The organism is Rahnella rivi (assembly GCF_019049655.1).
GTDB classification, from domain to species: Bacteria; Pseudomonadota; Gammaproteobacteria; order Enterobacterales; family Enterobacteriaceae; genus Rahnella; species Rahnella rivi.
Map to the genome: position 1 here is coordinate 115,344 of NZ_JAFMOX010000058.1, position 85,794 is coordinate 201,137.

The 85,794-nt window shown below is 53.5% G+C and carries 72 protein-coding genes, 1 tRNA gene, 1 rRNA gene and 3 pseudogenes (1 of these 77 cut by a window edge); 49 read left to right on the forward strand and 28 right to left on the reverse strand.

Annotated elements, in window-relative coordinates; all coding sequences use genetic code 11:
* A protein-coding gene (locus tag J1779_RS11745) for a sugar transporter (protein WP_056781892.1) crosses the window boundary here: on the forward strand, positions 1-759 show its 3' portion. 426 nt of this gene lie to the left of the window's left edge; only the last 759 of its 1,185 coding nucleotides appear in the window; its start codon lies beyond the left edge, outside the window; the stop codon is at positions 757-759.
* Between the two features lie 62 nt (positions 760-821).
* Here J1779_RS11745 and J1779_RS11750 read toward each other — a convergent pair whose 3' ends face one another.
* Both J1779_RS11750 and J1779_RS11755 read right to left on the reverse strand, forming a co-directional pair.
* On the reverse strand, positions 822-2,651 hold the full coding sequence (locus J1779_RS11750) for a methyl-accepting chemotaxis protein (RefSeq protein WP_217203844.1): 1,830 nt from the start codon (positions 2,649-2,651) through the stop codon (positions 822-824).
* 255 nt (positions 2,652-2,906) lie between these two features.
* A complete protein-coding gene (locus tag J1779_RS11755; RefSeq protein ID WP_056782041.1) occupies positions 2,907-3,323 on the reverse strand; it encodes a DUF2000 domain-containing protein in 417 nt (138 codons plus the stop codon).
* Positions 3,324-3,454: 131 nt separating this feature from the next.
* Here J1779_RS11755 and J1779_RS11760 point away from each other — a divergent pair, with 131 nt between their 5' ends.
* Entirely contained in the window at positions 3,455-3,922 is a 468-nt protein-coding gene (locus J1779_RS11760; RefSeq protein WP_183850237.1) for an Lrp/AsnC family transcriptional regulator, read from the forward strand.
* A gap of 180 nt (positions 3,923-4,102) precedes the next feature.
* On the opposite strand, the gene J1779_RS11765 is transcribed toward J1779_RS11760, so the two are convergent.
* The 4 genes from J1779_RS11765 to J1779_RS11780 all read right to left on the reverse strand — a co-directional run bounded on the left by J1779_RS11765 (position 4,103) and on the right by J1779_RS11780 (position 14,022).
* Positions 4,103-4,819 (reverse strand): hypothetical protein, encoded by a 717-nt coding sequence (locus tag J1779_RS11765; protein WP_056781897.1) that lies wholly within the window; start codon positions 4,817-4,819, stop codon positions 4,103-4,105.
* A 309-nt stretch (positions 4,820-5,128) separates the two neighbouring features.
* Complete coding sequence (locus tag J1779_RS11770) at positions 5,129-5,680, reverse strand: OmpH/Skp family outer membrane protein (RefSeq protein ID WP_217203845.1); 552 nt, start codon at positions 5,678-5,680, stop codon at positions 5,129-5,131.
* Between the two features lie 47 nt (positions 5,681-5,727).
* Positions 5,728-12,450, reverse strand: coding sequence for an autotransporter outer membrane beta-barrel domain-containing protein (locus tag J1779_RS11775; protein WP_217203846.1), 6,723 nt, complete (start codon positions 12,448-12,450; stop codon positions 5,728-5,730).
* A gap of 789 nt (positions 12,451-13,239) precedes the next feature.
* Complete coding sequence (locus J1779_RS11780; protein ID WP_183850229.1) at positions 13,240-14,022, reverse strand: SDR family NAD(P)-dependent oxidoreductase; 783 nt, start codon at positions 14,020-14,022, stop codon at positions 13,240-13,242.
* 280 nt (positions 14,023-14,302) lie between these two features.
* Here J1779_RS11780 and J1779_RS11785 point away from each other — a divergent pair, with 280 nt between their 5' ends.
* Both J1779_RS11785 and yajD read left to right on the forward strand, forming a co-directional pair.
* The gene (locus J1779_RS11785; protein WP_183850227.1) at positions 14,303-15,511 is read left to right on the forward strand and encodes a multidrug effflux MFS transporter; all 1,209 of its coding nucleotides are present in this window, start codon (positions 14,303-14,305) and stop codon (positions 15,509-15,511) included.
* A gap of 105 nt (positions 15,512-15,616) precedes the next feature.
* A complete protein-coding gene (gene yajD, locus J1779_RS11790; protein ID WP_056781907.1) occupies positions 15,617-15,964 on the forward strand; it encodes an HNH nuclease YajD in 348 nt (115 codons plus the stop codon).
* Positions 15,965-16,138: 174 nt separating this feature from the next.
* Here yajD and J1779_RS11795 read toward each other — a convergent pair whose 3' ends face one another.
* Positions 16,139-16,354 carry a DUF6500 family protein gene (locus tag J1779_RS11795; protein WP_056781909.1) on the reverse strand — a complete coding sequence of 72 codons (216 nt, stop codon included), beginning with the start codon at positions 16,352-16,354 and terminating at the stop codon, positions 16,139-16,141.
* 95 nt (positions 16,355-16,449) lie between these two features.
* Positions 16,450-17,055, reverse strand: coding sequence for a hypothetical protein (locus J1779_RS11800; protein WP_217203847.1), 606 nt, complete (start codon positions 17,053-17,055; stop codon positions 16,450-16,452).
* A 265-nt stretch (positions 17,056-17,320) separates the two neighbouring features.
* On the opposite strand from J1779_RS11800, the gene J1779_RS11805 reads away from it, so the two are divergent.
* The 4 genes from J1779_RS11805 to J1779_RS11820 all read left to right on the forward strand — a co-directional run bounded on the left by J1779_RS11805 (position 17,321) and on the right by J1779_RS11820 (position 30,583).
* Positions 17,321-18,172, forward strand: coding sequence for an aldo/keto reductase (locus J1779_RS11805; RefSeq protein WP_217203848.1), 852 nt, complete (start codon positions 17,321-17,323; stop codon positions 18,170-18,172).
* A gap of 716 nt (positions 18,173-18,888) precedes the next feature.
* Complete coding sequence (locus J1779_RS11810; RefSeq protein ID WP_238485142.1) at positions 18,889-20,523, forward strand: ShlB/FhaC/HecB family hemolysin secretion/activation protein; 1,635 nt, start codon at positions 18,889-18,891, stop codon at positions 20,521-20,523.
* A 56-nt stretch (positions 20,524-20,579) separates the two neighbouring features.
* Positions 20,580-30,362 (forward strand): two-partner secretion domain-containing protein, encoded by a 9,783-nt coding sequence (locus J1779_RS11815; protein ID WP_217203850.1) that lies wholly within the window; start codon positions 20,580-20,582, stop codon positions 30,360-30,362.
* Positions 30,363-30,376: 14 nt separating this feature from the next.
* Positions 30,377-30,583, forward strand: coding sequence for a hypothetical protein (locus tag J1779_RS11820; protein WP_056781052.1), 207 nt, complete (start codon positions 30,377-30,379; stop codon positions 30,581-30,583).
* Between the two features lie 49 nt (positions 30,584-30,632).
* On the opposite strand, the gene J1779_RS11825 is transcribed toward J1779_RS11820, so the two are convergent.
* Entirely contained in the window at positions 30,633-30,791 is a 159-nt protein-coding gene (locus J1779_RS11825) for a SymE family type I addiction module toxin (RefSeq protein ID WP_072158185.1), read from the reverse strand.
* A gap of 42 nt (positions 30,792-30,833) precedes the next feature.
* Here J1779_RS11825 and J1779_RS11830 point away from each other — a divergent pair.
* From J1779_RS11830 to J1779_RS11860, 7 genes and pseudogenes are all read left to right on the forward strand, one after another.
* Positions 30,834-33,170, forward strand: a pseudogene (locus J1779_RS11830) (hemagglutinin repeat-containing protein); the annotation flags it as partial.
* Positions 33,167-33,391, forward strand: coding sequence for a hypothetical protein (locus J1779_RS11835; RefSeq protein ID WP_183850198.1), 225 nt, complete (start codon positions 33,167-33,169; stop codon positions 33,389-33,391). The pseudogene J1779_RS11830 and the gene J1779_RS11835, both read left to right, overlap by 4 nt.
* A gap of 175 nt (positions 33,392-33,566) precedes the next feature.
* Positions 33,567-34,648: pseudogene (locus J1779_RS11840) on the forward strand (IS3 family transposase).
* A gap of 30 nt (positions 34,649-34,678) precedes the next feature.
* Entirely contained in the window at positions 34,679-34,900 is a 222-nt protein-coding gene (locus J1779_RS11845; protein ID WP_217203851.1) for a hypothetical protein, read from the forward strand.
* A complete protein-coding gene (locus J1779_RS11850; RefSeq protein WP_217203852.1) occupies positions 34,900-35,142 on the forward strand; it encodes a hypothetical protein in 243 nt (80 codons plus the stop codon). The genes J1779_RS11845 and J1779_RS11850 overlap by 1 nt, the downstream gene beginning before the upstream one ends.
* 335 nt (positions 35,143-35,477) lie before the next feature.
* On the forward strand, positions 35,478-35,657 hold the full coding sequence (locus tag J1779_RS11855; protein WP_217203853.1) for a hypothetical protein: 180 nt from the start codon (positions 35,478-35,480) through the stop codon (positions 35,655-35,657).
* Positions 35,657-35,929: a hypothetical protein gene (locus J1779_RS11860; RefSeq protein WP_217203854.1), complete on the forward strand. Its 273-nt coding sequence runs from the start codon at positions 35,657-35,659 to the stop codon at positions 35,927-35,929. The genes J1779_RS11855 and J1779_RS11860 overlap by 1 nt, the downstream gene beginning before the upstream one ends.
* Before the next feature lie 45 nt (positions 35,930-35,974).
* On the opposite strand, the gene J1779_RS11865 is transcribed toward J1779_RS11860, so the two are convergent.
* The gene (locus J1779_RS11865) at positions 35,975-36,190 is read right to left on the reverse strand and encodes a SymE family type I addiction module toxin (protein WP_217203855.1); all 216 of its coding nucleotides are present in this window, start codon (positions 36,188-36,190) and stop codon (positions 35,975-35,977) included.
* 187 nt (positions 36,191-36,377) lie between these two features.
* Between J1779_RS11865 and J1779_RS11870 the strand changes: the two genes are divergently transcribed.
* Entirely contained in the window at positions 36,378-37,241 is an 864-nt protein-coding gene (locus J1779_RS11870) for a VENN motif pre-toxin domain-containing protein (protein WP_217203856.1), read from the forward strand.
* A 272-nt stretch (positions 37,242-37,513) separates the two neighbouring features.
* On the opposite strand, the gene J1779_RS11875 is transcribed toward J1779_RS11870, so the two are convergent.
* Positions 37,514-37,642: a SymE family type I addiction module toxin gene (locus tag J1779_RS11875; protein ID WP_238485143.1), complete on the reverse strand. Its 129-nt coding sequence runs from the start codon at positions 37,640-37,642 to the stop codon at positions 37,514-37,516.
* A gap of 348 nt (positions 37,643-37,990) precedes the next feature.
* On the opposite strand from J1779_RS11875, the gene J1779_RS11880 reads away from it, so the two are divergent.
* From J1779_RS11880 to J1779_RS11900, 5 genes and pseudogenes are all read left to right on the forward strand, one after another.
* On the forward strand, positions 37,991-38,236 hold the full coding sequence (locus J1779_RS11880) for a hypothetical protein (protein WP_217203857.1): 246 nt from the start codon (positions 37,991-37,993) through the stop codon (positions 38,234-38,236).
* 113 nt (positions 38,237-38,349) lie between these two features.
* Entirely contained in the window at positions 38,350-38,793 is a 444-nt protein-coding gene (locus J1779_RS11885) for a hypothetical protein (protein ID WP_217203858.1), read from the forward strand.
* Between the two features lie 82 nt (positions 38,794-38,875).
* Positions 38,876-39,074: pseudogene (locus J1779_RS11890) on the forward strand (toxin C-terminal domain-containing protein); the annotation flags it as partial.
* A 4-nt stretch (positions 39,075-39,078) separates the two neighbouring features.
* Positions 39,079-39,576, forward strand: coding sequence for a hypothetical protein (locus tag J1779_RS11895; protein WP_217203860.1), 498 nt, complete (start codon positions 39,079-39,081; stop codon positions 39,574-39,576).
* Positions 39,530-39,706, forward strand: coding sequence for a hypothetical protein (locus J1779_RS11900; protein WP_217203861.1), 177 nt, complete (start codon positions 39,530-39,532; stop codon positions 39,704-39,706). The genes J1779_RS11895 and J1779_RS11900 overlap by 47 nt, the downstream gene beginning before the upstream one ends.
* Positions 39,707-39,846: 140 nt before the next feature.
* Here J1779_RS11900 and J1779_RS11905 read toward each other — a convergent pair.
* The 6 genes from J1779_RS11905 to xerD all read right to left on the reverse strand — a co-directional run bounded on the left by J1779_RS11905 (position 39,847) and on the right by xerD (position 46,289).
* Positions 39,847-39,920, reverse strand: a tRNA-Gly gene (locus J1779_RS11905).
* 150 nt (positions 39,921-40,070) lie between these two features.
* A complete protein-coding gene (gene lysS, locus J1779_RS11910) occupies positions 40,071-41,606 on the reverse strand; it encodes a lysine--tRNA ligase (protein WP_056781950.1) in 1,536 nt (511 codons plus the stop codon).
* Between the two features lie 9 nt (positions 41,607-41,615).
* A protein-coding gene (gene prfB, locus J1779_RS11915; RefSeq protein ID WP_122097049.1) for a peptide chain release factor 2 occupies positions 41,616-42,714 on the reverse strand; the annotation gives its coding sequence in 2 pieces (ribosomal slippage) (positions 41,616-42,638 and positions 42,640-42,714; 1,098 coding nt in all).
* Between the two features lie 131 nt (positions 42,715-42,845).
* Positions 42,846-44,579, reverse strand: a complete 1,734-nt coding sequence (recJ, locus tag J1779_RS11920; RefSeq protein WP_217203862.1) for a single-stranded-DNA-specific exonuclease RecJ — start codon at positions 44,577-44,579, stop codon at positions 42,846-42,848.
* Between the two features lie 6 nt (positions 44,580-44,585).
* On the reverse strand, positions 44,586-45,305 hold the full coding sequence (gene dsbC / locus J1779_RS11925) for a bifunctional protein-disulfide isomerase/oxidoreductase DsbC (protein ID WP_056781954.1): 720 nt from the start codon (positions 45,303-45,305) through the stop codon (positions 44,586-44,588).
* 24 nt (positions 45,306-45,329) lie between these two features.
* A complete protein-coding gene (xerD, locus tag J1779_RS11930; protein WP_122097051.1) occupies positions 45,330-46,289 on the reverse strand; it encodes a site-specific tyrosine recombinase XerD in 960 nt (319 codons plus the stop codon).
* A 201-nt stretch (positions 46,290-46,490) separates the two neighbouring features.
* On the opposite strand from xerD, the gene fldB reads away from it, so the two are divergent.
* Positions 46,491-47,009 carry a flavodoxin FldB gene (gene fldB, locus J1779_RS11935; RefSeq protein ID WP_056781956.1) on the forward strand — a complete coding sequence of 173 codons (519 nt, stop codon included), beginning with the start codon at positions 46,491-46,493 and terminating at the stop codon, positions 47,007-47,009.
* Positions 47,010-47,040: 31 nt separating this feature from the next.
* Here the strand turns inward: fldB and J1779_RS11940 are convergent, their stop codons facing one another.
* Positions 47,041-47,493 carry a protein YgfX gene (locus tag J1779_RS11940; protein ID WP_217203863.1) on the reverse strand — a complete coding sequence of 151 codons (453 nt, stop codon included), beginning with the start codon at positions 47,491-47,493 and terminating at the stop codon, positions 47,041-47,043.
* Entirely contained in the window at positions 47,474-47,740 is a 267-nt protein-coding gene (gene sdhE / locus J1779_RS11945) for an FAD assembly factor SdhE (protein WP_056782048.1), read from the reverse strand. Before sdhE ends, J1779_RS11940 begins: the two co-directional genes overlap by 20 nt.
* A gap of 266 nt (positions 47,741-48,006) precedes the next feature.
* Between sdhE and ygfZ the strand changes: the two genes are divergently transcribed.
* On the forward strand, positions 48,007-48,999 hold the full coding sequence (gene ygfZ, locus J1779_RS11950; RefSeq protein ID WP_217203864.1) for a tRNA-modifying protein YgfZ: 993 nt from the start codon (positions 48,007-48,009) through the stop codon (positions 48,997-48,999).
* Positions 49,000-49,064: 65 nt separating this feature from the next.
* Here the strand turns inward: ygfZ and J1779_RS11955 are convergent, their stop codons facing one another.
* Positions 49,065-49,595, reverse strand: coding sequence for a class IV adenylate cyclase (locus J1779_RS11955; protein ID WP_056781963.1), 531 nt, complete (start codon positions 49,593-49,595; stop codon positions 49,065-49,067).
* A 199-nt stretch (positions 49,596-49,794) separates the two neighbouring features.
* Between J1779_RS11955 and J1779_RS11960 the strand changes: the two genes are divergently transcribed.
* Positions 49,795-50,235 carry a DUF1198 domain-containing protein gene (locus tag J1779_RS11960; RefSeq protein ID WP_056781965.1) on the forward strand — a complete coding sequence of 147 codons (441 nt, stop codon included), beginning with the start codon at positions 49,795-49,797 and terminating at the stop codon, positions 50,233-50,235.
* A gap of 54 nt (positions 50,236-50,289) precedes the next feature.
* On the opposite strand, the gene J1779_RS11965 is transcribed toward J1779_RS11960, so the two are convergent.
* Entirely contained in the window at positions 50,290-50,625 is a 336-nt protein-coding gene (locus tag J1779_RS11965; protein WP_056781967.1) for a DUF2002 family protein, read from the reverse strand.
* Positions 50,626-50,739: 114 nt separating this feature from the next.
* Positions 50,740-51,936, reverse strand: a complete 1,197-nt coding sequence (locus J1779_RS11970) for an MFS transporter (protein ID WP_217203865.1) — start codon at positions 51,934-51,936, stop codon at positions 50,740-50,742.
* A gap of 303 nt (positions 51,937-52,239) precedes the next feature.
* Between J1779_RS11970 and J1779_RS11975 the strand changes: the two genes are divergently transcribed.
* The gene (locus tag J1779_RS11975) at positions 52,240-52,545 is read left to right on the forward strand and encodes an ElaB/YgaM/YqjD family protein (protein WP_056781972.1); all 306 of its coding nucleotides are present in this window, start codon (positions 52,240-52,242) and stop codon (positions 52,543-52,545) included.
* Positions 52,546-52,677: 132 nt separating this feature from the next.
* Here the strand turns inward: J1779_RS11975 and pdxR are convergent, their stop codons facing one another.
* Positions 52,678-54,126, reverse strand: coding sequence for a MocR-like pyridoxine biosynthesis transcription factor PdxR (gene pdxR / locus J1779_RS11980; protein WP_217203866.1), 1,449 nt, complete (start codon positions 54,124-54,126; stop codon positions 52,678-52,680).
* 122 nt (positions 54,127-54,248) lie between these two features.
* On the opposite strand from pdxR, the gene J1779_RS11985 reads away from it, so the two are divergent.
* The 6 genes from J1779_RS11985 to J1779_RS12010 all read left to right on the forward strand — a co-directional run bounded on the left by J1779_RS11985 (position 54,249) and on the right by J1779_RS12010 (position 59,953).
* Positions 54,249-54,680, forward strand: a complete 432-nt coding sequence (locus J1779_RS11985) for a carboxymuconolactone decarboxylase family protein (RefSeq protein WP_056781976.1) — start codon at positions 54,249-54,251, stop codon at positions 54,678-54,680.
* 300 nt (positions 54,681-54,980) lie between these two features.
* On the forward strand, positions 54,981-55,220 hold the full coding sequence (gene nrdH, locus J1779_RS11990) for a glutaredoxin-like protein NrdH (protein ID WP_056781978.1): 240 nt from the start codon (positions 54,981-54,983) through the stop codon (positions 55,218-55,220).
* A gap of 10 nt (positions 55,221-55,230) precedes the next feature.
* Positions 55,231-55,635 carry a class Ib ribonucleoside-diphosphate reductase assembly flavoprotein NrdI gene (gene nrdI / locus J1779_RS11995; RefSeq protein WP_056781980.1) on the forward strand — a complete coding sequence of 135 codons (405 nt, stop codon included), beginning with the start codon at positions 55,231-55,233 and terminating at the stop codon, positions 55,633-55,635.
* A complete protein-coding gene (gene nrdE, locus J1779_RS12000; protein WP_056781982.1) occupies positions 55,617-57,779 on the forward strand; it encodes a class 1b ribonucleoside-diphosphate reductase subunit alpha in 2,163 nt (720 codons plus the stop codon). Before nrdI ends, nrdE begins: the two co-directional genes overlap by 19 nt.
* A gap of 20 nt (positions 57,780-57,799) precedes the next feature.
* Complete coding sequence (nrdF, locus tag J1779_RS12005; protein ID WP_056781984.1) at positions 57,800-58,783, forward strand: class 1b ribonucleoside-diphosphate reductase subunit beta; 984 nt, start codon at positions 57,800-57,802, stop codon at positions 58,781-58,783.
* A 129-nt stretch (positions 58,784-58,912) separates the two neighbouring features.
* Positions 58,913-59,953 (forward strand): aldo/keto reductase, encoded by a 1,041-nt coding sequence (locus tag J1779_RS12010; RefSeq protein WP_217203867.1) that lies wholly within the window; start codon positions 58,913-58,915, stop codon positions 59,951-59,953.
* A gap of 103 nt (positions 59,954-60,056) precedes the next feature.
* On the opposite strand, the gene J1779_RS12015 is transcribed toward J1779_RS12010, so the two are convergent.
* The 3 genes from J1779_RS12015 to J1779_RS12025 all read right to left on the reverse strand — a co-directional run bounded on the left by J1779_RS12015 (position 60,057) and on the right by J1779_RS12025 (position 62,893).
* On the reverse strand, positions 60,057-60,515 hold the full coding sequence (locus J1779_RS12015; RefSeq protein WP_136374640.1) for a hypothetical protein: 459 nt from the start codon (positions 60,513-60,515) through the stop codon (positions 60,057-60,059).
* Between the two features lie 265 nt (positions 60,516-60,780).
* On the reverse strand, positions 60,781-61,341 hold the full coding sequence (locus tag J1779_RS12020; RefSeq protein WP_056781989.1) for an NlpC/P60 family protein: 561 nt from the start codon (positions 61,339-61,341) through the stop codon (positions 60,781-60,783).
* 193 nt (positions 61,342-61,534) lie between these two features.
* Complete coding sequence (locus tag J1779_RS12025) at positions 61,535-62,893, reverse strand: 2-hydroxycarboxylate transporter family protein (protein WP_122097060.1); 1,359 nt, start codon at positions 62,891-62,893, stop codon at positions 61,535-61,537.
* Positions 62,894-63,231: 338 nt separating this feature from the next.
* On the opposite strand from J1779_RS12025, the gene J1779_RS12030 reads away from it, so the two are divergent.
* The 13 genes from J1779_RS12030 (at position 63,232) to emrB (ending at position 78,289) form a co-directional block, all read left to right on the forward strand.
* Entirely contained in the window at positions 63,232-64,896 is a 1,665-nt protein-coding gene (locus tag J1779_RS12030; RefSeq protein WP_136377427.1) for an ATP-binding protein, read from the forward strand.
* Positions 64,889-65,602, forward strand: a complete 714-nt coding sequence (locus tag J1779_RS12035) for a response regulator (RefSeq protein ID WP_056781995.1) — start codon at positions 64,889-64,891, stop codon at positions 65,600-65,602. Before J1779_RS12030 ends, J1779_RS12035 begins: the two co-directional genes overlap by 8 nt.
* Positions 65,603-66,191: 589 nt before the next feature.
* Complete coding sequence (gene proV, locus J1779_RS12040) at positions 66,192-67,388, forward strand: glycine betaine/L-proline ABC transporter ATP-binding protein ProV (protein WP_056781996.1); 1,197 nt, start codon at positions 66,192-66,194, stop codon at positions 67,386-67,388.
* Positions 67,385-68,584, forward strand: coding sequence for a glycine betaine/L-proline ABC transporter permease ProW (proW, locus tag J1779_RS12045; RefSeq protein ID WP_122097062.1), 1,200 nt, complete (start codon positions 67,385-67,387; stop codon positions 68,582-68,584). The genes proV and proW overlap by 4 nt, the downstream gene beginning before the upstream one ends.
* A 102-nt stretch (positions 68,585-68,686) precedes the next feature.
* Positions 68,687-69,697, forward strand: a complete 1,011-nt coding sequence (proX, locus tag J1779_RS12050; RefSeq protein WP_056782000.1) for a glycine betaine/L-proline ABC transporter substrate-binding protein ProX — start codon at positions 68,687-68,689, stop codon at positions 69,695-69,697.
* A 25-nt stretch (positions 69,698-69,722) separates the two neighbouring features.
* A complete protein-coding gene (gene proX / locus J1779_RS12055; RefSeq protein WP_056782002.1) occupies positions 69,723-70,718 on the forward strand; it encodes a glycine betaine/L-proline ABC transporter substrate-binding protein ProX in 996 nt (331 codons plus the stop codon).
* Between the two features lie 188 nt (positions 70,719-70,906).
* Entirely contained in the window at positions 70,907-72,091 is a 1,185-nt protein-coding gene (locus tag J1779_RS12060) for an MFS transporter (protein ID WP_056782004.1), read from the forward strand.
* A 164-nt stretch (positions 72,092-72,255) separates the two neighbouring features.
* Positions 72,256-73,017: an AzlC family ABC transporter permease gene (locus tag J1779_RS12065; protein WP_420804206.1), complete on the forward strand. Its 762-nt coding sequence runs from the start codon at positions 72,256-72,258 to the stop codon at positions 73,015-73,017.
* Positions 73,007-73,348 (forward strand): L-valine transporter subunit YgaH, encoded by a 342-nt coding sequence (gene ygaH, locus J1779_RS12070; protein WP_122097064.1) that lies wholly within the window; start codon positions 73,007-73,009, stop codon positions 73,346-73,348. The genes J1779_RS12065 and ygaH overlap by 11 nt, the downstream gene beginning before the upstream one ends.
* A 179-nt stretch (positions 73,349-73,527) precedes the next feature.
* Positions 73,528-74,049 carry a transcriptional repressor MprA gene (gene mprA / locus J1779_RS12075; protein WP_056782008.1) on the forward strand — a complete coding sequence of 174 codons (522 nt, stop codon included), beginning with the start codon at positions 73,528-73,530 and terminating at the stop codon, positions 74,047-74,049.
* A gap of 23 nt (positions 74,050-74,072) precedes the next feature.
* Complete coding sequence (locus tag J1779_RS12080; RefSeq protein ID WP_136374837.1) at positions 74,073-75,527, forward strand: efflux transporter outer membrane subunit; 1,455 nt, start codon at positions 74,073-74,075, stop codon at positions 75,525-75,527.
* A gap of 30 nt (positions 75,528-75,557) precedes the next feature.
* Positions 75,558-76,736 (forward strand): multidrug efflux MFS transporter periplasmic adaptor subunit EmrA, encoded by a 1,179-nt coding sequence (gene emrA, locus J1779_RS12085; RefSeq protein WP_056782012.1) that lies wholly within the window; start codon positions 75,558-75,560, stop codon positions 76,734-76,736.
* A gap of 17 nt (positions 76,737-76,753) precedes the next feature.
* Positions 76,754-78,289, forward strand: coding sequence for a multidrug efflux MFS transporter permease subunit EmrB (gene emrB / locus J1779_RS12090; RefSeq protein ID WP_072158203.1), 1,536 nt, complete (start codon positions 76,754-76,756; stop codon positions 78,287-78,289).
* A 76-nt stretch (positions 78,290-78,365) separates the two neighbouring features.
* On the opposite strand, the gene J1779_RS12095 is transcribed toward emrB, so the two are convergent.
* On the reverse strand, positions 78,366-79,469 hold the full coding sequence (locus J1779_RS12095; RefSeq protein ID WP_056782013.1) for a tRNA/rRNA methyltransferase: 1,104 nt from the start codon (positions 79,467-79,469) through the stop codon (positions 78,366-78,368).
* 229 nt (positions 79,470-79,698) lie between these two features.
* Here J1779_RS12095 and trxC point away from each other — a divergent pair, with 229 nt between their 5' ends.
* From trxC to J1779_RS12125, 5 genes are all read left to right on the forward strand, one after another.
* Positions 79,699-80,118, forward strand: a complete 420-nt coding sequence (gene trxC / locus J1779_RS12100; RefSeq protein WP_122097066.1) for a thioredoxin TrxC — start codon at positions 79,699-79,701, stop codon at positions 80,116-80,118.
* Positions 80,119-80,257: 139 nt separating this feature from the next.
* On the forward strand, positions 80,258-80,962 hold the full coding sequence (locus tag J1779_RS12105; RefSeq protein WP_217203868.1) for a tRNA-uridine aminocarboxypropyltransferase: 705 nt from the start codon (positions 80,258-80,260) through the stop codon (positions 80,960-80,962).
* Positions 80,963-80,993: 31 nt separating this feature from the next.
* Positions 80,994-83,714 carry a bifunctional acetate--CoA ligase family protein/GNAT family N-acetyltransferase gene (locus tag J1779_RS12110; RefSeq protein ID WP_217203869.1) on the forward strand — a complete coding sequence of 907 codons (2,721 nt, stop codon included), beginning with the start codon at positions 80,994-80,996 and terminating at the stop codon, positions 83,712-83,714.
* An 87-nt stretch (positions 83,715-83,801) separates the two neighbouring features.
* The gene (pssA, locus tag J1779_RS12120; RefSeq protein ID WP_235533500.1) at positions 83,802-85,154 is read left to right on the forward strand and encodes a CDP-diacylglycerol--serine O-phosphatidyltransferase; all 1,353 of its coding nucleotides are present in this window, start codon (positions 83,802-83,804) and stop codon (positions 85,152-85,154) included.
* Positions 85,155-85,215: 61 nt separating this feature from the next.
* Entirely contained in the window at positions 85,216-85,563 is a 348-nt protein-coding gene (locus J1779_RS12125; RefSeq protein WP_056782022.1) for a YfiM family lipoprotein, read from the forward strand.
* Positions 85,564-85,713: 150 nt separating this feature from the next.
* Here the strand turns inward: J1779_RS12125 and rrf are convergent.
* A 5S ribosomal RNA gene (gene rrf / locus J1779_RS25835) occupies positions 85,714-85,794 on the reverse strand; the annotation flags it as partial.

Here is an 85,794-nt window from a genome sequence, read left to right on the forward strand (position 1 = left end):
GCCACCGGTACGGCGCTGGCGATGGTGCTGGGCTTGCCGCTCGGGCGCATCATTGGTCAGTATCTCGGCTGGCGCACCACCTTTATGAGCATCGGCGTGGTTGCGCTGCTGACGCTGATTTGCCTGATCAAACTGCTGCCACCGCTGCCAAGCGAACATACCGGTTCACTGAAAAGTGTGCCGATGCTGTTCCGCCGCCCGGCGCTGGTCGGCATGTATGTTCTGACTGCATTGATAGTGACCGCTCACTACACGGCCTACAGTTATATCGAACCGTTTATTCAGACCGTCGCCAATATGGGTGAAAACTTCACCACCTTCCTGCTGCTGATTTTTGGTGGCGCGGGTATCTTTGGCAGCATCATTTTCAGCATGTTCGGCAACCGCTTCCCGGCAGCGATGCTCAGCGGCCCGATCCTGATGGTGACGCTCAGTATGTTGCTGCTGTTTGTAGCGGTGATGAACCCGATCAGCATTTCTGTGCTGTGCGTGGTGTGGGGGCTGGCCATGATGATTATCGGCCTGGCCTTGCAGGTGCGCGTACTGGCGCTGGCGTCCGACGCCACCGACGTGTCGATGTCCCTGCTGTCGGGTATCTACAATATCGGCATCGGCGCGGGCGCGCTGTTAGGCAATCAGGTGAGTTTGCATCTGGAAATGAGCAACGTCGGTTACGCCGGTGGCGTGCTGGGATGTATCGCGTTTGTCTGGTGCCTGACGATTTTCCGGCGCTATCCGCAGTTAAAAACGACCAGCTGATCGCCCGCCGTTGAAGTAAAAATGCTCACTGTGCCGCCCTGGCGCAGTGAGCATCACAGTGATTACTCAGTGACAAAACGTGAAACGGAACCCGCCAGGCTTTGCGCCTGATCGCGTAAGGCATTGGCTGCGGCAGAAGACTCTTCCACCAGCGCGGCGTTTTGCTGAGTCACGTTGTCCATTTCGACAATCGCTTCCCCCACCTGCGAAATACCCCGGTTCTGTTCATCCGACGCCTGAGCAATTTCATTCAGGATTTCAGTGACATTGCCGACAGACGTCACGATGTCATGCATGGTGGCACCGGCCTGCTCGACCAGCTCAGACCCGGCGCTGATGCGCTCGACGGATTCGCCAATCAGTTCATCAATCTCTTTCGCCGCCTGTGCGCTGCGCTGCGCGAGGCTTCTCACTTCGCTGGCAACCACCGCAAAACCCCGCCCCTGTTCACCGGCACGCGCCGCTTCTACCGCGGCGTTCAGCGCCAGAATGTTGGTCTGGAAGGCAATGCTGTTGATAACCGTGGTGATCTCCGCAATCTTGCCGGAACTGGCGGTGATCTCATTCATGGTTTTCACCACATGATTAACCAGTTTGCCGCCCTTGTTCGCCGTTTCAGACGTGGCGCGCGCCAGCTGGCTGGAGTGATGAATATTGTCGACGTTCTGCTTCACCGTGGCGGTTAACTGCTCCATGCTGGCCGCCGTTTCTTCCAGCGCCGCAGCCTGCTCTTCGGTACGCGCAGACAAATCATTATTTCCCGCCGCGATTTCGGCCGAAGCATGGCTGACCTGCGACACACCGCTGCGAATATCCCCGATAATGCGGCGAAGATCGTCGTTCATCTCGCCCACCGCCTGCATCAGCTCACCCAGCTCATCGCGGCGCGATGTATGCAGATCCGCTCTGAGATCGCCACGGGCAATCTGCTGAGCCACGCGTAATGTCGCGGACAACGGCGTGGTGATCTGACGGGTGATGATGAACGCGGTAGCCATGCTCAGCAAAATGGCAGCCACAGTGATCAGCGACATCCATAAAATTGCCTGATTGATATCTGAATGCGTGGCTTTCAGCTCTTCCTGAAACAGCGAACTGCTCGCCGTCGTCAGCACCGCGCCCGATTTCGCCAGCTCTTTGGTCGCCTGCTCTTCTGCAAGATACGACGCCAGATACGCCTGCGCGCTTTCCTGTTTACCGGTCACTGAACGCTCAACCTCGGTCAGTGCATTCACGTCTGCCGCGCTGAGTTGCGGTTTGATGGCGTCCATAAGTTGAATCGATTCAGCGATGAATCCGACTAATGCCTGCTGAGCCTCTTCGGTATTTTGCAACTCAAGCAGTTTAACGCGTACGGCCACCCCGGTGAGGTGTTTACTGATTTCATTCAGCGCATTGGCGGTGCCCACGGTGGCAGGATCCTGAGTGTAAGACTGCGCCAGACGCGTGACGTCAGCTTCTTCTCGGGTCAGCACCAGCGCGCCGACAATGCTTTCACGCTTGCGGGTTTCGCTGACCGTTTCCGCACGCTTTTCGCGATAACCCTGCATCGCGCCCGGCAACGTTTGCAGCATCTGCAACTGTTCGCCACGCCACGGGTAGGTCTGCAAACTGGCGATCTTTCCGTCTACCTGTTTTAAGCTCTCTTCATTGGCGGCGATAAACTTTTCGTCATGTGTTTTGACGTACTGCATCCGCGCATCTCTTGCCAGAGCAAACTGATCGGTAATGGCTTTCAGCTGGCTGATTTTCTCCGCACGAACGGAGATATCATTAAGGTTTTTAATGCCACACACCGCTACCGCGACGCTGAGCAACAAAACAAGCCCGAAACCCAGTGCGAGTTTCTTCCCTACCCGGACGTTTTCAAAACTAATTAATAACCTTCTCATAACAAATGACTCTCCATTATTGTTTAAATATGCAGGTGTTACGCAATGCCTTTGCGTTATCGGCAGGAAAGGAGAATTAATTAATGATCGTTATAATGATTAGGAGAAATATCACCTTATGTAACTATATAAAGTGCAACAGGTGAGAAAGTGTCATGTAAAAGGCAGAGGATTTGGGTTAAAGAAGAATTTTTGATGTGACTGACCCGCGCGATAACGGGTCAGCAGAGGGGCGTGGTTTTCGCGGCGCGCCGTTTAGCGCAGCAGTTTCAGATTTCCGGTCAGGGATTTAATCCATTTTTCCGGCCCCACCAGCCCCAAACCGTCGATGATTTCATCATGCAAATCGCGCAGCGGGAAAAGGTTCTCGTAGTCGGCAAAGGTATGCAGCGCCCTGGCAAAAGCCGGGAAGGCCACCACCCCGCGCTCGCCCTGCGCATCCAGCGCCTTAAACATCAGCGCTTTAATGTGATCCGGCGTTCCCTGCAATACCGGCACCGGGTATTTTGAGCTGACATCGATGGTCGCGCCCTTCGCATCCGTCAGGGCATTGCCCGCCAGCATCGGGAATTTCGCAGCCAGCCCTATACCGATTGCCCCCGCCGTGTTCGCCAGTAATCCCGGCGGAAGTTCAGGATTGAGAATAATCGCCAGCCGGATGGTGTCTGTCATTTTTGAGCCCTTTCGTTTTCAGCGTTAACACAAAGCATAACGATCTGGCGCTGAAATGTGCTTTCTTTTATCGGCAGAAAATGCCCTAATCTGGTTAACTTTTTCCCGAATAACCGTATAACAGGCAGATTATGTCACTCTCTGAAATTTTACCGGCAGACCTTCGCATTCTTAAGCAACTTCAGCAAAGCGGGAGGATGACCAACCAGGAGCTGGCAGAAAAAGTCGGCATGGCCGCGTCACCCTGCTGGCGACGCGTGAAGCAACTGGAAGAGAGCGGCGTGATCGCCGGTTATCAGGCAAAGATTGACCGTAAAGCCGTCGGCCTCGGGCTGCTGGCCTTTATCCGGGTAAAAATCGACAGCCACAGTGAGGAAGATGCGCAACGGTTCGAGCAGCAGGTCGGCGCGCTGCCGTCGGTGATTGCCTGCTATGCGATTGCCGGAGATGCCGATTTTCTGTTGCAGGTGGTCGCAAAAGATCTCGACAGTTTTTCCACTTTCGCGATGGAAGTGGTGCGGCGCTTACCGGGGATTAAAGAAATGCAGACATCCTTCGTGTTAAGGGAAGTGAAACCGCTGGATGTCTTGCCGCTGTAAAAAATATCCCGCAATGGAAGCACTGCGCTTCCATTGCGGATAACGGACCTCTGGGGGCATTAATACGGCACAGTAATAAAACAGTCCCCATTATTATTCACAGGGTGAATATCTATTAATGCCATTCCATCGCCCGGTATTTTTCAAACAGCCATAAACTGATAAATAATAATAATGTATTTAGCGGAAAGACTGACCATCGACCAGTGAATGCTGCCCCGCGGAATATCTTGATTCATTCCGCTCCTGATCTACCTGTAATTTCCCTATCCTGACCGTATTAAGAGAACAACTGTCTCCGTGGTGACTGTAATATCCTTCACCACAAAGTCCCGCTAATCCCCTGGATGACCACTTTTCCATTTTTAATCGCCAGAGTTTGTCGAAATCCTCCAGCCGGCAGACAATTTTAGTCCAGGGGTCGCAGACCAGCGTATTTTCCAGTAACAGCCTGGAGTACCCTGCTGGCCGGGTACCGATCAGCACGAAGGCGTGATCGACTGGCGCGGGCAGGTAAACCCTCATGATTTGCACTTCCGTTTTGGCAGCGCTGTCCAGGCGCTGGGCCCTGTCTAACAGGTAATAATAAGCAAGGATGGCGTTTTCACCGCAGTTACCCGCATGGGGGATTCTGTTGATGTAATCATGCTCAAGCTTGTTCGCGGTTTCCCGTGGCGCTAATTTCAGCGCGCGCAAGGCACGAATATTCTTCGTTCTTATTTCATCCGCTTCTGCCGTATGCAAACTCCAGCGCTTAGGATCTTTAGGCATCATCTGGCTCACCATCCGTTTATCGGTGTAAATTTTATTGGTGGCCTTAAGGGGTAATCTTGAACGTGCATACTTCACAGCGGCTAATAAATGAGGCATTAACGCCTTTTCAAACTTCTTATCCATTTCAACTCAATCCTTTTACTATTAATAATCATCCGCTATAAGTTTCACCATAATGAAAGTTTATCTGCCGCGCCTGTTATTCACGCCAGTGAAAAACAACAATACACTTGATGAATATATAATTTGATATTCATACAAATTAATTGGCACGTTGCGAATGAAATGGCCTGAATTATATATAATAATCCTGACCACTCAATAATTCGTTATTCATTTAGACGATGATTATTTTTAATAATAAAAGAACGCGTTAATTTTCCGGCATTTATAACAGTGCCCGTGATAATTATCTGAAAAGGATAATGGCCGTTATTTGTGCGTTTTGCGTGTTTTCGGTGTTTCCGGTTTCACCGGCGCTTCCGCCGGGGTTTTCACCGAGATGACCGGCAACGGCCCGTAATCCACTTCGGTTTGATCGAGGCGCGAAATGATCTCTGCCGTGATGTCCGCGTTATCATCCCGGGAGATCACCGTCTGGCTGTCGATCACCAGCCGCAGTTTTTTCTCCTGTCTGTAGGCATCGACCACCTTGGTTATGGCGTTCAGGCTGACCTGTCGTGCCGCATTCTTTTCAGCCCGCCACTGGTTGTTCAGCGTATCGGCATCGGCATCCCGACTTTTTTGCTGCCCGGCAGCGGGAAGGCGCGCATATTTTGAACTGGCATCGTCATACACGTTAAGCAGCAATGCCTGCACCTGCTTATCATGTTCGGCTTCCTGTTTGCCTGCCTGAGAATCCCTCAGTACCTGCGCAATATTCACCACGGCAATATCGTTGGCAGGTGCCTCTTTTTGATCGCATCCCGCCAGGCTGCTGACCGCGAGGGTCGCGGCGATAATCAGTAACGTTTGTTGTTTCATTTTGAATATTCTCAGATTCACCCTTCGCTGAAATTGAAGGGCACACATTATTTAAAGTTTGCTTTAACACCGACGATGGCCCGCGTGTCGCTGTAGCCTTCGTCACCTATCTGCCGGGCCACATCCACCCACAGATTCACGGTGTCGTTCAGTTTTGCTTCCACACCGGTTTTGAGCTCACCGACGTTACGCGCGCCCGCCTCTTTCACGTTCACGCCGTCAAGGCTTGCGCCAAAATCATGGGTGTTATGCAGCCAGTTCACTTCCACAAAAGGCTCGAAGACCCGATCCTTTCCGTCCTGACTTTTTGCATCCATGCTTTTGATAAAGGCACGCATACCCAGACGAAGCTGGAGATTACCGTCGCCGGTTGATTGCACGTGGGTGCCGTTGGCTTCCTGATGATCGTCTGCTTTCACTCCCATCCACGTCAGTTGTGCCTGCGGCTGTAAGTAGTAGCTTTCGTGGTCGTTCTTTTCACCGGTTTTCCAGGTGTAACCGCTCTCGACGGACGCCGTAACACCGCCGGAGCGGTAGCTTTCCGAACCGACGTCTTTCGTCGATACGCCATTATCAAACCGGTTGTACAACGCCCAACTGTCGACATAGCCACCGGTCTTCTCGTCGTTGTTTTCAAACCAGGTGCCGTAGATGCCTGCGCTGTAGCCGTGAACCGAGCCATCCGCGCTGTAACCGGTGTGATGGTTTCGGGTGTTACTGTGCTGGCTGGCATAGCCGCCCATCACCCCAAAGTGATAACGATCTTCGCCGCTGCGGCTCCACTGAGCGATATCCCCGCCCAGTTGCGCGACATAACGGTTTGCCTGGGTGTTGTTCTGGCCGCTGTCGTCATGAGATCGCTGATGCCCACCGACCTGCCGCAGCCACAGGCTGGTGACTTTTTCCTCTCCGGTGAAAGGATCGACGTAATGGGTTTCGCCAAGACGATCGTGCAGCGTCATGCTGAACATGTTGTTGGCGGCGGCCAGATTGCTGGCGTAGACTTTGGCTTCCGGGCGGATATTCGCGGCCGGCTGAAGACTTGCTGCGTTATCCGCCGCGTCGCCACCGCTGAACGGGGTATCGCCGCCTGCGGCATTGTCAGCGTTATCCGGTACTTCCCCGTTGTTGGTCAGATACCAGTTACCGCCTTTTTTCACCAGATCGTAGTCGTAAGCGCCCGCCACAATGCGGCCCTGTTTGGTGAACTCGCCGTCAGAACTGCCGCCCACAGAGATGATTTCGATGCCGTTAATCGCCGGGGCCCCGTGGCCGCCCGCATTGCTCACTGACACCGCTGTTGTTCCGCGCGTGCTTCCCTCTATCACCATTTTGTCGGTCAGAGAGTCGTCATCGCCCAGCTGAGTGTTAAGGCGCAGCGTGCCGCCGTTGCCGGTGTAGTCGCCTTTCACCTGCAGGATATTGCCCGCAGTCGATGTGCCCGGCTGGCTGAGAGTGATGAACCCGCTGTTGGTCAGGTTGTTGCCGACCGTGAAGGTCTGAGGATCGCCTGTCAGCGGGGAAGAGAGATCGCCCAGGCTGAACGCGCCCGCGTTGTTCACATCCCCGGCGGTACCGCCGAAGCCACCGAAGGCGGCACCCTGCGCCACATTGACGGTATCCGAGGCCAGCAGGACGTTCGTCGCGCTGTCGCCCAGTTGCAGGCCGCCGCCGGTGATGTCCGTGTGGCCGGTGTACTGCGCAGAAGCCCTGGTCAGCGCCACCAGACCCGCACCGTTTTTATGCAGATCGCCGCTGCCGTTGATGTTGTTAGCCATCACGCCTTGCGCACCGTTCAGCGACAGGAGGCCGCTGTTGAGGATATCTCCGCTACCGATGCCGCTCGTCTCATTGATCGCCACTTCGGCACCCTGACGGAGGGTGGTCGATGCCGTCATGCCTGTATTGGCGGTGCTGACCGTCAGAATGCCGTTGTTTACGATCAGTTCACCGGCGCCGGTCAGCGTCCCGCTGACGGTGCCGCCATTGAGCGTCGTCAGACTGCCGCCGTTGAAATCCGTGACCGCACCGGCGTCGGTATTGAGCCTGCCGGCAGTCTGCGAGTAACCGTTCAGATCCACCCTGGCGTCGCCAGCCTGACGCAGTTCGCTGGTGTTGCCGAGAATATTGTCGCTTTCCGCCCGCAGCGTACCGCTGTGCACAAACGTCGCGCCGGTATAATCATTGCGCATGTTGGAGAGTGAGACAGTGTGGCCGGATCCTGCGGCAATCGTCAGGTCACCGCCGCCGGTCACGCGGGCTGCGAGGTCAGCACTGGCACCGCTCGCGCCGTTAGCGTTGATCACCAGCGCATCCGCACCCGACGTCACCAGGTTCAGTTTTTTCAGACCGTAGTTGATATACAGACCGTCGTCGGACGCACCGGACGTCAGCCCAAAATCAAAGGTTGCGTTGGCTGCCACCTGCCCTTTTTGAATGACATCTGAATAGGTCGGATCGCTCATGGTGGTGCCGTCTGCTTTCAGCAGATCCAGATTAGAGCCGTAGCCGCTGACCGTGCCAAGGCTGCCGGCCAGTTTCAGGATCGGATTGGCGTCATCCTGCATCGTTAACGCCAGCGTGTCAGGTGGCAATGCCCGCGCGTTCATCACGTCATTAGTTAACACCTTCACCACGCCTCTTCCGCCGATATTCAAATCGTTGCTGGTCATCAGGAAAGCTTCCGACCGGCTGCGTCCCAGAGTATCGGTATCGACGTTCATCATGCCGCCATCAAAAGACAGGCTGCCGATCTGCTGCACCCCTTTCGAGACAACCGTTATGCTGGCGTTGCCCAGACCCAGGGTGGCATCGGACAGCGCCTGATTGTTTTGCGTGGTACTGCCATCCAGAACAAACTGGCTGTGAGTCAATTCAACCTTTCCGGTAAAACGGTCTGTCGCATTGTTGGCGGTAAAGGCAAAGGCATTGGCATCACTGCCCAAATCCACGGTCACCAGACCGGTGCCGGCCAGATGGCTGGCAAAATTCATGGCCTTGTCGTCAGTGATGATGAGCTGGCTGGTGCTGTCAATATTCCAGGCGGAGCCGGCAGCCGTTAAATCGAGCGATGCATGGTCGAGAGTAAAGCGGGAACGGTCAGCCAGATACACATTCTCTATCCCCTTGATTTTTGATGAATCCGGGAGGGTATAGACCGAATGATTCAGGTTCAGCGCATCGTTGCCCTGCCCGCCATCCAGCACGTCGAACAAGGTGGCGTTTTCGTTCGCGGTAATGTCTTGCAGGTTGAACTGATCATCGCCGGTGCCGGTGGTAAAGACGGAGGCCGCCTGACTGCCATGCGCCAGCGTCACGCTATTGTTACCCGCCAGCAGGTTGACCGCGCCCGCGAGGCTGCCGCCCGCGGCGTTAGTAAAGTCTACCGCCTGCTTGTCAATGTTCATGACCACGCCGTTTGCCGCACGGGAGAGGATACTTCCGCTGTTGCTGAAGGCCGTGGTGTGGCCGTTATTGATATCCACCATCTGAGCTGCCGACGCGGAGATGATATTCCCGGACTGCTCGACGCGCGGCGTGCCACCGTTCACCACCAGCGCGGATCCTCCGGCGACGTCGTTAACATGAATACTGACCCCGGATTTGATGTTGCCGGAGGTATTGGTGGTCATGCCGCTGCCGTCAGCGCTGTTGATATTGATCACCAGCCCCTGCGATTTGGACATGTCGTAATCCGCTGCCGACGCGGATCCATCGGCATTTTCCAGCAGAAGACCGGTGCCCGTCCCGTTGACGTTAATGGTGCCGCTGTTGGTCTGTGCCAGAGAGGCGGCAGTACGCACGCCCGCGCCTCGTCCCACGTTGAGAGTGGTATTGAGCAGCTGAATGCCGCTGATTTCAGCTTTGTTTTCGATGCCGTTTCCGAAACCTGACGCCGCCATATTGATGGTGGCGCCGTTGACGATCAGACCGACAGCACCGGTATCGAGCAGAATGCCGTGCGCCGTGCCTGCCGCGTTGGTCGAGCCGGAACCGCTGAGCGCCAGCGACGCGCCATCAGACAACCGATATGCTGCCGTGCCGTTTATGGCGGTGGTCGCGCCGGTATTATTCACCACGGAATTCGCGCCGATGATATCGACCGCCGTGCCGCTCACCGTAATTTTGCTGTCGTTATTCATGCTGCCGCCGTTGATTTCAACGCCGACGCTGTCCGCCGCAGTGAGGGTCACGATACCGTGGTGATTAAGCGTACCGCCGGTCGCGACTTTATATCCCATTGCGCCAGCGGCCACGCCGCCGGAGGTGCGCAGGGTGGCATAGCTGTCGAGCACCGAGGCGCCCGTCGTGTCCGTGTCGCCATAAATGGTGGTCGACGCGCCCTGAACGCTGCCGGCAAGGGATCCGACACCGGTCAGATCAATATCCGTTGTGGCGTCAATTTTGCCATAGGCACCGCCTTCGACCCTGACCGCCGTGGCATCCCGGCCGCTGGCAATCAGATTCATGCCGGTGGCGTCGATGCTGCTGTCTTTTCCTGTCGCCAGAAGGATGGTGCTGTTCTGGCCGCTGCCCGTTAAGGTTGCGCCGAGGGAGCCGTAACTCGCGCCCCCGTCGATGCGGTAGAGCGTGGAATCCTGCGTCGAGACATCCTGAAAGGAGTTCTGCACGCTGACGGCAGAACCTTTACCGTAGATCAGGAAGCCGGTCTGTTTGACCCCGCTCATAAATCTCACGCCGTCGCCATCGACATCAACCGCGCCGCCGTCTTTGACATACACACCAATCGCGCCGTTACCGGACAGTTTTACAGCCCCGGTCACCGTCGCCAACGCACCTTGCCCCTGAGACTGAATCCCGTAGTTCGCCGTTTTAGTGGCGGCATCCACCCCTTCCGTCACAAAGATGGTGCCGCTGTTGGTCGCATGGCTGCCGGCCCGCACGTTGAGCCCGACGCCATTAATCCCCATCATATTGATGGTGCCGCTGTTGTTGACCTGGGTGGCACCGCCGGTCACATCCATCGCGATACTTTGCGCCACCGGTTTGCCACCTATAGCGTTATAGGAAAGGTTAATCATGCCCTTCTGATCGACCACAGCATCCGCGCCGCTCGCCAGAATGGCGGTTGCGCCCTGCGTTTTCCCTCCCAGATTGATCATGCCACCCGCCGCATTCTCAAATGTGCCATGATCACTCACCGACACGGCAATGGCGCCGGGATTGATGATGCTGGTGGCTTTGGCGGAGTCGGACAAGGAGGTTTGTGCGCTGCGCCCGACATAGATAAGGCCCGCATTGGTGAGCGTGCTGTTTCCGCCCACCATGGCACCGATATCCTCATAGCCACGCACCCCCACGGGTTGATCGATCGTCGCCAGATTAATATTGCCGTTATTGCGGGCGTTGCTGCTGCCATCGAGTATCAGACCGACACTTCGGCTATGCGACCCCTGCGGCGCGATATTGATGACCCCGTCATTGACGACAGATGCATCCACGGCGTAAATCCCCACCCCCGAACCGTACTGGGTGTTAGTCTCGCCGAGCACCGCACCGGCAGCCAGATCATCGTTAACATAGATGACGCCGCTGCTGGCATTGTGAACTGACGCACCGGAGGCGGCACTGATCACATTCGAACCAGGGTTGGAGAGATTACGCAGGGTGCTGAGCGTCCCGCTGTTGTCCAGTTTCGCCCCCTGCTCAACGTAGATCAGACTCGCATCGGATTCCGTCAGCTGCAGATTGGCATCATGGCTTAAATTGACCTGGGCAAAGCTTCCGGACGCTTTGATATAGGCCACGCTGGTGGCGCTGACACTTGCGTTCACCGGGTCTCCGGGCGTGGTCACATCAAGCTGACGGATGGAGATCGTTGGTGTGACGCCTAACGCGATTTGACCATCATAATCATCAGGATCCAGACGCCCGTCTTCAACCGCTTCGATCAACGCGGTGTTATAGGCTTTGAAGCTGTCGAGGGTGTTAATTGAGAAGTGACCAATTTTGCTGTTCACTTCTCCGGCGTAGGTGGAAATTAAGACATCACCGGTGACCGACGTATTGACGTTTTTATGATTGCCGAGACTGATAAGGGTTTTGGCGTTGTAATTCAGCGTTCCGCCGTTATCTACGGAAAATACCGCCGAGTTGACCTTATTCGGATCACTGCTCTTCATGATCAGATTCACCCGATTGGCACTGTTTTTCATCCAGTTAGCATCGGAAGACCCGACATCCACATCCAGTTTTCCTCCGGAGGCCACGCTGTAAATCGCCTTATCGAGATACTGGCCGCCAGCGCCCACATCATGGGAATAGGCGTACGTAGTATTCAGCTTGCCGGCTGTTATGGAGTTATTGTCATAAGCGTTAATGGTCGTTTTGTTGTGCGTAATGGCGTCGGTGTAAGTCACCACGTTCGTCTTGCCGCCTAAATGCACACTGTCGCAGTCCACATACTCAGCACCTTCGCCGATCAACCCCCGGTCACGCGCCTGAGACAGCGTCATCGAGGTGTAGCCTATGTCCCCTTTTTTCAGTCCGGCAAACCCTTTGCCTCCGCCCTGAACAAGATCAACACTGCCGTAAAAGATCGTGGTAGCGCTTTTGGGATCGGTATCGGCAACGTCCCAGTCAACCGCCTGAGAGTAAGGTGACGCTATCAGCCCGCCACACAACAATGCCGTTTTCCAGGCTTTGGCAATTTTAGAGACTTTTGTTTTTTTCTTTCCGCCCGCCAGCTCATTGGTAACCACCCAATCCTGCGCAGCTTCGCTCCAGACGATTTTATAAGACTTGTTCATACACTTTTCCTGCGGATCACAAACGACTGTATTAGTTGTTCACCTCATTGACATCACTGATCCAGGTCATTCGCAAAAAGGATTTAAAGTATGTCAGCACGTAGGTTCAACATTTGAAATGGCAGGTCAAAATAGCTCAATTTATATTCACGGAAAAGAAAGAGTGTTATTAACCGGCATTATTCAGCGTGTAAAAAAGAAGACGTTTTGCGGCATTAATTTGTAAAAAAACATCACACCTGATAATTAAAAAATCATCGCAACTGGAATTCCAATCAGTTGATATGAAATAAAAAAACTTGCCGATTACAGGTTATAAACTCATCAGAATTACGCAGTAACAACGGGAGCAGGCGCCGCTGACACCCTGAAAAATTGATTTATATCAGGTTTAAATAAGATATTTTAAATCATTAAAATCAACAAATTACAGCATTAGGATAAATAGTAACTTAATATTAATAGCCTGAAAACGCTGTCATACAGCCAGGAAAAAGCACCTCCCCGATAATACGCAGCGCGTGAGAAGCACATCTATAAAGGGCGCGTTACATAATAATCATCTTAAGCCGCACTAAATGTATAATAATTTAACGCAACACAGGAGGAGAAACAGGGAGCGGAGAGGAATGATTCATTGATAATTTATATATTACTTTTGTTTATATTATCGAAATATATTAATTGCACCGATTTTAATTCTCGCCGACGTTTTCCTGGCGGTATTTAACGCGATGCAATGACAGGCAAATACACAGGGTGTGCGCATTTACCTGCCACTGTCAGAAATCAGGCATTCATGATTCTGGATAAAAAAGCCTGATGGATCCAGCGGGGGGTTGCCCACATGAATACCGCGTTTAGCTTATTGCCAAACCCCGCCACCACGCTTATCCGTCCCGCGTCCAGCGCACGGATACCGGCGCGGACCACCGGAGGCGTTTGCATCATGGTCATACGCATTAGCGGCGTGACTTTCTGCTGAGCAACGCTTGCGAAGCCCGTGTCAGTCAGTCCGGGGCACAGGGTCGTTACCGTCACATTGTCCCGCCGGAATTCCCGGTGTAACGCTTCCCCAAGACGCAGGACATAGGCTTTAGCCGCTGAATACACCGCAAAATGCTCAACCCCCTGAAAGGCTAAAATACTCGCAACCTGTAAGATCTTACCCTGCTTACGCTTTCTCATGTCCTCGCCGAACAGGCGTGTCATCAGCGTCAGGCTGGTGATGTCGAGCTGGATCATCGACAAAATAGCCTCCGCCGGGCTGTCCAGAAATGCTCCCTGAAGACCGTGCCCGGCATTATTAATGAGGATATCGATGACGATGCCTTGTGCAGCAAGGCGCTGGTGAAGCTCAGTGACGGCCTGAATGTCTGACAGATCGACCTGTTCAACCTGCACCTCAATGGTGTATTCCTGCCGCAACGAGGCCGCCAGTTCTTCGAGCCGGTCCAGCCGGCGCGCGACCAACACCAGCCGGTGGCCAAGCCTGGCATATTGTCTGGCAAACTCTTCGCCAAAGCCGCTGGAGGCACCGGTAATCAGCACTGCAGAATGTGTTTGAGTCATAAGTTGTTCTCTGATGAGTGTCATTTATGTTTGGCGGGCTGTGCATCGCCGCAGCACGTTTGGCGCTGTGTTCAATGAGGCGCATTAATAATGATAATCATCATCTAAAGTGTCAACTCATTTTGATTACAATCATCATCAATAATAATTACCTCGCATGTAAACACAGTGACGCACCATTCATGAATTCAGTTCATAGTGCCTATCCTGCCGGACGCCATTATCTGCGCCCGTAAACCCGCTACTATGCCTGCTTCTCTTACTGTCCCGATGGATAACCATGACCCCTTCACAGGCGCTATCGCCGCCCGCTGCCGGAAAAACGACCGGCCTTTCACTGGTGTTAATTCTCAGCGCGTTAATGGCGATCACCTCCTTATCCACCGACATCTATCTGCCTGCAATGCCGGTGATGGCAACAGATTTACAGGGTGACGCGGAGTTGACGATCACCGGCTTTTTGATCGGCTTTTGCATTGCCCAGTTGGTCTGGGGGCCGGTGAGTGACCACTTTGGCCGACGCCTGCCCTTGTTCATTGGCATGGTGTTGTTTATTGCGGGATCGGTGGGATGCGCACTGTCGACGGACATCGTGCAGATCGTTTTCTGGCGAGTCTTTCAGGCGCTGGGAGCCTGCACAGGTCCCATGCTGGCGCGGGCAATGATCCGCGATTTGTTCAGTCGCACGCGTGCTGCGCAAATGCTCTCAACGCTGATGATCATCATGGCGGTTGCGCCCATTGCCGGGCCGCTTATCGGCGGCCAGATGATTAAAGTCACCTCATGGCACACCATCTTCTGGCTGCTGGCGATAATCGGCGTGCTGATGCTGGTCTCGCTGTTCTGGCTTGAGGAAACATTGCCTGCCGAAAAACGGGTGAAAGCCTCCTTGTCCGGCGCATTCGCGAACTATGCCATCTTGCTGAGAAACGCCAGTTTTATGCGTTTCACGCTGTGCCTGACCTTTTACTACGTCGCGGCCTATGCGTTTATCACCGGCTCTCCGTTCGTGTACATCCGTTATTTCGGCGTTGATCCGCAGCATTACGGCTGGCTGTTTGCGGTGAATATCATCGGGCTGATGGCAGTCAGCGTGGTGAACCGCCGCCTGGTACATCGTTATCCGCTGGAGTCGTTGCTCAGATTTGCCGTGTTCGCCGCCACCCTCGCCGCCGTTATCCTTGCCGCCGCCACCGGTTTTGGCTTCGGTGGAATTGGCCTGATTGTTGTCGCGGTATTTGTGTTCTTTTCCATGAACGGCATTATTGCCGCCACTTCGACGGCCTGTGCGCTGGACGCGGTGCCGAACGTCGCGGGCTCCGCGTCGGCCCTGATGGGCTCGCTGCAATACGGCAGCGGCATTATTTCATCCCTTTTACTGGCCCTGCTCAGCGATGGCACCCCCTGGACGATGGGCTGGATAATGGCCGTCTTTACGCTGGCCAGTGCAGGTATGGCGCTGACCACCAGGGTTAAGCGGGCCGGATGACGTGGCAGCTTTGCCGCTCTTCTTTCATTTCTCCTTGCGTTCCTTTATGGGATATATTGAGGGCACTTTCGTAAAATGACCTCTTGATTACAGGCAATGTCGGCAATGGCTCTGATCCCAAAAAACTACTCGCGGCTGGAAAGCGGCTACCGCGAGAAAGCACTAAAAATCTATCCATGGGTATGCGGGCGCTGCTCCCGCGAATTTGTGTATTCAAACCTGCGCGAGTTAACGGTTCACCATATCGATCACGATCACAACAATAACCCGGCAGATGGCAGCAACTGGGAGTTGTTGTGTCTGTACTGCCACGACAACGAACACTCCAAGTACACCGAAGCCGATCTGTATGGCACAAACGTGGTGGCGGGTGAAGACGCGCAAAATGATGTTGAGGCAGCCACTTACAGTCCGTTTGCGGATTTAAAGTCGATGCTTAATAAGAAGAAATAATGTGGGCAATGCCCGTTTCTGGCACTTACCTGACGCCGTTCAGGTAGGTGCCAGGTTGCGGTCAGCGCATCGCGGTGTGAGAAAAAATAAGCATATTCCTTCCCCTCGTGATATTACTGCGACCTTCGCATGGAGAAATTTCTCAGCCAAAGAGCTATAAACCTGACAGGTTCGCTACAGGGCTAAAACGAGGGATTTTATCTTTTCAGCCTTCTCAAAGTGATCCAGTTTCATCTCCATAATCCACCAATGTGCCACCTCCATCAGCAGTTCCGGTTCATCATTTTTATTCGCAAAAAATGCATAGAATGACAGCCCTACATGGCTGCCCTTCGCCACGATTTTGGCCTCACAGATTCTGATGATTTTTTCCTTCATTTCTGCCCGCACGTTCTCCCCTTTTATAGGCTGTTGATCTGACTCTCTTCAAAAAATATCAATCTCATGCCCGACTAAAACTGTTTTTAAAAAATTAAGTTATCCGCCTAAACAATATTGTTATCGGACAATGCCTTTTTTATACGTAATATGGAGATGAATACATTAAATTTTATTGCGTTACGCCTGAGACTGATGTAGCAAAATAGCATATAGAGAGAATAAAAAACATACTGAGTAAAAATGATTAACCCTCCGACAGAATATGTCCATTTTAATGGGGTTGATGTAATTGTCGCCCAGGAAAACAACGCGCCCGCGCCCGCAACAAAACCTATAATAAACATAAGTATGATTATCCAGATGACATTCTTTTTTATTGTGACTTCATGGTCATGGTATTTATAAAAACCTTCAAAAACAAACAGAGACTTACAGAATTTTTTATGCTTAGCAGGATTTAAAATGTAATACTTCAATATATGAACATTCAGCAAGTAATTGCCGGACATTTTATATTCTGATAACTTGAGTTCCTGTTTATATTTCTCCAGAGTTTCTTCTTCATCCACACACTCTGTCAGATAGGTGATAGCTTCCGCTTTCTTCTCATAAGATAATGAAAAAAAACTATCAAAGATAAATAATTTTTTCAAATAAGGCAGTGCGGGTATAAATATTTTCCAGACGCCTGCTATAGATGTGATTTCCATACTTCCATCCCTTGTTCAGTTCCCTTGAAAATCCAACATATCAAAACAAACTATCCGTTTGCGAACATTTATCTCTAGAGCATTATTTTATAGCACACTCAAACAGCGCCTTCACATGAGTCTCCTGCCACACCCAACCCACTTCACACTCCGTTAACGGCCATATTGATGAATATAAATAATTAACCCTATCTCATTACCCCACCTAATAAAATAAATGACTCTACGTTATGCTTTTCCGACACAATCGCCGGAGGATTACGTCATGCAAACAGTCACACTGAACAATGGTATTGAAATGCCCCTGCTGGGCTTTGGCGTATTTCAGATGACGGATGCCGCCGAATGCGAGCGTGCGGTTATTGATGCTATCGAAACAGGTTATCGCCTGATTGATACCGCGGCGTCCTATCAGAATGAAACTCAGGTCGGCAATGCGCTTAAGCACAGTGGGATCGCACGTGATGAACTCTTTGTCACCACGAAACTCTGGTTACAGGATACGCATTACGAAGGGGCAAAAGCCCAGTTCGAACGCTCGCTGAATCGCCTGCAGCTGGACTATGTCGATCTGTATCTTATTCATCAGCCCTACGGCGATGTTCATGGGGCGTGGCGGGCGATGGAGGAACTGCAGCAGGCAGGCAAGATCCGCGCTATCGGTGTGAGTAATTTCCAACCCGACAGACTGGCCGATCTTGTGGCATTTAATAAGGTCATCCCCGCGGTGAATCAGATTGAAGTGAACCCTTTCAACCAGCAACTGCATGCCGCACCCTGGATGCAAAGCCGGGGTATCCAGCCTGAAGCCTGGGCACCCTTTGCAGAAGGGAAAAATGGCTTGTTCCAGCATCCCGTCCTGGCTGAGTTGGGTAAAAAGTATGGCAAAAGCGTTGGTCAGATAGTCCTACGTTGGATCTTCCAGCGCGGCATCGTTTCACTGGCAAAATCAGTGCGTAAAGCGCGTATGGAAGAGAACATCACTGTGCTCGATTTTGAGCTTAATGCAGAAGACATGCTGCGTATTACCGCTCTCGATACCGCAACCAGCGCCTTCTTCTCGCATCGCGATCCGGCCATGGTCGAATGGCTGACGGGCCGTAAACTCGACGTTTAAATCGCGATCAAAACTGCGGCATACATTCCTTTGCAGCCCCTCGCATGACGTCAGCCCTTTGTAATTCATTGCTTTTCGCGATCAGGATTTACATGCAATCAGGAGATATCTCTACAAGGCCAGGGATGTCCTGATTGCGACCAAAATCTCGATTTATTCAACAAAGCCACTCATTTTAATTAACGAGACAACTCTATTTCCCTGAAAAAATTCCTATCTCCTCATATTTTTCAGATAACTACTCATTTATGACTCCCGCGATATAACCCCCTTCACCTACTAATTATCCTATAAATAACCCCCCCTCTTTCCTAATCGGACATTATATAACGCTTCTTCTTTCTCTAATTTCTAAAAAAATCACGCTACCCTCTTCTACTTATTTTATTTTTGAGTACACTCTCCCAAAATTATTTGGCCGATACCCTGGCTCAACCTCGGGACCTTTGAGGTTTTAACCTGTTGCAACGGAACAATGGCACAGCGATGGCTTGTGTAGAGAATGTTGCATTCAGGTTATGCGTTGTAAGAAAGGGAATTAAATAATATTCATTCAGGAATATATTCCTGAATGAATATTATTTTCCCATCAACAACTTATCCCCGTTCAAATGGACTTGTAACAATCCCCTTTATTTTAAAGGGCGGTAAGGACTACCTTGAATTCTATAACAATAATAAATAATCGCGGCCAATGGATCGCGTTAATATTATTTTTGACACCTTTTTCCTATGCCGCTGATTTACCTCAGCCTGGGCAGGAACTGATCCATCAGCAGGAAAACCAGCGGGCCCGTGAAGCCGCTCTGGCACCGCCAACGCCGGACGTGCGTCTGTCGCCGCCGTCTTCCTCTTTTGGCAAATTGCAGTTCCCGCAGGAAACTCCGTGCTTCCCGATCCACCACATTGAGCTGCAAAACCGCAGCGATTTCCCGCACTGGCTGCCTTTACAGCCGATTGCCGATCAGGCAGTCGGTCACTGCCTCGGGGGGAAAGGCATCAATCTGGTGATGAGTACGCTGCAAAACCGCCTGGTGGATCACGGTTATGTCACCAGCCGCGTGCTGGCGCCGCAGCAGGATCTCAAATCCGGCAACCTGATGCTGACGCTGGTGCCCGGCATCATCCGCCAGGTCAAGCTTGCGCCCGACAGTGATCACCACGTCACCCTCTACAGCGCCTTCCCGGCCCATGACGGCAACCTGCTGGATTTACGTGATATCGAACAGGGGCTGGAAAACCTGCAGCGCGTGCCAACCGTGCAGGCCAGCATGGAAATCGTACCGGGCAATAAACCTGGGGAAAGCGATATTGCGCTGAAATGGAACCAGTCGCGCTTATGGCGGGTCTGGGCATCGCTGGATGACTCCGGCACCCGCAGTACTGGCCGCTATCAGGGTGGCGTGACGGCATATGGCGATAACCTGCTGAGCCTGAGCGATACCCTGTATCTGTCAGCGGGCACCGCATTGCAACCGCACAGTGACAAAAACACCCATAACTACACCGGCCAGTACTCCCTGCCGTTTGGTTATTGGGCTGCCAGCATGACCGCCAGCAGCAACAGTTATTACCAGACCGTGGCGGGCCTCACTAGTGATTATCGCTACAGCGGCGACAGCGAGAATCTTGATTTTCAGCTCAGCCGTGTGCTGCACCGCAGCGGTAGCCAGAAAACCACCTTCACCTATGACGTGCTGGCGCGTGAATCGAAGAACTTCATCAATGACACAGAAATCGATGCCCAGCGCCGTCGCACGTCAGCCTGGAAAGTCGGCCTGCAACACCGCCACTATATTGCCGATGCCACGCTGGATGCAGGGATAAGTTATCAGCGCGGCACCCGCTGGTTTGGTGCGATGCCAGCACCGGAAGAGTCTTACGGAGATGCAACGGCGCTGAGCAAAATCATTCAGATGAATGCCCAGCTCAATTTGCCTTTTGCCTTAGCGTCACAACAGTTCCAGTACAACGTGCAATACCAGCGGCAGATGAGTAACACCCCGCTGACACCACAGGACCAGTTTGCCATTGGCAGCCGCTGGACGGTGCGGGGCTTTGACGGCGAACGCACGCTCAACGCCGACAACGGCTGGACGGTGCGTAACGAACTGGCCTGGCAGACGCCGCTGCCAAATCAGCAACTCTATCTTGGCGTGGATTACGGCGCCGTCAGTGGTCACGGCAGCGAATATCTGGTGGGTAACCACCTGGCCGGTGGCGCAATAGGCACCCGCGGCGCGTTATTGGGCGTTAATTACGACCTGTTCGCCGGTATTCCGCTGTCCAAACCGGACGGTTTCGCCACCGACCCGGTGTCGCTGGGCTTTAACCTGAACTGGCAGTACTGAAACATGACCCACACCCCACAGATTGTTGTGGACCCTTTGTTAGCAAGGAAGCTGCCATGAACAAGCATCTCTATCGGATTATTTTTAATAAAACACGCGGCCTGTTGATGGTGGTGGCCGAAATCGCCAAAGCCCATAACGGGGGAGGCGCACGCGAGGCTGTGCCTAATCAGCGCACCTGCCAGCGTATCAGCCGCCTCTCCAGCCTGAGTTTTAGCCTGTTACTGGCGCTGGGTTGCGTCAGTCTGAACGTACAGGCGGGAATCGTTGCCGACGGCAGTGCGCCGGGTAACCAGCAGCCGACTGTTATCGGCAGCGCCAATGGCACCCCGCAGGTCAATATTCAGACGCCTGGTGCAGGCGGGGTTTCACACAATAAATTCAGCCAGTTCGATGTGGATAACCAGGGCGTTATTCTCAATAACTCGCACAACAATACTTCCACCCAGTTGGGCGGCATGGTCACCGGCAACCCGTGGCTGGCCAAAAAAGAAGCCACCGTTATTCTCAACGAAGTCAATTCACGCAACCCCAGCCAGCTAAATGGCTATATCGAAGTGGCGGGTAAAAAAGCCCAGGTGGTGATTGCCAACCCGTCTGGCATCACCTGTGACGGCTGTGGGTTTATCAACGCCAATCGCGCCACGCTGACCACCGGACAGACGCAGCTCAATAACGGGCAAATCACCGGTTATGACATCGGCCAGGGCAATATCACCGTGCAGGGCCGGGGCATGGACAGCAGCAGGCAGGACAGTACCGACTTGATTGCCCGCGCGGTCAATATCAACGCCGGAATTTGGGCCAATGACCTGAAAGTCACTGCCGGACGTAATCACGTTGATGCCGACCATCAAAGCATCCGCGCCAGCGCAGCCGATGGCAGTACGCGCCCGGCACTGGCCATTGACGTTTCACAGCTTGGCGGCATGTACGCCGGTAAAATCCGCCTGATAGGCACGCAAGGCGGCGTTGGCGTGCGCAACGCAGGCAATATCGGCACCTCGGCAGGCAGCGTGGTGGTGACCGCTGAGGGTCGTATTGAGAACAGCGGCACGATCAACAGCGCGCAGGATTTGGCGGTCACCGCTCAGGGGGATATCCAAAACAGCGGCAATGTGTACGCCGCTGGCAACGCCACGGTAGCCGCCTCCGGCGCGTTGACCCACAGCGGCATTATTGCCAGCGCCAGTCAGACCCGCGTCAGTGCGGCGTCCATTAATGCCAGCCAGCAGAGCGTTTTGGCCGCGGGCATGAATGATCAGGGCCAGTTTGGCAGCACCGGGGATTTAACTCTCAGCAGTCAGGGGATGTTAAGCGCCCGCGGGCAGAATCTGGCTCCGGGGCAACTGAATGTTCAGGGTGCGGCGGTCGACCTGAGCGACAGCCAGACTTCTGGCCAACATATCCAGGTTACGGCATCCACTGGCGACCTTTCCACCGCCCGCGCCAGCGTGTCGGCGACGAAAACGCTCAGCCTGACGACGCCCGGTCAGTTAAATAACACTGGCGGCAAACTGGCGGGCGATAAACTCAACCTGACGGCTCGCCAGCTGGTCAATCGGCAAGGCACCGTCCAGCAACTGGGCACCAGCGACCTGACGCTGTCGCATCAGGCCAGTATCGATAACAGCGGCGGGACGATTGCCAGCAACAGCGTCAACCTGACCTTTAACACCGACATTTTCGACAACACTCAGGGGCTGATACTGCACGCGGGTGACGGGCAACTGACCCTCGACGCCGGGCAGTTTAACGATGCTCAGGGCACCCTGACCAGCAACGGCGCGCTCAATTTACGCGCGAATACGCTGACGCTGGACAACGCCAGCACCCAGGCCGGACAAATCACGGTCAATGCGGGAACGCTCTCCAACCGTGCCGGTAGCCTGGCGCAAAGCGGCAACGGCGCGATGACAGTCACGGTGACGGGCGCACTGGATAACAGCCGCGGCAGTATGGCCAGCAATGGCGCGCTGGCGGTGCAGGCCGTGCAGGTCACTAACGCGCAGGGAAAACTGCTGGCGGCCGCCGACAGCACCTTTAGCCTGACCAGCAAGGGCGGGTTGAACAACCAGCAGGGCCAGGTCGCGGGCGGGAACATCGCGGTGAATACCGGTACGCAGGCGATCAATAATCTGCAGGGCGTGTTTGCGGCCACAAGTCAGCTTGCGATACAAAGCGGCAGCCTGAACAATGACGGCGGCCTGTTGCAATCCGGGGGCGCCCTCTCCCTCAATACGCACGGCGCGGCGTTAAGCAACCGCAACAGCGGGGTTAATGGCGGCATACTCAGCCAGGGGAACCTGCTGATCAGCAGTGGCGCACTGGACAACAGTTCAGGCGTACTGGTCGGTGGAAGCACCAGCCAGTTGTTAACCGCCGCGCTGAATAATCAGCAAGGCCAGCTGATAAGTCAGGGTGCCTTAACCCTGACCTCGCAGGCGCTGAACAATCAGGCCGGGCTGGTACAGTCCGGCGATACGCTGGCACTCAATACGCAGGGCCAGACCCTGACCAATACTGACAGCGGCGACGCGGGCGGTATTATTAGCCAGGGAGCGATGACGCTCACTACCGGCAACCTGAATAACCAAAACGGTTTTATTCTCGGGCAGGCTGTCACCGCCAGCCTTCATACCGATACGCTCAATAACCTTTCTGGCACCTTTGCCAGTCGTGGCGCGCTAACTCTCGACAGCGGCGCAATCAACAACGATGGCGGATTGTTGCAGTCAGCAGCGGCGCTCACCATCGACACCCACGGCGAGGCCATCAGCAACCGCAACAGCGGCGATCGGGGTGGCATTCTCAGTCAGGGCACCCTGACGTTGCGCGCGGGTCATCTTGATAACCAGTCCGGCGTGCTGATGGGCAACCAGAACAGCGCCCTGACACTGGCGCAGGTCAATAACCAGCACGGCATACTCGGCAGCCAACAGGGCAACCTTTCGCTGACTACGCAGGCCTTTGACAACACCGGGGGCCTGATACAATCCGGCCAGTCGCTGACGCTCGATACTCAGGGCCAGCGCCTGACTAACACCGCGAGCGGCGAGACCGGCGGCCTGTTCAGTCTGGGCGACCTGACGCTAAATGCAGGTGATGTCGATAACCAGTCTGGCGTTATCGTTAGCCAGCAATCGGCCAATATCAGCACTCAGACGCTCAATAATCAGAACGGCAAACTGGCCAGCGGCGGCGACCTCACCCTGCTGACGCAGGCCGTCAATAACACCGGCGGCCTGATGCAGTCGCAGGGAGCAATGAGTCTCGACACTCACGGGCAGTCGCTCAACAATACTTACAGCGGCGAGAGCGGCGGTATCAGCAGCCAGGGCAATCTGACACTGACCACCGGTCAGTTCGACAATACACAGGGGTTTATTGCCAGCAATGCCCAGGCGGCTATCACCAGCGGTGAGTTTATCAACCAGAACGGCCTGCTCGGCAGCCGTCTGGATTTGACCTTATCCACCGCCGCGCTGACCAACCAACAGGGCACCTTACAGGCCGGGCAAACTCTGGCGCTGGACACCCACGGGCAGCAACTGGATAACCAGAACAACGGGCTGATAAGCGCTGGCAATGCTTTGCAACTGCTGACCGGGGCGCTGCTTAATCAGAGTGGCCAGCTGCAAAGTCGTGAAAGCCTGAGTATCAATACACAGGGCCAGTTACTGGATAACCAGAACGGGCTGATGCTCTCGGGCGACAGTTTACAGATTGACAGTGGTGAGCTGAATAATAGCCGCGGGCAGTTGCAGGCGGTGGGTGCACTGACGCTCAATGCCTGGAATGCCACCCTCACCAACCTGTCCGGGCTTATCCGCTCCGGCGCCAGCGTGGTCATCAACAGCGTCCAGCTGATTAACCGTCAGACGCAAGGTACGGATGAAGGGATTGAAGGTCAGTCGGTGCACATCAGCGCCGCAGCGGTCGATAACAATCAGGGCGTGATGCGCAGTGATGATGCGCTGGTAGTGACTACCGGCTCACTGGATAACACCGGCGGTCTGGCCTCCTCCGGCAACCGGTTAAACATCAGTGGTAACGGGCTGGCACTGACCAACACCGGCGGCACGCTGATTGCCGGTAACGCGTTTGACCTGATGGCGGATTCTCTGACCGGCGACGGCAATGTGCTGTCGCAAGGAGATATGCAACTTGCACTCAATCAGAATTTCGTTAATCAGGGCCAGGTGGTTGCCAATGGCGATTTGACCTTCACCCTTAATCAGCAACTCACCAATAACAGCCTGATAAAAGCCGGTGGTGTGCTGGATATGCATGCCAGCCAACTGACCAATAACGCTCCGGCGGAAATTAGCGCTGGGGCAACTCACCTCTCTGTTGATAACGACCTGACCAACCGCGGGCTGATCGACGGCGGGTTGACCCATATCGACGCCGCGACGCTGACCAATATCGGCAGCGGGCGGATTTACGGCGACCATATCGCGATTAAGAGTGACACCCTGAATAACCTGGCCGAAAGCGGCACGGCGGCCACTATTGCTGCCCGCGAACAGCTGGATATCGGTGCGCAGACCATCAACAACCTCGACCACGGGCTGATTTACAGCGCGGATTCGCTGGCGATTGGCGGTGCGCTGGACGATAACCTTAACGCTACCGGTCAGGCCGGAATACTCAATAACCACAGTTCGACGGTGGAATCCGCCGGGGACATGTGGCTAAACATTGCCCAGATTAACAACGTCAATGACCATCTGGTAACCGCTACGGTTATCACCGAAAAGTCGGCGCACCATGAAGCTGCCCTTTCCAGTTCGCCGAACCGCTTTGACTGGGCCGACATCAATACCTCTACCAGTAACAAATACGGCGTACACAAAGCCATCATGCCGGACGGCACCAGCGGTAACACCTTCTATGAATACCAGTATGACCGCACGGTGACCGAGACCCAGGTTACTGAGAGTGATCCGGGGCAGATCATCGCGGGCGGAAATCTGGCTATTAACAGCAATACGGTCAATAACCTCGACAGCCGCATCGTCGCAGGCGGATTGCTCTCCGGTGTGATTGGCTATCTGAATAACGTCGCCACTCAGGGTGAGAAAATCACTACTGACATCGGTACCCAGACCCGCTGGTATGCCAAGAAGACCAAACACAGCTTCGGTGGCACCACCACCTCACAGGGCAAGGATAAAAGCAATTATGCCCCTGCCCCGGTGATACAGACCATCGACCTTAAAACCGTTGCCTATCAGGGCAATACCGATGTCAGCGGCAGCGGCACCACCATTGCCGGTCGCAATACCACTGCCCTGACCGGTGATATCGCAGGCGCCGGTGATACGCGCGGGCTGAGCAATATCGATGCGGCCACGCTTCGCTCACAGGATAGCGCCGGGGGACTGTGGCAACCGGGTGTTATCCCGCTCGACACTCCGCTGGTGCTGCCGGCCGGTCAGACTTTCCACGTCGATTTACCGACGGTGAACGGGATAACTCCGGTTATCCGCATGGTCAGCCCGAATACCCGACTGCCAGATAACAGCCTGTTCCAGCTGCACCCGGAGAGCACGGCGTCGTATCTGGTAGAGACAGATCCGCGCTTCACTAACCAGAAGAAGTGGCTGGGCAGTGACTATATGCAGAACGCCTTTACCACCAACAATGACAACGTGCTGAAACGCCTGGGAGACGGCTACTACGAGCAGCAGCTGATACGTCAGCAGATTATCAGCCTCACCGGTCAGCGTTATCTGGACGGTTATGGCAACGATGAAGATCAGTTCAAAGCGCTGATGGACAACGGCATCGCCTTTGGTCAGCAGTACCACCTGACGCCCGGTGTAGCACTGAGCCCGGTGCAGATGGCGTTACTGACCGGCGACATGGTGTGGCTGGTCGCACAGACGGTGACGTTGCCGGATGGCAGCACCGAGCAGGTACTGGTGCCGCAGCTGTATGCCAAAGTGCAACAAGGGGATGTGGACGGCAGCGGCGCCCTGCTCGCCGGTAAGCAGGTCGCCCTGAGTGTCGGCCATGACCTGACCAACAGCGGCACCATCGCCGGACGTGAAGTGACCCAGCTGACGGCGGATAATCTGACCAACAGCGGCTTAATCAGCGGCGACCGGGTCAATCTGATGGCGCGTACCGACCTGACTAACCTCGGCGGCACCTTACAGGCCAAAGACAGCCTGGTGGCTATCGCCGGACGCGACCTGACCAGCAGCAGCTCACTGCGCGGCACCGACGCCAACCGCTACCTTGACCGGGTGGCAGGCATCTATGTGCAAAACGACAACGGCCAACTGGGCCTTCAGGCCATCAATAATCTGAACCTGACGGCGACCGACATCAGCAATGCCGGTAAAAACAGCCAGACCACGCTGATTGCCGGTAACGATATCAATCTCAACACCCTGACCACCACCCACAGCGAAAACGGCAGTTGGGGCAAAGGCAATGACCGCAGCGTGACGCAGAGCACCGATGTCGGCACGCAGATTACCGGCGCTGGCGCCATTGCTTTGCAGGCGGGCCACGACCTTAACGCCCGCGCGGCGACGGTCAATGCCGCAGACGCCCTCACGGCAATCGCAGGCCATGATATCAACCTGACCAGCGGCAACGACAGCTACCATGTCACCGAGAACAGCCGTCAAAGCAGCAAAGGGATAGTGTCGGGCCAGACCATTACCACGCACGAAGAAGTGCAAAGCCAGAGCGCAATCGGCAGCAATTTCGGCGGCGATAAGGTGACGATGCAGGCCGGGCATGACCTGTTAGTGCAAGGCAGCAGCGTGGCGGGCACTCACGATGTCACGCTGGCGGCGGGCAACAACCTGACCGTCACCACCGCTGATGAAACGCGTCAGGAGAACCATCAATATCAGGAGAAGAATACCGGCCTCTCCGGCACCGGCGGCATTGGTTTCAGCTACGGTCAGCAGAGCCTGAAAACCACCGACGACGGCGTCACGCATTACAGTGCCGGCAGCACGGTGGGCAGCGTCAACGGCAACACCACGCTGAGTGCGGGCAACAACCTGACGGTCAAAGGTTCGGACGTGCTGGCCGCGAAGGACATCAATCTGAGCGGCAGCGAAGTGAACATTCTGGCGGCAGATAACCAGAGTTCGCAGACGCACACCGTGGAGCAAAAGCAGAGCGGGCTGACGCTGGCCCTGTCCGGCACTGTCGGCAGCGCGATTAACACGGCGGTCTCGGGCGCCAACGACGCCAGCAAGCAAAGCAGCGACAGGCTCGCGGCCCTTGATGGCATGAAGGCGGCGCTCAGCGGCGTGCAGGCGTATCAGGGCAAATCTCTGGCTGAAGCGGACGGCAGCGAAGGCAGCATGATAGGCGTTAATCTCTCCTACGGCAGCCAGTCGTCGAAATCCACGCAGACCCAGACCAATAACCAGAGCCAGGGCAGCACGGTGACGGCGGGCAATAACCTGAATATTCGGGCGACCGGCACCGACATTAACATTCAGGGCAGCCAGTTGCAGGCCGGTAAAGACATCGGACTGATAGCTAACCGCGACGTGAATCTGTGGTCGGGCGTCAATACTTCAGTACTCGACGGTTCGAACGAGAGCCACGGCGGTTCGGTGGGCGTCGGGTTCAACTTCGGTCAGGGCGCGAACGGGTTATCCATCAACGCCAGCGCCAATAAAGGCAATGGCAGTGAAACCGGCAACGGCACCAGCCATACCGAGACCACCGTCAACGCCGGAAACAATCTGAACATTGTCAGCGGCCGCGACACCACGCTGACCGGTGCACAGGTCAGCGGTGAAAAAGTGACGATGGACGTGGCCCGTAACCTGACCCTCACCAGCGAACAGGACACCGACAACTACGACTCGAAGCAGCAAAACGCCAGCGCCGGCGGCAGTATCAGTATGGGAGGCGGCAGCGCCTCGGTGAATCTGAGCAAAGATAAGATGCACAGCACCTACGAGAGCGTGCAGGAGCAGACGGGTATTTTTGCCGGCAAAGGCGGCTTTGACATCACCGTCGGCGACCACACCCAGCTTAACGGCGCGGTTATCGGCTCGACCGGGGATGCCAGCCTGAACAAGCTCGACACCGGCACGCTGGGGTTCAGTGATATCAAAAACAGCGCCGAGTATGAAGTCGAGCACCAGAGCGTGGGCGTCAGCACCGGTGGCAACATCGGCGGCCAGTTCGCAGGCAACATGGCCAACGGCCTGCTGGTGGGCGTCAACGGCAGCGGCAGCGACAGTTCAACCACCAAAGCCGCCATCTCCGGTGGCACCATTATTGTCCGTGACAAAGACAACCAGACTCAGGACCTGAACGACCTGAGCCGCGACGTCGAGCACGCCAACCAGACCCTCTCCCCTATCTTCGACAAAGAGAAAGAGCAGCAGCGTTTGCAGGAAGCGCAAAAGATTGGGGAAATCGGTACGCAGGTGATGGATATTGCCAGGACGCAGGGGGAAATAGCGAAAGCTAACGCGCTGAAAGATCCGAACGCAATACAGGCGGCGAAAGAAGTCCTGGCTGGCAAAGGGATCCTGAATCCGACGCAAGAGCAGATAAACAATCAGGTTGGTACTACGGCCATGGCACCTTACGGGACGGGCAGTGACCTGCAAAGAGCGCTTCAGGCGGCGACGGCGCTGGCGCAAGGTCTGGCCGGTGGTAATCTGCAACAGTCGGCAGCAGGAGCGGCCAGTCCTTATGTTGCCGGGATCATTCATGATATGACCACCAACGCGGATGGGTCGGTGAACCTAGCAGCAAACGCGATGGCGCATGCTGTCTGGGGCGCAGTAGCCGCACAGGCTAACGGCAACAACGAATTAGCCGGCGCGACCGGCGCGGCGGGTGGCGAACTGATGGCTCGATACATTGCAGGTGAAATGTATCCGGGCGTCAGGCCAGAAGACCTGAGCGAAGAGCAGAAGCAAACGCTCAGTGCGCTTGGTACACTGGCGGCAGGGTTAGCCGGTGGTCTTACGGGAGACAGTTCGGCGGATGCTGTTGCAGGAGCGCAGGCCGGGCAGAATGCGATTAACAACAACCTGATTGGCGGCAGTGATGAAGGGCAAACACCGTTCGTTCAGGAGCATGGGAAAGACGTACTGTCATGCTCAGATGCCCCAGACGCGGCAAGTTGTCAGCGTGGTAAAGCGGTCAATAATGCCATCGCGTTAGCACTAGGTGCCGGTGCTGCGGGCGGCGCTGTTATCGCGATAACCCCTGAAATTATCGCAGTGGCTCAGGCTGGTGTAACTAACTGCACAACCAATCCAGTCCTTTGTTTTAACGAGGTCTCCATCTGGTTAGCAGATATGGGAATGGGGGAAGCTCTTCCGGCAGGTCTCGCAGTCGGTGCGACGGGAAAAATCACCGCTGAGCAACTGGCAATACTTTCAGAAATAAAAGCAGCGATGGCGGTAGAAAAACAGACCGGTAAGAAGGTGAGTGCGGATGCGGTTGAGAGTATTGTCAGTAGTAAGTCTACTAGTGGTGCAGAAAATGCGGCCAATGCTTCTAAACTTAATACCCAGTTGTCAGCACAAGAAATAGCAAATGGACATGCTTTTGAGAAGCATGTTCTACAACGCGGTGAGTTTGATACTTTGGGTATTAGAACAAGAGCGCAATTTGAACAACATGTTGAAAATGTGATTAATAATCCAACGGATGTTCGTTACTACAATGATGGACGGGTAGTATATCTTGACTCGACGACCAGAACGGTAGTGATTAGAAATCCAGGCAAAGGCGAAAGTACAGCATTTAGGCCTGATTATGATAATGGTTGGGATAAGTATATAAAACTATTACCAACCCAGAACACACCTCCAATTAGATAAAATAGATTATTTTTATGAAAATTTTAGATAAAAAAGATGACAGTATATCCCTAGAACTCACTCATAAAGAGTTCAATGTGATTAGAGAAATGATCTCAGCGGTATTAATTTCATGTAGCCCAAATGAAATCCCAACGTTAACCGGTTGGAACAAAGAGGAACTACTTGATTTTGGTATTCTTTTAAGTGAGATAGCAGAAGAAAATAACATTAATCTTTAATAATAAATCCCGCCCTTATTGGCGGGATTTTACTTTATACGTCAGTTAGTTACTCTTCAGTCGTCAGCCGAATGATCAGTTGCCCCGGCTGCGTGATCACCTCAAGCTTCTGCCCCGTGGTAAAGCCGAGTTGCCCGAGCCAGCGGCCCTTTAGCGTGATCTGCGGATACGGGTCGGATTGCCCGTGGTTAGGGCGGTAACCCACAATACTCTGCTGTGCTCAATGCTCTTTAACATTGTTAGATAATAGCTCGGCGGAGTGCAGGCGTATCAGGGTAAATCTTTGGCTGAAGCGGACGGCAGCGAAGGCAGCATGATAGGCGTCAATCTCTCCTACGGCAGCCAGTCGTCGAAATCCACGCAGACCCAGACCAATAACCAGAGCCAGGGCAGCACGGTGACGGCAGGCAATAACCTGAATATTCGGGCGACCGGCACCGACATTAACGTTCAGGGCAGCCAGTTGCAGGCCGGGAAAGACATCGGGCTGATAGCTAACCGCGACGTGAATCTGTGGTCGGGCGTCAATACTTCAGTACTCGACGGTTCGAACGAGAGCCACGGCGGTTCGATGGGCGTCGGATTCAATTTCGGTCAGGGCGCGAACGGGTTATCCATCAACGCCAGCGGCAACAAAGGCAAAGGCAGTGAAACCGGCAACGGCACCAGCCATACCGAGACCACCGTCAACGCCGGTAACAATCTGAACATTGTCAGCGGCCGCGACACCACGCTGACCGGTGCACAGGTCAGCGGTGAAAAAGTGACGATGGACGTCGGCCGTAACCTGACCCTCACCAGCGAACAGGACACCGACAACTACGACTCGAAGCAGCATAACGCCAGCGCCGGCGGCAGTATCAGTATGGGCGGCGGCAGCGCTTCGGTGAATCTGAGCAAAGATAAGATGCACAGCACCTACGAGAGCGTGCAGGAGCAGACGGGGATTTTTGCCGGCAAAGGCGGCTTTGACATCACCGTCGGCGAGCACACCCAGCTTAACGGCACGGTTATCGGCTCGACCGGGGATGCCAGCCTGAATAAGCTCGACACCGGCACGCTCGGGTTCAGCGATATCAAAAACAGCGCCGAGTATGAAGTCGAGCACCAGAGCGTGGGCGTCAGCACCGGTGGCAACATCGGCGGCCAGTTCGCAGGCAATATGGCCAACGGCCTGCTGGTGGGCGTCAACGGCAGCGGCAGCGACAGCTCGACCACCAAAGCCGCCATCTCCGGTGGCACCGTTATTGTCCGTGACAAAGACAACCAGACGCAGGATGTAACCGACCTGAGCCGCGACGTCGAGCACGCCAACCAGACCCTCTCCCCTATCTTCGACAAAGAGAAAGAGCAGGAGCGGTTGCAGGAAGCGCAAAAGATTGGGGAAATCGGGAGTCAGGCGGGAGATATTGCAAGGACGGCGGGTGAGATAAAAGGGCTGGAAGCCGCGAAAGCCGCGCATCCTGAGCTCAGTGGCAAAGCACTGCTGGAGACTAAAGAGTACAAAGACACCCAAAAACAGTACGGCACCGGAAGTGATATCCAGCAGGGTATCAGCGCAGCCACTATGGCGCTTCAGGGGCTGGCGGGTGGTGATATGGTTGCGGCACTGGCGGGTGGTGCGGCACCGTATCTGGCTGAGGTGGTGAAGAAAGCCACAGGCGACAATCAGGGAGCGAACATCATCGCTCATGCGGTAGTAAACGCAGCGCTAGCCGCAGCGCAGGGTAGAGATGCAGCAGCAGGTGCTGCGGGAGCCGCCGCAGGTGAACTGGCGGGTATGATAGCGCTGGACACTTACGGTAAACTGGTGAGTGAACTGACGGAGCAGGAAAAACAAAAAGTGCTGGCCTTATCGACGCTGGCAGCGGGTCTGGCGGGTGGTTTAACCGGAGACAGCACGGCAGACGGTATGACAGGCGCGATAGCAGGAAACACCACGGTGAACAACAACCTGTTAGGCGGTGGAACGGAGGCAGGCCAGGAAGCATTTATCCGTCAGCACGGTATTGATATGGCAAGTTGTGCTGATGCACCGGGTTCGGCAAGTTGCCAGAAGGCGCAGAATGAGGCAAATGCAGTGGCAGGCGCAATGGCGACCGCAGGGCTGATTTATCTGCCCGGAGGAATGCAGATGACAGGTGCTATTGGCGGCAGTGCGAATGCCGGTATCCAGTATCTGATCAATGGTGAAGTTAATCCTACCGATGTACTGATAGCCACCTATGTCGGGGCATTTACTGCATACACAGGTGCGTGGGGAACAGTAGGCTGGAATGCAGCAGGTGGTGCGACATCGAATTATCTGAAGGGGGATGATCCGTTGACAGGGGCTGGATGGGCAGCAGGTGGAGCCGCATTGGGCTACGGGATAGGTAAGTATGTTATCACCGCACCGCTTGATAAAGTTATGAACCCAACATGGAAAAATTATAAATGGGTGGATATGGGGATGGGGATTAGTAAGCCGTTGCCTTCAAGTCCTATTCCTGGGATATCCGGTAATGGTGGGGCTGCATTATCTACTGAGACAGGTAGTCAGCTAGGACCTAAAGTTATTGATATTTTGGAGGAAAAATTAAAATGAAAGAGTTAAAAATATTCATCTTAATTATTGGCCTCCATATTATAGCCATCGCTTTATGTGCACTTATACTGCAAATGGTTTTTATAACTTTCATATATCTCTATACAGGTATATTAGATATTGATTTATATAATATATTCGTATTCGTTAGAGCAGGGGCTGGGGGCGGATGTATCGCTGGTTTTGGTGTTTGGCTTATATATCGATTTAATATCCACTAACAAGCAAATCCCGGCTCACATCTGAGCCGGGATCTTTTTGTCTATCACTCACCTACAGGCCGAATAACTGTAAGAATCCCAGCTTTAGTTCCACGCACTTTTAGAGATCTTCCGACATACTGATTATGTCCCCGAGGAGATCGCTATGCGTAAAATCCGATTCACCTAATACCAGATCATCGCCGTCCTGAAATCAGTCGAGGCTGGCAGGACCGTTAAAGATGTCTGTCGCGAAGCCGCTATTTCCGAAGCCAGCTACTACAACTGGAAAGCAAAATATGGCGGGATGGAAGCCGCTGATATCAGAAAAATCAAAGATCTTGAGGACGAGAATCGTCGTCTGAAGCAGATGTTTGCCGATCTGAGTCTGGAATGCCGGGCGCTGAAAGACATCATCGAAAAAAAGCTTTAAAACCAGCGATAAAGCGTGAGCTCGTTAGCTATCTGACCACACAGTTTACGATGAGCATACGCCAGGCGTGCAGGACGTTATCGCTGAGCAGGACGGTGTTTCGTTATCAACCGGATACGCGACGTGATGAAGCGGTGATCCAGAGACTGACTGAGGCGGCCGAGCGTTATCCTCGCTACGGCTTTAAGAAGCTTTTTCAGGTGCTTCGCAGGCAGGGGCACGTCTGGAACCACAAGCGGGTACACCGGATTTACTGTCTGTTAAAAATGAATTTTCGTCGTAAGGGTAAACAACGCCTGCCGGTGCGCAATCCGGCCCCGCTGGCAACGCCGGAAGCACTGAACCAAAGCTGGTCGATTGATTTTATGCACGACGCGCTGACATGTGGCCGACGTTTTCGGACTTTCAATGTCGTTGATGATGTTAACCGTGAGGCTTTGGCGATAGAAATTGACCTGAATATCCCGGCGCAGCGGGTCGTGCGGGTGCTAGACAGAATAGTAGCAAACCGTGGATATCCACTGAAGATGCGCATGGATAACGGGCCGGAACTGATATCACTGACTCTGGCACAATGAGCTGAAGAGCATGGCGTGATGCTGGAATTTATCAAGCCGGGTAAGCCAACACAGAACACGTTTATAGAACGGTTTAACCGAACGTACCGGACCGAAATACCGGATTTTTATCTGTTCAGAACGCTGAATGAAGCACGAGAAATCACGGAACGGTGGCTGAATGAATATAACAGTGAGCGGCCTCATGAATCCCTGAATAACCTGACGTCGGAAGAATATCGGCTGATGGCAGAGAAACTGGAAATCTCAAAAAGTGCGTGGAACTAAAGCTGGGATCCTTACAGTGCCGCTTCGGGATTGGGTTACGGGATCGGTAAATTTGCACAGGGATCTCTGGACAACATATTTAATCCGAACTGGAAAAGCTATGAATGGGTTGATATGGGAATGGGCATATCAAAACCATTAACACCAAGTTCTATTCCCGGTATAGCAGGTAATACAGGAACTGCTATTGCAACAGAAGGGTCTGGTGCCATTATTAACGAGAAAATAAATAGTCTTCAGGAGAAAAAATAATGAATATGAAGGCAGTGTTTTCTTTTTTTATGTTCAATATCATATGGGTATTGGTTGTTCTTTCTATGGCTGTGGTTATTTTTTTAATGCTGAGAACATTTGTATGGTTCTCTTTTGGTGGAGATTTTCTTTTTTCACTTGAAGATATTCGAAGAGCTAACCGTATTAGTCTATTTGCCGGGCCTATTTGTGGCTCAGGTAGCTGGCTTATCTACTATCGTCATTACAGATCCTACAAGTAAGTAAATCCCGGCCAAATCCCCGGGATTTCGGGAGGAGCTGCAGGTGCTTTTGGCCTTGAATATAGTAGTGCACTTATCAATGCGGAAATATTAAAAAGAAACACAAAATGAAACGACCCTTTTTGTATCTTTTGGCCATGATCTTTATATGGATCACGATTATTTCTGTTACTGCTTTTTTCATCGAGTGGCTGTAAACAAACAAACCAACCCTCCAGTTTGACTGGTGGCGAATTTTCAAAAATGGAGGGGTAATTGGTCTACTTTTTGGTATTGCAAATTGGTTCTTGTTTCGACTAAATTACCGCCATTACTTGTAAGAGCTACCCCTGACAATGGGCAGCAACGGCGGCGGTACAGAATCTGGCGGGGGCTTTGGGAAATATGCGCCAAGTTTGCTTGCGCCATATGCAGGTAGCGCTTCCGGCGTTTTAGGTGATATAGGTGGCGCATTAACTTTTGAATCAATAAATGATAGAGCGAAACAAATATTGAAAAGTGAGGAAAAGAAATAGTGAAGAGAAAAATGACATTGCGAATATCTCTTTTATTGTTGCTTTATCTTTGTGCTGCTTTCTTTATTCTAGGTGTGGCAGCGAGAGTTATCACAGGTGTTGTGTATTCTGGACAAATATATTTGCTTCCTGGAGAGCTTATTAAAGCAGCAAAAATGAGCTTTATTGGGGGGCTATTGGGAACACTCGCTGCATTAATCTTCAACAAAATCGACGAATACAACACCCGTAAAAATAAAAAAGATCCCACCGATCCCCCTGATAACCCGTAGTCGTCAAATCACCCCGGTCAGTGCCGGGGTGCCTTTATCTTGCCCCTACCACACCGCCATCTCGGCCCGGATGATCAACACGCCGTCCTGTGCGGTGATGGTCACCGGCTGACCGGCATTAAACCCCAGTTCGCCCAGCCAGCGCCCCTTGAGGGTCAGTTGCGGCAGCGGGTTGGGTCTGCCGCTGTTGGGGCAATAACCGACGGTGTAACGCCGGGCTTGGGGGGTGGCGGGTTCTGCGGTAAGCTCGCGCTCAGTCATGATCAACTCCTGTTTAGTTGCTTATGGTTAGCGGGGCTGAGGTGTTCGAGCACGTCAGCTCCGCGTTAGTATTAACTCTCTTCTTTCGTTGTCTGCGATACTCGGGCCATCGCCCCGGCGACCTGGTTCTTGATAATCATCGCATCCAGCAACTCACAGATCACATCCTGTTCATGCTGCGGCATCTGTGAAATCGTCTCAAACTGGTAACGCAGTTGCTCGCTGGGGCCACGTCAGTGAATTTATCGCGCAGCAGCTTTATCCGAATACCAAACGTGAAGATTTAACCGAAGAGCAGAGGCAAACTATCAGCGCGTCAGGCACGATGGCCGCCGGACTGGCGGGCGGGTTGACGGGGGACAGTTCAGCGGATGCTGTAGTGGGAGCGCAGGCTGGGAAGAATGCGGTTGAGAATAACTTCCTGGGTACGGAAGAAGATCAAATTAAAGCTGTACAGAGGCACGGAGCAGATGTTCTCTCCTGTGCAGATAACCCGTCAGGTGCAGCCTGCCAGCGAGGGATCGCAGAAAATAAAGCGTATGCAGGGGCGCTGGCAGCAGCGGAGCTGATTTATTTACCGGGTGGAATGCAGGTAACAGCTGCCCTTGGTGGGACAGCAAATGCTGGTATTCAATATGCGATTAACGGAACAGTTAATCCAACAGATGTATTAATCGCGACCTATGTTGGTGCATTTACAGCTAACACTGGCCTATGGGGAACTATAGGCTGGAATGCGGCAGGTGGCGCGACATCGAATTATCTGAAAGGGGATGATCCGTTAGCAGGTGCAGGTTGGGCAGCAGGTGGAGCCGCACTGGGCTACGGAATGGGTAAATACTTAATCGAAATGCCGCTGAATAAAGTGTTGAATCCTACATGGAAAAATTATGAGTGGACCGACATAGGGATGGGGATTAGTAAGCCATTGCAATTTGATGCTCGTCCAGGAACTTGGGGTACTATAGCTGGTTCAACCACCACCGAAGGTGCTGCTCAGGGCGGTTCTAAAATGGTAGGCAGAATAAAAAGAAAGGATCCAATTAAATGAAGCGAGAATTGTCCATTCTTATATATGTAATAGCAATGGGTACTTTTATCATTTTTCTTGTCGCTTTCTTAAGTCGACTGTTTACATATTGGTCTAATGATATTGCTATCCCATTCGAGGAACTGCTTTATATAAGTTTTAAAGTAGGATTAGCAGGCGGTACTATCGGTGGTATAGGCACTTGGCTTATGCATATATTTAATTTATATCGTCACAGGTAAGCTCAAATCCCGGCTCACTTCTGAGCCGGGATCTTTTTGTCTATCACTCACCTACAGGCCGAATAACCAGTTGCCCCGCTCTACAGCAATAGTCACCGGCGTATCTGTCCCAAATCCTGCCTCTTCCAGCCAGTTACCCTTCAAATGCAGGCTGGGCAAACGGGGGGAGAAAACGCTCATCGGGGCTTGTACATCCGTACATCAGAATGCACTGGCAAAAATGGGTTGTAACCTGCTGACTGTAAAGGGAAAATAGTGCTGTTCTTGCTAAGCTTGCGTCGGAAAGAGTATGTTGGGGAGACTAATGCGCTGTCAGCGCCGGATGATCAGAAACGTCAGGATGTGAAATGGTCACTACCGTATCTTGGAGGTGAAAAGAAAGCGCAGGCAGAGAAGGATTAGATGCTGCGTGTTTAGCGAATCCAAGCTGCTTGCGATGGCGACGGCGAAGAGTCAGCCCAAAGCCCGAGTAATACCGGCGGTGATCAGGGGGCAACGAATACCGGTAATCTTGATGGCGCACCGGTTGTGGGCGGGAATACTACAACCACGCCGGTTGCAGAGCAGAATCCGGATGATTTGGCTTATACACCAGAGAAAAGTAAATATGTTCCTAGCCCCAAACATGCTGCTGGAGGTTGGGGCACTCCTATGGACTTAAGTGATTCGAAGGCTCAGGAAGTATTAAATAACTCCATTCAAGGTGGTAAGCAAAAATATGGAGTTAGTGTTGGTAAAATCTATGAATTTCAACCTGATAATGTTGGAGGATGACATGGTTATCCAGTGCCTGGGACAGAAGCACCACCAAAAGTATTACGTGAGATTCTTGCTAGAGGTGATATTAACAAAGCCGAATACAATAATATGATTAAAGGTAAATAGTTATGAATAAGCTGAATGTCACTTTGTTTAATTCCGCTGAAGCGAAAAAATCACAAGCTGTTGAAATATCGATAAAAAGCAATGACGTTTTGCATGCATTGTTTACCGGGATAGTCGATTTTCAAGCATTAATTGAGTGGTTGAAAGAAAATGAAGATGCAATTCGAAAAGCGGACTTTCCGATAGTTAATTTAACTGAAGACTCTTTAGCAAAAAAAATCCATTGCTTTTATGAGAGTGTGGACGTAGATGACGATGATCTCATTGATGCAATGTTTGATTATAGAACATCCCATTGCCTTAGATTTGCATGTCGTGGAGTTGATTTTCCTGAGATTTATATTGGGAAGTTAGTAAGTAAACATGAAATTTCTTTATTTACAGACAATGAAACTTGGCGGTATTTTTTTGATGTTGACGATTTTTTTGGCAAATTAAAATGCTGAATAAGTCCCGACCCTAGAGCCGGAATTTTATTCTATAGCCTCAGCTATAATGCTGATTCCGCTAACGGTAATAGTGACAAAGAACTTAGGTTATGGACAACGAATCCCACCGCAAAAAAGCGCCATTTGACTCACACGGTCAGCCGGTATATTACAACGGAAAAAATTATATTAGCCCCGATGTTGACAGCCATAATGTGACGAATGGTTGGAAGATGTTCAATAGTAAAGGTAAGCGTATTGGCACTTACGACAGTGATCTGAACCGGATTCAGGATTAATTATATGTTTGGTATATTCCCCGAAGATACACCCGTGACAATGGAAGATGAGCCGGTTTTTCCTGCTGAAATTATCATTGATGATTTTAATGAAAAACTAAATATCCCAATAAGTTACTGGGGTTTAAGTGATTATAAACAAAGTTGGCTCAAGTCACTTGAGAGCGGCCTTGCTAATAAAGATCATGCCGTGCTAGCTGTTTCAATGTATGAGCCAGGGCAAAGTAATTTTATTTTTGTATGGGTGATATATTTTGAAGAGAAAAATGCTTACTTACAAAACAGCATTCTTTTTTTGGATGAACATCCGGATTTCATGCCGGATAAGATAAATGAATTTATAGAGCCTCGGACTACCCATAATGAAGATGGTATGAAAATCTCGGAGTGGAATACGGATCTAGATAGTGTTCTGCATTTTTACAATAGCCTAAAAAATAACAAGAATCCCGGCCATGATGGATATTGCGCTGACGCAGGGCGACCTGAATGGGCTGAGTGAAGCTAAAAAGGCGCATCCTGACATGACCGCCGACCAACTGCGCCAGACTGATGCTTACAAAGCAGAGATGGCGAAATACGGCACCGGCAGTAGCTTGCAACAGGGACTACAGGCCGCTACGGGGAACTGATCAAAACTATACGCGATCATATACACATCAAATACTGGCTTTCAAGGGATGTGCTCGGACGCAAGCGGACAATAAGATGGATAATACATTTGATTTTATTGGTTTTTTTGGATGATTACGGAAGGTCTGGGAAATGATTCTGGAGCGGGTGAAGGGAATCGAACCCTCGTATGCAGCTTGGGAAGCTGCCGTTCTACCATTGAACTACACCCGCATCGGTGTGCGAGGGGCATTATAACCGGTTACAGCGGCGGAGCAAGGCGTGATTGCGGATAAGCGCTGGAGTTTTAAGCAGTTAGCGTGTGGCGTGATCTGCAACATAAAAAAGGGCGCCGGAGCGCCCTTTTGTTGTTTCTGAGGAAGCTTATTTCTGTGTCTGCGGACGCATTGCCGGGAACAGGATAACGTCGCGGATGGTGTGGCTGTTGGTGAACAGCATAACCATACGGTCGATACCAATACCCAAACCGGCGGTCGGTGGCAGGCCGTGTTCCAGCGCTGTCACGTAGTCTTCGTCGAAGAACATCGCTTCGTCGTCGCCTGCATCTTTCGCAGAAACCTGGTCAGCAAAGCGCTGTGCCTGGTCTTCAGCATCGTTCAGCTCGGAGAAACCGTTACCGATTTCTCGGCCACCGATGAAGAATTCAAAACGGTCAGTGATTTCAGGGTTGTCGTCATTACGGCGCGCCAGCGGAGAAACTTCTGCCGGGTACTCGGTAATGAAGGTTGGCTGGATCAGTTGCGCTTCTGCGGTTTCTTCGAAGATCTCAGTCACGATACGGCCCAGACCCCAGCTCTTCTCGATTTTGATACCGATAGATTCTGCGATAGCGGTCGCTTTAGCCAGATCGTCGAGATCGGCAACGTTGGTTTCCGGACGGTATTTGCAGATCGCTTCACGCATGGTCAGCTTGGCGAACGGCTTGCCGAAATCGAAAGTCTGCTCGCCGTACTGCACAACGCTGCTGCCCAGAACCGATTCGGTCAGCGTGCGGAACAGGGATTCGGTCAGAACGATCAGATCTTTGTAATCCGCGTACGCCATGTAGAGTTCCATCATGGTGAACTCTGGGTTGTGACGCGGAGAAACGCCTTCGTTACGGAAGTTACGGTTGATTTCGAATACGCGATCGAAGCCACCCACCACCAGACGTTTCAGATACAGTTCCGGCGCGATACGCAGGTACATGTCGATATCGAGTGCATTGTGGTGCGTGATGAACGGACGCGCCGCTGCACCGCCAGGGATCACCTGCATCATCGGGGTTTCGACTTCCATGAAGCCGTTTTCCACCATGAAGCTGCGGATACCCGACATGATCTGAGAACGGATCTTGAAGGTTTTGCGGGAATCATCGTTGGCGATCAGGTCGAGATAACGCTGACGGTAACGCGCTTCCTGATCCTGTAAGCCGTGGAATTTGTCCGGCAGCGGGCGCAGTGCTTTGGTCAGCAGACGCAGTTCAGAACAGTGGATCGACAGTTCGCCGGTCTTGGTTTTGAACAGCTTACCGGTCGCACCCAGGATATCGCCCAGATCCCATTTCTTGAACTGTTCGTTGTAGATGCCTTCTGCCAGATCGTCACGCGCAACGTAAAGCTGAATACGGCCACCCACATCTTGCAGGGTCACGAAAGATGCCTTGCCCATGATGCGACGGGTCATCATACGGCCACCGACGGTAACGCTGATGTCTAAGGCTTCCAGCTCTTCGTTGGTCTTTTCGCCGTATTTCGCGTGCAGTTCATCGGAGATGCTGTCACGACGGAAATCGTTAGGGAACGCATTGCCGGATTCGCGCAGCAAAGCCAGCTTCTCACGACGCGCCTTAAGCTCGTTGTTAAGATCGGGTACGTTTTCTGTTGGCTGCTGTTGAGCAGGCGATTGTTGTTCAGACATGTTGGTTCCTTATAACCCGGCTTTCAAACTGGCTTCGATGAATTTATCCAGGTCGCCATCCAACACGGCCTGCGTATTTCGTGTTTCGACGCCTGTACGCAAATCTTTGATACGAGCATCATCCAGCACGTAAGAACGAATCTGACTGCCCCAGCCGATGTCAGACTTGTTGTCTTCCAGCTGCTGTTTATCCGCATTTTTCTTCTGCATCTCATACTCATAAAGCTTCGCTTTCATCTGCTTCATGGCCTGATCTTTGTTTTTATGCTGGGAGCGGTCGTTCTGACACTGGGTCACAATGTTGGTCGGAAGGTGGGTAATACGTACCGCAGATTCCGTTTTGTTGACGTGCTGACCACCCGCACCTGACGCGCGGTATACGTCGATACGCAGGTCGGCCGGGTTGATTTCGATAGCGATGTCATCGTCCACTTCCGGATAAACAAACGCGGAACTGAAAGAGGTATGACGACGGCCACCGGAGTCAAACGGGCTTTTACGTACCAGGCGATGCACGCCAGTTTCGGTACGCAACCAGCCAAACGCATAGTCACCGATGATCTTGATGGTGGCGGATTTCAGGCCTGCGACTTCGCCGTCAGACTCTTCAATCACTTCCGTTTTGAAACCTTTGGCTTCGGCCCAGCGTAAATACATACGCAGCAGCATGCTCGCCCAGTCCTGCGCTTCCGTACCACCGGAACCGGCCTGAATGTCGAGGTAGCAACTTGCGCTGTCGTATTCACCGGAGAACATGCGGCGGAATTCGAGCTGCTCCAGTTTGGCGGTCAGTACATCGAGTTCGGCAACCGTTTCGTTGAAGGTGTCTTCATCGTCGGCTTCAACAGCCAGTTCGAGCAGGCCGGTCACGTCTTCCGCGCCCTGCAACAACTCATCGATGGTTTCCACGATAGCTTCCAGAGCGGAACGTTCTTTACCCAGCGCCTGTGCGCGTTCAGGTTCGTTCCAGACGTCCGGCTGTTCCAGCTCGGCGTTTACTTCTTCGAGGCGTTCTTTCTTGGCATCATAGTCAAAGATACCCCCGAAGAACGACTGTCCGTTCGGACAGGTCCTGAATGCGGTTTTTAACCGGATTAATTTCAAACATAATTTTTTCGCGTCTTACGTTAGATTCGGAGTTGGCCCAATGCCATTCGAACCGCCGATTCTAACGGAATTAGCGGTCTTTTTATAGCAACGAGCCGTTTTTTTGCAGGGTTTATTCCGTACGCAAAAGGCTTATTTCGGCCACAAATGTTGAATGATCAACTGAACGCTGCGATTTCCACGGAATTCGTTGATATCCAGCCGGTATGCCAGTTGCACTTCACGGATGCTGCTGTCGGGCCAGAAGGTCGGATCGATGTTAAACGCAATGCCGTCAAGCAGCGGGCCGCCGCCGAGGGGTTCAATCATCAGTTTCAGATGACGCTCTTTCAGGAGCTTTTGTTGCAGGATTCGGAAAGTGCCGTCGAACGTCGGTTCAGGGAATGACTGCCCCCAGGGGCCACCGTCACGCAGCATTTCAGCGGTATCCAACGTCAGTTCCTGCGCGGCCAGTTCGCCATCGGACCACACCACGCCTTCCAGATGCGAAGGATCCAGCCATTCGCCGACCAGTTCGGCGAATTTGTCGCGAAACTCGTCGAATTTGCTCTCTTCCAGCGATAAGCCTGCGGCCATCGCGTGCCCGCCGAATTTCATCATCAGGCCCGGATTGAGGGTATCAAGGCGTTCCAGCGCATCGCGCATATGCAAACCGGCAATCGAACGGCCTGAGCCTTTCAGAATACCTTCACCTGCCGGCGCAAACGCAATCACCGGGCGGTTAAAACGTTCTTTCAGGCGAGATGCCAGAATACCGACCACGCCCTGGTGCCATTCCGGGTGGTACATCGCCAGCCCGTACGGTAACGCCTCGGTGCCCTGCTCCAGTTTGTCGCACAGCGCCAGCGCTTCCACTTGCATACCCTGCTCTATTTCGCGACGGGTCTGGTTAAGCGCATCTAAATCACTCGCCAGCGCGCGTGCCTGGCCGATATCTTCAGTGAGCAGCAACGCCACACCCACTGACATATCGTCAAGACGCCCGGCGGCGTTAAGCCGTGGCCCCAGAGCAAAACCTAAATCACTCGCCCCCAGCGTGCGTGCTTCACGACCGGCCACTTCCAGCAACGCGCGGATGCCGGGGCGACATTTTCCCGCACGGATGCGGTTCAACCCCTGATACACCATGATGCGGTTATTGGCATCGAGCGGCACCACGTCTGCCACGGTACCGAGCGCCACCAGATCCAGATGTTCCGCCAGATTGGGCGGCGTCAGACCGGTTGTCTCGAACCAGCCGCTGTCGCGTAACGCACTGCGCAGCGCCAGCATCAGATAAAACGCCACACCGACACCCGCCAGCGATTTGGAAGGAAACGCACATCCGTGCAGATTCGGGTTAATGATCGCTTCGGCATCCGGCAAGGTATCGCCCGGCAGGTGGTGATCGGTGACCAGCACCTGAATGCCCTTCTCGTGGGCAAGCGTAACGCCTGCATGAGAAGAGATGCCGTTATCCACGGTCAGAATCAGCTCAGCACCGCGCGCCGCAGCCTGCTCCACCACTTCCGGGCTGAGGCCGTAACCGTCTTCGAAACGGTTTGGCACCAGAAAATCAAGATTGCCACAGCCCATACTGCGCAGGGAAAGCAGCGCCAGCGCGGTGCTGGTGGCACCATCGGCGTCGAAATCGCCGACGATAATAATGCGCAGCCGCTCCGTCAGGGCTTTTTGCAACAGCCTGACCGCATCATCGATGCCATCAAGTTGCTGATAAGGCAGCATGCCACGCACGCTGCGCTCCAGTTCCTGGCTGTCTTTCACGCCACGCGAGAGGTATAAACGGCGTAATAACGGGGAGAGTTCAGCGGGAAGTTCCACGCCGGTCGCGGCCTCACGGCGGCGAAGTTGAGTCTTAAGGGTCACGAAAAATCAGCCACCGGTTTTATGTGAAAGAGCACGCTTGTCGAGCGCGGCGGCCAGTTCTTTTGGCGGCTGATAACCCGGGATCAGAGAACCATCTTCCAGCACGATCGCCGGCGTGCCGGTCACGCCAAACTGCACGCCCAGCTCATAATGTTTCGCGATATCACTGGTTTTACAGGTTGCCGGAGTAATGTCATCACCGCGCATTGCCGCATCAAAGGTGGTATTACGGTCACCGGTGCACCAGATCGACTGCATGTCTTTCTCGGTTTTAGAATCCAGCCCCTGACGCGGGAACGCCAGATAACGCACGGTAATACCGAGATCGTTATAGCCTTGCATCTGCTGATGCAATTTGTGGCAGTAACCGCAGGTGATGTCGGTAAACACTGTGATCACGTGTTTTTCGTTTTTAGCTTTGTAGATGATCATTTCGTTTTTCAACGCATCCAGCTTTTTCACCAGCGTTTTGTTGGTCACGTTGACAGGCTGAGCCCCGCTGACGTCATACATCGGCCCCTGCAATACGTGTTTTCCGTCATCAGTGATGTAAATCACGCCGCCGCTGGTGGAAACCGCGCTCAGGCCGGTCACCGGAGTGGGCTGAATATCAGCCTGACTCATGCCCAGTTTATTCAGCGTTGCTTTGATTGCTGCATCATCAGCCTGCACCGCGGAGCTCATACACGCGGCAATAAAAGTGAGCAGCATTAAACCTTTTTTCATCATTTCGTCCTTTTTCCCGGCCAGTCAGGCGCGGGGATGATGTTGTTGATGTAGCTGTTTGAGTCGTTCAGTCGCTACATGCGTATAAATTTGAGTGGTCGATAAGTCACTGTGACCTAACAACATTTGCACCACGCGCAGATCCGCGCCATGGTTCAGTAAATGAGTGGCAAAAGCGTGGCGTAACACGTGGGGGGATAACCGCTCTGCATCAATACCCGCAAGGATCGCATAGTGTTTGATGCGATGCCAGAATGTCTGCCGGGTCATTTTCTGCGCGCGGTTACTCGGAAACACGATATCGAGCGATTGCCCGTTCAGCAGCCAGGGCCTTCCGTGCTCCAAATAATTTTCCAGCCAGTAGACCGCTTCTTCTCCCATCGGCACCAGCCGCTCTTTGTTCCCTTTACCGATCACCCTCACCACGCCCTGACGCAAACTGATGTCGCTGAGCGTCAGCCCGACCAGCTCGGAAACACGCAAACCGGTGGCATACAACAACTCGAGCATGGCTTTGTCACGCAGCTCAAGCGGTACATCGACGCTTGGCGACGCGAGCAGTGTACTCACCTGCGCTTCGCTGAGATCTTTAGGCAGACGCTGTGGCAATTTGGGTGAGGAGAGCAGCGCGGTAGGATCATCCTGACGAACGGATTCGCGGTTCATGTATTGAAACAGTCGTCGCATCGCGCTGAGCAGCCGCGCTGAACTGGTGGCTTTGTAGCCGCCCTCGACACGTTCGGCGAGGAACAATTGCAAATCTTCGGCGCTGACGTGCAGCAGATCCGTGTTGTGGTGATGCAGCCAGCCGGTCAGGGATTTCAGATCCTGACGGTAAGATGCCAGCGTATTTTCTGCGAGATTGCGCTCAATCCACAGCGTATCAAGAAACTGTTCCATCAGGTTCTGATCGGCCTGATTCACCGCCTGATCAGACGGCTCAGGGTTATCCCCCTGACGGGTCACATTATCCTGGTTTGGCATCCTGATTCCTTTTGTGCAAGTACAGGCCGCGCAATGGGCGTGTGATGGCATTATGCCTTTCATTAAGAGGAAACGCCGCCCAAATCTGCCCGTCCTTTCATCACGGTGGTTACCTGGGAATGGGCAGCCCTGATGCAAAAATAGTGCTTTTGGGTATACACTGCTAACCATTCGAATTCTTTTGACGTTATGGCAACAAGTATGAAGATTGGTCTTTTCTACGGCTCCAGCACCTGTTACACCGAAATGGCCGCGGAGAAAATTCGCGATATTTTGGGCGAAGATCTGGTTGATTTGCACAACCTCAAAGATGTCGATCCGGAAAAAATGGAAGACTACAGCGTCCTGATCCTCGGCATCCCGACATGGGATTTCGGTGAGATCCAGGAAGACTGGGAGGCCGTCTGGAATCAACTGCCGACGCTTAAACTGCGAGGCAAAATCGTGGCGATGTATGGCATGGGCGATCAGCTCGGTTACAGCGAATGGTTCCTCGATGCACTCGGCATGTTGTACCACCAGCTGGTGCCAATGGGCGTGAAGTTCATCGGTTTCTGGCCGACGGAAGGTTTTGAGTTCACCAGCCCGAAACCGCTGAGTGCGGACGGTAAACATTTTGTCGGGCTGGCGCTCGATGATGTGAATCAGTTCGATCTCACCGACGAACGCCTGCAACAGTGGTGCGAGCAAATCCTGCTGGAAATGGATGCGCTGCTGTAACCCTTCCGGCACTTCGCGTCTGACGCCGCCCTCAGCCCTGCTCTTTCGGGTTCGGTGGGCGGCAGTTAAGTAATATCTGGCGTAAACGCCGCCACTCTTCCACGCTCATACTGTCCGATGCCAGCCATAAACGGTGCCGTGAACTGCGCATCGCCTGCGCCAGACCCCCTTTACGTTTTTCACGCCGCAAAGACAGCAACGCGCCGTGGCTTATCATCCACACCGGATGTTTGAGTTGCCATTCCTGGCCTCGCCAAATCAGGCGTCGCTCATCGAGCAGAATCACCTCGCCGGTGCGTGCAGTGATGCGCCGCTGGCTGCGGATACATTCAAAAAGCATCAGCAAAAGCAACGTCATCCATGCAGGCCAGTAGCCTGGCGGCCAGGGTGCCAGCAAAATCAGCAACATCACTGCGCCGTAAATGGCCAGTGAAATCAACTGACTGCGCCAGGACACCCTTAAATCACATCGCCACAGGGCCACGGTCTTTATTTCGGGTCTGAATGAGAGCCACCATGCGTTGTAATTCAGCGTCCTGAGGTGCGCCGTGATTCATCAGCCAGTTAAATAAATCGGGATCATCGTTGGTCAGGAGACGGGCAAACAGGGCTTTATCTGTCTCATCCAGACCGTCATATTCGTACTCAAAGAACGGCATGATAGAGATATCCAGCTCGCGCATTCCGCGACGGCAGGCCCAGTGGATCTGTGATCGATTATTGATATCCAGTTGGTTTTTGCTTTCCATAACGAGACTCTTTTGTAGGGACGAAAAGGGAATTTTTTCGATTCTAACAGCCGCTTGGCATGTGAAGTAACTTTTCAGTGCCTTGTTTTGTCAATCTACGTGATGTGCCGTAAAACCTGATGCAAACCTGTCGCATGTTTTACATTCTCCGGAAGGCATCCCGTAAAAGGCACCAATAACTGTTTTAAAAGGTGATGGCCTCTTTTACCATGAGGCATCAGTCACATTTCATAGACCGGGATAAGAAAATGACTCACGAATTTCCGTTTCCACCGCAAAAACCTTCTGCGTCCTCCCACCTGCCGCTGACCCTCATTTCGCTGGAAGACTGGGCAATGGTCACCCTGAGCGGTGCGGATACGATGAAATATCTGCAAGGTCAGGTCACCGCCGACGTCGATGCGCTGGCCGCCGATGACCATGTGCTGTGCGCGCATTGCGATGCTAAAGGCAAAATGTGGAGTAACCTGCGGCTGTTCAAACGCGGCGACGGTATGGCTTATCTCGAACGCCGTAACCTGCGTGATACGCAATTAGCTGAAATCAAAAAGTATGCGGTCTTTTCCAAGATCACCTTTACCGCCGATGACGATGTGGTGCTGCTGGGCGTGGCAGGTTTTCAGGCCAGCGCAGCGCTGACCGGATTGTTCTCAACGCTGCCGACCGCTGAACAGCCGGTGGTGCAACAGGATGAAACGACGCTGCTGCATTTTTCGTTGCCCGCCGAACGTTATCTGATTATCACCAGCCCGGAAAAAGCCCGGCAGGTGGCAGAGGAACTGGGAGAACAGGCGCAGCGCAATGACAGCCAACAGTGGCTGGCGCTGGATATCGAAGCGGGATTCCCGGTGATTGACAGCGCCAACGCGGTGCAGTTTATTCCGCAGGCGACTAACATTCAGGCACTGGACGGCATCAGCTTTACCAAAGGCTGCTACGCCGGTCAGGAAATGGTGGCGCGCGCGAAATACCGCGGTGCCAACAAACGTGCGCTGTTCTGGTTGTCAGGCAAGGCCAGCAAAGTGCCCGCTCCTGCAGACGATCTCGAAATGCAACTCGGTGAAAACTGGCGTCGTACCGGCACGGTGTTGGCAGCGGTACAGCTTAACGACGGCACCGTCTGGGTTCAGGCCGTGCTGAATAACGATCTGGAAGCCGATGCAAAACTGCGTGTCCGTGAAGATGTGACCAGCCACCTGGCCATTCAGCCGCTGCCGTATTCGCTGGAAGAAAAGAAATAAAGTCATCACTTCTTAACCGCCTTCATCTTCGACATGAAGGCGGTCAAACAGCATGCGGTGCCGGGTCAGCCGGTGTGATGCTGCCCTTTGTGTTTGAGCAGATCAACATACGCCTGATCCACCAGTTCCTGACGATCAATCCCCAGCCGTTCCAGTAAGTCTTCCGCTATCGCAATGCCCTGCTCCGGCGTTTCTTCATCTGCCAGCACCACTTCAAACTCGAGATAATCACCCAGACCTTTTACCCGGTCGAGATGCAGACGAGTTTGCCCGGTCATAAACAGCGTACGTTGCTTGATCACGCGGCCAGCCGCGCCATAGGCCAGCGTCAGGGTTTCACGCAGGCCGTGAGGATCCTGAGTTTCTGTGAGCGTGTAAAAACTGGTTTTCGGGCCCGCCTGATCCGGGCGCTGATAAAAAATCAGTTCACCGCGATCCGGTGCCAGTGTGCGTAATTTGAGACGTCCGTGCGGGCAGATAAAAAAGGTGTCGTCCTGATCGATAATGTCCGGCAGCCCGTCACTTATCAGCGCCAGCTTTTCATACAGCGCTGAAAAATCATCTACCTTTGCTTTGATTTCAATGTTTCTGGCCATCGTTGACTCCTTAAAAGGTCATGCTTTTTGGGCTGATTTCATCAATATCTCATGTCCCTACAATGACATTCTGCCCGGCAGGCGCAAATTCTTTGTCACACCTTCACGTATTTCTTTCCATTAGCAGATAAACTCGCAGCATCGGGTGTTGCATGCACCTTTACATCACGCCAGAAAAGGCCGGAGGCCAGAGTCCAGAATGATATGGATTATGCTTGCTGCAATTGTTGTGGTTTTTATTGTGGGTTATTGGTTCATGACGGCAGACACCCGTAAAGCGAATGATTCACTCGCCAGTCTGTTGAAAATTAAACCGGTTTATATCGATTCTATGCTGCTGGAAATGGGCAAACGACAGAGTCAGATGTTTATCCGCTCCATAAGCGGTGGCTATGCGGAAGAGATCCGCAAGGCCGCCTACGTCGTGTTCATCTATCATACGTTTATTAAAGATGCGTCGGCTGAAAATATTGTCCGCTGGCGAAATATTCTGGTGCGTGCGCACCTGCCCCCGCAGCTGAGCAGTGAACACGCCGAGCTGGCGCTGTTTTACTTCGCCGAACTGGATATCGAACCCTTCGAGCTGGCGCAATTTCGTCGCGACTATAACGAAACCTATAATCAGATCCATCTGGTTTAGATGCAAAAAAGCCGCTGAGTCAGCGGCTTTTTCTCATCAGATTTAACTGACTGCTTATCTGAACACGTTATCCAGATAACTCGCCAAAATCTGGCGTGAACTGAAACCGTGGCAAATGCCGTAGTAGGTTTCGTTGTCGCTGGACACATCCAGCGGGAAATTCTTGTAGGCATCGCTGCTGCGAAAAGATGCCGTTGGCTCGGCAAAACGCTCGCTGCGTTCTTTCATCGCCGGGTGTATTACCAGGGCAGTCCGGCCAAACCGCGCTTCCCGGTTCACATACACATAGAACTCGCCACGGCGATAACCGTATGCTTTATCATCAATATAATCGCGCTCAAATCCTGATGTTTCTAAAACGCGTGCCACTTCATCTGGCCGTAAATACATGGTTGCTCCTCGCTTCTTTAACCGCAAGGCGACCTTACCGCAATAACTCTGCCAGACAATGCCTTTATCCCCAATTTTGGCGCATTTAGGATTTATCTAAACACATCAAAAAAGCTAGCGGGACGATGTTTGCCGTGATGTTTGCAGCCAGAGTTTCAGGGTCAGCAGCCAGGCAATCACCACCATAAAAGCCGCCGCCAGATAAATAGAAGGGGTACCCAGATGCGCAATCATCAGTCCGGCTACCGGCCCGGTGATCCCAAGCCCGAGATCGAGAAAAGCGGAATACAGCCCGAGCGCCGTTCCCTGATTCTGCGGGGGAACTTGTTTCACAGCTTCCACGCCCAGAGCAGGGAAAATCAGCGAGAAGCCGGAGCCGGTAAGAAATGCCCCCAGCTGCACCGTGACAGGATCGGTTCCCAGCCAAATCATCAGCAAGCCTGCGATTTCGACAACAAACGACACCAGCGACACGCGCAAACCGCCGAACCGGTTGATCATATTGCCGAACACCAGCCGCACGCCGACGAAACCGAGGCTGAATAAAGTGAGTGTAAACGCCGCCCCGCTCCAGCCCTTATCGGCATAATAGAGCGTGATAAAGGTGGCGATCACCCCGAAACCGATGGTGCCAAAGCCCAGACCCAGACCGTACAACCCGATCCGTCCGATCACCGATCTGAACGCGATCCGTTTACCGGCGGTGACTGAAATCGCCGCTTTGCGACAGGCGACCAGAGCGGCAATCACCACGGCAACAACAATCAGCACCGCCACGCCAGGCAGCCCAAAGCCGTGATTGAGCATCACGCCCAGCGGTGCGCCGACGGCCATTGCGCCGTAGGTGGCAACGCCGTTCCAGGAAATCACCCGCGCGGTATGCATCGGGCCGACCGCGCCGATCCCCCACAGGGTGGTGCCGGTGCTGCCGAAGCTTTCCCCGACGCCGAGGAAAATACGGGCGACGCAGAGCAGCAGCAGGCTGGCCAGCGGAACGTGCGCAAACATAAATGCCAGCATGTAGAAAACGCCGCTGAGCCCGCAGCAAATCAGGCCAAAAATGACCACCCGTTTTGGGCCGAGCTGATCGGCATAACGTCCGGCATGCGGGCGGCTTATCAGGGTGGAGAAATACTGAACGCTGATAATCAGCCCGGCCAGAACCGAGTTATAACCGAGCGTGTTGTGTACAAACCCCGGCAATACAGCCAGCGGCAGGCCAATCGTCAGATAGACCACAAAGGTGAATAACATAAACGACAAAATGCGTTTATTGAGCTGAAGATTGGCGCGAAGCGTACTTAAAGACATGAGCAAAACCGGATGTGAATACTGAGACTGGGATCAACAGTATAAACAGGTTTTCGCGGCTGAACGGGGGTAAAAATGTTATTGGCTGTAACGTCATCGTCACTTGCAGAAAAATCTGATCCGCGTCACGCAAGTCCGCGCCACGCCTGACTTTTCCGACCAGCCTCATGGCCTGTTCACCCCTACAAATACAGGCATTTGTTCTCGTGGAACCCGCTGATGCAGGATTTTGGTCTATGCTTTAAGTATCAGTTTTAAACACAGTAAAAAACTGAAAAAAATCGTTCAACAAGGAGAGGCCGAATGTTTAAGAAAACAGATAAAGTAGAAAAAAGCATTGATCAGGATGTGACCTTACTGGCTGACACGCTGGATGAAGTTCTTCAGTCTGCCGGGAACAAATCCAAGGATGAGTTGGATAAGCTACGCAGCAAAGCCCAGGGCGTTTTACGTGATACACGTGCACGCTTTAACGGCGATAAAATCAGCAAGCATGCCCGTGATGCTGCCGCCCAGGCCAATGATTATGTGAAAGATAATCCGTGGTATGGCGTCGGTGCCGGTGCAGCAGTCGGTATTGTGATCGGTGTCCTGTTAGGACGTCGCTAGTCACTGAAAGGGCAATTTAAGGTGTCTCACTCCTGTGTCGGGATGGTTGAAACACAGACACCAGCGCGGCTTCCCTCATTGCTGCGCGATTGCTAAAAAGACGACGGAGCCTCCGGGCTCCGTTTTCTATTTTCAGGCACCTGCAAAGGCCACGGCCAGCCGCGTAACCCACTGCTTCGCCTGCTCCGCTGAACAGATGTTTGGAAACCCCATCAGTAACCCGTTTGGCCGAAGGGCATCGCCCCGTTCGCGGCGTAACACCTGCCAGTCGGACACCGCCTGTATTGCCAGCCCCTGCTCCCGTGCAGCGCGCGCGATTGCCGCATCATCCAGATGCGGGCTGAGTGTGGCGCAAAGCTGGATCCCCCCGGCCTGCTGATTTACCCGCAGGATGTCCGGCGAAAACGTCGCCGTCAGGGCCTGTTCCAGAAAGCCGCGCCGCTCTGCATACATCTGACGCATCCGTTTCAGGTGCCGGTAAAAATGTCCCTGTTCGATAAATTCCGTAATGCTGTTTTGTATCAGCGGCGGCGTGCCACAAATGCGCAGCGGGCAATACGCCTCGATCTTTTCCACCAGACTTTCAGGCACCACCAGATAACCGCAGCGTAGCGCCGGAAACATCACTTTGCTGAACGTCCCCGCGTAAATCACACGCCCCTGCGTATCCAGGCTTTTCAGCGACGGCAGCGGCTGGCCGTGATAACGGAACTCACTGTCGTAGTCATCTTCGATAATCCACGCCTGCTGTTTCGCCGCCCAGTCGAGCAGCGCCATGCGCCGCGCTAAACTCATGGTCACGCCGGTCGGGCTTTGATGCGCGGGTGTCACCACGGCGAAACGCGCATGGGGGTGCTGCGCCACCGCCTGCGGCACATTCATGCCTTCCTCATCGACATTCACCGCCATCGGCACCGCCCCGGCTGCGCGGAAAAATGCCTGCGTCACCGGATACCCCGGATCCTCCAGCCATACGCCATCGCCCGGCTGTAACAGGCTGCCGATGACCAGATCCAGCAGCGGTGCATATCCGGCGCAAATAAAAATCTGTTCAGGACGGCAGGTGAAACCCCGGGAAAGCTGCAAATAACGGGCAATGGAATGGCGTAAACCGTCGGTACCGGCCAGCGGCGGATGGCCTAAATCGTTCATGCTGGTATGACGGATTTGCCTTGAAACAATGCGCGACCAGATTGCACGGGGAAACGCATCCAGCGCCGGAAGGCCGAGCTGAAAAGGCAGCGAAGACACGGATGGCAGCATCGGGTTAATGGGTTTGGGCACCGCGTTTTTTCTCACCGGCGAGGGCGCGGGGGCGGCTAAGCTCTGCGGCGCGCTGACCACCGTTCCGGCCTGTCCGCGGCTTTGCAGAAATCCTTCTGCCGTCAGCAGTCCATAGGCATTTTCAACGGTGGCGCGCGCCACGCCGAGTTCACTGGCCAGCGCCCGCACCGACGGCACGCGGCTGTCGCGTTTAAGTTGCCCTGTCATGATCGCCTGTTTTACCCGCTGATAAATCTGCCGGTAAAGCGGTTCTTTGTGTCGGGGATCGAGCTGAAAGGCAAGGCTGAAACGGCTCATTCATGACCTGATTAAATAGACATTTTATGGCCCTGTAGTGTAGACCATGTACAGCGTAAAGTGGCGTTCATTGAGACGCGCCGTGCGTCACTGTTTACACCAAAATCCCAGAGGAAATCATCATGACCGCACTTCGCCTGCCTTACTATTCCCTGTCTTCTTCCGTGATGGAACCCATGAAAGCGGCGCTCGGTGCGCTGGAAAACGGTCCGCTGGATAACGTGATTATCGAGCTGGCATTCCTGCGGGTTTCGCAAATTAACGGCTGCGCCTACTGCCTGGATATGCATGCCAAAGCATTGCGCAAAATGGATGTCGCGCAGACCAAACTGGATCAGCTGGCGGGCTGGCAGGTCAGCCATGCGTATTCAGAGCGTGAACGTGCGGCGCTGGCGTGGGCGGAATCCCTGACGCTTGTGGCAGCAACCGGCGCACCGGATGAGGCATTTGCGCCACTGAAAGCACAGTTCAGCGACGTGGAAATCTCAGAACTGACATTTGCGGTTGGTCTGATGAATGCGTTTAACCGCCTCGCCGTCGGCATGCGCCAGTAACTTTTTGAAAGTGTAGTGTTTATTTTTTGAACATATTCTTGCGTCGCGTTGCGCAACAAATCGGGTCAAATAAGTTTTCTCTCTCCAGCCCGCTGCCTGCGGGCTTTGTCATTTTTGCAATAAGCATTTTTGAAATATCTACATATTGTGTGGTTGAATATTTTAATTACCACATCTAGTATTCAATCCATCGGGACGCCATGAAGGCACCGACTCTCGCGTCTTTCCCCCGGCTGAAGCAGCCGCACAGCGGGAAGGCAAAAATTGTCTCTGATTTCTTACCAAATGGAAATACGAATCATGAGCATTATTATTTACAGTAAACCAGACTGTGTCCAGTGCAATGCGACTTACCGTGCATTAGATAAACATGGCATTGCCTATGAAGTGATCGATTTAACCCAGGACGATCAGGCGCTCGGCCAGGTTCGCGCCATGGGTTACCAGCAGGTTCCGGTGATTGTCGCCGGTGACGATCACTGGTCCGGTTTCCGTCCGGACAAAATCAGCGCCCTGCGCCAGCTTCAGAACGCGTTCTGAGGGCCGGCGGATGAATCCGTTGGTCTATTTTTCCAGCAGTTCAGAAAACACCCATCGCTTCGTCGGCAGAACAGGATTGCCGGCGATCCGCATCCCGATAGATCGCCAGCCTGAAAAATTGCGTGTCGACTTACCGTACATTTTAGTGGTGCCGAGCTACGGCGGCGGATCGGCCAAAGGCGCGGTACCGACACAAGTGATCCGTTTTCTGAACGATGAACACAACCGTTCACTCATCCGCGGCGTTATCGCCGCCGGGAATACCAATTTCGGCGCAGCGTATTGCATTGCCGGTGACATCATCGCCCAGAAGTGTCAGGTCCCTTACCTGTATCGCTTTGAATTACTGGGTACGCCGGAAGACGTTGCAAAGGTTACACAGGGAGTTACTGAATTTTGGCAACGACAGAAATGAATCTCACCGAGGCGGACACCTCCAGCCCGGACTATCACGCGCTCAACGCCATGCTCAATCTGTTCGATGCCGAAGGTCGCATCCAGTTCGATAAAGACCGGCTGGCGGCGCGTCAGTATTTTCTGCAACACGTGAATCAAAACACCGTGTTTTTCCATAATCTGGCAGAGAAGTTGCGCTATCTGGTGGAAGAAGGTTATTACGAAGCCGCGGTGCTGGATCAATACGCATTTGACGATATTAAAGCGTTGTTCAAACAGGCTTACGCCAAAAAATTCCGCTTCCAGACCTTTCTGGGCGCATTCAAGTATTACACCAGCTACACGCTGAAAACGTTCGACGGCAAGCGTTACCTCGAGCGTTATGAAGATCGCGTATGCATGGTGGCGCTGACGCTGGCGCGCGGCGACATTCAGCTCGCCGGTCATTTTGTCGATGAGATCATTTCCGGCCGCTTCCAGCCCGCAACGCCGACGTTCCTCAACTGCGGCAAAAAACAGCGCGGCGAGCTGGTGTCCTGTTTCCTGTTGCGTATCGAAGACAACATGGAATCCATCGGGCGTTCGGTAAACTCGGCGTTGCAATTGTCCAAACGCGGCGGCGGCGTGGCGTTTATGCTGACCAACATCCGCGAAGTGGGCGCGCCGATTAAGCGCATCGAAAACCAGTCTTCCGGCGTCATCCCGATCATGAAAATGCTGGAAGATGCGTTCTCTTACGCTAACCAGCTGGGGGCACGTCAGGGCGCGGGCGCGGTCTATCTGAACGCCCATCACCCGGACATTTTGCGTTTCCTCGATACCAAACGTGAAAACGCCGACGAAAAAATCCGCATTAAAACGCTCTCGCTGGGTGTGGTCATTCCGGACATCACATTCGAACTGGCGAAGAACAACGAGGATATGTACCTGTTCTCGCCGTATCACGTCGAAAAAGTGTATGGCGTGCCGATGTCTGAAATCAGCATCAGCGAGAAATACCGCGAGATGGTGAATGACAAACGCATTCACAAAAGCAAAATCAACGCGCGTGAATTCTTCCAGGTGCTGGCGGAAATTCAGTTTGAATCTGGCTATCCGTACATGATGTTTGAAGACACGGTCAACCGTGCCAATCCGATCAAAGGTCGCATCAACATGAGCAACCTGTGTTCGGAGATTTTGCAGGTGAATTCACCGACGATCTACGGCGAAGACCTCTCCTATCAGGAAATCGGTAAAGACATCTCCTGTAATCTCGGCTCGCTGAATATCGCCTCGGCGATGGATTCACCGGATTTCGGCAACACGGTGGAAATGGCCGTGCGTGCGCTGACCGCCGTGTCCGACATGAGTAACATCCGCTCGGTGCCGTCTATCGATCAGGGAAATCAGGATTCACACGCCATCGGCCTGGGTCAGATGAATTTGCACGGTTATCTGTGCCGCGAGCGTATTTATTACGGCTCGGAAGAAGGTCTGGATTTCACCAATATCTATTTCTGCGCCGTGGCTTTCCATGCGATCCGCGCGTCGAACCAGATCGCCATTGAGCGCCAGCAGTCGTTTAAAGGTTTCAACGATTCCACCTACGCCAGCGGCACCTATTTCGACAAATATGTCGATGACGCGCAGGCCGAAAAATGGCAGCCGAAAACGGACCGCGTGCGCGAACTGTTTGCCGACGCCGGAATTGCCCTTCCCACCACCGCAGACTGGGCGGCGCTGAAAGCTTCCGTGATGCAGCATGGGCTGTATAACCAGAATTTACAGGCGGTGCCGCCGACCGGTTCTATTTCTTACATCAATAATTCGACGTCGAGTATTCACCCGATTGTGTCCCGCGTGGAAATCCGCAAAGAGGGCAAGATTGGCCGTGTCTATTATCCGGCGGCGTTTATGACCAACGACAATCTGGATTACTACCAGGATGCCTACGACATCGGGCCGGAAAAAATTATCGATACCTATGCCGAAGCCACGCAGCACGTCGATCAGGGGCTGTCGCTGACGCTGTTCTTCCGCGATACCGCCACCACGCGCGACATCAACAAAGCGCAGATTTACGCCTGGCGCAAAGGCATCAAAACCATTTATTACATTCGGCTGCGTCAGATGGCGCTGGCAGGCACTGAAGTTCAGGGCTGCGTTTCCTGTACGCTGTAACCGATTGAAAGGACGATAAAATGAGTGCAGTAAAACAATTGTTAGTACCGCAGCCAGTCAGCAAAGCCATCAACTGGAACAAAATTCAGGATGATAAAGATCTGGAAGTGTGGAACCGTCTGACCTCCAACTTCTGGCTGCCGGAAAAACTGCCGCTGTCGAACGATATTCCGTCCTGGGCGACGCTGAGCGCACAGGAAAAGCAGCTGACCATCCGTGTGTTTACCGGCCTGACGCTGCTGGATACCGTGCAAAACGTGGTCGGCGCGCCGACGCTGATGAAAGATGCGGTGACGCCACACGAAGAGGCGGTTTACTCGAATATCTGCTTTATGGAAGCGGTGCATGCGCGTTCTTACAGCTCGATTTTCTCGACGCTGTGCGCCACCGTGGACGTGGATGAGGCCTACCGCTGGAGCGAAGAAAACGTCGCGCTGCAAAATAAAGCGGCGATCATTTTGTCGTATTACGACGGCGAAGATCCGCTGATGAAGAAAGTCGCCAGCGTATTCCTCGAATCCTTCCTGTTTTATTCCGGTTTCTATCTGCCGATGTACTGGTCGAGCCGCGCCAAACTGACCAACACTGCCGATCTGATCCGTCTGATCATCCGCGATGAAGCGGTTCACGGTTACTACATCGGCTATAAATTCCAGAAAGCGCTGGCGCTGGAAAGCGAAGAGCGTCAGCGTCAGATCAAAGAGCAGGCGTTTGATCTGATTCAGGATCTGTACGACAACGAGATCCGCTACACCGAAGAACTGTACGACGGCGTAGGCTGGAGCGAGGATGTGAAGAAATTCCTGCATTACAACGCCAATAAAGCGCTGATGAACCTCGGCTACGAAGCCCTGTTCCCGGCCAGCATGGCGGATGTGAATCCGGCGATCCTTTCCGCATTGTCGCCAAACGCCGACGAAAACCACGATTTCTTCTCAGGATCCGGCTCTTCCTATGTGATCGGCAAAGCCGTTAACACCGAAGATGAGGACTGGGATTTCTGATGTCTTCGCCCTCCCCTTCATCGCGGAGGGCTGACATAAACCCCGCTTTCTGCTGTTGCCGTTATTTTTCTGAGCGTTAGTATAGAAACAGTGTTTCAAAACCCTACACGATCAGAAAAAGGAAACATCATGCCTTATACGGCCTCCCCCTCCCGCTATGAAACCATGCAATTTCGCCGCTGCGGTCAGAGCGGTTTAAAACTCCCCGCCCTTTCGCTCGGCCTGTGGCATAGCTTCGGCCACGTCAACCCGCTGGAATCACAACGCGCCTTGCTGCAAAAAGCCTTCGATTTAGGCATTACCCATTTCGATTTAGCCAATAACTATGGCCCGCCTCCGGGTTCCGCCGAAGAGAATTTTGGCCGTTTGCTCAAACAGGATTTTGCCCCTTATCGCGATGAGCTGATCATCTCGACCAAAGCCGGATACGACATGTGGCCAGGGCCTTACGGTGCGGGCGGTTCGCGCAAATATCTGCTGGCGAGCCTCGACCAGAGCCTGCAACGCATGGGGCTGGATTACGTTGATATCTTCTATTCTCACCGTGTGGATGAAGAAACACCGATGGAAGAAACCGCCGCCGCGCTGGCGTATGCGGTGCAAAGTGGCAAAGCGCTGTATGTCGGGATTTCGTCTTATTCACCGGAACGCACGCAGAAAATGGCGGAGCTGTTACGTGAGCTGAAAGTACCGCTGCTTATTCATCAGCCGTCTTACAATTTGCTCAACCGCTGGGTCGATAAGAGCGGTTTGCTGGATACGCTGGAGCAAAACGGCGCGGGCTGTATCGCGTTTACGCCGCTGGCGCAGGGCCTGCTGACCGGTAAATATCTCAACGGGATCCCGGACGGGTCGCGGATGCAGGTGGAAGGGAATAAAGTGCGCGGGCTGAATGCCAACATGCTCAGCGAAGCCAATCTGAAAAGTCTGCAACTGCTCAATGAGATGGCGCAACAGCGCGGCCAGACCATGGCGCAGATGGCGCTGAGCTGGTTACTGAAAGACGAACGTGTGACGTCGGTGCTGATCGGGGCCAGTCGCCCTGAGCAACTGGATGAAAACGTGAAAGCGCTGGAAAATTTGCGTTTCACAGCTGAAGAGTTGACGGCGATAGATAAGCATGTGGCGGACGGGCAACTGAATCTGTGGCAGGCATCTTCCGATAAATAAGATGGCAAAAAAAAGTGCCCTTAATTAAACCCCCGATATAGGGTCATTTAATTAGGGGCACTTAGCTTTCATTTAAAACATTATTAACAACGGGTGCTGCTGATTATTTCACGCTTTCAGCGGGTTCTTTAGCAGGCTGAGCGGTTGCCGGTGCAGCTTCTTTATGAGAAATAGTCGGCACTTCACCAAATTTGATTTTCACATCTTTCAGTTTGGCCACCAGATCCGCCGTCACATCCAGATCTTTTGAATAACTCATTGCACTTTGCACAGGCATGATTGCATCAATTTTATGCGCTTCACGGTATTGCTCCGTGACCGTTTTCACTTCTGCTACTACAGCATTACGCGCAGCCATTTGTTGAGCCTGCCATTGTGCATTCAGTACGTTAGCATCAGCCTGACGGGCCTGAGGAACTTTATCCTGTGGCAGCGTTTTATAATTCTCTTCCACTAATTTGGCGCCGTCCTGCAGGCTCTGGTGCACCTGTTCCAGATGCGTTTTTTCCTGAGCCGCCAGGCCTGAGTCGATCATGATTTGCTCAATATTTGCGAATTTCATATTTTTGTCTCCGGTAGATTTATAATCACATCCTGCAAGCATGGAGCCTGCAATAACAATAACAGCGAGCATTCCTGCAATACTTCGGGTTGAAACTGACTTCATAAAATATCCTAAACAAGTGAGATAGTGACGAACCGCTAAATAATTCTCTGCTAAAAATAGTCGTATTTCAATTTAGAAATACTTATTTCATCATTTACGAAATATAAATCGAAACCATAAATATCCCGCAGTTTTAACTTTTATGGTTATTTATAAAGCGTTATGCGGTGAGTTCTAAACGGCGAGCCGTTTCGTAATGGTCTACCCAATACTGATTATCCAGTGAAGAAATCGTGACGCCTTCAATTTTGGAAGCATGAATAAATTGATCTTCACCAATGTATACGCCAACGTGGCGATCCCCCGGCGTGGTTTTGAAAAACACTAAATCGCCAGGTTTAAGATTATTTTTACTGACTGCCCGGCCATTCCTGATTTGTTCAAACGTGGTGCGCGGCAATTTCTTGTGCAGTGAATCATTGAAGATATGCTGCATCAGCGCGGAGCAATCCACCCCCTGGTGTGTGGTGCCGCCCCAGTGATACTGAGTGCCTTTCCAGTTTGAATATTCAGATAACAACGCCGATTTAATGTTTTTTGACCGGCCTGTATTTCCGTCATAAACGGCGGATTCTTTTATATTGAAAAGTTCATTGTCGGCAAACTGATGGTTACCGATCGCCCTGAATTCACCTGGCAAATCAAATGCAAAAGAATTCATGCTGACTAATAAAGGAGAAGAAATTAATAATGCAGAGATAAATGTTTTAAAACGAAACATGTCGGAGGTCTTTTCTGAAAAATATTATTCTTCCTTACCTGTAAACCAGCAAACGGGGCGGGTGACTCGTCGTTGAGTGCGCAAATAATAAACGACAGGTGAAAAATAACCAGCCGAAAAACAGTCCATAATCGGACTCGCCGAAATTATCCTATGAAACAACGCCCTCACGCAGGAGGGCGCGGAGAAAGGCTCAGGAGAAAAACTTCGCCAGCACGAAAAGCCCGACGGAAACGTTGATCGCCCCGCCGATGCGCGTGGCAATTTGCGCGAACGGCATCAGCGTCATGCGGTTACCGGACGTGAGGATCGCCACATCGCCGGTGCCACCCTGCCCGCTCTGGCAGCAGGAGACGATCGCCACATCGATCGGGTGCATACCGATTTTCTTGCCGACGTAAAAGCCGGTCGCCACCAGCGCCACCACCGTGGTGACGATCACCAGCAGGTTTTGCACGGTAAAAGCGTCGATCAGCTCCTGCCACGGGGTGATCGCCACGCCGACCGCGAACAGCACCGGGTAAGTCACGGCGGTGCGGAAGAATTTATAAACCGCCATCGATCCGTGCTGAATGGTCGGAGAAATCCCGTTCGCCAGCTTCACCACCACTGCCGCAAATAACATGCCGACCGGCGCGGGCAGGCCGATCCACTTCTGTCCAAGCATGCCCACCATGTACAACAAGATCGCCAGCAGCGCACCGCAGGCCAGCGCATTCACGCCCGGATTGCCCTCAAACTCGTCGGTGCCGCTGCCCATCTGGCCTTTTTTAGAGGGCATCAGCTGGCCTTCGCCGGTCAGATGCGGATACCGTTTTCCGATCTGATTAAGTACGCCAGCCAGCACGATCGCCGTCAGGCTGCCCAGCATGACGATCGGCAGAATACGGCCCAGCGCCACGCCTTGCTCCATATGCAATAGAGTGGCGTAACCCATCGACAGCGGGATCGCCCCTTCGCCCACCCCACCGGCCATGATCGGCAGGATCAGGAAGAAGAAAGTTTGCACCGGCGGTAACCCTAACGCCGTACCCACGGCCATCCCGGCAAGCATCCCGACGATTTCACCGCACAGCATCGGCACAAATATGCGCATAAACCCCTGGATCAGCACCTGACGGTTCATGCTCATGATGCTGCCGACGATAATGCAGCAAATGTAGAGATAGAGAATGTTGGTGGATTTGTAGAATTTCACCGTGGAATCCACCACGACGTCCGGCAGCAGGCCGTAATGCACCATCGCTGAAGGTATAAAGGTGGCGCAGATCGCCGCCGCGCCCAGTTTTCCCACCACCGGCAGGCGTTTGCCAAACTCGCCGCAGGCAAATCCGAAGAAGGCCAGCGTGGCCACCATCACGACGATATCGCTCGGCAGCTTGCCATTGAGGCAATCGAGCAGGATAAGCACACCCGCCAGCAGGAAGAAAGGCAGCGGAATAATCCCTATCTTGTAGTTATCCAAAATATGCCACCATTTTTGTCTGGCGGAGGCTGTGGATTTTTTGGTGTCTTCTTTAACAACAATGTAGGAATCGTCGGTTGTGCTCATGACATCGCCCTTTTCTTATCGTGACTTTTTTATTGAGAGTGCCAGCATAAAAAACAGGGCGTCAGGGCGGATGTGAGTTTGTTCAAATTAAATCCGCAGGGATTAAGGTTGTTATGGTTTTTATGGTGTTAATGCGACGGCCTTTATAAGGATTATCAGATTAGTAGTAAAAACCCATATTAACCCTGTAATTACTGCGTGAAATAAAGACGAATTTAATTGCCCGTTCACAACTCTGCCGTTGCCCGATGACGATGGCATTTGTGCCGTGATAGGGTTATTCGATATGTGGCTTTTGATTTTCCCCGTGGCAGGTGACTTTCTCCGTGGCAGGTTGTATGAAACGCAGATTACCTTTTCAGGTAAAACTCTTCTTATCTCTGGTGTTATTTTCGTGCCTGCTGTTAGCGCTGCTGGGCGCGATTTTATTTCACGTGATCGACCGGCAACTGCATCACGATCTTGGCCAGCGGGCGCGGGTTCAGGCCAGTGAAATCGCGCTGATGCCGGGGCTGGCGCAGAAAGTCGCCGATCGCGACGTCGCGGGCATTGCCCGGTTAATTCAGCCGCTGCGTGATCAAAGCGATGCCAGTTATATCGTCATTGGCGACGTGCGCGAGCGACATCTTTATCATTCCGAATCGCCGGAGCGAATAGATCTGCCGATGATTGGCGGGGATAACGCAGAAGTGCTGGCCGGCAAAACCATTATTTCGGTGCGTCAGGGCGGAATTGGCGTGTCATTACGCAGCAAGGCGCCGATCCTGAATGCCAGTAAACAGGTGATCGGCATTGTTTCCGTCGGTTATCTGACGTCTTACATCGACAATATCAATGGCCGCCGTCTGGCGCAGGCCGGTTTATACGGCATGCTGCTTTTACTGCTGCTGTTTATTTTTTCGTGGGTGTTTACCCGCAATGTAAAAAAACAGATGTTCTGGCTGGAGCCCAAAGATATTGCGCTGCTGGTGCGCCAGCAGAAAGCGTTACTGGAAGCCATGTATGAAGGTGTATTTGCGATTGACGGCCAGAAGCAGCTGATTTTAATTAACCGCGCGGCAAGAGAACTGCTGGATATTCGCCAGCCCGAAAACCAGCTGCTCGGCAAACCGCTGGATGAGGTGCTTGAAACGCCGCCGACATTCTTTACTCAAAGCGGTGTCGCGGAAGATAACCCCGCCAGCAGCAGCCGCCACGATCAAATTACCGTGCTTAATCAGCGACAGGTGATTGTTAACCGCGTTCCGATTGAGCTGGAGCCCGGCAAAGAGAGCGGATGGGTATTCAGCTTTCGCGATAAAAATGACATTAATACGCTGAGCAGCCAGCTGAGCCAGGTGAAACGCTATGCGGATAACCTGCGCATCATGCGTCATGAACAGCTTAACTGGACCGCGACGCTGGCCGGTTTACTGCAAATGCAGCGCTACGACGACGCGATGCGCTACATTCAGGCACAGTCCGAAGGCGCGCAGGCCGTGCTGGATTTTGTGTCGGCGCGCTTTACGTCGCCTGCACTGTGCGGCCTGCTGCTGGGGAAATACGTCAGCGCGCGGGAAAAAGGCGTCGAACTGGCGTTCGATCCGGCCTGTCAGTTACTGCGCATTCCGGCGGCCATCAGTGAAACCGAGCTGATGTCGGTTATCGGTAATCTGCTGGACAACGCCGTGGACGCCACCCTCAACGCCGGGACAGCGGCTGTGCCGGTGGAGCTGTACATCTCCGACAGAAACCACGAACTGCTGATTGAGGTGGCCGATCGCGGCGGCGGCGTGGACGACGCCCTCAAGCCGCATTTGTTCGAACAGGGCGTCACCACCAAGCCGCTGAGCGGTGATGAGATGACCGGTGCAGAACATGGCATCGGTCTGTATCTGGTGGCGAGTTACGTCCGTCAGGCGGGCGGCAGCATCGAAATCTCAGACAATACGCCGCAGGGTACGATTTTTTCAGTGTTTATCCCGACGACGTCGGATGCTTCAACAGGAAAGAAACATGAATAACAGCAGCGCACTCGATGTCGTGATTGTGGAAGATGAACCGCACCTTGCTGGTCTGCACCGCGATTTTATCGAACAAAATTTCAATCTGCGCGTGGTCGGCCTGGCCTCGACGCTTGAGCAGGCGCGTACGCAGCTGAGATTGCATCAGCCACGGTTGATCCTGCTGGATAACTATTTGCCCGACGGCCAGGGCGTGGATCTGATTGACAGCCCGTTACTGAAAAGCTTCGACTGCTCGGTGATTTTCATTACCGCCGCCAGCGATATGCAAACCTGTAGCCAGGCCATGCGCAGCGGCGCGTTCGATTACATCATCAAACCGGTGTCATTCCATCGCCTGCGCAGCTCGCTTGAACGTTTTATGCAGCTGGTACAAACGCTGCGCCATGTCAAAGTAGTCGATCAGCGTGCGCTGGACCGGTTGTTCAACCTGCCCGCCAGCGACACGCCGCCCGCCCCTTCCGCGAAAGGCATCGAGCCCAATACGCTGGAACTGGTGCAGCGGGTATTTAACGCCAGGCCGGAGGTCAGCTGGTCTGTTGAACAGGTGGTGGAAGAGGTCGGGATCAGCAAAACCACCGGCCGCCGTTATCTGGAATATTGCGTGGAAATGGGCTTTATCGGCGTCGAGATGCAGTATGGAAATATCGGCCACCCGAGGCGGCTGTATCGCAAAATAGCAGACCCGGAAAAATCCGCATCCTGAGGACGAATTTCGGCGGTTTTTCCTGACCAATTTCCCCCGCACCGCCGGCCTCATCGCCGGCGAATTTCCCGCCTCCCCCACTGGTTCAGACGATAATTTCACAACGCATGTCGCTTTCAGACAACCGGTAAATTCACGCCTTTCACATAAATCTGAAATCTCTATTTACACCTGTCAACACGCACCGGTTGAGCGGCATTAATTTGATATAAATCACGCAATTATTTCACCCTAAAACCCCACAAAAACAAAAGATATTAATACCAGTAAAATCAATGTATTAAATATATTAAAAGCAAAAATGCACTGCCGTTAAATTAGCGGTTAACCCCCCGTCATCGCACGGGGTAATGTGTCATTAATTGTCAATGCGGATTTACCGTAATTAAACACTGCAAATACAGATAAATAGGTAACCAGGAACACAATCATGAATATTCCTCGGAAACATTGAGACTTGTCTCAGAATGTCGATGTGTTAGGGTATAACGCGTTCACTATTTCGTTACAGGTAAGATCCTATACGGTCCAACAGAAAAACTAGACATCGAGCCGATACGGCTATTTATATCCAAGGAATGCACATTGCATGGCAATTAAAATCGAAGTAAAGAATCTTTATAAGGTATTTGGCGAAAACCCGGATCGCGCTTTCAAGATGATCGACGCAGGCAAGGGTAAAGAAGAAATTTTTGAGAAAACCGGTCTGTCACTTGGCGTTAAAGATGCCAGTCTGGCCATTGAAGAAGGCGAGATTTTCGTCATCATGGGGTTATCCGGTTCCGGTAAGTCCACCATGGTACGCCTTCTCAATCGTCTGATAGAGCCCACCCGCGGCGAAGTGCTGATCGACGGCGAAGACATCGCTAAAATCTCAGAAGCAAAACTGCGCCAGGTGCGCCGAAGCAAAATCAGTATGGTGTTTCAGTCCTTTGCGCTGATGCCACACCTGACCGTGTTGAATAACACCGCGTTCGGGATGGAGCTCGCCGGTCTGCCGGTGGAAGAGCGTAATGCCAAAGCGCTGGATGCGCTGCGTCAGGTCGGGCTGGAAAATTATGCTAATTCTTACCCTGATGAACTGTCCGGCGGTATGCGTCAGCGTGTGGGCTTAGCCCGCGCCATGGCCAATAACCCCGACATTCTGCTGATGGATGAGGCCTTCTCGGCGCTTGACCCGTTAATCCGTACCGAAATGCAGGATGAGCTGGTGAAGCTTCAGGCTCAGCATCAGCGCACCATCGTGTTTATTTCTCATGACTTAGATGAAGCCATGCGCATCGGCGATCGCATCGCCATTATGCAGGGCGGCGAAGTGGTACAGGTCGGCACACCGGAAGACATTCTGAATAACCCGGCCAACGACTATGTCCGTACCTTCTTCCGCGGTGTGGATATCAGCCAGGTATTCAGTGCCAAAGACATTGCGCGCCGTCGTGGCGCACTCATTCGTAAAACCCCCGGTTTTGGTCCCCGTGCCGCGCTTAAGCTGCTGGAAGATGAAGACCGCGAATATGGTTATGTGCTTGAACGTGGACAGAAATTCATCGGCGTTGTGTCGATCGAATCCCTGAAAACCGCGCTGAAAGCTAATCAGCCGCTGGAAAGCGCCCTGCTGGAATCTCCGGCACCGGTGCAGGCAGACATGCCGCTCAGCGAACTGATTTCTCTGGTCGCCGCTGCGCCTTGCGCCGTGCCGGTGGTCAATGAGGACAATAACTATATCGGTATTATTTCCAAAGCCATGCTACTTCAGGCGCTGGACAAAGAAGGGGGTAACGAATGAGCACTTCACATATCACGAACTCAGTCACTCAGCACGCTCAGGCCGCACAGGCTCAGGCGCTGGATCCGTCCATCGATCCGTGGAGTGCCGATAACGCCAGCGGCGGTGTGGCGCCACAAGCCGACGCCGCCACCTCTGCTGCGCCAGCCGATGCGGGCAGCAGCGATCCCTGGGGCGGCGGCAGCGATGCCGCTACCAGCGCGCCGGATACCACGCACCACGCCGCAGCACAGGCCAATGACTGGCTGAGCGTTGCACCCGAACAGCATCAGCATTTTTCTATTCTCGATCCGTTCCACAGTACGCTGATCCCGCTCGACCATTGGGTGACGGAAGGGATCGACTGGCTGGTCACGAATTTCCGTCCAGTATTCCAGGGGATCCGCGTGCCGGTCGATTTCGTCCTGAGCGGTTTCCAGCACGGTCTGGAAACGCTGCCTGCACCGATTGCGATCTTAGTGTTTGCGCTGATCGCCTGGCAGATGGCGGGGTTAGGCATGGGTGCCGCCACGCTGGTGTCTCTGGTCCTGATCGGCGCGATCGGTGCCTGGTCACAGGCAATGGTGACGCTGGCGCTGGTTCTGACGTCGCTGTTCTTCTGTATTCTGATAGGCCTTCCGCTCGGAATATGGCTGGCGCGCAGTCAGCGGGCGGCGAAAATTATCAGGCCGCTGCTTGATGCCATGCAAACCACACCGGCGTTCGTGTATCTGGTGCCGATCGTGATGCTGTTTGGTATCGGTAACGTGCCGGGCGTGGTCGTGACGATCATCTTTGCCCTGCCGCCGGTGGTGCGTCTGACCATTCTGGGTATCAATCAGGTGCCGGAAGATCTGATCGAAGCCGCCAAGTCGTTTGGTTCCAGCCCGCGCCAGTTGCTGTTCAAAGTACAGCTGCCGCTGGCCATGCCGACCATCATGGCCGGTATTAACCAGACGCTGATGCTGGCGCTGTCGATGGTGGTTATCGCCTCGATGATCGCCGTGGGCGGTCTGGGTCAGATGGTCTTGCGCGGTATTGGCCGTCTGGACATGGGTCTGGCCTCAGTCGGGGGGGCGGGTATCGTTATCCTCGCCATCATCCTCGACCGTCTGACGCAGTCCATGGGTCGCGACAGCCGCAGTAAAGGCGGTCACCGCTGGTTCACCCGCGGTCCTGTCGGCCTGGTGATGAAGCCATTCGCCAAAAAAGCCTGATTCAGGCACTGCACTTCTCCCGGCGGTTCGCCGCCGGGAACTCTCAAAGCGAAAAAACGCAGTCCACTCTTACGTATTCACCAGCAAGAATAAGGGTTCACCATGCGCACAACTCAGAATAAAACACCGATCAAAACACTCATCCTCGCATTAGCAGTAGCAACACCTGCCGCTTTCGCTGCCGATTTACCGGGTAAAGGCGTGGTCGTCAAACCGTTGCAAAGCACCATCGCGGAAGAAACATTCCAGACCGAACTGGTCAACCGCGCGCTGGAAAAACTCGGTTATGACGTTCAGCAAACCGGCGAAGTGGATTACAACGTCGCCTACACCGCGATTGCCAGCGGCGATTCCACCTACATGGCCGTGAACTGGGAGCCGCTGCAAAAAGACATGTACACCGCAGCCGGTGGCGACCAGAAGTTCTACCGTCAGGGCACTTACATCAAGGGCGCGGCGCAGGGTTATCTGATCGACAAGAAAACCGCTGACAAATACAACATTCATGATTTATCGCAGCTGAAAGATCCGAAACTCGCCAAACTGTTTGACGCCGACGGTGACGGAAAAGCCGATATGGCCGGTTGTAATCCGGGCTGGGTGTGCGGCGCGGTAGTGAATACGCAAATCAAAGCCTATGGCCTGAGCGATACCGTGACGCAAAACGAGGGCAACTATTCGGCCATTATCGCCGACACGCTGACCCGCTATAAATCCGGCAAGCCGGTGCTGTATTTCACCTGGACACCGTACTGGGTGAGCAACGAACTGAAACCCGGCAAAGACGTGGTCTGGCTGACCGTGCCGTTCTCTGCCACACCGGGCTCACAGAAAGACATGGATACCACGCTGCCTAACGGCAAAAACTACGGTTTCCCGGTCAATAACGAGCACATTGTCGCGAACAAAGCCTGGGCTGAGAAAAACCCGGCAGCAGCAAAACTGTTCGCCATCATGCAACTGCCACTGAGCGACGTGAATGCACAGAACCTGCGGATGCATGAAGGGGAATCCTCTTCAGCCGACATTCAGCAACACGTTGACGGCTGGATCAAAGCGCATCAGGCCACTTTCGACGGCTGGATCAAAGAAGCCGCCGCTGCCGCAAAATAATGAATAACAACAATTCGAGGAATTTATGAAGAAGACAGGAATCTGGGCGGTTGCCGCTCTTACCACGCTCGCCACTGCCACCACTTTCGCCGCCGATCTGCCGGGTAAAGGCATCAGCGTCACGCCGGTTCAGAGCACCATCAGCGAAGAGTCTTTTCAGACAGAGCTGGTCAGCAAAGCACTGGAAAAACTGGGCTATGACGTTCAGCCAACCCGTGAGGTCGATTACAACGTCGGCTACACCACGCTGGCTGCCGGTGATGCAACGTTCACCGCCGTTAACTGGTCACCTTTGCATGATGAAATGTACAAAGCCGCCGGTGGCGATAAAGTCTTTTACCGCGAAGGGACATACGTAACCGGCGCGGCACAGGGCTGGCTTATCGATAAGAAAACCGCCGAGAAATATCACATCACCAATATCGAACAGCTGAAAGATCCGAAACTGGCCAAACTGTTTGATACCAACGGTGACGGCAAAGCCGATCTGACCGGTTGTACGCCGGGCTGGGGTTGTGAAGCTGCGCTCAATGAGCAGCTGAAAGCCTATGGTCTGGAAAATACCGTGACGCACAATCAGGGTAACTATTCCGCCATGATTGCCGACACCATCACGCGTTACAAAGAAGGTAAACCTATCTTCTATTACACCTGGACGCCGTACTGGGTGAGCAACGTGCTGATCCCAGGTAAAGACGTACTGTGGATGCAGGTACCGTTCTCCGTGGTGCCGGGTGATAAAAACGCCGATACCAAACTGCCAAACGGTAAAAACTATGGTTTCCCGGTGAGCACCATGCACATCGTGGCGAACAAAGCCTGGGCTGAGAAAAACCCGGCTGCTGCAAAACTGTTTGCCATCATGAAACTGCCACTGAAAGACATCAATGCGCAGAATGCCGCGATGCACGCCGGTAAAAATTCCGATGCTGACATCTCCGCGCAGACGGATGGCTGGATCAAAGCCCACCAGGAACAGTTCGACGGCTGGGTAAAAGAAGCGGCTGCCGCCGCGAAATAAGCCAGTAACGAACGCAGGAACAGCAACGGGCGGGGAGAAATCTCCGCCCGTTTTTATGTACGATAAAACCTCTATTACAAAACCAGATAGTTGCCATTAAAACTATTCATTGGTTTAATATTTTTAGCATAACGATAATCGTCGCTCGCATTTCCCTGCTCCTTCAATAAGATCTGTTTATTCTCACTATGAAAAAAACTACAACACATTCTCCACTCAGCCCGGCGCTGATCATTCTGATGGCGATTGCCACCGGGCTTGCCGTCGCCAGTAACTATTACCCGCAGCCGCTGCTGGAAACCATTGCCCGCGCGTTCAGCCTGTCGGTCAATCAGGCCGGTTTTATCGTCACCGTCGCGCAACTCGGTTATGCCTGTGGCCTGATGTTTATCGTGCCGCTGGGCGATATGTTTGAACGTCGCGGCCTGATTGTGCTGATGACACTGCTTTCCGCCGCCGGATTACTGATCACCGCCATGGCACCGACGCTGACCATGATGTTAGTGGGCACCGCGCTGACCGGGCTGTTTTCCGTGGTCGCGCAGATTCTGGTGCCACTGGCTGCCACGCTGGCGGAGCCGGAACGTCGCGGAAAAGTGGTCGGGCTGATTATGTCAGGCCTGCTGCTGGGCATCTTGCTGGCGCGAACCGTCGCGGGCGCCCTGGCGTCACTGGGCGGCTGGCGTACGGTGTATTGGGTGGCGAGTGCGCTGATGATCGTCATGGCGCTGGTGCTGTGGCGCAAACTGCCCAAACATGAGCAGAAAACCGATCTGAATTATCCGCAACTGCTGAAATCTATTTTCTCGCTGTTCATTCACACGCCGGTGCTGCGTACCCGTGCGCTGGTGGGGATGTTCTGCTTCGCTAACTTCAGCATTTTGTGGACCTCGATGGCGTTCCTGCTGGCTGGCCCGGCGTATCACTATTCCGAAGGGGTGATCGGCCTGTTTGGTCTGGTGGGTGCGGCCGGTGCGCTGGCGGCAACCCGTGCGGGCAATCTTGCCGATAAAGGCAAAGCGCATCTGACCACCACCGCCGGGTTAATCCTGCTGCTGCTGTCATGGGCAGCGATTGCTTACGGAGAGCATTCGGTTATCTCGCTGATTATCGGCATCATCGTTTTGGACCTTTCGGTTCAGGGCGTTCACATCACCAACCAAAGTGTTATCTATAAAACCATGCCCGAAGCACGTAACCGCCTCACGGCAGGTTATATGACCACTTACTTTATCGGTGGCGCGGTCGGCTCACTGGTGTCGGCTTCGGCCTATCAGGCAGCGGGCTGGTATGGCGTTTCCCTCGCGGGCACGCTGATGTGCGTACTGAATCTGCTGGTCTGGTGGCAGGGACATAAATACAAACTCGCCTGATTATCGGGCGGTTAAAATAGAATCAGGAGGGAATCATCACCCCTCCTGATTAGCTTGCGAATAATCATTGCTGAAATTTATTTGTACCAAAGGGTGTTAACAATACTTACAGTCTGGTAATGTTTGCGTCATGAATTATTCGCCGGCCACACTCCGGTTTCACAATGTTTTATACATCCATGCAAACCAATCCTGATCCCGCCCGCGTTTCCACCTTCCGGCAAGGTGTGACTGACAGCCTGCCCGTAGTGATCGGTTATCTGCCCATCGCTTTTGCTTTCGGCCTCAGCGCCGTCAAACTTGGCTTCACCCCTGCTGAAAGTCTGTTGTTCTCCGTGCTTATCTACGCAGGCGCCAGCCAGTTTGTGATCACCGCGCTGCTCAGCGCCGGAATGTCTTTATGGGTTTGCGCCCTGACGGTCATGGCGATGGATGTCAGACACGTCCTGTACGGCCCCTCTTTGCGTAACCGTCTGGTGGGAAAACTCAATGGCAGGAAAACCGCGCTCTGGGCGTTCGGCCTGACCGATGAAGTGTTCGCCGCCGCCACCACCAAACTTATTCGCGATAAACGCAGCTGGAGCGAGGACTGGATGTGTGGCATTGCGCTCTCATCCTGGCTTTCCTGGGTTTTCGGCACCGCCATCGGCGCGCTGTTTGGCAACGGTCCGCTGGAAAATTTTCCCGCCGTTGAGGCTGCGCTCGGGTTTATGTTGCCTGCGCTGTTCCTGAGTTTTCTACTCGCGGCGTTTAAGCGCCAGCAAAGCATGGTGTTTGTTGCCTCGCTGGCCGGCGCTCTGAGCGGGTTGATGTTCTGGTCAATTCCCGCCGCCATTGGCTGCGGGCTCGCGGCCGGTTGCCTGGCCGCCCTGCTGCAACGGCCCCAGGCGACATCTGCGGCGGAGGTCATCTCCGATGAGCACTGACGTTATTCTGGTGTGTCTGCTGGTGGGCGTGGTCAATTACCTGTTCCGCTATTTGCCCCTGCGCATCGGTGCGCGGCGAACCTCAGGTGGCCTGAAAAGTGGCCCGCTCTCCCGCGTGCTCGACAGCATTGGTATCGCCTCGATTTGTGCGTTGCTGGTGGTTTCAGGCGCGCCGGACGTAATGCGTGACCCGCAAAGACTGCTGCCGTCACTGGCCGGTTTCGTGCTGCTGACGCTGATTTTCTGGCGCACAAAAAGCATCATTATTGCCACGCTGACTGGCGCCGTGGCGTACGGCCTGGTGTTCAAGGTGATGCTGATGGCGGTGTGAAACCCGCTATTTTTTTACGCTCTGGCAACACGTAATCAAAGTTTGTTGAATGCTTTAAACATCGAATAATTCACCGGGGTTATGAATCACACTAATTGCTAAAGAATTGGTGATTCATAACATTGATATTATTAATTACCATCGTTACTATGTCATCTGTAACTAATGAGGCTTCTCATATGGACAGTTCGTTCTCGCCAATTGAAAAAATGTTAAATTTCCGGGCTAAAAAGCAAAAAGATTTTCCTTATCAGGAAATTTTGCTGACCCGTCTTTGTATGCACATGCAAAGTAAGTTGCTGGAAAATCGCAACAAAATGCTGAAAGCACAAGGGATCAACGAAACCCTGTTTATGGCGTTACTGACGCTTGATGCGCAGGAAAGCCACAGCATTCAGCCTTCTGAGCTGAGTTCTGCACTGGGGTCTTCGCGTACCAACGCCACCCGCATTGCGGATGAGCTGGAAAAGCGTGGATGGATCGAACGCCGTGAAAGCGACAACGACCGCCGTTGCCTGCATTTGCACCTGACCGCTGATGGCGAAGCCTTTATTCAGAAGTTACTGCCGCCTCAACACAAGAGCCTGCATTTCCTCTGGTCGACCTTAGACGCAGATGAACAGAAGCAGTTAGAAACCCTGACGCGCAAACTGTTAACTCGCCTTGATCAGATGGATGCGACAGCACTGCAACAATTCTAAATTTCTGTTCAGGTAAACCACACATGTCACTCCAAGCTCGCTGGAGGCTTACGCCGCTGTTTGCCGTTTTGATTTTGGCCGGGTGCGCCTCCAGTAATAGTATTGCTCCTCAGTCGTCGCTGCTGGATACGCAACAGCTTCATCTGCAGCAGGCAAAGGTCAGCTCCCTGACCCTCGGCCCACAGTGGTGGCGCAGTCTTAATGACCCGCAACTCGATGCCCTGATGACCACAACGTTGCAAAACTCGCCATCGTTACGTCAGGCGGCAGCGCGCGTGCGCGAAGCGCAGAGTGTGATGGGCGAAGCGGATGCGGCCAATGGCCCTTATCTGGATTTGAATGGATCGACGCGACGTGAACGTGTGGCTAAAAACACCATTCCGCCGTTTCTGACCAGCTACCCCGAAGCGCCTATCTATGACAGCAGTAACAGCCTCGGCCTGAATCTGAGCTATGAGTTTGACTGGTGGGGAAAATACCGCAATCAGGTGAATGCCGCGAAAGCACAGGTGGATTCCGCCCGTGCTGAACAGGCGCAAGCCGCTCTGACGCTGACCAGTTCGGTGGCGTCAGCCTATTATCAGTTGCAGGCCAATCTGGCCCTTCAGGACGTTCTGCAACATCAGGTAGATAACAACCAGCGTCTGGCCGATCTGCGTAAAGCGCAGTATCAGGCGGGGGTATATGGCATTGAGATCCCGCAACAGACGCAGGCGCAGGCCGACAGCGCGAAGCAACAGATCATCACGCTGAAGTCGCAAACCGAGCAACTGCGCCATGAGTTATCGGCACTGGCCGGTCGTGGCCCCGACGCCATGAACGGGCTGCACGCCGTGGCACTGCCTTCGCCTGACGCGCTGGCACCCAAAGGTGAGCTGACCCTCGATTTGCTGGGTAAACGCCCTGACATCGCCGCACAGCGCGATCTGGTCGAATCCTATTCCCAGCGTGTCAGCGCCGCGAAAAAAGAGTTCTACCCAAGCCTTTCCATCAGCGCCTTCGGCGGTCTGACGACCACCAACTACGGAGGCACCAGCCCGAATCTTCTGGAAGCCGCCAGCAAAGCCTGGAATATCACGCCCGCGATTTCGCTGCCGATTTTCCACGCCGGTGCGCTGCGCGCCAAACTGGGCGAAGAGTCCGCGTTATATGACCAGTCCGTTGAGTCGTATAACCAGACCATCCTGAACGCCATCCAGCAAACTGCGGATGCCATCACTGTCTCGAAAAGCAGCGTTGAACAATTGCAGCAGGCTTCTTCTGCCGCGAAATCGCTGGAAGAGGTGTATCGCGTTTCGGATGCAAGATACAACGCTGGCATCATCGGACGGGATGAGCTGTTGACCAGCCAGTCAGCGCTTCTGCAACAACAGCAGGCGCAACTTAATGCCAGCAGTCAGGTGATGCAGGCAAAAATCAGTCTTATCCGTGCGCTCGGGGGTGGCTATCAGGCCCCGGCTGCGGATCAAAAATCATAATAATTACACAGACTCAGCGTGGAGAAGACCATGAGCGCAAATGCCGAAACTCAGGCAGCAACGCCGCAAGCTCCGAGAAATAAGAAAAAAACGCGCAAAACCGCGATGCTCTTGTTGACCGGGATTTTCATTATTATCGCCATCGCCTACCTGTTTTACTGGCTGCTGGTGTTACGTCATTTCGAGTCGACCGACGACTCCTATGTCGCCGGTAATCAGGTGCAGATTATGGCGCAGGTGTCGGGCAGCGTGACCGACGTGAATTTCGACAGCACCGACTTTGTGAAAAAAGGCGACGTGCTGGTGACGATCGATCCGACCGATGCGGAGCAGGCTTTCGAGCGCTCTAAAACGGCGCTGGCCAACAGCGTGCGCCAGACGCATCAGCTGATCATCAACGGTAAGCAGTATCAGGCCAATATCGCCCTGCGCCAGACCCAGTTGCAACAGGCGCAGACTGACCTCAAGCGTCGCGTGGTGCTGGGAAATGTCGATGCGATTGGCCGTGAGGAACTGCAACACGCCCGTGATGCCGTGGATACCGCGAAAGCGCAATACGATGTCGCCGTTCAGCAATACAACGCCAATCAGGCGATGATTCTGGATACGCCGGTCGATAAGCAGCCGCAGGTTTTACAAGCCGCCGCGCAGGTACGTGACGCCTGGCTCGCCTTGCAACGCACCAAAGTGCGCAGCCCGATTGACGGTTTCGTCTCCCGCCGTGCGGTACAGATTGGTCAGCAGATCAACTCTTCCACTGCGCTGATGGCGGTAGTGCCGGCTCATCACATCTGGGTGGATGCCAACTTTAAAGAAACACAGTTAGCCAATATGCGTATCGGCCAGGCCGCGACCGTGGTCAGCGATATGTACGGTGATGACGTGAAATATCACGGCAAAGTGGTGGGGATGGACATGGGCACCGGCGGCGCGTTCTCGCTGTTACCTGCGCAAAATGCCACCGGCAACTGGATCAAAGTGGTCCAGCGTTTACCGGTGCGTATCGAGCTTAACGATCAGGAAGTGAAAGAACATCCGCTGCGTATTGGTTTGTCGGCGCTGGTCACGGTCGATACGCAAAACCGTGATGGTCTGGTGCTGGCGAATAAAGTGCGTACTGAACCGCTGTATCAGACAACGGCTCTGACGCTGGATCTGGCACCGGTTAACGCCATCATTGCTGACGTTATTCATGCCAATGCAGGCTAATATTTCCGGAGGCCGCTGTGGCAAATAAACCGCTGGTAGGCGCACCGCTGGCCTGGATGACGGTGGCTTTGTCGATGGCCACGTTCATGCAGGTGCTGGACTCGACGATCGCCAACGTGGCGATCCCGACCATTGCCGGGAATCTGGGTGCCTCAAACTCGCAGGGCACCTGGGTGATCACCTCCTTCGGGGTGGCTAACGCCATCTCGATCCCGATCACCGGCTGGCTGGCAAAACGCATCGGCGAAGTAAAACTGTTCCTCTGGTCTACGGTGCTGTTTGCGATTGCCTCCTGGCTGTGCGGCATGTCCAACAGCCTGGAAATGCTGATCTTCTTCCGTGTGGTGCAGGGCGTGGTGGCAGGTCCACTGATCCCCCTCTCGCAAAGTCTGTTACTGAATAACTATCCGCCGGCCAAGCGAAGTACCGCGCTCGCGCTCTGGTCGATGACGGTGATCGTCGCCCCGATTTGCGGGCCGATCCTCGGCGGGTACATCAGTGATAACTATCACTGGGGCTGGATCTTCTTCATTAACGTGCCGATCGGCGCCGCCGTGGTGTTCCTGACGCTGAAAACGCTGAAGGGCCGCGAAACGGCAACGCAGATCAGACCGATCGACAGTGTGGGGTTAGTGCTGCTGGTGCTGGGCATTGGCGCATTGCAGGTGATGCTCGACCGGGGTAAAGAACTCGACTGGTTTAACTCGACGGAAATTATCGTGCTGGCGGTCGTGGCGGTGGTCGCGCTCTGCTTCCTTGTCGTGTGGGAGCTGACCGATGACCACCCGATAGTCGATCTGTCGCTGTTTAAATCGCGAAACTTTACCATCGGCGTGCTGTGTATCAGCCTGGCCTACATGCTTTACTTCGGCGCGATTGTTCTGCTGCCGCAGTTGTTGCAGGAGGTATACGGCTACACCGCCACCTGGGCAGGTCTGGCGTCCGCACCGGTGGGGATTTTGCCGGTCCTGATGTCGCCTATTATCGGACGTTTTGCACACCGGCTGGATATGCGAAAGCTGGTGACGTTCAGCTTTATCATGTATGCCTACTGCTTCTTCTGGCGTGCGTACACGTTCGAACCGGGGATGGATTTTGGGGCATCTGCGTGGCCGCAGTTTATTCAGGGCTTCGCCGTCGGCTGCTTCTTCATGCCGCTGACCACCATTATTCTGTCCGGCTTACCGCCGGAACGCATGGCGGCGGCCTCAAGTTTGTCGAACTTTATCCGTACGCTGGCAGGTTCGATTGGTACGTCGATCACCACCACCATGTGGTCAAACCGGGAATCACTACACCACGCGCAGTTAACGGAAAACATCACGCCGTTTAATCCGGCGGCGACGCAGACGTATCAGCAACTCGAAGGCATGGGCATGAGCCATCAGCAGGCTTCAGGCTGGATAGCGCGGGAAATCACAAATCAGGGGCTCATTATCTCTGCCAATGAGATTTTCTGGTTATCCGGCGGCGCATTCCTGGTGCTGCTGGTTCTGATCTGGTTCGCCCGCCCACCGTTTACCAGTGGTGGCGGAGCCGGTGGCGCTCACTGATTCAGGCAATCCCTGAATGACGCAAAGCAAAACGGACGCATTACGCGTCCGTTTTTTTATGGCTCAAACCGGGCGATTATGCCTGGTTCTGACGCCACCATTCCGCCAGCAAAATCCCGGTCGCCACGGAGACGTTCAGGCTTTCTACTTTGCCGGTACCGCCGATAGACACGCTCAGGTCACCCTGCTGCCATGCGCTGTCGGACAAACCGTCGCTCTCTTCACCCAGCACCAGCACCATTTTGGCTGGCAGCTCAGCTTTTCCGAGCGCTGTACCTTTATGGCTGGAGGTGGTGACGATGGTGTAACCCGCTTTGCGGAAGGTCGCCAGCACATCAAGGAAGTTATCCGCGTTGATGGCTTTCACATGTTCCGCGCCGCCTTCAGCAGTACGAACTGCCGCACCGGATTCCAGCTGTGCCGGATCCTGTACCAGCATCCCGTTGATACCAAAATGCGCACAAGAACGCATGATACCGCCGAGGTTGTGCGGGTTGCCGACGTTTTCCAGCGCCAGCACGCAGTCTTTCGCACGGGCAGTTTGCAGATAAGTTTCCGCATCCAGACCCTGACGTTTTTTGATCAGGAAACACACGCCGCCGTGGTGTTCAGTGCCGGACGCTTTCGCCAGCTCTTCATCTTCAACCACATGATAGGCTTTGCGGTTTGCTGCCATCCAGCGCAGCGCTTCACGAAAACGCGGGGTGACGGATTGCACAAACCACGCACGCACGATAGCATCCGGACGGCTGGCAAACAGCGCCTGACAGGCATTTTCGCCATACACGCGGGTTTCTTCCTGGCGCTGACGACGCAGCTGCTCAGGATCGATAAAGCTTTTACCGCTGATGCCGCCGTGATCCGGTACGGACTCATCAGCCGGTGCACGTGAGACGGTTTTCCACGGCGAAGAATACGGACCCTCATCATCACGGGCCGGACGGCGTGGGCGATCGTCGCCACGTCGTGTGTCTGCGCCGCGTGAATCACCACGCGAATCGCTGCTGCGACGCTCATTGCGGCGGGCATCGTCTGGACGGGAACCCTGGCGAGGATTATCGCCCGGACGTCCTCTGTTATTGGAAGGACGTTTATCGTTATTGCGGTTATCGCCGTCGTCGTCACTACGGACGAACATCACTTTGACTTTGCCGTTCTTGCCACTGAATGAATCGTTCATTTTTCTCTCCACCTACGCGCAGGGCGCGAAGATTACCTGATGTCTGTGAGCTAAGCCACATGCTTTGGACCAAAAGCTTAAAACTATCGTATTCATTGAATAAACCGCGTTGTTAACAGAATGCTGCACCCTCATACTTACAACATCCAAGTAACATATCAGCCATCTTTAGCGCCGGATCCGGTAAGGTTGATACCGTTCTCACGTTAAGCAATGTAGAGGCTATTTTATGAATACGATTTGCACATCATGTCAGGCCACCAACCGCCTGCCAGAGGATCGTATCGACGACGGCGCAAAATGCGGCCGCTGCGGTCATTCACTTTTTGAAGGCGATGTGGTTCACGCTACTGCTGCCACGCTGGATAAATACCTGCAGGATGACCTGCCGGTCGTTATCGATTTCTGGGCACCATGGTGTGGCCCATGTGTTAACTTCGCGCCGATCTTTGAAGATGTGGCTCAGGAACGCGCCGGTAAAATCCGCTTCATTAAGGTGAATACTGAAGCAGAACCTGAACTGAGCGCGCGGTTCCGGATCCGCAGCATTCCCACCATTATGGTATTTAATGAAGGCAAAATGGTCGATATGTTAAGCGGCGCGATGCCTAAAGCCCCGTTCAATAACTGGCTTAATGAATCATTGTAACGCATAAGCCGTTATAAAGCCCTGCCGATGGCCCGCCTCTGTGCGGGCTTTTTTCTCTTTACATCACGCCGGTAACGGATCTGCTTGCCAGCCCCGGAAGGGTGATTAGAATAGCCGTTTTTCGCCTACCGGAATGCTTATGTCAGACAACGCCGTCCTTCGCCTGCGTGCACAGCGCCTTGCCAAATCCACCCGCCCTTTTCTTGCCCGCGGGTCACGGGCGATTCGCTGTCAGTCATGCCTGTTACCTGAACGCCACTGCATCTGCGCCGAACGCGAAATTCATCAGGCCACCAGCCGTTTTTGTCTGGTGATGTTCGACACTGAGCCGATGAAGCCCAGCAATACCGGACGGTTGATCGCTGACGTTTTGCCCGATACTCAGGCATTTATGTGGTCGCGTACGGAAACGGATCCGGCGCTGCTCGAAGCGATTGCCGACCCCGAACGCCAGCCTTATGTGGTTTTCCCGGCCTCTTTCGCCGAACCGCCGCGCCAGGTGTTTACCGACGTTCCGGCCGGCAGCAAACCTCCGCTGTTTATCATGCTCGACGGCACCTGGAACGAAGCCCGCAAGATGTTTCGCAAAAGCCCGTACCTGGATAATCTGCCGGTATTTTCCCTTGATGTAAGCGCCAGCTCCGGCTACATACTGCGTGAAGCGTCGCGTCCGGAACTGCATTGTACGGTAGAAGTGGCGGCAGCTTTGCTGGAAAAAGCCGGTGATATTGAGGCTTCGGCTGGCCTGTCGCGCCACTTTACTCATTTCCGCACCCAGTATCTGGCCGGAAAACCCCACCATCCGGTGCATCAGCTCACAGCAAAGAATGAAGAAAGCCTCTAGAATCATGTGAACATGATGAAACGGAGATGCCATGAGTCAGCGCGGACTGGAAGCCTTATTACGACCTGAATCTATCGCGGTAGTGGGTGCCAGCAATAAGCCGGGCCGCGCCGGATATCTGATGATGCGCAATCTGCTCGACAGCGGATTCAACGGCCCGGTGCTGCCGGTCACCCCCGCTTATCGCGCGGTGTGCGGCGTGCTCACGTGGCGGGATGTCGCCAGCCTGCCGATGTCGCCCGATCTCGCCATTCTCTGTACTCACGCTGACCGCAATCTCGCCCTGCTTGAACAGCTTGGCGAACGCGGCTGTAAGACGGTCATTGTACTTTCGTCTTTGCCCCGGCAATTCGCAGAACTGAAATCCTGCGCGCAGCGCTTTTCCATGCGCCTGCTCGGACCCAACAGTCTCGGTATTCTCGCACCATGGCAGAAGCTGAATGCCAGTTTTTCACCGGTGCCGATCCTGACCGGTAAACTGGCATTTATTTCGCAATCGGCGGCGGTTGCCAATACCATTCTCGACTGGGCACAGCAGCGCGCTGTCGGCTTCTCCTATTTCATTTCGCTTGGCGACAGTCTGGATATCGACGTCGACGATCTGCTTGATTTCCTCGCCCGCGACAGTAAAACCAGCGCCATCCTTCTTTATCTTGAACATATCAGCGATGCCCGCCGTTTTCTTTCAGCCTCGCGCAGCGCCTCACGCAATAAACCTATTTTGGTGATCAAAAGCGGCCGCAGCGCTCAGGCTCAGACACTGCTCAACAGCCCGCTGAGTCTGGATACCGCCTACGATGCAGCTATCCAGCGCGCCGGGTTATTGCGCGTTCAGGATACCCATGAACTGTTTTCCGCCGTTGAAACGCTGAGCCATATGCGTCCGCTGAAAGGTGAGCGCTTACTTATCATCAGTAACGGCGCTGCCCCTGCCGCGATGGCGCTTGACCAACTGCTGTTACGCAACGGGAAGCTGGCGAAGCTCGGCGAAGAAACCGTCCGGAGGCTGAGCGCCGTGCTGTCTCAAACGATAACGGCCTCAAACCCACTGGATTTGCATGATGATGCGACGCCGTTGCTCTATCAGTCAGTGATGACGGCGTTGCTCGACAGCACTGATTTCGATGCTGTGCTGGTGATCCACGCGCCGAGTGCCGCAGCACATGGCACGGTGACCGCCAGCCATCTCATCGACGCGGTTCGTCAGCATTCGCGCGGTAAATACATCACACTGCTGACCAACTGGTGCGGAGAATTCTCCTCGCAGGAAGCGCGCAAACTGTTTACCGAGGCCGGGATCCCCACGTACCGTACGCCGGAAGGCACGGTCACCGCGTTTATGCATATGGTTGAATACCGGCGTAACCAGAAGCAGCTGAAAGAAACACCCGCGCTGCCAGCGGATCTTGAACAGAATACTGATCAGGCGCATCAGCTGATTGCCCAAACGCTGGCAGAAGGCACCACGCAACTCGATACACATGAAGTTCGCGCTATTCTGCAAGCTTACGGAATGAATGTACTGCCCACGTGGATCGCCAGCGACAGCGCCGAAGCGGTGAATATCGCCAGCCAGGTCGGTTACCCGGTGGCATTGAAATTACGCTCACCGGACATTCCGCATAACTCGGAAGTTCAGGGGGTGATGTTATATCTGCGAACCCCCAGTGAAGTGGAACAGGCAGCCAATGCCATTTTTGACCGCGCCAGACAGGCGTTTCCGCAGGCCAGAATTCAGGGTCTGCTGGTACAAACCATGGCCAACCGACCGGGCTCTCAGGAATTACGCGTGGTGGTCGAACAGGATCCGGTCTTCGGCCCGCTTATCATGCTGGCTGAAGGCGGCTCAGACTGGCAGCCAGAGCGGCAAGCGGTAGTTGCCCTGCCGCCACTGAACATGACGCTGGCGCGCTATCAGGTGGTTCAGGCACTGAAGAGCGGCAAAATCCGCGGCCGCAATGCCCTGCACCCTCTCGATATTCCGGCACTGAGTCAGTTGCTGGTAAACGTGTCGAACCTGATTATCGATTGCCCGGAGATCGAACGGCTGGATATTCACCCGTTGCTGGTTTCCGGCAGTGAACTCAGCTTGCTAGATGTTTCAATGCAATTGTCGGCACACCCGGCTGACAGGCCATCACGTCTGGCAATCCGCCCTTATCCCCGCGAACTTGAAGAGCTTGTCACCCTTAAAGATGGCTCACAGGCGCTGTTCCGCCCTATCCTTCCTGAAGATGAACCGCTGCTGAAAGCCTTTATCCTCAAAGTGACGAAAGAAGATCTCTATTACCGCTACTTCAGTGAAATCAATGAATTCACTCATGAAGATTTGGCAAACATGACGCAAATCGATTATGACCGCGAAATGGCCTTCGTTGCCATCCGAACCACAGACGCCCAAAATGAAATTATTGGCGTCACGCGCGCTGTGTCAGATCCGGACAATATTGATGCTGAATTCTCGGTTTTAGTTCGTTCGGATCTTAAAGGCCTGGGGCTGGGACGCAGGCTTCTCGATAAGATGATCAACTACGCCGCAGAGCACGGTCTGCAACGCCTTACCGGTATCACCATGCCAAATAATCAGGGCATGATCACCCTGGCCAGAAAGCTCGGATTCGACGTAGACATTCAGATTCAGGACGGCATTGTGAACCTGTCATTAACGCTGGAAAAGCGGGGAATAACACCGCAGAAAAGCGTGAGCCGAAGCCATGAACAGGCAAAAGATGCGCACATCAGACAGGACTAATGGTATTATCGACCGATTGTGCGGTTACCACTGTCTGCTTGTGCCGCGAAAGCCATTACATGAAGAGAGAAGAAGCGCACTGTGATGTTGTCAAAATTCAAACGTAATAAACATCAACAACACCTTGCTCAGCTGCCCAAACTCCCCCAAACGGTTGATGCTGTAGAAACGCTCTACTGCCCAGCAGATTTCCGTAAGACGCTGCTCAATGCAATTGCCAACGCAACCCAACGGATCTATCTGGTCGCTCTCTATTTAGAGAACGATGACGGCGGACGTGACGTATTGTCGGCACTCTATGCCGCTAAACAGCAACGACCTGAGCTTGAGATTTGTGTGCTGGTTGACTGGCACCGTGCTCAGCGCGGGCGTATTGGCGCAGCGGCTGCTGACACCAATGCGGACTGGTATTGCCGTATGGCTAAAGAACATCCTGAATGTTCCGTTCCGGTATACGGCGTTCCGGTCAATACGCGTGAAGCGTTGGGTGTCCTGCATCTGAAAGGTTTTGTGATAGACGATCAGGTGATCTACAGCGGTGCCAGCCTCAATGATGTTTATCTGCATCGCCATGAGAAATATCGCTACGATCGTTATCAGCTTCTGACCAACGCACCGCTGGCAAATACTATGATCGACTTTATGAAGAAGTCGATCATTACTGCCGCAGCCGTTCAGCGCCTCGATCGGGAAGATCGTCCGAAAAGCATTGAGATCAAGAACGAAACACGTCAGTTTCGTCAAAATCTGCGCTCCAGCGGATATCACTTCAAAGACAGTGCCGGTAATGATGAACTGGCGGTGACGCCTATCGTCGGCCTGGGTAAACAAAACGAGCTGAACCGGACTATTCATCATCTGATGGCCAGTACCGATCATAAGCTGACGCTTTGTACGCCTTATTTCAATATGCCCGCGATGCTGGCACGCAATATTATCCATCTGTTGCGCCGGGGTAAGCAGGTCGAAATTATTGTCGGTGATAAAACGGCAAATGATTTTTATATTCCACAGGATCAGCCGTTTAAGATCATCGGTGCGCTGCCTTATTTGTACGAAATTAACCTGCGCCGATTCCTGAGCCGTTTACAGCGTTTTGTCGACAGCGGACAGCTCATTGTGCGGTTATGGAAAGATGGCGATAACAGTTATCACCTCAAAGGCATGTGGGTCGATGACCGCTGGCAGTTAATTACCGGCAACAATCTTAATCCACGCGCATGGCGTTTAGATCTTGAGAATGCGATTCTGATCCACGATCCACATAAAGAGATGGCCTCGCAGCGTCAGAAAGAGCTGGACGAAATTCGTCAACACACGCAGGTTGTCTCTCATTATATGGAACTGGAAAGCATTCCAAATTATCCGGTCAAAGTGCGTAAGCTTATTCGCCGTCTGCGGCGGATACGGATCGACAGATTAATCAGCCGAATTCTCTAATTGGCTATACTGAAAGCCTGATCATATTGATCGGGCTTTTTTATATCTGGAATAACACTCGATGACCTACCCACTTCCTCATTCCCTCAAATACCCTTTTGTCGCCCTGATATTATGCAGCAGTGGCTGTACGCATTACGCAAACGATCCATGGACCGGTAAGGATAAAGCCGAGCACTTTGTTGGTTCAGCTGTATTAGCTGCAGCAGGAACCGCTTATGGAGATAATCAGGGATGGAGTGAGGCTCGCAGCCGGTCATTTGGGTTACTCTTTTCGGTCAGCCTGGGTGCAGCGAAAGAGTTTTATGACAGCCGTGATGGTGGCAGTGGCTGGAGCTGGAAGGATTTCACCTGGGATATTGCCGGTGCAGCCGTCGGATACAGTACTTATCAGTTAATCCGTCATTGATACCCATTCTTATATTCTGGATTTCCTTTCGTATTCTCGTCAATCCTGAGCGAAAAACATGTGGATACTCAATAAGCATCACCCTTTCTGCTCAAATTCCACATAGCAAAAAGCCCTGTACGTCAGTACAGGGCTTTCCACTTGTTTGATGCCTGGCAGTTCCCTACTCTCGCATGGGGAGACCCCACACTACCATCGGCGCTACGGCGTTTCACTTCTGAGTTCGGCATG

Excerpts from the sequence above, each read along its gene's own strand:
- J1779_RS11750 (WP_217203844.1), bottom strand. The coding sequence starts at position 2,651 with ATGAGAAGGTTATTAATTAGTTTTGAAAACGTCCGGGTAGGGAAGAAA.
- J1779_RS11755 (WP_056782041.1), bottom strand. The coding sequence starts at position 3,323 with ATGACAGACACCATCCGGCTGGCGATTATTCTCAATCCTGAACTTCCG.
- J1779_RS11760 (WP_183850237.1), top strand. The coding sequence starts at position 3,455 with ATGTCACTCTCTGAAATTTTACCGGCAGACCTTCGCATTCTTAAGCAA.
- J1779_RS11765 (WP_056781897.1), bottom strand. The coding sequence starts at position 4,819 with ATGGATAAGAAGTTTGAAAAGGCGTTAATGCCTCATTTATTAGCCGCT.
- J1779_RS11770 (WP_217203845.1), bottom strand. The coding sequence starts at position 5,680 with ATGAAACAACAAACGTTACTGATTATCGCCGCGACCCTCGCGGTCAGC.
- J1779_RS11775 (WP_217203846.1), bottom strand. The coding sequence starts at position 12,450 with ATGAACAAGTCTTATAAAATCGTCTGGAGCGAAGCTGCGCAGGATTGG.
- J1779_RS11780 (WP_183850229.1), bottom strand. The coding sequence starts at position 14,022 with ATGACTCAAACACATTCTGCAGTGCTGATTACCGGTGCCTCCAGCGGC.
- J1779_RS11785 (WP_183850227.1), top strand. The coding sequence starts at position 14,303 with ATGACCCCTTCACAGGCGCTATCGCCGCCCGCTGCCGGAAAAACGACC.
- yajD (WP_056781907.1), top strand. The coding sequence starts at position 15,617 with ATGGCTCTGATCCCAAAAAACTACTCGCGGCTGGAAAGCGGCTACCGC.
- J1779_RS11800 (WP_217203847.1), bottom strand. The coding sequence starts at position 17,055 with ATGGAAATCACATCTATAGCAGGCGTCTGGAAAATATTTATACCCGCA.
- J1779_RS11805 (WP_217203848.1), top strand. The coding sequence starts at position 17,321 with ATGCAAACAGTCACACTGAACAATGGTATTGAAATGCCCCTGCTGGGC.
- J1779_RS11815 (WP_217203850.1), top strand. The coding sequence starts at position 20,580 with ATGAACAAGCATCTCTATCGGATTATTTTTAATAAAACACGCGGCCTG.
- J1779_RS11820 (WP_056781052.1), top strand. The coding sequence starts at position 30,377 with ATGAAAATTTTAGATAAAAAAGATGACAGTATATCCCTAGAACTCACT.
- J1779_RS11835 (WP_183850198.1), top strand. The coding sequence starts at position 33,167 with ATGAAAGAGTTAAAAATATTCATCTTAATTATTGGCCTCCATATTATA.
- J1779_RS11850 (WP_217203852.1), top strand. The coding sequence starts at position 34,900 with ATGAATATGAAGGCAGTGTTTTCTTTTTTTATGTTCAATATCATATGG.
- J1779_RS11855 (WP_217203853.1), top strand. The coding sequence starts at position 35,478 with ATGGGCAGCAACGGCGGCGGTACAGAATCTGGCGGGGGCTTTGGGAAA.
- J1779_RS11865 (WP_217203855.1), bottom strand. The coding sequence starts at position 36,190 with ATGACTGAGCGCGAGCTTACCGCAGAACCCGCCACCCCCCAAGCCCGG.
- J1779_RS11875 (WP_238485143.1), bottom strand. The coding sequence starts at position 37,642 with ATGAGCGTTTTCTCCCCCCGTTTGCCCAGCCTGCATTTGAAGGGTAAC.
- J1779_RS11885 (WP_217203858.1), top strand. The coding sequence starts at position 38,350 with ATGAATAAGCTGAATGTCACTTTGTTTAATTCCGCTGAAGCGAAAAAA.
- J1779_RS11895 (WP_217203860.1), top strand. The coding sequence starts at position 39,079 with ATGTTTGGTATATTCCCCGAAGATACACCCGTGACAATGGAAGATGAG.
- J1779_RS11900 (WP_217203861.1), top strand. The coding sequence starts at position 39,530 with ATGATGGATATTGCGCTGACGCAGGGCGACCTGAATGGGCTGAGTGAA.
- lysS (WP_056781950.1), bottom strand. The coding sequence starts at position 41,606 with ATGTCTGAACAACAATCGCCTGCTCAACAGCAGCCAACAGAAAACGTA.
- dsbC (WP_056781954.1), bottom strand. The coding sequence starts at position 45,305 with ATGAAAAAAGGTTTAATGCTGCTCACTTTTATTGCCGCGTGTATGAGC.
- xerD (WP_122097051.1), bottom strand. The coding sequence starts at position 46,289 with ATGCCAAACCAGGATAATGTGACCCGTCAGGGGGATAACCCTGAGCCG.
- fldB (WP_056781956.1), top strand. The coding sequence starts at position 46,491 with ATGAAGATTGGTCTTTTCTACGGCTCCAGCACCTGTTACACCGAAATG.
- ygfZ (WP_217203864.1), top strand. The coding sequence starts at position 48,007 with ATGACTCACGAATTTCCGTTTCCACCGCAAAAACCTTCTGCGTCCTCC.
- J1779_RS11955 (WP_056781963.1), bottom strand. The coding sequence starts at position 49,595 with ATGGCCAGAAACATTGAAATCAAAGCAAAGGTAGATGATTTTTCAGCG.
- J1779_RS11960 (WP_056781965.1), top strand. The coding sequence starts at position 49,795 with ATGATATGGATTATGCTTGCTGCAATTGTTGTGGTTTTTATTGTGGGT.
- J1779_RS11965 (WP_056781967.1), bottom strand. The coding sequence starts at position 50,625 with ATGTATTTACGGCCAGATGAAGTGGCACGCGTTTTAGAAACATCAGGA.
- J1779_RS11970 (WP_217203865.1), bottom strand. The coding sequence starts at position 51,936 with ATGTCTTTAAGTACGCTTCGCGCCAATCTTCAGCTCAATAAACGCATT.
- J1779_RS11975 (WP_056781972.1), top strand. The coding sequence starts at position 52,240 with ATGTTTAAGAAAACAGATAAAGTAGAAAAAAGCATTGATCAGGATGTG.
- pdxR (WP_217203866.1), bottom strand. The coding sequence starts at position 54,126 with ATGAGCCGTTTCAGCCTTGCCTTTCAGCTCGATCCCCGACACAAAGAA.
- J1779_RS11985 (WP_056781976.1), top strand. The coding sequence starts at position 54,249 with ATGACCGCACTTCGCCTGCCTTACTATTCCCTGTCTTCTTCCGTGATG.
- nrdH (WP_056781978.1), top strand. The coding sequence starts at position 54,981 with ATGAGCATTATTATTTACAGTAAACCAGACTGTGTCCAGTGCAATGCG.
- nrdI (WP_056781980.1), top strand. The coding sequence starts at position 55,231 with ATGAATCCGTTGGTCTATTTTTCCAGCAGTTCAGAAAACACCCATCGC.
- nrdF (WP_056781984.1), top strand. The coding sequence starts at position 57,800 with ATGAGTGCAGTAAAACAATTGTTAGTACCGCAGCCAGTCAGCAAAGCC.
- J1779_RS12010 (WP_217203867.1), top strand. The coding sequence starts at position 58,913 with ATGCCTTATACGGCCTCCCCCTCCCGCTATGAAACCATGCAATTTCGC.
- J1779_RS12015 (WP_136374640.1), bottom strand. The coding sequence starts at position 60,515 with ATGAAATTCGCAAATATTGAGCAAATCATGATCGACTCAGGCCTGGCG.
- J1779_RS12020 (WP_056781989.1), bottom strand. The coding sequence starts at position 61,341 with ATGTTTCGTTTTAAAACATTTATCTCTGCATTATTAATTTCTTCTCCT.
- J1779_RS12025 (WP_122097060.1), bottom strand. The coding sequence starts at position 62,893 with ATGAGCACAACCGACGATTCCTACATTGTTGTTAAAGAAGACACCAAA.
- J1779_RS12030 (WP_136377427.1), top strand. The coding sequence starts at position 63,232 with ATGAAACGCAGATTACCTTTTCAGGTAAAACTCTTCTTATCTCTGGTG.
- J1779_RS12035 (WP_056781995.1), top strand. The coding sequence starts at position 64,889 with ATGAATAACAGCAGCGCACTCGATGTCGTGATTGTGGAAGATGAACCG.
- proV (WP_056781996.1), top strand. The coding sequence starts at position 66,192 with ATGGCAATTAAAATCGAAGTAAAGAATCTTTATAAGGTATTTGGCGAA.
- proW (WP_122097062.1), top strand. The coding sequence starts at position 67,385 with ATGAGCACTTCACATATCACGAACTCAGTCACTCAGCACGCTCAGGCC.
- proX (WP_056782000.1), top strand. The coding sequence starts at position 68,687 with ATGCGCACAACTCAGAATAAAACACCGATCAAAACACTCATCCTCGCA.
- proX (WP_056782002.1), top strand. The coding sequence starts at position 69,723 with ATGAAGAAGACAGGAATCTGGGCGGTTGCCGCTCTTACCACGCTCGCC.
- J1779_RS12060 (WP_056782004.1), top strand. The coding sequence starts at position 70,907 with ATGAAAAAAACTACAACACATTCTCCACTCAGCCCGGCGCTGATCATT.
- J1779_RS12065 (WP_420804206.1), top strand. The coding sequence starts at position 72,256 with ATGTTTTATACATCCATGCAAACCAATCCTGATCCCGCCCGCGTTTCC.
- ygaH (WP_122097064.1), top strand. The coding sequence starts at position 73,007 with ATGAGCACTGACGTTATTCTGGTGTGTCTGCTGGTGGGCGTGGTCAAT.
- mprA (WP_056782008.1), top strand. The coding sequence starts at position 73,528 with ATGGACAGTTCGTTCTCGCCAATTGAAAAAATGTTAAATTTCCGGGCT.
- J1779_RS12080 (WP_136374837.1), top strand. The coding sequence starts at position 74,073 with ATGTCACTCCAAGCTCGCTGGAGGCTTACGCCGCTGTTTGCCGTTTTG.
- emrA (WP_056782012.1), top strand. The coding sequence starts at position 75,558 with ATGAGCGCAAATGCCGAAACTCAGGCAGCAACGCCGCAAGCTCCGAGA.
- J1779_RS12095 (WP_056782013.1), bottom strand. The coding sequence starts at position 79,469 with ATGAACGATTCATTCAGTGGCAAGAACGGCAAAGTCAAAGTGATGTTC.
- trxC (WP_122097066.1), top strand. The coding sequence starts at position 79,699 with ATGAATACGATTTGCACATCATGTCAGGCCACCAACCGCCTGCCAGAG.
- J1779_RS12105 (WP_217203868.1), top strand. The coding sequence starts at position 80,258 with ATGTCAGACAACGCCGTCCTTCGCCTGCGTGCACAGCGCCTTGCCAAA.
- J1779_RS12110 (WP_217203869.1), top strand. The coding sequence starts at position 80,994 with ATGAGTCAGCGCGGACTGGAAGCCTTATTACGACCTGAATCTATCGCG.
- J1779_RS12125 (WP_056782022.1), top strand. The coding sequence starts at position 85,216 with ATGACCTACCCACTTCCTCATTCCCTCAAATACCCTTTTGTCGCCCTG.